This window comes from Rhodococcus sp. P4_E4 (assembly GCF_056401575.1).
Window position 1 is genome coordinate 288,357 of sequence record NZ_JBFUJB010000019.1, and the last position, 99,634, is coordinate 387,990.

Below are 99,634 nucleotides of genomic sequence, written 5' to 3' on the forward strand. Positions count from 1 at the left end.
GAACAAACCGATCCCCCTCGATCTCGTGGCTCGAATCGTCGAATTGCTCGCGCAGCGCCACTAACCTCAGTTCCCGTCGGAGCCTTGTGAGAGCGTATGGCCGTGCAGAGACAACCCATCCGACGCATCAAGGCCGGGACATCGTCGGGCGCTGACGTAGGCAGCTGGCCGATGACGGTGCCCGCGGTTGCGCAGATCGTTCGGGACGGTCTTGAACTTCCACCGGGTGTCACCATTCTGGTCGGCGAAAACGGAGCGGGGAAGTCGACCGTCATCGAAATTCTTGCCGCCGTTCTCGGTCTCAATGCCGAAGGCGGGTCTACCAATACGCGACATCAGACCAGATCGAGTGAACCGAGCGGCCTCGACCTTGTGGTCGAGCGGAGCCCCGGCGCGTCGAAGTGGGCGTACTACCTCCGAGACGAAACCTTGCACGGGTTGTACACGTATTTGGAGGACAACCCCAATCCCACGCGACCTGAACCGCTTTACCATCACCTCTCCCACGGTGAGGCGCTGCTCGAGATCTTGTCGTCGAGGACCTCCGACGGCGGCTTCTATCTCATCGACGAACCCGATGCCGCACTCTCCTTCCAAGGGACCTTGACGCTGGTCGCGCTGCTCGGTGAGCTGGTGGAATCCGGCGCGCAAGCAGTGATCGCGACGCACTCGCCGATCATCGCGGCACTGCCGAACGCCAATCTGCTCGAGATCGGCGAATGGGGAATCCGAGCCGCGAGCTGGGAGGACCTCGATCTGGTCTCGAACTGGCAGCGGTTCCTTCACGACCCGCAGACGTACCTGCGCCACCTGATCTAACCTGGAACTCCACCCCAGGAGGCCTCCATGGCATACGACAAGGCGCTGGCTGAGCGTATCCGCGATGCGCTCTCGGGCGAGAGCGACGTCGAAGAAGTAAAGATGTTCGGTGGGCTGAGCTTCATGGTGAACGGGAAGCTGGCCGCCAGTGCGAATTCACACGGCAACATCATGGTTCGGTGTGACCCCGATCGAGTTGACGAACTCCTGACGCACAAGGGTGCAAGTTGGCCCGAGATGCGGGGTAAGCCGATGAGCAAGGGATGGATCGTCGTCGACCGAACCGGGACGAGTTCGAACGTCGAGTTCAATGCGTGGATCAAGGAAGCTCTGGACTTCGTGCACTGACTGGTACTGCCGGTTCGATCAATTTCGCTCGATTCGGCAAAAAGTGAAGTGGGCGGCCCTAGACTCCGAAAAAAGCATTGGATTGGGCGCCACGACGGCGCGGAGGAAAGGTGGTCCGTCGCGTGACGTTCACACCCAATCAGCCGGATCACCAACGCGCCTTCGGGTTTCAGCCGCCGTCGACCCGCACGATTCCCTCCCTCATGCCCGACCGTTTCGGACCTAGCCTCATCGGATCGCTGTGGGCGTGCGCCGGGATCGTCGCCGGAAGCCTCGGCCCGTGGACGTCGTCCTCCGCCCTCGACCACAGTGGTATCGACGAATGCGGAGTGATCACACTCGTCCTCGCTCTGGGCGCGGTAACCGCGCTGATCACCCTCATGGTTCGGGACGTCACGCCCGAGATGAAGAATCACTGCACGGGACCGCTGGTGGGAATCGCCGTCTTGATCGTTGCCGTCGGAAACGCCGCGTCCATTGTGCGACGTAGTACTGAGGTCGCAGGGCACACCGCCGGACCGTCCATCGGGTGGGGACTGTGGGTGGTCATCGCGTCCGCAGTGATCCTGTGCATCATGTCGTCGTCCGTCGCGCACATGATCAGGTTTCAGGCAGCAATGATCACAAGGTCTTGATCAGACCGCCGTCGATCACGAAATCCGCGCCCGTCACGTTCCCCGCGCGATCGCTGGCGAGGAACAACACCAGGTCCGCCACCTCTTCGGGAAAGGTGAAGCGGCCCGTCTCGGCGCCGGCGGCCGCACTCTCGACGATATCGTCGGCGGCTGAACCATTCGCCTTCGCCAGCGTCGAGGCCACTCCGTGCTTGCCGAGCCACAACTCCGTCTGCACCGGACCAGGGCTGACGGTATTGACGCGGATCCCCTTCCCGCCCAGTTCTTTCGACAACGACTTCGAGAAGTTGGTCAACGCCGCTTTGGCGGCGCTGTAGTCGATCACCGTGGGGTCAGGCAAGAATGCGTTGACCGAACTGATCGTCACGATGCTCCCGCCACCTCGGCGGATCAACTCCGGCAGCGCAGCGCGAACAGTGCGTACAGCCGACAAGAACGTCAGATTGAACGACGACGCCCACTCTTCGTCCGTGATAGCCGCGAAGCCGCTCGTTCTCGGAGTGACGGCGCCGACGTTGTTGACCAAGATGTCGACGCCGCCCCTCGCTGCTGCAACCTCGAGCAGTCGGGTAGATCCTTCGACACTCGCGAGGTCGACGCCGACAAAGGTGACGGCGCCGCCGGACTGCAGCGATTCGAGTTCCGCCGAGAGCGTCCGCGAGCCCGCGACGACGTGGACTCCCTCGGCCACCAAGGCCCGAGTGATCGCCAACCCGATACCTTTTCCCGCGCCGGTAACCACGGCAGTTCGTCCGTCCAATTGCAGATCCACTGCGGTCCCCGTTCGGTCCGGTGCGCAGCGTTGGGTGTGCGTGCGACAGCTCTAGAGTCGCCGCACGCACACCCTGGTAAACCTGCAGAACCAGCCGCTGTTACCTAGCCACTGTTACGAAGCGCAGTGGCCAGGCCGTTCATCGTCAGCTGGATACCCCGACGCACCTGATCGCTCTCGTCGCCGGAACGGTACCGACGGATCAGCTCGACCTGTAGATGGTTGAGAGGTTCGAGGTACGGGAACCGGTTGTGAACCGAACGCTCGAGGCCCGAGTTGTCGGCAAAGAGGTTCTCGTTGCCTGTGATTGCCTTGTACATGCGAATTGTGCGTTCGTGCTCGTCGGTGATCATTCCGAAGACTCGATCGCGCAGTTCGGCGTCGGGCACGAGGTCCGCGTAGCGGGCCGCCAAACCGAGATCAGACTTCGACATCACCATGGCCATGTTCGAGAGCACGGTTCGGAAGAACGGCCACTTCTCGTACAGGCCCGTCAACGTGGCAAGCCGAGTGTCGTCTCCGTCTATCCATCTTTCGAACGCGGCGCCGGTTCCGTACCAACCCGGAAGCATCACGCGAGACTGACTCCACGAGAGCACCCAAGGAATGGCACGCAGATCGGAAATCGCCTTGGTCTGCTTGCGAGAGGCCGGACGAGAGCCGATATTGAGTGCTCCGATCTCGGCGACCGGTGTCGACGCTTCGAAGTACTGCACGAATCCTGGTGTGTCGTGCACCAATTCGCTGTACGCGGTGCGGGCGAGTGCCGCCAACTCGTCCAACACCGCGTAGGCCGCATCTGCGTCGCTGCCAAGACCTTCGACGTCGAGCAACGTCGACTCGATAGTCGCGGCGATGAGTGTTTCGAGGTTGCGGTGCGCCAGACGCGGTTCGGCGTACTTGGCCGCAATCACCTCACCCTGCTCGGTGATTCGCAGAGAACCAGCGACTGCGCCGGGGGGCTGCGCGAGAATCGCTTCGTAGCTCGGTCCGCCGCCACGTCCGACGGTTCCGCCGCGGCCGTGGAAGAGCCTCAACCTGATTCCGCTCTTACGCGCGGCATCGACGAGGTCGAGTTCGGCACGGTACAGCGCCCAGTTGGCGGCCAAGTACCCGCCGTCCTTGTTCGAGTCGGAGTACCCGAGCATCACTTCCTGACTGTCACCGCGCGAACGGACGATCGCACGATAGATCGGGATGTCGAGCGTCGCCAGCAATGTGTCGGCGCCGCCCTGCAGATCCTCGATCGTCTCGAACAACGGGACGATGCCGATCGGGCAGGAGGGTTCGCTACCGACGCCCGGATCGAGCACCCCGACCTCTTTGAGCAGCACCGCAGCTTCGAGCATGTCGCTGACCGAGGTACACATGCTGATGATGTAGTTGGGTACTGCGCCCGCTCCGAGAACCCGCACTGCCTTGGCGCCGGCCGCCATGATGGCCAGTTCCTTGGTGGTCAATTCGCTGAACTCGGCGTCCGGCGAAGTCAGTGGTCGCCGCGTCGTCAACTCGGCCGACAGCAATTCGATTCGATCGGCTTCCGGCAAGGACGTGTAGTCCGGGTGAACTCCGGCCCACGCCAGAAGTTCTGCGACGACGCTTTCGTGTACCTCGGAGTTCTGCCGCATGTCCAGACCGGACAGGTGAAAGCCGAACACCTCCACCGCTTCTCGGAGCCGATCGAGTCGATCGTCAGCGATGGTCTCGTCGCCGAAACGACGCAACGAGGTGTCGATGATTCCGAGATCCCGCTGCAGTTGTGCCGGGTCGGTGTACGCCTCGAGACCTTCATCAGCACCGTGTGCGGGCAACTCCCCCAATACCGTCAGTGCGGTTGCGCTCAATCGCCCGCGGATACCGCGAATCGCACGACGGTACGGCTCGTCGGCCCGGAATGCAGAATCGTCGCCAGAGGTAGACGCCAGCAGATCGAGTTCGGGCGTGACGGACACCAGCCGCGCCGACATCGACAGTTCACGCTCGAGATGTTCGAGTTCCTCGAGATGATGCTCGAGAGCAGTCGCCGCAGCGCGCGACGTGGCGCGCTGGACGATTTCGCCGGTCACGTACGGATTGCCGTCCCGGTCACCGCCAATCCACGAACCCGGCCTCAGGATCGGTTCCGGCAGGAGCCCGGCGTCCGGCCAACGCGTGCGCAGAGCTTTGCGGACCTCGGCATTGATCTTCGGAATCACCTCGAACAACGCCGCGTCGTAGTAGCGCAGGCCTACCTCGATTTCATCCTGGATACGGAGGCGGCTGAGCCGGATCAGAGCCGTCTGCCACAGGGTCAGAATCTGACGGCGCAATTGCAGATCGACATCAGCGGTTTCTGCGACGCTCAGCGCCGTGCGCTCGCGGTATCGCATCAACTCGGTGATCCGACTCTGCGTCTCGAACACCGTGCGGCGTCGAGTCTCCGTCGGGTGAGCGGTGATGACGGGTGAGACCAGGGCGCCCCGCAGCGCTTCTTCGACGGTAGCCGAATCGATATCGGCTGCATCGAGTTTGGTGTACGTGGCGGCGAGAGTGCTGTCGCGGGGCGGTTCACCCGCGTTGACGTGGATGGCCCGTCGACGCTCGCGGTGGATGTCCTCGGCCAGGTTGGCGAGCAGCGCGAAGTGACTGAACGCACGAATGACGGGAATGGCGTCGTCCGTACTGATTTCGGCGAACAGCGACACCAGTTCGGCGCGGTCGATCTCCGACCGACGGACTCGGAACGACTCGACACGAGCTCGCTCGACCAGATCGAAAACATTGTCGCCGGCTTGCTCTCGCACTATTTGTCCGAGTATTCCGCCGAGAAGCCGGATGTCTTCGCGCAGCGGCTCGGTGGCCTCTCGCGGTGTTTCTCGATGCGACGCGGTTTCAGTCATCACTCAATTATCGACCGAAACAAAGAACCCCGCTCGATAGGCGGGGTTCCGTGTCTGAAATTCGTGTGTGAAAAACTACCGGCTGCAAGTCATGAGCCGAGAATCAGGCGAACTTGATCTCCAGGCCGATGCCGACGATCGAGATGAGCCAGATCAACGCGGTGAAGACCGTCAACCGGTCGAGGTTCTTCTCGACAACAGTCGATCCGGACAGGCTGGACTGGACACCGCCACCGAACAGACTCGACAAACCGCCGCCCTTACCGCGGTGCAGGAGCACCAAGGCGATGAGGAGCAAGCTGGTGATGACCAGCAGGATATCCAGGAACAGTTTCATGTCTGTCTACGTCCACCAATCCAATAGGGACAACTACAACCGATAACACCATACAGGCGCGCACAGATAGCCTGACCACATACCCGCCTCGCACATGACTTTGCACCCGGCCAGGCACGACTCTTGGTCAGTGGCATCGATCACACTGTCGAGATACCGATTCAGTAGTTTTTCAAGTTGACGCGACTCTACCTCCGAAAGGCCGGCTCCATGCTTTCCGACACTGCCCTGCCCGACACTGCCCTGCCCGACACTGCCCTGCCCGACACTGCCCTGCCCGACATACCCTTGCCTGACACACCACGTCTTGCTTCGATTCACAACTTCCGCGACGTGGCCGGCCCCGGGTACGTCACGACCAGCGGACAGGCGATGAGCCGCGGAGTTTTCTACCGCGCAAACGTGCTGACGCCCTCGCCTGAGGATCTTGCAATCGTGGAATCGCTGGGGCTGACCGCCGTCTACGACGTGCGCTCCGAAACCGAGGCGAACGAAACTCCCGACACCGTGCCTGCGCCAGCGATGTACGCCCACATTCCCATCCTGTCCGGCAACATCCACGCCGAAGCGATGGCTCTCAGAACAGCGGACGCTGCAACAGCTTTCATGCAGAACATCAATCGCAGCTTTGTCGCAGACCCCGTCACTCGCAGCGGATTCTCGCAGTTGTTCGCCGCCCTGGCCACTACCGCCGGGCCGCAACTCTTCCACTGCACGGCAGGCAAGGACCGAACAGGCTGGGCGGCAGCGCTACTGCAGACACTCGCCGGGGTACCGCGCGAAACGATCATGGCGGACTACCTGCTCACGAATACGTACTCGGCCGAGTACATCGATGCGACGGTCGCAACGATCGCCGCCGCCACAGATGCAGACAAGGGCGAGGTGATCCGGTTGCTGCTGTCCGTCGACGCAAGTTACCTGGGCGCTGCCTTCGAGCAGGTGGAGCACCACTACGGGACCGTCGAGAACTATCTGACCACCGGGTTGGACCTTGCTCCCGAACTCGTCGGCGCTTTGGAAACCAAACTCGTGAGCTGAATCCGGCGAATCAAAAAACTGCGGGCGTGTGACCTACTCGGTCACACTCGTCAGCCTTGAGCGACGCGCCGCCGACCAGAGCGCCGTCGACGTCGGTCTGGCCGACGATCTCTCCGACGTTCTTGGAGCTGACGCTGCCGCCGTACAGAACGCGAACGCCGGCTGCGACCTCGGCGTCGGCAAGTTCGGCAACTGTTGCTCGTACCGCAGCGCACACTTCCTGTGCATCAGCGGCAGAAGCGACACGGCCGGTACCGATGGCCCAGACAGGTTCGTACGCGATGACGATCTTGGAGATCTCCTCCGCGCTCAGGCCCGCCAACGAACCCTTGAGCTGGTCGACGTTGTAGGCAACGTGATCGCCCGCTTCGCGGATCTCGAGGCCTTCACCGATGCACACGATCGGCGTGAGGCCGTTCTTGAGAGCGGCTTTGGTCTTGGCGAGGACGGTCTCGTTGGTCTCACCGTGAAGGGTGCGACGCTCCGAGTGGCCGACCACGACGAAGGTGCATCCGAGCTTGGCCAGCATGGAGCCGCTGATCTCGCCCGTGAACGCACCCGAGTCCTGAGCCGAGACATCCTGCGCGCCGTACGTGAGGAGGAGCTTGTCGCCCTCGATCAGCGTCTGGACGCTACGGATGTCGGTGAACGGCGGGATGACCGTGACGTCCACTTTGTCGAAGTACTTCGCAGGCAAGGAGAAAGCGATCTTCTGCACCAGGGCGATAGCCTCGAGGTGGTTCAGATTCATCTTCCAGTTGCCGGCGATCAACGGCTTACGTGCCATGTCGGATCAGCCTTCCAGTACTGCGATGCCAGGCAGCTCTTTGCCCTCGAGGTACTCGAGGGAAGCGCCACCACCGGTGGAAATGTGCGAGAAGCCCTCATCCGGGATACCGAGCTGACGAACGGCTGCTGCAGAGTCGCCGCCGCCGACGACGCTGAAGGCGCCCTTCTCGGTTGCCTCCACGATCGCTTCGGCGACACCGCGGGTGCCTGCCTCGAACTTCGGGAACTCGAACACGCCCATCGGGCCGTTCCAGAACACCGTCTTGGCTCCGGTCAGGATCGCGGCAAAGCGCTTGACCGACTCCGGTCCGATGTCCAGCCCCATCCAACCGTCGGGAATCTTGTCGAACGGAACGATCTTCGACTCGGCATCGGCCGAGAAGGAGTCCGCGACGACAACATCCTGAGGGATGTGGATGACGTCGGCGTACCGGTCGAGGAGACCCTTGCAGGTCTCGATCATGGACTCTTCGCACAGCGAATTGCCCACGGAGACACCCTGAGCCGCGAGGAACGTGTAGAACATTCCGCCGCCGATCACCAGAGTGTCGACCTTCGGTGCCAGTGCCTCGATGACGGCCAGCTTGTCCGAGACCTTGGAGCCACCGAGCACCACCGCGTACGGACGCGCAGCGTCCTGCGTGAGCTTGGCGAGCACCTCGACCTCGGCGCCGACCAGGTAACCGGCGTAATGCGGGAGCAGCTTCGCGACGTCGAAGACCGACGCCTGCTTACGGTGAACAACACCGAATCCGTCGGAGACGAATGCGCCGTCGTCACCGACCAGCTCGACGAGAGCCTTGGCGAGCTTGACCCGCTCGGCTTCGTCCTTGCTGGTCTCGCGAGGGTCGAAACGGATGTTCTCGAGCATCAGGACGTCACCATCGGTGAGTCCTTCGGAACGAGCCAGCGCGTCCTGTCCCACGACGTCACCGGCGAGTTGCACGTTGCGACCGAGGATTTCGGCCAACTTCGCGGCAACCGGTGCGAGGGAGAACTTGGGATCGGGCTGACCGTCGGGGCGCCCGAGGTGCGCGGTCACGATGACCTTCGCTCCACCCTCGGCAAGTGCCCGCAGGGTGGGAGCGGACGCGACGATGCGGCCCGGGTCCGTGATTTCTCCGCCATCCAACGGGACGTTGAGGTCGGAACGCACCAGTACGGTGCGCCCCTCGACCCCAGCGTCCAGCAGATCCTTCAGCGTCTGAACTGCCACTGTTATCGAAACTCCGCTCAGAGAGACTTGGCGACGAGGCCGATGAGGTCGGCGAGGCGGTTGGAGTAGCCCCACTCGTTGTCGTACCAGGAAACGATCTTGACCTGGTCGTCGATGACCTTCGTCAGACCCGAGTCGAAGATCGACGAGTGCGGGTCGGTGACGATGTCCGAGGAGACGATCGGTGCGTCGGTGTACTTCAGGATGCCCTTGAGGGGTCCTTCGGCAGCGGCCTTCATCGCGGCGTTGATCTCGTCGGCGGTAGCCGACTTCTTCAGGTTCGCGGTGAGGTCGGTGACCGAGCCCGTGGGGATCGGCACGCGCAGTGCGTAGCCGTCGAGCTTGCCGAGCAGCTGCGGGAGAACCAGGCCGATTGCCTTGGCTGCACCGGTGCCGGTGGGAACGATGTTGAGGGCAGCTGCGCGGGCGCGACGGAGGTCTGCGTGCGGAGCGTCCTGCAGGTTCTGATCCTGGGTGTACGCGTGGATCGTGGTCATCAGACCCTTGACGATGCCGAACTCGTCGTCGAGAACCTTGGCGATGGGGCCGAGGCAGTTGGTGGTGCACGACGCGTTGGAGATGATGTTCTGGCTGCCGTCGTACTTGTCGTCGTTGACGCCCATGACGATGGTGATGTCTTCACCCTTGGCCGGAGCCGAGATGATGACCTTCTTGGCGCCGGCTTCGAGGTGTCCCTTGGCCTTTGCGGCGTCGGTGAAGATGCCGGTGGACTCGACGACGACGTCGACGCCCAGCTCGCCCCAGGGAAGCTCGTTCAACGGGCCGCGGTGTGCGAGGGCCTTGATGCGCTGATCGCCGACGACGATCGTGTCGTCACCGTCGAGCGACACGTCGTACGGCAAACGGCCGAGGATGGAGTCGTACTTCAGCAGGTGAGCGAGCGTCGCGTTGTCAGTCAGGTCGTTGACTGCCACGATCTCGATATCGGTGGTTCCGAGCGCCTTCTGCGCATCCACCGCCCTGAAGAAGTTACGTCCGATACGGCCGAAACCGTTTACGCCAACCCGGACAGTCACAATTCGCTCCTTTGACCATGATTCTGGTGTGCAACTTGACCCACGCATACTCCGAATCCGTGTGTGCACGACGCGGACGTGGGGTTCATCGGTCGATGTGACTCATACCCTAATGCGCGTGGCCCGAACGTGCGCAGCCCACCCTGACGGAGGGCAGGTCACCCCTCTTCGAGTAGCTCCACATTCACTGCGGATTCGGTGTCGGGTATGCCCGTTTCCTTCGCCTTGCGATCAGCCATGGAGAGCAGGCGACGGATACGTCCGGCAACGGCGTCCTTGGTCATCGGCGGGTCGGCCAACTGGCCGAGTTCTTCGAGGGACGCCTGCCGATGCTCAACGCGCAGTGCGCCGGCCGCCGCGAGGTGATCGGGCACGTCCTCGCCGAGGATCTCCAACGCACGCTCGACGCGCGCAGCAGCCGCAACGGCAGCGCGAGCAGAGCGTCGCAGGTTTGCGTCGTCGAAATTGGCGAGACGATTGGCGGTGGCGCGGACCTCGCGTCGCATCCGTCGCTCCTCCCACACCAGGCGTGTGTCCTGGGCTCCCATTCGGGTCAGGAGATCGCCGATGGCCTCACCGTCGCGGATCACCACACGATCCGTTCCGCGAACCTCACGTGCCTTCGCCGAGATCCCCAGACGCCGCGCAGCTCCGACCAGAGCAAGTGCAGCTTCCGGGCCGGGGCAGCTCACTTCGAGCGCCGACGAACGGCCGGGTTCGGTCAGGGAACCGTGCGCGAGGAACGCACCGCGCCAAGCTGCTTCGGCGTCGCCGACACTTCCGCCGACGACCTGCGCAGGCAAGCCGCGAACCGGGCGCCCGCGAAGATCGAGCAGTCCCGTCTGGCGCGCGAGGGCCTCACCCTCCTTCGCCACACGCACGATGTAGCGAGCGGATTTTCGAAGCCCGCCCGCACTGAGTACGTGCACATCGGCACTGTAGGTGAACAGGTCGAATATCTCCCGGCGCAGACGTCGCGCCGTGGAGCCCAGATCCACCTCTGCTTCGACGACCACCCGGCCGCCGACGATGTGGAGCCCACCGGCAAAGCGCAGCAACGCGGAGACCTCTGCCTTGCGGCAGCTGACCTGAGTCACCACTAACCGGCTCAGTTCGTCCTTGACCTCCGCTGTCATTGCCACGAAGCGTTCTCCCTCTGTTCTTCGGATTGCTGTTCTTGCAGGGAAGACTGTGTCGAATCCCCTACTGCCGCACTGCTCGACAGTTCAGCCAGTACATCGGCCAGTTTTGCCGGATCGTGTACATGCGCTGCGCCCGGTGAGGTGTCCGCGACATCCGCGTACCTGACTTCGGCTGAAAATTGATCCGCCGCACGCTGCAGATGTTCACGTTCACGCCCGGCCGGTACCGACGCCGAGTCGACCACCACGTAGTCGACCCGAAAATCGGGCACGTGTTGGGAGAGTACGTGCAGGTGACGCTCTGCGGAGAATCCGGCGGTCTCCCCCGGCTCAGGTGCGAGATTGAGCACCAGCACCTTTCGAGCATTCGTCGACGACAGTGATTCGACAAGTTCGGGTACCAGTACGTGCGGGATCACGCTCGAGAACCACGATCCCGGGCCGAGAACCACGAGATCGGCACGATCGATCGCAGTCACAGCCTCGGGACACGCGGGCGGATTGGACGGGAGCAGTCTCACACGCCGAACCTTGCCCGGCGTGGTCGCGACGGCGACCTGTCCACGAATGCAGCGGCTGACGCGTGGGTCCTCTTCGAGTCCTTGAACGTCGGCTTCGATCTCGAGCGCGATCGGCGACATCGGCAGCACGCGGCCACGGATTCGCAGCAGTCGCGCCATCTCGTCGAGCGCGACGACCGGATCGCCGAGCACCTCGGTGAGTCCGGCCAGGATGAGATTGCCCACCGAGTGCCCGGCAAGTGCGCCGACACCGCCGAAGCGATGCTGAATGGTCCGAGTCCAGTCGACTATCTCGGGTTCGTCCGACGCGAGAGCCGCGAGCGCCATCCGGAGGTCACCGGGCGGGATGACGCCGAGTTCGGCGCGCAGCCGGCCCGACGAACCACCGTCGTCGGCGACCGTGACCACTGCGGTGACGTCGACCGTCAGGCGTCTGACGGCCTGGAGCGTGGCGAACAATCCGTGCCCGCCGCCGAGCGCGACGATGGCCGGCCCATCTGGCTTCTCCCGCGAGCTATGTGTCGGTTCACTCATTCGCGCCCCAGATCCCGGTGCACGATGCTGACCGAGATGTCGTCCTCGGAACCCAAACGCCTCGCGAGAGCTTCGGACATGGCCACGCTTCGGTGCTTACCGCCGGTGCACCCGACCGCAATTGTCATGTAGCGCTTTCCTTCTCGCCGATATCCGGCGATCGTCAAATCCACCAGATGTCTGTAGGTGTCTAGGTAGTCTTCCGCACCCTCGCGGGACAACACGTAGTCGCGGACGTCGGCATCCTGACCGGTGTGCGGGCGAAGTTCCGGGATCCAGTGGGGATTGGGCAGGAATCGAACGTCACAGACGAGATCGGCGTCCATCGGCAGGCCGTACTTGAATCCGAACGACTGGACCGTCACCTTCATCGTGCGGTTGGCATCGTTCCCGAACGCCGTTTCGATCTTCTGACGCAACTGATGTGCCTTCAGCGCCGACGTGTCGATGACCAGATCGGCGGCCGCCTTCACCACGGCCAACTGTCGACGCTCGGCTGCGATCCCTTCGGACAACGTGCCGTCGATGCCGTCATTCTGCAACGGATGACTGCGGCGCACCTGTTCGAACCGTCGGATCAACACGTCGTCGGATGCTTCGAGGTACAGCACCCGAGTGTGGATCGGCTCCGCCTCGAGTTCAGTGAGCACCCACCCGAGATCGCCGGTGAAGAGTCGACTCCGCACGTCGATCACGACGGCGAGACGATCGACCGGCGGATCGGAGGTCAAGCTCAGACCGACCATCCGGGAAATGAGCTCAGGTGGCAAATTGTCCGCGACATACCAGCCGAGGTCTTCGAGCACCTTGGCAGCGGTACTCAAACCGGCTCCGGACAATCCCGTCACCAGCAGGAAATCCATCGTTCGACTGTCTTTGGCGCTGTCGGTAGTCACTGTGCACTCGGCCCCGTCGTCGGCATGGACAATTCTCGCGACTCGGAGCCCTTGTCACCGCTACCGGATTCGGCGCTTGGCGCGTCAGCAGAGGTAACAGACGATTCGGATTCCTTGTCCAGCTCATCATCCCCTACCGCGGCTGGCAGCGCTCGAGCTTCAGCACCCGCATCGGCTGCAGCCGAATCCGTGCCGAGTGCGGCCAGAACTGCTGTGGCTGTGGTCTCACCGATACCGGGGACCTGCATGATCTCCTCGACCGTTGCCGTTTTCAGCTTCGCCACGGAACCGAAGTGAGCCACCAGAGCAGTACGGCGAGTTTCACCGAGCCCCTTGACCGAGTCCAGAGCCGAAGCCGTCATCCGCCTCGAGCGCTTGCTGCGATGGAACGTGATCGCGAAGCGGTGGGCTTCGTCTCGGATGCGTTGCAGGAGGTACAACGACTCGCTCGTTCGGGGAAGGATGACCGGATCTTCTTCCCCCGGTACCCATACCTCTTCGAGTCGCTTGGCCAAGCCGACTACTGCGACGTCGGTGACCCCCAGCTCGTCGAGGACCGCCGCTGCGGCCGTGACCTGAGGGGCGCCGCCGTCCACGACGAACAGATTGGGTGGATAGGCGAACCGCCGAGGCCGGCCCGTCGCCGGGTCGATCGCCGCTTCGGGAGCCAGATCCCCACCGTCCGCGTCCATGGTCGACGCCGACGCAGCGAGAATGCCCAGGTCGCGGTTGTGTCGCAGGAACCGCCTGCGAGTGATCTCGGCGATACTCGCCACGTCGTCGGAATGACCGTCGCCGGCAGCTTCCTTGATCGCGTAATGGCGGTAGTCCGACTTACGCGGGAGCCCGTCTTCGAACACGACCAGTGACGCCACGACGTCGGTTCCCTGGACGTGACTGATGTCGATGCATTCGATTCGTAGCGGAGCCGAGTCCAGGTCCAGTGCTTCCTGGATGCCCTGAAGCGCCGCAGAACGCGAGGTGAAATCGCCGGCGCGCTTGAGCTTGTGCTGCGCCAGAGCCTCTTTCGCGTTTCGCTGGACCGTTTCGGCGAGGTCTTTCTTGTCGCCGCGTTGCGGAACCCGCAGTTGCACTTGCGATCCCCGAAGCTTGCTCAGCCACGCCTGGATCTCGGTCGCGTTGGCAGGCAGGACCGGCACGAGAACTTCCTTGGGAACGGCGCTGATCCCGGCCTCGGAGCCCGCTCCCGGGTCGAGTGCCGCCTGCTCACCGTAGAACTGGGTGAGGAACTGCTCGACCAGGATCGGCAGGTCGGACTCGGCGTCGAGTGCGGCCCAGTCGATGGCATCGCCTGCCTTCTCCACGACCCATCCACGCTGACCCCGCACGCGTCCGCCGCGCACGTGGAACACCTGAACGGCGGCTTCGAGATCATCGGTGGCAAAGGCGACGAGATCGGCGTCGGTGCCGTCACCGAGTACGACGGCCTGCTTCTCGAGCGCCTTGCGCAAAGCGCCGATATCGTCACGCAGACGGGCCGCGGTCTCGAAGTCGAGGTCCTCTGAAGCCTGCTGCATGCGCTTTTCGAGATCTTTGACCAGCTTGTCCGTGCGGCCGGCGAGGAAGTCGCAGAAATCTTCGACGATCTGACGATGCTCCTCGGCGCTGACTCGCCCGACGCAGGGCGCCGAGCACTTGTCGATGTAGCCGAGCAGACACGGCCGGCCGATCTGGTTGTGTCGTTTGAAGACTCCGGACGAGCACGTTCGTGCGGGAAACACTCGCAGCAGCAGATCGAGTGTTTCGCGGATGGCCCAGGCATGGGAGTAGGGACCGAAGTAGCGGACGCCCTTGCGCCGCGGACCGCGGTAGACGAACAGCCGCGGGAACTCTTCGTTGAGCGTCACGGCGAGAACCGGATACGTCTTGTCGTCGCGGTACCGCACGTTGAACCGCGGATCGAATTCCTTGATCCAGTTGTACTCGAGCTGAAGCGCTTCGACTTCGGTACTGACGACGGTCCACTCGACGCTGCCGGCGGTGGTCACCATCTGCCGAGTACGGGGATGAAGTGTCGTGACGTCCGCGAAGTACGAGTTCAAACGTGAACGGAGGCTTTTCGCCTTTCCGACGTAAATGACCCGACCATGCGGATCGCGAAATTTGTAGACGCCCGGCGCAGCCGGAATGGTTCCGGTAGCGGGGCGGTAAGTCGAGGGATCCGGCACGGTTTCAGGTTAGTCGCCGCCACCGACCGACTCGAAAACGCGCAGGATGCGGGCACCGAACCGGTCGGAAGACGTCAGTTGCTCTTGTGCGCGACCGGTGCGTAGCGGTCGGCCAGTTCGCGGAACTTGCCGACCGTGTCGACGGCGTACTCACGGTCGTTGGACTGGATCGCCATCACTGCCATGTACTCGTCGTCGGGCAATTCGATGCGTGCCCAGGCGGCGCCGTCGGGGAACGAGAGTCCCTCGAACAGATCCCAGTCGACGATCTTCTCGCCCAAGATGTTTCGTACGGCGATTCCCTGCTTGCCCACCTTGACCCGGGGCCGCGTCAACATCAGTACACCGAGAGCCAGAATGGTGCCGATGCCTGCCATCGCAAGTTGGTCCGCGGCGCGGAAGTACACGCCGGTGGACCCCTGGCGGAGCAGGAGTGCAAGTGTGACGTGAACGATCACCAGGAGGACAGCAACTCCGATCGCGTATCGCGTCGACTTACGCGGTGACGCAATCAGTTCCCAGTTCTCGTTGTCGCCGGGTGTACTCATCGAAACGAATCCTCGGTCCATGGTGCTCGGAGATGGCGCAGGGTCACTGCGGTGTCCAGTGCGGCGGCGCAGGCCTGTGCGCCCTTGTCCTCGACGCTACCCGGCAGCCCCGAACGGTCAAGAGCCTGCTGCTCGGTGTCGGTGGTCAGGACACCGTTCCCCACGGGAGTGCTTTCGTCGAGTGAGACGCGTGTAAGGCCCGCGGTGACCGCGTCGCACACGTACTCGAAGTGCGGCGTGCCGCCGCGGATGACAACACCGAGAGCGACGACGGCGTCGTGCGTGCGAGCCAATGCCTGCGCAACGACCGGCAGTTCGATCGCACCGGCGACACGGACCAGTGTCACGTCCTTGATCTGTGCCTCCTGCGCGACTCGCTGCGCGCCGGCGATCAGAGCCTCGGAGATCGTCGCGTGCCATTGCCCGGCAACGATCGCCAGCTTCAGATCCTTGGCCTCGGCGATCGCGAGCTGCGGCTGACCTTCGCCGCTCACAGTGCGGTTCCCGGCTGTGCGGTGTTCTGGTTCGCCTCGTACTCGTCCAGTCCGATCAGATCGTGACCCATCCGATCGCGCTTGGTGCGCAGGTAGGTGAGGTTCTCCGCATTCGCGCGCAGCGGCATCGGAACGCGATCGGTGATCTGCAGGCCGTAGCCGTCCAGACCCACACGCTTGGCCGGGTTGTTGGTCAGCAGACGCATCGACGAGATCCCCAGATCGACGAGGATCTGCGCACCGATGCCGTAGTCGCGGGCGTCCGCCGGTAGCCCGAGTTCGAGATTGGCGTCGACTGTGTCGGAACCGGCGTCCTGGAGCTGGTAGGCCTGCAGCTTGTGCATGAGACCGATGCCACGACCCTCGTGTCCGCGCATGTACAGGACAACGCCGCGGCCTTCCTGGGCGACCATGTCCAGTGCGGCGTCGAGCTGCGGGCCGCAATCGCACCGCAGCGAACCGAAGACGTCGCCGGTGAGGCACTCGGAGTGAACGCGGACGAGTACGTCGCTACCGTCTCCGTCAGGGCCTGCGATGTCGCCGCGCACCAGCGCAACGTGCTCGACCTCGTCGTAGATGCTGGTGTAGCCGACAGCGGTGAACTCACCGTGGCGGGTGGGGATGCGCGCCTCGGCGATGCGCAGTACGTGCTTCTCGTGCTTGCGACGCCACGCGATGAGATCCGCGATCGAGATCAGAGCAAGGTTGTGTTCGTCGGCGAAGACTCGCAACTCGTCGGTCTGAGCCATCGCGCCTTCGTCCTTCTGGCTGACGATTTCGCAGATGACGCCGGCGGGACGCAGGTCCGCCATGCGGGCGAGGTCGACTGCAGCTTCCGTGTGGCCCGGACGACGCAGCACTCCGCCTTCCTTCGCGCGGAGCGGAACGACGTGGCCGGGACGAGTGAAATCGTTGGCACCGGATTCGGGGTTTGCGAGCAGACGCATCGTCGCAGCGCGGTCCGACGCCGAGATGCCGGTACCGATTCCCTCACGGGCGTCGACGGTCACGGTGTAGGCGGTGCCGTGCTTGTCCTGGTTGGTGGCGTACATCGGGGGCAGGCCCAGCCGATCGCAATCGTCACCGTCGAGCGGCACGCACAGGTAGCCGGAGGTGTACCTGACCATGAACGCCACCAGTTCCGGGGTGGCTTTCTCGGCGGCGAAGATGAGGTCGCCCTCGTTCTCGCGATCCTCGTCGTCCACGACGACAACAGCTTTACCTGCAGCGATATCTGCTACTGCGCGCTCGATACTGTCGAACCTGGTCACGTGCTCGCACTCCAAAGTCTTGACTTTTAACATCATCGAATACAACAAGTGCATCCGACGGATGCACTGACAACCCTACGACCAATCGGACGGGTCCGATCAGCCTGGTCCTACCGACCGGCAGAGTGAAGCCGCTCGACGTACTTGGCGATCACGTCCACCTCGAGGTTGACCGGCGTACCGACCACAGCGGTTCCGAGCGTCGTCAACTCGAGCGTTGTCGGGATCAGCGAGATCTCGAAGTACTCGAACCCGCGGTCGCCACCCAGCGCGGAGACCGTCAGCGAGACTCCGTCGACAGTGATCGAACCCTTCTCCACCACGTATCGGGAAATGGAGTCCGGCAGTGCGATCCGCACTACCTCCCAGTTCTCGGAAGGCGAGCGGGAAATGACGTGGCCAGTTCCGTCGACGTGCCCTTGAACCAAGTGGCCGCCGAGTCGACTGTTCAGCGCCGCGGCGCGCTCGAGGTTGACGCGAGAGCCGACATCCAACTTCGCCAGGCTCGAGCGGTTCAGCGTTTCCTGCATGACGTCTGCGGTGAACGAACCGTCGGCAAGCACATCGACGACCGTCAGGCACACGCCGTTGACCGCGATCGAATCGCCGTGACCGGCGTCGGAGGTGACCAGTGGCCCGCGCACCGTGAAGCGTGCAGCATCGACCAGTTCTTCCTTGGCGACAATTTCGCCGAGTTCTTCCACAATTCCTGTGAACACGCGCCCTACTCCTCGTTCCCCGGAGCAGAACTCTCCGGAACCAGACTCAACAAAATATCGGGGCCGATCGTTACCGCGGACTCCAAACGGAATCGGTGGGCGTCGGTGATGGTGTGCACTCCGGCATCGACGAGCGCGGAAGCGCCCGCGCCGAGCAGTATCGGAGCGATGTACGCCTCGATGACGTCGACATATCCGGCGGCGAGGAATGCTCCGGCCAGACGGGGCCCACCCTCGAGAAGTACGTCTGTGTACTCCCCCAACGCCTCGACTACTTCGTCGATATTGTCGGTGTTGAGCACCAAAGTCGGTGCGGTGTCATCGAGAACGCTTGCCGTCGAAGGTATTTCACGCTTTCCGACGACGACGCGTAGGGGCTGATGCGCCGCGAGCTCACCGGTGGGCTGACGCGCCGTCAGCCACGGATCGTCGGCGAACACGGTGCCGGTGCCGACCACGATCGCATCGATCTGCGCCCGCTGAGCATGCACGCGCGCCCTCGCCTGCGGACCGGTGATCCACTGACTCGTTCCGTCCTCGGCGGCGCTACGTCCGTCCAGACTGGCCGCGTACTTCCACGTGATGTGCGGGCGACCGGTGCGCTGTTTGTGCAGCCAGGCCCGCAGTGGACCAGCTTCCACCTCGGGTGCCCGGAGTCCGGCCGTGACGCTGATTCCAGCTCGCATGAGCGTCGCTGCGCCGCCGGAAGCCTCGGGATTGGGATCACCGACTGCGTAGACGACCGCCGAGACCCCGGCATCGATCAATGCCTGCGAGCAAGGGCCGGTTCGCCCCTGGTGATTGCACGGTTCCAGTGTCACCACGGCCGTTCCACCACGTGCCGCATCGCCGGCCTCGTCGAGAGCCACGACCTCCGCGTGCGGTCCACCGGGCGGTTGCGTCATACCGACGCCAGCGATGGTGCCGTCGGCGGCGAGGATGACAGCGCCGACCGGCGGGTTGGGGCTGGTGAATCCGCGCGCAGAATCGGCTGCGGCCAGCGCAATCTGCATCGCGGCGTCAAGATCAGCCGTCGACGCCTGCCCACCCTTTGCCATCGAGCGGCTCAGACCGACAGCGTCAGGTGCGGCGACGCCGAGGCGGCCTGCGCGCGGAGCTTGCGCACCGCCTCACCGGGATCACTCGCCCCGTACACCGCCGAACCGGCGACGAAGCAGTCGATCCCTGCTTCAGCGGCCTGCTCGATCGTGGAAGCGTTGATGCCGCCGTCGATTTCGACGAGGAGCGTCAGCTCACCCGAGTCGACGAGCTTGCGAACTGCGCGTGCCTTGTCGAGCACCTGAGGCATGAAGGACTGACCACCGAATCCGGGTTCGACGCTCATGATCAAGAGGGTGTCGAAGTCCTTGAGAATTTCCAGGTAGTCGTCGATCGGGGTTCCAGGCTTGATGCTCAGCCCCGCCTTGGCACCAGCTGCACGAATATCGCGGGCAACCGAACGCGGGTCGTCGGTGGCCTCGGCGTGGAACGTGACGTTGTACGCACCGGCCTCGGCGTACGGCGGCGCCCAGCGCTCCGGATTCTCGATCATGAGATGGCAGTCGAGAGGAATGTCCGTCGCCTTCAGCAGACTCTCGACCACCGGCAGACCCAGCGTGAGATTGGGAACAAAATGCGCGTCCATCACGTCGACGTGAAGCCAGTCGGAGCCGGACACGGCAGTCGCTTCATCGGCGAGTCGAGCAAAATCTGCGGACAAAATGGACGGTGCAATCATCGGGGAAGCCACGCCGCCGAGTTTAGCTGTGACTCATCGCCGACCGTGCATGCACATCGGCTGTGACTCATCGCCGACCGTGCATGCACATCGGCTGCGCTTCATCGCCGACCGTGCATGCACATCGGAGCCGGTGAAATCCGATCAGTTCTTGACGACGGTGCGGAGCTTTCGCACCTTGGCGGGCGCCTTGATCCGCCACGCATCTTCGAGCATCTCGCCCAACTGCACCTCGTCGATCAGTTCGAGGTGCACGAGGATCGATCCGTGCCCGTGATAGTGATCTGTGGTGAAGAAAGCCGCCTCGCCACTGGCGAGTAGCGCCTCCTTCTCGTCCAGACCGCACATCACGACCAAAGCGCCCTCCGCTTCGGTGCGGAGCCGCGCAAAAGTTTTACCTGCCACCTTGAGTGCCGGGGTGTTGTACGAGGTCGACTCTTCCACGGAGGGAAGAGCCGAACCCAGTACTACAACCTGTTCCCACGTAACCATGTAGGCACCATACGACTACCGATGCCCAGAAGTCATCCGATCAGGCCAGCGGCTTGCGCAAAGCGGCCATGAACATAGCGTCCGTGCCGTGTCGATGCGGCCACAACTGAACCGACGATCCGTCGCCGACGTCCGGGACACCTGGCACCAATTCCTTGGTGTCGAGTTCCACGACGCCATGACGCCGCACCGCATCGGCGACCACTGCCAGCGTTTCCGACAAGTGCGGCGAGCACGTGGAGTACAGCACCACTCCGCCGGGGCGAACCAGTTCGATTGCAGCAGCGAGCAATTCACGCTGCAACTTCACGAGCGGAGCCACATCGGACGGCTGGCGACGCCAACGTGCCTCCGGGCGCCGACGCAGCGCACCCAACCCGGTGCAGGGAGCGTCGACGAGGATGCGGTCGTATCCGGGTTCGAGCCCGGATTCGCGGCCGTCCGCCACGTGTACGTCCACGGGAAGCTCGCGAGTGGTCTTGCGAATCAACTCGGCACGGTGTTCGACCGGCTCGACGGCGTCGAGTCGACCACCTTCGATGCCGGCAAGAGCACCGAGAAGTGCCGCTTTTCCTCCTGGACCTGCGCAGAGATCGAGCCAGCGTCCGGAGTCTTCACCTTCGAGAGGAGCAATGCTGAGGGCGCGGGCAACCAGCTGACTGCCCTCGTCCTGCACTCCTGCCAGGCCTTGGCGGACCGCCTCGAGTTGTCCGGGGTCACCGCCGTCGAGATGCACGGCGTACGGCGAGTACGGCCCGATCTCGCCGCCGGTCACCAGTGCGAGCTCCTCGGCGGAGATCTCACCGGGGCGGGCGACGAGGTGCACGGCGGGGCGGGCGTCGTCGGCGATCAGGACGTCTTCGAGCTCTCCGGCTGCAGCGCCGAGCGAGTCGGCAAATACCTGCGCGATCCACAGGGGATGCGCGTGCTCGAAGGCGAGTCGGCCGACCGGGTCCTTCGGGGCTAGCAGCTCGACCCACTCGTCCTGGGTGCGTTCGGAAACACGGCGCAGGACCGCGTTGACGAATCCTGCTCGGCCCTGGCCGTTTTCGGCGCGAACGAGGTCGACCGAGGTGGCAACAGCAGCGTGCGGTGCGACACGAGTACGCAGTAGTTGGTACGAGCCGAGTCGGAGTACATCGAGCAGGGTTCCGTCGATCTCTTCGATCGGCCGACCCGCCGCATGCGCGATCACCGCATCCAGGAGGCCCTGAGCACGTGCCGCGCCGTACGCGAGTTCGGTTGCCAGCGCCGCATCGCGTGCGTCGAGTTTGCGGTCACGCAGGAGCCCGGGCAGAACCAGGTTCGCGTATGCGTCACGTTCACGGACCGCGCGCAGGACGTCGCGCGCAGCCAGGCGCGGCTGATCGAGCCCGGCGGTTGCCGGATCCGGCCGCTTGGCCTGCTTCGGCTTGGTGTTCTTGCCACCGGTTGCATTCTTGGCTCCGGGACCCTGTGTCCGCCGTGCCGGTCGTCGTGATTCGGTCACTGTGCTCGTACCTCCGCGTCGAGTCGGGCACCGCGTGCCCAGTCCCCTGCCGACATCAATTTCTTGCCCGGGGGCTGAATCTGCCCGAGTCGTACCGCGGTGGTCGCGGTACCGATGTACAGACCATCCTTGCGTACCGAGATCTCACCGACTGCCAGGGTCTCGTCCGTAACGGTGACCGGGCCGACCTTGACTCGAAGATCACCGATCATCGTCCATGCCCCAGGCGCGGGTGTGACTGCTCGGATGTGCCGGTCCACCGTGCGAGCGGGCAATTCCCACCGCACGCGGGCCGCGTCCACAGTCACCTTGGGGGCGTACGAGACGCCGTCGGCAGACTGCGGAACCGCGTTGATCTCTCCGGCCTCCAGGCCGTCGAGTACCGATTCGAGCAGGGCAGCGCCGTTTTCCGCCAGACGCCCGAGCAGGTCGCCTGCCGTATCGGTGTCGCGAATCCGCTCGGTCATCACTCCGTACACGGGGCCGGTATCCATGCCGGCTTCCAAACGGAACGCACTGGCGCCCGTCACCTCGTCACCGGCACTGATCGCAGCCTGCACCGGCGCGGCGCCGCGCCACGCCGGAAGCAGCGAGAAATGCAGATTGACCCAACCGTATTTCGGAATGTCGAGGACGTTCTGCGGCAACAGGTTTCCGTAGGCGACGACGGGTGCGCAGTCCGGTTCCAGGCGGGCGAGTTCGGCTGCGAAGTCGGGATCGGACGCCTTGACCGGTGTCAGGACCGGGATGCCGTACTCGTCGGCAAGCAGACCGATCGGCGAGCGGGTGACTTTGCGACCGCGGCCCGCCACAGCGTCCGGACGCGTGACGACGGCTACCACTTCGTGGTTGGCAGACTCGATGAGACGCCGCAGCGAAGGAACCGCGGGTTCGGGCGTTCCGGCGAACACGACGCGCATGTCAGCTCTCCCGTTTCGTTGGGCTCTTCGGACTCTGATCAGCCGATCGGCCTGTCGAACGCGGTGGACTGCAACTCACGAAAATGCTCCCGGATGTGTCGGTGGGTGGAACTGTCAGTCTAAGGACTGCGGGAGCTACGACCTACCTCGCGCCACACCGAACCACTTTCTCAGCAATTTCTTTGATCAGAACCCTGCAGATTCACCGGTCCTCGGTATTGACTGTCTCTGTCGTCGCCACTCGGCGGAGGCTGATACGGGATACACCGATCACACGGAGGAACTTAGATGGCAGGCATCGACAGTAAGTTCGACAAGGCCTACGCAGGAAAGTCCGTCGAAGAATTGGCGGACGCCCCGGTCGCGGCACTCAACGGCGTAAGCGATTCGGACGCAGAACATTTGAAGGCAGCGTTCAACATCAAGACCGTCCGCGACCTCGGAACGAACAAGTTCTTCCTGTGGGCGCAGGCCACTGCCAAGCTCGCCGAGTAAACATCCCGACCCACGTGATCTCGGTGCTCACGAGTTAGCAGCTCACGAATTTGCGTCGATGACCACTTGCGGAATATCCGTGCCGAGCGGCACCGCGCTGCACGAAGCGTGCCGCTCGGCATCGGGGTCGAGGACCGTCCGGATGACGTCGATCACGTAGGGGTCGTACGGCATGCGGAAGTGGCCGGTCAGGTTCGACGGGCACAAATCCTGGAGGACGATGTTTTCTGCACCGGCGTCGCGGAGCGCGATGTTCGAGGACGGCTGGATCATCTCGTCGACAGTGGACCCGATAGACGTGTAGCGCACTCCGGGTACGGTGTCACCGCCGTCGTTGAGGGCGTTCAACGTATCCGACCCCTGCATCTGCTCGCGGACAGCTCGCGAAAAGACATCTTCGACAAAGTCTTCTCCGCCGGGGATCGCACGGACGATGGGAACCAACCCGAACATCACCCCGCCGTAGGTCGGCGAAGCCAAACCGACCCAATGATCGACGTAGGCGTCGCCGCCCATTTTGTTGACGTAGTACCGCGTCACCGTCGCGCCTTGGGAGTAGCCGATCACGTCGACCTTGTCCGCTCCGGTCGCGGTCAGCACCTGATCGACGAAAGAACCGAACGCGGTGGCACTACCGACTATGTCGCCGACGCCGTAAGTCTCGTGTGCGACGTCCCCGTCTTCTTCTTCGATCGCACCGCCGTAATTGAGCGCGAAGACGCAATAGCCGTCAGCTGCCAGTGCCGGCGACAGGGCCGCCCAATCCGCGTACGCCTCGGTGTCGGTTCCGTGGGCGAGTACAACTGGTCGGGGATGCGTGGCGGAAGGCTCACAGGCGAAATCGTTCGACCCGGCAGGTGCGGATCCTGGATGAGCATGCGCATATGCCGTGGCAACGGAACGAGTCGCCTGACCCGGACCGATGTCGAGAGGAACGTCCATCGCGTCGGCACTCGCAGACGGGAGCGTCGGTGCGGCAGCCGATATCGCCGGCGGTGCTCCGATCAGCAGCGCCACTGCTACCGAAAATGTCAGTCCCACAGACCGTTTGACGCCAGCCATTGTTCCTGCTCCTGCTCTGATCCTACGAGGGAGCTGACCGTAACACCAGAAACTTCGGGGCGCATACCCTACCGAACAGTAGGTATCCGACGTCTCAATTGCCGCCTTCATCGGCGTCATCACCGGCAAGCACTCGGTAGAGCGACTTGCGCGCCTCGACAAGCACGTCGGCTGCGGCCTTGACCTGCGCTGGTGTGCCTACAGCAGCCACTTGACCGGCCGCGCCCATCAGCTGGCCGATCAGTTCACGAAGGTCCTGCTCCGGCTCCCCTACGCTGAGACGAACGTCATCCCACGGTGCCCCGAGATCGGCGCGATGCTCCTCGACGTATGCGACGCCTTCCTCGGTCAGCTTGGCGGTCTTTCGGCCGGCGACCTTTTCGATGATGACCAGTCCCTCGTCCTCGAGTTGGGACAGCGCGGGATAAATGGAACCCGGACTCGGCTTCCAGACGCCGCCGCTGCGCTCGACGATCTGCTGAATCAATTCGTAGCCGTGCATCGGCTCTTCCGCGATCAACAACAGAATCGCAGCGCGCACATCTCCACGACGACCTCGTCCGCCACGTCCTCGCCCGCGACCGAACTGAGCGCCCGGACCGAAGCCGGGGCCGGGTCCGCCGTCTGGACCGAAACGCCCCCGCCGATGGCCTCTGCGTGGCATGTCACCGAGGCCCGGCCGCTCGTGCGGTCGACCGCGTCGTCCACCGTCTCGATCGCCGGGACCATCGCCCGGCGCGCCGTCGTCCGTCGGCACCCACATCACAAATGGTGGCCGTTGCTCACGGCCGAAACCGCCGAAGAAACCGCGTCGGCCGAACATCCCCTCGTTCGGGAAACTTGCATCCATCGTCGAACCTCCATCACTATCGTTGATAGTTCGACGATATATCGCCATATCGGGTTGCGCAAGATTTTTGCTGCACACAAGCATGCCTTGGAGAACTCGAAAATCAGCCGATGCGGCGTGGGTCGATCTGAATGCGGACCGGACCCGATGACTTCCGCGCACTGCGCGCGGCCCTCGCATGTGCCAGAGCGTCCGCAAGGCCGCGACCGTCCTTGCGTGGAACGCGGACCAGCATTCGCTCCGGCGCGACACCGCTCTCGTCCTCACCGGAATACGGAAGCCTCTCCCCCGCAGGCAATTCCACTGGTCCGAGTAGTACAGCACTTGCCGGCAGATCAGCTGAGTCCACCAACTCCGCAATTGCTGCGGATCCACCGTCGATCGCAGCCATGTGAACGGCCGGAGGAAAGCCGACCTCGTCCCGTTCCTCGAATTGAGATTGTGCGTGCCCCACTGGATCCCATCGGACCAACGCCTGCACCGTCGGGATACCCGAGTCTGCGACAACCACAACTTCACCGCCTTCGGACAGCGGAATCACCATGGCAGCAGCCGACATCCAGCGTCTGAGTGTTTCCTCGGCGGCGCGCAGATCGGGCCGGCCGAGCAGTGCCCAACCGTCGAGCAAGAGCGCGGCGCCGTAGCCGCCGGTCATCACCGGCTCCGCACCCACTGTCGAGACCACCAACGCGGGCCCGTGTGGCAGTTCCTTGACCACATCACCGCCCCCGGACAGAACAACTTTCACACCGGGAAACGCCCGCCCGAGTTCTTCGGCGGTCCGGCCGGCACCGACCACCACCGCGCGCAACGCTTTCGCCCCGCACGCGTGACATCGGTAGGCGGCATCGGCAACCCCGCACCAGCGGCACGCCGGTGTCCCGGCGCCGTCGGGACCTGCCGCAGCGGGAAGAGCCAGTGGGCCGTTGCACCGACGGCACCGTGCCGGGGCACGGCACTTTCCGCAGGCCAGGGTCGGTACGTACCCCCGCCGAGGCACCTGCACCAGGACTCCGTTGCCCTCACCCAGAGCGCGCCGGGCGGCCGCGAATGCAATAGCGGGCAAACGAGCCGCTCTGGCTCCCGGATCGCGGGCCAAGGCTTGATCGCTGTCGGCGAGCGCGGTGATCTTGGGTGCGTGAGCACGAACGACGTCCCGCGTAGCGACCAGATCGTGCGCCCATCCCGAGTCGACGAGTACCTGCGCTTCTGCCGTACGGGAGAACCCACCGATCACGACGGCGCACCCGGCGGCGTAGCCACGCAGGACGGCAACTTCGCGGGCATGTGGATACGGCGACCGCGGCTCGGACAAGTTGTCGTCGCCGTCGTCCCAGACGACGACAAGACCGGTCTCGGGCGTCGGCGCAAAAACTGCACTGCGCGTGCCGACGACGATCCGGGCGGTCCCGCGCAGTGCAGCGAGCCACCTTCGGTATCGCATGGCCGGCCCCAGGCCTGCGGACAGACCCACCACTGCATCCGCTCCGGAGAGTTCGGTACATGCGGCGACGACGCGGTCCAGGTCGCGTTGATCGGGCACAACCAGAATCGCGGATTTACCACTTGCCGCTACAGCCCCGGCCAATTCGGCCAGGCGCAGTGGCCAGTTTTCACCAGGCAACGCCTGCCAGACCGCACGCGGGCTTTTCGACTCGCGAATCGCGGACAGGAAGGCGTCACCGAATCTGTAGAGATGCCAACCATTTTCGATCGGTTCAGGAGCGGACGGCGGCTCGGCGGGCTCCCACGGTTCCGCCTCGACCTTCGCGTGGCGCGGCGGTACCGCCAAACGGAGAACGTCAGCACGGGTTCCGGCATAACGCTCCGCCACACGATCGACGACTTGCGCGATTTCGGCCGTCAGGACCCGCTCGGACGAGATGACGCGTTCGAGCCAGCCGAACTTCCCCTGATGGTCACTGGTCGCCTCGCGCGAGACGATGAAACCGTCCACCAGACGACCAGCGAAGCGGATGCGCACCCGGACTCCGGGCTGCGCATCCGCTTCGAGTTCACGAGGAACGAGGTAGTCGAATTCACGGTCGAGGTGAGCGAGCGGGAGCATCGGCAGCACCCGGGCGACCGGATCGACTTCTGCCGCTACTCTTTCCGCGCCCACCCGCGCCCCGTCTGTACGTCAGTGATCAGAGACCAGCTGCGCTACGCAGCTTGTCGGCACGATCGGTGCTCTCCCACGGGAGGTCGATGTCGGTGCGACCGAAGTGACCGTATGCCGCCGTCTGCGCGTAGATCGGACGCAGCAGGTCGAGGTCGCGGATGATCGCTCCCGGACGCAGGTCGAAGATCTCGGTGATCGCCTTCTGGATCCGTGCCGGATCGGTCTTCTCGGTGCCGAAGGTTTCGACGAAGAGTCCGACCGGAGCTGCCTTGCCGATGGCGTATGCGACCTGAACCTCGATGCGGTCGGCCAGACCTGCGGCAACAGCGTTCTTGGCCACCCAACGCATGGCGTAGGCAGCGCTTCGGTCGACCTTTGACGGGTCCTTGCCGGAGAACGCGCCGCCGCCGTGGCGAGCCATTCCGCCGTAGGTGTCGACGATGATCTTGCGGCCGGTCAAACCGGCGTCACCCATCGGGCCACCGAGGACGAACTTGCCCGTCGGGTTCACCAGCAGACGAACATCGGAGGTGTCGAGATCGGTGAGGTTCACGTCGGTCAGCACCGAGTGAAGCACCTTCTCGCGAAGATCGGGCGTCAACAGGTTGTCGAGGTCGATGTCAGCGGCATGCTGGGTGGAGATGACCACGGTGTCGAGACGGACAGCCTTGTCACCGTCGTACTCGATGGTGACCTGGGTCTTGCCGTCCGGGCGCAGGTACGGCAGCACGCCGGACTTACGGACCTCGGTCAACCGGCGAGAGAGACGATGAGCCAACGCGATGGGCAGCGGCATCAGTTCCGGTGTGTCGGTGGTGGCGTAGCCGAACATCAGGCCCTGGTCGCCCGCACCCTGACGGTCGATCTCGTCGTCGCTGATTCCGTCGACGCGAGCCTCGTGCGAGTGATCGACACCCTGCGCGATCTCGGGCGACTGCGCGCCGATCGCGACGTTGACGCCACAGGAGTTACCGTCGAAGCCCTTTGCCGAGCTGTCGTAGCCGATCTCGAGGACCGTGTCGCGCACGATCTTCGGAATGTCTGCGTACGCAGTGGTCGTGACCTCGCCGGCTACGTGAACCTGGCCGGTGGTGACCAGAGTTTCGACGGCCACGCGGGCGCGCGGGTCCTGGGTGAGCAGCGCGTCGAGGATCGAGTCGCTGATCGCGTCACAGATCTTGTCCGGATGCCCCTCGGTGACGGACTCGCTGGTGAATAGCCGACTGCCGGACTTGCTCACAGATCTCCCTCTCGACGACTGAGTTCTTGACTACAGCTTATTGAAGTATCCGAATCACCGTTCGGTGACCGTTTTGTCATGCTTTGTTAGCTGGGGGCTGAGCCGACGATAACGGTTGGACCGCCTGCGCAACACCCTTGTGCTCACCCGATTATCGTGGGGTAACTCTCACCACCGGGCGCGTGTCGCTACTCGGGGAAGAGCTTGACCAGGGCGTCGAGTACTCGACTGGCCATCAAAGCCTTGGATCCGTGCTCGAGCGCGGACTCCGAGCCGTCGGAACCGAGCAGCCAACCGTCGTTGTGATCGACCTCGAACGCCTTGCCCTCGCCGACCGCATTGACCACGAGGAGGTCGCAACCTTTGCGGGCAAGCTTGGAGCGGGCGTAACTGAGAACGTCACCATGGGCGTCACCGGTCTCTGCGGCGAATCCGACGATCACCGTTCGAGCGTCCAGATCGCCGTCACGACGCGCTTCGACGAGACCGGCGAGGATGTCGGCGTTTCTGGTGAGGCTGATCGAGTCGGGTTCGTTTGCGCCCTTCTTGATCTTGCTGCCTTCGACGGTGGTGGGGCGGAAGTCCGCGACAGCTGCAGCCATGACGACTCCGTCGTGTCCCGGTGCGTGCTTCTCCACTGCCAACCGGAGATCTTCGGCCGTCTTGATGTGCACGACGTCGACAGCGGCGGGGTCGGCAAGATCGGCCGTGTAACCGGCGATCAGCGTGACGTGAGCGCCGCGTTGTGCGGCCAGACGGGCGAGCGCGTAGCCCTGTTTGCCGGAGCTGCGATTACCGAGAAAGCGCACCGGATCGAGCGGCTCGCGAGTACCGCCGGCGGTGACCAGAATGCGGCGACCTTCCAGGTCGCGCGGCAACGCGTCCGAGCGCTCGAGGAGCAACGATGCCAACCCGACGATCTCGTCGGGTTCGGGAAGTCGACCGGCCCCGGTGTCTTTTCCGGTCAAACGCCCGGAGGCAGGTTCGATCACGTGGACGCCGCGCGAGCGCAGTGTCGCCACGTTGGACACCGTTGCGGGGTGCTCCCACATCTCGGTGTGCATTGCGGGGGCGAAGACGACCGGACAGCGTGCGGTCAACAAGGTGGCTGTCAACAGGTCGTCTGCGCGGCCCATGACAGCTCGCGCCATCAGATCAGCGGTTGCCGGCGCGATGACAACGAGATCGGCTTCCTGTCCGAGGCGGACATGCGGAACCTGCGGGACGTCGTTGAAGACGCCGGTGTGAACCGGGTTGCCGGAGAGTGCTTCGAACGTGGCGCGGCCGACGAACTCCAGAGCGGATTCGGTCGGAATCACGCGGACGTGATGACCGCTCTCGGTGAAGCTGCGGATGATCGAGCACGCTTTGTACGCGGCGATACCCCCACCGACACCGACGACAATGCGCTTACGTATCGATGTGGGCGCGTCGGACACTCCCCCGACACCCGAACGCGGTTCGGGTGCGGCAGACGTGGTGCTCACTCGCCTTCGGTGTGCTCGAGGAGATCAGCGTGGATTTCACGCAACGCGATGGACAGCGGCTTTTCCTGCAGACCGGGCTCGACCAGAGGTCCGACGTACTCGAGGATGCCGTCACCGAGCTGGTTGTAGTAGTCGTTGATCTGGCGCGCACGCTTGGCCGAGTAGATGACCAGGGCGTACTTGGAAGAGGTGCGTTCGAGCAACTCGTCGATCGGCGGGTTGGTGATGCCGAGCGGGGTGTCGTAGGCAGGCAGAGCGCCCTGACCTGCTGCGGACGCGGCTGAAGTGCTGCTCACTCTTGTGTCTCCTGAATTAGATCTTCATTGAAGAACTAGTTTTATCGATCCGGATATCTGAGAAACGGGGCGGAAATCGGTTCCCGAAGGGTGCGGAATCAGTTCCCAACCAACAAGGATACCAACTCATCGCAAGCACGGCTTACATCCTCGTTCACGATGACCGTGTCGAACTCGTCCTGTGCGGCCAATTCCACTCGGGCCGTCTCGAGTCGGCGTGCCACGACGTCTTCCGTTTCGGTTCCCCGTCCGGTCAGCCGTTGCACCAGAACGTCCCAGCTCGGTGGAGCCATGAACACCAACAGAGCTTCGGGCATCGCCCGGCGGACAGCTCGTGCTCCGGCGAGATCGACCTCGACGAGTACGGGCTTTCCAGCTTCGAGCGCTTCTTCGATCGGAGCTGCGGGGGTGCCGGAGCGCTGTAGACCGCCGTGGATTTCCGCCCATTCGAGAAGTTCACCGGAGTCGATCATCCGTTGAAATTCTTCACGGGAGGTGAATCGGTAGTCCTTGCCGTCCACTTCACCGGGACGGGGATCGCGAGTGGTCGCCGAAACGCTGAAAACGAGTTCAGGCAACCGAGTTCTCAGCTCGCGAACGACGCTGGACTTACCGACAGCCGAAGGGCCGGCCAGTACAACCAGCCGACCCCTCCGCACTGCGGTCTTGCTCTCTGACACTGTTGCGTCAGCAATCATCAGACACTGCCGCGTCAGCAATCATCACTTGTCGGCTCAGGCCTCGAAGTCAAACTTGGTGAGCAGAGCCTTGCGCTGCCGATCACCGAGGCCACGAAGGCGACGGGTCGGTGCAATCTCCAGCTCGGTCATGATCTCCTGAGCCTTGACCTTGCCCACCTTGGGCAGCGCCTCGAGCAGTGCCGAAACCTTCATCTTGCCCAAGATTTCGTTGTCTTCGGCGTCCTTGAGGACCTGCTTGAGGTCGGTGCCGCCACGCTTCAGGCGCTCCTTGAGCTCAGCCCTGGCCTTGCGGGCAGCAGCTGCCTTCTCCAAAGCAGCAGCGCGCTGCTCATCAGTCAACTGGGGAAGGGCCACGGTTCCTCCGTCTCGTCGTGTGCAAATTTTGTCTATTCCGCTGATAACCAGCAGCGATAGCGACCGTACTCACGCCTGGCGCGAATTGCTAACCCACCCCCCGCGGTCCGATGCAGATCGCGGTGGGTTATGCGCGTCGAATCGATGTCACACATCATCGCCGTTTTCGGCTGGATCGAGACGGATTCGACGCAACACGAACGTGCGTACAGTACCGAAATAGACTGTAACACAAAGCATTTCGATACATCAGATGCGACGTCCCCATGCGTGTGTGCGAAATCGTTACCTGCGGGAATGAACGTGGTCGCCGACACATCCAAAAATTTCGAGCATTTTCGACGCCCATGCGCGTGTCGCGGCCTGTTTTCAGGTCGGCAGCGACGATTTCGGATCGTCGGCATCGACCGTGTCCGGTTCGGTGCGGCTCACGCCGGGGGCGGCCAGAGCGAGTACTACCGCGAGGCTCGCCCAGAGCAATGAATTCTCCAGGACGAAGCCGACGACCGGGATATCCATGTCCGCGCCGACCCGAGGAAGCCGAAACAGCACGACCGCAGCGGTGAGGCCGATCGCGATCCAGGACCACGCGGGTACCGATCGGGTGTCCTCCCCCACGCCCGACTTGATCGGAACGAGGAGCACACCCACCGCCGGCACCAACCACACGAAGTGGTGGGTCCAGGCAATGGGAGTCACGATTGCCGCCAGCAGAGCAACCACCGTGAAACCGGCAAGATCACCTCGCAGGCGCTGAGCGCGCCGCGTCGCGACAATTCCGAGGACACCCAACACTGCACAGGCGACGAGCCATGCCGGACCCACCAGGCCCTCGGGGAGTAGCCGTAAGGCCATTCCACGCACGGACTGGTTACCGAACACAGACGGGTCACCGACCGCGACGCGCCCCGAGAGTGAGGCGATGTCACCGAAGTAGTCGATCGTCTGGCGCGGGAGAACGGCAAAGCCGAGTGCCGTGGCGCCGAGGAAGCCGGCGAGGGCGCCCGCAACCGCTTTCCAACGCCCGGTGATCACGTAGTAACCGATGTAGACGAGAGGCACCAGTTTGACGGCCCCGGCGATCCCCACCAGCACACCCTCGGGAATCCACCGTGGTCGAGCCAGCACGTCGATCAGGCACAGGAGTGTCAGGAACAACCCGACCTGCCCGTACCCGAGGTGATCGGAGATCGGCGATGCCGCCGTCCACAGGACCAGGAAACCCACGTAGACGACGACGGGCCGCCTACGTGTGAACGGGACTTCGCGATAGCTGAGCACGATGATCGCGGCCAGCATCAGGAGGCTGACGAAACTCCATCCCCACTGGACCGCACCCCAGGAACCCAAGGCGACCGGAACGGCGACGAGCGCAGCGAAGGGCGGATAAGTGAACGGCAGTCTCGCGTTGAACGACTCGTCGTACAGGTTCGAGCCGTCGAGGACGGCTTGACCTGCCGTCCGGTACACGGCGAGATCGTCGCCGTGTACGCCGGTGACGGATTGGAACCCGGTGGCGAGCAGCGCGCACGCCGCGACGAGAAGTCCGATCTGCCACCAACGATTCACCGACGGACGGTACCACCGGGTTCCACCGCTCGAACGAGCCTCGAGGTCACTCACGGATCAGTGCGCCAATGCGGCTTCGATCTCGTCTCGGTCACGCATTGCTGCCTCCCGAAGTGCCGATACCGAAGGACCATGCTTGAGCACCCCACGGGAAGTGTTCGGGAGCAGGAGCTCGGTCGATCCCGCGAAGATGTCTGCGAGATCCGCTGCCGTCGCACCCTGCGCGCCGAGCCCCGGAGCGAGAATCGGGCCGTTGAACTGCGACAGGTCCAGACCGTGGTCCCGAGTTGCACCGACCACCAGTCCGACGGTGTCGCGTCCGTCGGCGTTCGCGTCGACCGCAGCGTTGACGATCGACTGAGCCACGCTCACACCGTCAGCCGACGACTGTTGAAGTACGCCGCCTTCCGGATTGGAGGTTCGTGCCAGCACGAAGATCCCGCGTGCGTTCTGCCTTGCCAGTTCGAGTGTCGGAGCCAACGCCCCGAATCCCAGGTACGGCGAAACGGTGACCGAGTCGGAGGCCAACGGCGAATCACCCAACCAGGCTTGCGCGTACGCGTCCATCGTCGAACCGATGTCACCGCGCTTGGCGTCCGCGACGACAAGCGTTCCAGCATCGCGAAGAACCGAGATGGTCCGCTCCAACACGGCGAAGCCGGCGCTGCCGTACGCCTCGAAGAACGCAACCTGAGGTTTGACGAGTCCAACCTCACCGGTGAAGGCCTCGACGCAGATCTCGGCGAAAGTCTCCAGACCTTCGGCGGTACGTGGCAGTCCCCACGCGTCGAGAAGCGCGGGATGCGGGTCGATACCGACGCACAGCCGCCCCCGGTCCGCGATCGCGGGCCCGGGACGGCCGAGGCGCCCTGGACCGTCGTGATGCACGGGATGTTCGACGCGACTGCTGCGCTTCGGATCTCGTAGCCGTCGACACGCGGACCGTTGTTGCCGTACGGGGTGTTGATGACCATGGCGACCTCGCCGCTGCGGATCTGGTCGACGATGGTCTCGGCACCGGCCGGAACATCCTCACCCGACTGCTTGTACACCTGCTTGCACTCGATACCGTTGCGCCGCAACACATCTGCGGTTCCTTCGGTGGCAAGGATGGTGAATCCGAGATCTGCCAGGCGCTTGACCGGGAAGATCAGCGAACGCTTGTCCTTGTTGGCGACCGAGACGAACACCGCGCCTGTGGTGGGCAACGACCCGTAGGCGGCCGTCTGCGACTTGGCGAAAGCCGTACCGAAGTCGAAGTCGATACCCATGACTTCACCGGTGGACTTCATTTCCGGGCTGAGCAAGGTATCCACGCCGGTACCGTCGGCGCGACGGAAGCGGTTGAACGGCAACACAGCTTCCTTGACCGCGATCGGTGCACCGGCCGGGGTGTTTCCACCGTCGCCGGTCGCCGGCAGGATGCCGCTTGCGCGCAGGTCGGCGATGGATTCGCCGAGCATGACGCGGGCGCATGCCTTGGCCAGCTGGACGGCCGTCGCCTTGGAGACGAACGGAACCGTACGGCTGGCGCGGGGATTTGCTTCCAGCACGTAGAGGATGTCGTCCTTGAGGGCGTACTGGACGTTGAGCAGGCCCTTGACGCCGATGCCCTTTGCGAGAGCCTCGGTGGAGCGGCGGACGTTCTCGAGATCCGCACGGCCCAGAGTGATGGGCGGGAGCGCACACGCCGAGTCACCGGAGTGAATGCCGGCTTCCTCGATGTGCTCCATGACGCCGCCGAGGTACACCTCGGTGCCGTCGCACAGAGCGTCGACGTCGATCTCGACCGCGTCTTCGAGGAAGCGGTCGACCAGGACCGGACGATCGTCGGAGATCTCCGTGGCACGCGAGATGTAGTCGGCGAGTGAAGCCTCGTCGTAGACGATCTCCATGCCGCGTCCACCGAGCACGTACGACGGACGCACCAGCACCGGGTAGCCGATGCCTGCTGCGATCTCGCGGGCGCCGTCGAACGTGGTGGCGGTACCGAACTTCGGTGCAGGCAGACCGGCTTCGGTGAGCACGCGACCGAATTCGCCGCGGTCCTCCGCCAGGTCGATGGCTGCGGGGCTGGTTCCCACGATGGGAACGCCGGCAGCTTCGAGGCGCTTCGCCAATCCGAGCGGGGTCTGGCCGCCGAGCTGGACGATGACGCCGGCAACGGTGCCCGACTGCGCCTCCGCGCGGTAGACCTCGAAGACGTCCTCGAATGTCAGCGGCTCGAAGTACAGGCGATCAGCGGTGTCGTAGTCCGTGGAGACGGTCTCGGGGTTGCAGTTGACCATGACGGTCTCGTACCCGGCCTCGGACAGCGTCTGGGCAGCGTGGACACACGAGTAGTCGAACTCGATGCCCTGGCCGATGCGGTTGGGGCCGGATCCGAGGATCAGAACCTTGGGTCGCTCGGCCTGCGGAGCCACTTCGGACTCGGCCTCGGGATCAAGCTCGTAGGTCGAGTAGTGGTACGGCGTCTTGGCCTCGAACTCTGCGGCGCAGGTGTCGACGGTCTTGTAGACGGGGCGCACGCCAAGCTGATCACGCAGAGCGCGAACGGCGTCCTCACCTGCGTGCGTGTCACCACCGAGTTCGGGGCGCAGAGCCGCGATCTGGCGGTCCGAGATGCCGTGGTACTTGGCCTGACGCAGGGCAGCCTCGTCAAAAGACTCTGCAGCGCGAAGCTTTTCACCGAGCTCGTGAATCTGCTGGAACTGGTCGAGGAACCACGGATCGATCTTGGTGGCGTCGAAGAGCTGCTCGACAGTTGCGCCGAGGGCGAATGCCTTCTCGATGCCGTACATGCGGCCGTCCTGCGGAACGCTCAGATCGGCGAGCAGGGCGTCCAGGCTCTCCGTCTCGATGTCGGCGCCGGTCCAGTAACCCGCACGCTTGGTCTCGAGTGAACGCATGACCTTGCCGAAAGCCTCGGTGAAGTTGCGGCCGATGCTCATGGCCTCGCCTACCGACTTCATCGTGGTGGTCAGGGTTCCGTCGGCACCGGGGAACTTCTCGAAAGCGAACCGCGGAGCCTTGACGACGACGTAGTCGAGTGTCGGCTCGAAGCAAGCCGGGGTTTCCTTGGTGATGTCGTTGACGATCTCGTCGAGCGTGTAGCCGATGGCAAGCTTGGCGGCCATCTTGGCGATCGGGTAACCGGTCGCCTTCGACGCCAGCGCCGACGAGCGGGAAACGCGCGGGTTCATCTCGATGACAACCAGGCGGCCGTCGGCCGGGTCCATCGCGAACTGGATGTTGCAGCCGCCGGTGTCGACGCCCACCTCACGCAGAATGTCGATGGAGAGGTCGCGCATCGCCTGGTACTCGCGGTCGGTCAGCGTCATCGCGGGAGCGACGGTGACCGAGTCTCCGGTGTGGACACCGACCGGGTCGACGTTCTCGATGGAGCAGACGATCACGACGTTGTCGCGACTGTCGCGCATCAGCTCGAGTTCGTATTCCTTCCAGCCGAGGATGGATTCCTCGATCAGGACGTTCGCCGTCGGCGACGCGGCCAGACCGCCACCGGCGATGCGGTTGAGATCGTCGACGTCGTACGCCATGCCGGAACCGAGGCCGCCCATGGTGAAGGACGGACGCACGACGACCGGGTAACCGAGTTCGGCGACCGTGGCGTGTACTTCGTCCATCGTGTAGCAAACTGCGGACTTCGCGGATTCGCCACCGACCTTGGCGACGATGTCCTTGAACTTCTGGCGATCCTCGCCGCGCTGGATGGCGTCGAAGTCGGCGCCGATCAGCTCGACGTCGTACTTCTCGAGGATGCCCTGCTCGTGCAGCGCCACAGCGGCGTTGAGAGCGGTCTGACCGCCGAGCGTCGCGAGGACGGCGTCGATCTTGTTGCCCTGCAACGCTTCCTTGGCGATGACCTTCTCGAGGAACTCGGCCGTGATCGGCTCGACGTACGTGGCGTCGGCGAACTCGGGGTCCGTCATGATGGTGGCCGGGTTGGAGTTGACCAGGCTGACGCGCAGGCCCTCCTCCTGGAGGACGCGGCAAGCCTGGGTGCCCGAGTAGTCGAACTCACAGGCCTGACCGATGACGATCGGACCGGAGCCGATTACCAGGATGTGCTTGAGATCTGTACGGCGTGGCATTAGTTCTTGACTCCGGTTTCTTTCCGTGCGGAGAGCAGGCTGGTGAAGCGGTCGAAGAGGTACGCAGCGTCGTGCGGGCCGGCTGCCGCCTCCGGGTGGTACTGCACCGAGAAGGCCGAATCGTCGAGCAGGCGAACACCTTCGACGGCTCCGTCATTGGCGCAGGTGTGGCTTACCACGGCGCGACCGAACGGGGTGTCGAATTCCTGGCCGGCTTCACCTTCGAGTGCGAAGCCGTGGTTCTGCGCGGTGATCGCGATGCGACCCGTCTGATGCTCGATCACCGGGATGTTGATGCCGCGGTGGCCGAACTTCATCTTGTACGTGCTCAGGCCCAGGGCGCGGCCCAGGATCTGGTTGCCGAAGCAGATACCGAACAGCGGCAAGCCCTGTCCGATGACCTCTTTCGTCAGGTGCACTGCGCCGTCGGCGGTGGCCGGGTCACCGGGACCGTTGGAGAGGAACACTCCGTCGGCCTTGAGGTCGAGGATCTGTTCGAGACTCGCATTGGACGGCAACACGTGGACGCGGATACCGCGCTCGGCGAACATGCGCGGGGTGTTTGTCTTGATACCGAGATCGATCGCGGCAACCGTGTACAGCGCCTCCCCGCCCTTCGGCTCGACGACGTAGCCGCTGGTGGTGCTGACTTCACCGGCAAGATCGGCGCCGAGCATGGTCGGCTGATCCTGAACCCGTCGGACCAGTTCGTCATCGGCGGCGATGGCTTCACCGGAGAAGACGCCTGCCTTCATCGAACCGCGAGTACGCAGGTGGCGAACCAGGGCACGAGTGTCGATCCCGGCGATTCCGACGATGCCCTGCTCTTCGAGCTTGGCCTGCAGCGAACCGGTTGCACGCCAGCTCGAGGTGACGCGCGAGGGGTCACGAACGACGTACCCGGCAACCCAGATCTTGGCACCGGCACTCTCGCCGGTCGGTCCGACCGACTCGTCGTCTTCGTCGTTCCAGCCGGTGTTGCCGATCTGCGGCGCGGTGGAGACCACGATCTGGCGGTGGTAGCTGGGATCGGTGAGCGTTTCCTGGTAGCCGGTCATGCCGGTGCTGAACACCGCTTCGCCCAGGGTCTGTCCAACCGCACCGAAGGTGGTTCCGCGGAACACCCGTCCGTCTTCGAGGACCAGTACTGCGGGGCTGTTGCCAAAGCCGCTCATGCGTTCTTTCCGTTCTGCTCGATGTCGCCAGAGCTTGCGTCTTCGTTGTCATTCGTCTTGTTCGAGGCAGTCTTGTTCGAAGCAGTCTTGTTCGAAGCAGTTACCGGCTTGACCCAGTCCGGATAAACCGTCTTGTCGTCACCGCGCACGCCCGTGTCGATCTCGGTTCCGCTCGGCAATTCCCAGCGAATCACCAGGACGCCGTCCTTGCTCATGACCTTGCCGGCAAGACCGTTCTCCGTGCGGATCGCGCGGATCGACTTCTCCGGAATCCAGATGGCCGACGCACCGTCACGCTCGACCAGAATTCCGCCGCTGTAGCGGCTGATCTCGCAGGTGGCGCGGAAACCGAGGTCGCCGACGGCGATGCGGTCCTGCCAACTGGGTGCGATGGTGCTACCGACGTACAGGCCGGTGGTCGGCAGGACGAGCAGTTCACCCAGGGTTGCCGGTACCGTCGGCAGTTCGCCGATCTTGTCTTTCTGGCGTCGAGCGCGTCCACGCCAACCGACGTACATCAGGCCGATCATCGCGACCCAGAAGATCGCCAGACCGATGATCCACAGTGCTCTGTCCATGACGCGCTACTCCTCGCTACTCCGCAGCCGCACATTCCCGTCGTGTGCGGTGATGCGGCCACGTAACAGTGTGGTCGTGACCCGTGCGGGCAATGTCATCGACTCGTACGGAGTGTTATGCGCGACACTCGCCAGGTCGGGTCCGTGGACCGTCCACTCGGCCGACGGATCGACCAATGTCAGGTTGGCGGGCTCCCCCACCTCGATGGGACGGCCTTGATCGTCGAGTCCGACGATCGCCGCCGGGCGCTCGCTCATGACCCGCGCAACACCGCGCCAGTCCAACAGGCCGGGCTGGACCATCGTCTGCACGATGATCGAGAGCGCGGTCTCGAGGCCGAGCATTCCGGGGCGGGCGGCCGCGAATTCGCAGCACTTGTCCTGCTCGGCGTGCGGTGCATGGTCAGTCGCGACGCAGTCGATGATGCCCTCGGCCAGACCCTTGCGCAGGGCAGCAACATCGCTGGCCTCACGCAACGGCGGGTTGACCTTGTTGATCGCGTCGTACGTCTCGAGACGTGAATCATCGAGGAGCAGGTGATGCGGGGTGACCTCGGCGGTGATCGAAATCCCTTGGCTGCGAGCCCACTTCACGAGTTCGACGGTTCCGGCGGTGGATGCGTGGCAGATGTGAACGCGGGCGCCGGCGTCACGCGCGAGCAGTGCGTCACGGGCCACGATCGATTCTTCGGCTGCTCGCGGCCAACCGGCCAGTCCGAGACGCGCGGCCGTGGGACCCTCGTGGGCGACCGCACCGACCGTCAAACGCGGTTCTTCCGCGTGCTGCGCGATCAGGACGCCCAACGAGCTGGAGTATTCGAGCGCGCGACGCATGATCAGTGGGTCGTAGACGCAGTGACCGTCGTCGGAGAACATCTTGACCTTGCCGACGCCTGCCGCCATGGTCGCCATCTCGGCGAGCTGCTTGCCTTCCAGGCCTGCGGTGACTGCGCCGACGGGGTGGACGTCGACGAGGCCGACTTCCTGTCCGCGTCGCCAGACGTGATCGGTGATGACCACCGAATCGGCGACGGGGCTCGTGTTCGCCATCGCGAAGACCGCGGTGTATCCACCCAGAGCGGCCGCGGAGCTTCCGGTTTCGATGGTCTCGGTGTCTTCGCGACCAGGCTCACGTAGATGGGTGTGCAGGTCCACGAAGCCGGGAAGCAGGATCTGCCCGCCGGCATCGATCACCTCGGATGCCGTGGCCGGATCGAGGTCCACGCCGATCTCGAGGATCGTGCCGTCGCCGACGAGGACGTCGGTGGGCTCACCTTCTCCGTAGATCAGGACTCCGCGGAGCAGGACACTCACGGGTGATTCTCCGTTCTCGTTTCTGGTCACAGCGCACCGTCCTCCGACCCGACCAGCAGTCGGAACAAGACAGCCATGCGCATGTGTACGCCGTTGGTAACCTGTTGCAGTACAGCAGTTTTCGAGGAATCAGCGACGGCGGATGCGATCTCCATGCCGCGCAGCATCGGACCGGGGTGCAAGACCACCGCGTGATCGGCCAGCATCGCCAGTCGCTTCTCGGACAAGCCGTAGTTGATCGAGTACTCGCGCTGCGAAGGGAAGAAGCCGCCGTTCATGCGTTCGGCCTGGACCCGCAGCATCAGCACCGCGTCGAGTCCGGGCAGTTCGGCGTCGAGCGAATGCGAGACCGTGACCGGCCACGTGTGCGCGCCGACCGGCAGCAGTGTCGGAGGCGCCACCAAGACGACCTCCGCGCCGAGCATCGAGAGCAGCAGCGCGTTGGACCGGGCCACACGGCTGTGCAGAATGTCGCCGACGATCGCGATCCGCTTGCCCTCGATGTCGCCGAGGCGCTGGCGAAGGGTCAAAGCGTCGAGAAGCGCCTGAGTGGGATGCTCATGCGTGCCGTCACCTGCGTTGATGACTGCCGGGCCACCGTCGTCGGCCGCTCCGGTCCACTTGGCGATCTGATGGGCGGCACCCGAAGCCGGATGCCGCACGATGAGGGCGTCAGCACCGGCCGCGCGCAGGGTCATCGCGGTATCGCGCAGGGATTCGCCCTTGGACACCGAGGAACTCGATGCGCTGACGTTGATGACGTCCGCGCTCATCCACTTACCGGCCACCTCGAAGGACACCCGGGTGCGCGTCGAGTTCTCGAAGAACACCGTCATGACCGTGCGTCCGCGCAGCGTCGGGAGTTTGCGTACTTCGCGGCCCAGCAGCGCCTGCTCGAAGCGTTCTGCCTCGTCGAGAAGTTCTACCGCGGACTCACGATCGAGGTCCGCGATGGAAAGAAGGTGCTTCACGCGCTCTTACCTCCGGAGATGACTACCGCTTCCCTGCCGTCGTGTTCCTGGAGGAGGACCTTGACGTCTTCTGACCTCGCGGTCGGGACGTTCTTGCCGACGTAGTCGGCGCGCAGCGGCAGTTCGCGATGACCGCGATCGACCAGCACTGCGAGTTGGACGGCCCGGGGGCGACCGAGATCGCGCAACGCATCGAGGGCGGAGCGCACGGTGCGACCGGAGAAGAGGACATCGTCCACCAGGACGACCAGAGCATTGTCGACGCCACCTTCGGGGACGGACGTGCGCTCGAGCGGGCGATGCGGCTTGGTGCGGAGATCATCACGGTAGAGCGTGATGTCGAGAGATCCGATGGGAAGACGCACACCGGAGAATTCTTCGATCTTGGCGCGCAGTCGCGTGGCGAGTGTGGTTCCGCGCGTCGGGATGCCGATCAGGACCACACGAGGGGCTGTTCCCTCGGGTCCGTCGAGTGCGGTTTTCTCGATGATCTCGTGAGCGATCCGCGCGATGGTCCGGCCCACATCCTGGGCGGACAACAATTCACGGGTCTCACTACTTGCCTCGGCACCAGCGGATGCCTTGGCGCTGCCTGGACCTGCAAGATCGGATGGGCGAGACCCTTCGGGCACGCTCATACAGCGACCTCCTTCTCCGCCTCACTGGACGGATCGTTAAAGGATGTCTGACGGTCCCCACCCTATCAGCCGACAGACCTGATCCCGCCGTGCGAGCAGCGACTGAGACCGGTTGTGTGCAGACACACAACGCGCACGGTGACACTCGCACGGCGGTGGTGGAACAGAACTTGCTACTCGGTACCCGAATCCGATTCCTGCGCGCGCTGCGAGGTCGCAGCTGCAGCCGATCGAACCTGCGGCGCAACGAGAACGACCTGACCGAGGATTCCGTTGACGAATCCCGGAGAGTCGTCCGTCGAGAGCTGCTTCGCGAGTTCGACGGCCTCGTCCACGGCGACAACCGGCGGAACGTCCGTCGCATGGAAGAGCTCCCACACGGCGATACGCAGAATCGCACGGTCGACGGCGGGCAGACGCTCGAGCGTCCAATCCTGCAGATGCGAGGAGATGACCTGATCGATCCGGTCCAGATTCTCCGCAACGCCGGACACCAACGTGACGGTGTAGGCCGCGACGGGTGCTACCGCGTCATCCTTGACGGACAGATCGGAACGCTCCGATGCGAGCGCGACCGGATCGAGGTCACGTGCCTCGGCTTCGAAGAGGAAGTCGACGGCACGCTTGCGCGCCTTGTGGCGTGCACCGAGTTTCTTATGTGTGCCGGACACTCAGGAATTCACACGCCCGAGGTAGTTGCCGTCACGGGAATCGACCTTGAGCTTGTCACCGGTGTTGATGAAGAGCGGCACGTTGATCTCGGCACCGGTCTCGAGGGTGGCAGGCTTGGTGCCGCCGGTGGAGCGGTCGCCCTGCAGGCCCGGATCGGTGTGCTTGACGACGAGCTCGACCGTGACCGGAAGCTCGACGAAGAGGGGAACGTCTTCGTGGGTCGCGACCTGGACGGCCATGTTCTCGAGCAGGAAACGCGACTGGTCGCCGACGGTGGATTCACTGATCGACACCTGGTCGTAGGTGTCGCCGTCCATGAAGATGTAGTCGCTGCCGTCGTGGTACAGGTAGGTCATGTCACGACGGTCGACCGTGGCGGTCTCGACCTTCACACCGGCGTTGAACGTCTTGTCCACTACCTTGCCCGAGAGCACGTTCTTGAGCTTGGTGCGCACGAAGGCAGGGCCCTTGCCGGGCTTGACATGCTGGAACTCGATGATCGTCCACAGCTGGCCTTCGATCTGCAGAACCAGACCATTCTTGAAATCACTGGTGGAAGCCACTTGCTTCGCGTCTCCTAGGGGTCGGGAAACCGTCTCAGACGACGGTAAGGTCTTTTGCGGTCAGTGTGAGCAGCTCTGGCCCCTGCTCACGAACAACGAGCGTGTCCTCGATCCGTACACCTCCGCGCCCGGAGAAGTACACGCCCGGCTCGACGGTCACCGCCGCGCCGGAAAGAAGTGTACCGGTGCCGAGCTTGCCGATTCCCGGTGCTTCGTGGATTTCGAGGCCGACACCGTGGCCGAGGCCGTGCAGGAACAACTCGCCGTAGCCTGCATCGTCGATCACCGAACGGGCGGCGGCGTCCACGGCCGCACATTCGACACCCGGAGCGAGGGCATCGCAACCGGCAGCTTGTGACCGCGCGACGAGTTCGTAAATCTCCCGTTGCCAATCGGAAACGGACTCGAGCACGTACGTCCGGGTCATGTCCGAGTGGTACCCACCGACCTGTGCGCCGAAGTCGAGTTTCACGAAGTCGCCCGACGCCAGGATCGCGTCGGTCGGTCGGTGATGCGGAATCGCCGAGTTGACGCCTGCCGCCACGATCGTCTCGAAGGAAATACCGTCTGCGCCGTTGTCGAGCATCAGGTTTTCCAGTTCACGACCAACCTCTCGTTCGGTTCGGCCAGGTCGCAGACCGCCGCGAGCGATCAACTGCGCCAACGCGACATCGGCTGAAGTGCATGCGGCGCGCAACAACTCCACCTCGTGCTCGTCCTTGACCATGCGCAACTGTTCGACGAGTCCACTCACCGGTTCGAACCGGATCTTCGGTGCTGCCTCGGTCCATGCGCGATGTTCGGCGAACGTCGCGACGTGTGACTCGAACGCGAGAACGGGCATCGTCGACTTCTCGATCAAGTGCGCAGCACTCGAACGGGCGATTTCAGCGCGCAGGTCCGGAACCTGCTCCGCCACCTGCGTCACGTAACGACCGTCGGTGCAGATCACCGTCGCGCGTTCGTCGGACTCCGAATCGGACGCACTGACGACGAGCGCAGCATTGGAACCGGTGAAACCGGTGAGGTACCTGATATTGAGGAGATCTGTGACGAGAATCGCGTCGAGTTCGCGCTCCGCGAGGAGGCGTCTGAGGGATTCACGGCGTGTTCTGAAGTCGACCGGCATCCCTCGAACCTACCGCCCTCGCAGACCTGCCGATCAACTCGAAACTCACGGTTACAGCAATAAGTGTGGGTTAGGCCACAAGGTGTAATGGGTTCTAGTTAGGCTGTACCCATGAATGCGTGGTTGGTACGTGGCCTCGGCATGGCCCTGATACATGTTGTGTTTCGTGCGTTGCTCGGTGCAGCAATCGCACAGTGGCCACTTCAGGGGTCCACCCTGCGCTGGCTGTCCCTGTTGATCGTCATCGTCTTCGCCGCGATCTGGGGTGGTATCGACGGCATTCGCGACCGCCGAAACTTCCCCGAACCCGAGGACGGCGCCGATCTGACCATGCTGTGGCTCAAAGCTGCTTTGGTCGGCGGATTCGTCGCCGGCGCTGCCAGCTGGGCACTCAGCCTGGTCCCCTCCCTCGAACTCACTCAGCAGGGCTTGTTCTTCGAGGTGACCTCCGGTGCGGCGTTCACGATCCTTCTCATCTTCGTCCCTGCCATGATCGCCATCACCGTCGGACGTTTCTTCGTCAGTCGTGAGCAGCGCAAGAACGGAACCGCTCCGCAGACCCCGTCCCACGAGCGTCACCACGAACCGGTGCCCGTCAGCGAGGGCTACGACTCCCCCACCGAGCAGCACGCATACAGCGGAGCCGCCATGTCCGTCGAGGAATCCGACGCCGATACCGCGGTCTTCCCAGCGATCGATCTGGGCAAGCGCGAGCAGTAACGCCCGCCGTCCACACAATCGAATGCGGCCCCGAGGAAATTTTCCTCGGGGCCGCATTCGTGTGGTCGGCTTTTCGACTTCCCTCGTTCAGCCTCGCTCGGCGAGGAACCTGATCGCCAGCGGATACGCGGCGACGCCGAGTCCGACGATCACGCCGGTCGCAATCGGACTCAGGTAGGAATGGTGCCGAAACTCTTCTCGCGCATGAACATTCGAGATGTGCACCTCGACGAGACCTGCGGTCAGTTCGGCGCATGCATCTCGCAGAACCACCGACGTGTGCGTCAAGCCACCGGCATTGAGGATCACCGGTTCCCCCGCGTCCGCCGCGTCGTGGATCCAACCGAGCAGATCGCCTTCGTGATCGCTCTGACGGACGATCACCTCGACGCCGAGGTCCTTACCTGCCGCGACGCACAATTCGATCAGATCGTCGTGTGTGGTCGCGCCGTAGACCTCGGGCTGACGCTTACCCAGACGCCCCAGATTGGGTCCGTTGACGACGTTGATCCTCACAGCAGGACCGTTCCGCCGGCCGGCCTGTGATCACGGGCGATCGCGGAGTACGCCGCGACCAGCAGGCTCGGATCCGGCCCTTCGAGGCGGCCCGGCTTGGCGAGGCCGTCGAGGACCACGAAACGGAGTAACCCGGCACGGTTCTTCTTGTCGGTCTGCATTCCCTTCATCAGATCGCCGAACGCATCACCGTCGTACGACGTCGGCAGCCCGACGAGATCGAGGATCGACTTGTGACGATCGGCGGTGGCGTCGTCGAGTCGGCCCGCGAGCCGTCCGAGTTCGGCAGCGAAGACCAGGCCGACGGAGACAGCGGCACCGTGGCGCCACTTGTAGCGCTCACGACGTTCGATCGCGTGGCCGAGGGTGTGGCCGTAGTTGAGGATTTCGCGCAGATCCGACTCGCGCAGATCCGCGGCCACGACCTTGGCCTTGACCTCGACGGAGCGCCGAATCAGCTCGGGCAGAACAGTTCCCGACGGATCGAGAGCATCCTTGGGATCGGCTTCGATGAGGTCCAGGATCACCGGGTCGGCGATGAATCCGGTCTTGATGACCTCGGCCATGCCTGCAACGATCTCGTTGTGCGGCACAGTCTCGAGCGTCGCGAGATCGATGAACACCGCTCCCGGCTCGTGGAACGAACCGACGAGGTTCTTGCCCGCTTCGGTGTTGATACCGGTCTTGCCGCCCACTGCTGCGTCGACCATCGCGAGCAAAGTGGTGGGGACGTGAACAACCTTGACACCACGCATCCACGTAGCCGCGACGAAGCCGGTGAGGTCGGTCGCCGCTCCCCCGCCCAAGCTCATGATCGCGTCGCTGCGAGTCAGGCCGATTCGGCCGAGCACGTCCCAGCAGAAGCCCGCGACGGCAAGATCCTTACCGTCCTCGGCGTCGGGGATTTCGATGCGGTGAGCGTCGATTCCCTTCTCCGCCAACGCAGCCCGTACAGCCTCCGCGGTCTCTGCCAGCGGCGGCTGATGGAAGATCGCGACAGTGCGCGCGCCGTCGAACTCGGCAACAAGGTCACCGAGCAGGCCGCGGCCGATCACGACCGGGTAGGGACTTGCGGTCTTCACCTCTACACGTACGGGTTCGGTCACTGCTCCACTACTCCGCTCCGGTTGTTCATTTGTCTTGAAGTTTCGACACCAATTGCCCGACGACACGCGCCGGGCTTCGGCCGTCGGTCCGAATCCGAATCGTGGCCGAACGCCGGTACAGCGGACGACGACGCCTCATCAGCTCCTGGTACTTGACCTTGGGATCTCCGCCGGCCAGCAGCGGACGATGATTGTTCGCCCCCGTGCGGCGAAGCCCTTCGGCGACACTGATCTCCAGGTAGATGACCGTGTGACCCTGGAGCAGTTCGCGCGTGCGATCGGACAGGATCGCACCACCGCCGAGCGAGACGATTCCGTCGGTGGCCTGCAACGCGTCGCGAACCACCGATTCCTCGATCTCACGAAACCGAGGCTCTCCGTCGTGGGTGAAGATCTCCGGGATCGTTCTACCCGTGGTCCGTTCGATCTCGGCGTCGGTATCGACCAATTCGAGTTCGAGTGCCTGCGCGAGACGTCGACCGATGGTCGATTTGCCGGCACCGGGCGGACCGATGAGTACAGCCTTCGGCTTCATCGATACGTGAGTCCTATCGAGGCGGTCGGGCTGCGATGCCCTCGGCGTAACGACGGTAGTTGGCAGTGGTTTCAGCAATGGAATCACCACCGAACTTTTCGAGTGCGGCCTGAGCCACGACAAGCGCAACCATCGATTCGGCGACGACGCCGGCGGCCGGAACCGCGCACACATCGCTGCGCTGGTGGATGGCAACCGCTTCCTCGCCGCTCTCCATGTCGACCGTCGCCAGAGCGCGCGGAACCGTCGAGATCGGCTTCATCGCGGCGCGAACTCGAAGGGCCTCACCATTGGTCATGCCACCTTCGATACCGCCTGCGCGGTTGGTGGAACGCACGATGCCGTCCGGGCCCGGGCGGATTTCGTCGTGAGCTTCGCTGCCACGACGACGCGCGGTCTCGAAGCCGTCACCGACCTCGACACCCTTGATGGCCTGAATTCCCATGAGAGCTGCGGCAAGTCGTGAATCGAGACGCTCGGCGCCACTGACGAAAGTGCCGAGTCCGACCGGCAGGCCGTGGATGACGACCTCGACGACGCCACCGAGGGTGTCGCCGTCCTTCTTGGCCGATTCGATCTCGGCGATCATCGACTCTTCTGCAGCCTTGTCGAATGCGCGGACCGGGCTCGCGTCGATCGCGTCCAGGTCCTTGCCATCCGGCACGGGCCCGACGTAAGGCTCGGAAGCACCGATGGAAATGACGTGTGAAACGACCTCGGCACCGAATACCTGACGCAGGAACGACCGTGCGACTGTTCCGGCGGCTACACGGGCTGCGGTCTCGCGAGCGCTGGCGCGCTCGAGGACGGGACGCGCGTCGTTGAAGCCGTACTTGAGCATGCCGCTGTAATCGGCGTGACCGGGACGCGGGCGCGTCAGCGGGGCATTGCGAGCCTGATCGGCGAGCAGGTCCGGGTCGACCGGGTCGGCGGACATGATGGTTTCCCACTTGGGCCACTCGGTGTTGCCGATTTCGATGGCCACGGGGCCACCGAGCGTAAATCCGTGGCGGACACCACCGATGATGGTGACCTTGTCGGCCTCGAACTTCATCCGCGCGCCACGGCCGTAACCGAGTCGACGACGGGCAAGTTCGGACGAGATGGCCTCAGAGGTCACTTCGACCCCCGCGACCATGCCCTCGAGCATCGCGACGAGGGCGGGACCATGGGATTCTCCGGCAGTTATCCAACGCAGCACGCCGACCATCTTTCCACGTCGCAGACCTCAGTTGTCACAGTGGCCCTCCGGGTGAACGCAGATGGCCCACACGCACGATGCGTGTGGGCCATCTCAGAGGTTCCTGCGGGTCTAGAACAGGCGGAATCCTCCACCGTTGGCATTGATGTCAGCCAAACCGATGTTGATGTCCGCCGAGTTGTCGGGAGCATGGAACGGCGGCGGGAGCGGCTCGAAGCAGTACGGTTCGAAGCCGTTGCTGATCAAGCCCACCAGGCGATCGCCGACGACGAGTGGTCCACCGGAGTCTCCGGGAATCGAGCACGTGTGCTCGACAATTTCACCGTAGACGGAGTCGTAGCCCCAGGTGATACCGCACGTGTTGCCGGTCGAACGGCCTTCCTTGCACACGATCGTGCCCGGTGCCGGCGGAGCGCCGATTCCGTTGATCGTCGTGCCGCCGACGGTACGTAGCGGGGCTACCTTCGCGTCGTCGAGATCGATCACCGCGATATCCGAGACCGGACTCGAGTAGGAGAACCGACCGATGGGGCCGGCTTCGGGCAGGTATTCGGCGAACACCCGGTCCCCGACAACTCCGCAGTGTCCGGCGGTGAGTGCCACGAGCGAGCCGGCGTTGTCGTATCCGACCGCGGTCAACGTGCACGCCGCAACTTGCTCCGGATCGGAATGATCCACGTCCGGCAGCAGGATTCCTGAGCCCCCGCCCAGTGCCACCGACGAAGGTGCAGGCGCGGCGCCGGCGACGCCCGCCCCTGCAGCCACAGCCGCCAAACAGGCTGCCGCAGCGACGAAAAGCCTTGTGCGCATAGGTTCCCCCGATAATCGAGTGCGAAACGAGATTCGTTTTGTCCCATTTCCGAAGCCTCAGTCAACGTCAGGGAGTGGACATTCGGCAAGTCCGACTCGCCGCATGCTGGGACTGCGCGCCTGCGATACCCGCCTTTATGAAACCGACGGTTCCGTCTTTCCTGCAGATCACGGTCCGTCGTTGAACAGTCAATAACGCAAGGTTTTCCGCGGATGTTGCACTCGTCACGTCAACCAGGCAAACGCCATCGAACCGCAGGCTGCCAGGCACATCGAGGGACCGTGCGCGATGGGCGAATTGTGGGCTACCGGCCCCGACTGTCGCCGGCCCAGTTTTCGCAGTTCGATCACGACACCCAGGGTTGCGGTGAGCACCGATGCAGACACCAACGACCACAGCCAGGCGTCAGCGCCCACCAATCCGGTCAGAGCGCCCAACGGAAGAGAGAGCTTCACATCGCCGAGACCCATGGAACCAGGCGACATCACGTGCGCCAGGAGGTGGATTCCGGCGAGCAGTGCCGATCCCACTGCAGCAACCCACACCGTTCCCGACGCCGCCGCGTAGACCATCACGACGACGTAACCCGGCAGCGTGAAACTGTTGGGCAGCCGGCGCACGGCCAGGTCGACAGTCGAGATTGCGACGCACCACCACACCACGGCAAGACCTGAGATCAGTTGCACCACCGAGGTATTCAGTGCGCCGACGGCAACCCAACCTGTGGCGACACCGCACTGGGGCACACAACAGAGAGCCACGACTGGTCGATAACCGTGTCGTCGCAACCAACTGTCGACGATCGCCCGAGCACCGACACCACCGACTACCCCAGCGCCTGCCAAGACCACCAACGTCCACATGGTTTCGAGCTTGGTGTCTGGCGTTCACCAGCGGCACTCTACGAATCGTCTTGTGGACTACCTCGACACTGTGAACAGAGCTAAGCGATAGCGGCTGCCATCGCCTCTCGCGGAGCGGGCTTGCCCGTGAACTGCTCTACCTGCCCGAAGGCCTGATTGAGCAACATCTCGAGGCCACCGATCACCGTGCCACCAGCCGCCTCGACAGCCGAAGCGAGTGGCGTCGGCCAAGGGTTGTAGATCGCGTCGAGGACAAATCGTGCCCTCCCCAGTTGCTGGGCGAAAGGCGCGGCCGCTTCTGCGGGAACGGTGCTGACCAAGACCGAGGATTCGGCACAGATCCCACCGAGTCGTGCGTCGTCGAAGGAGACCAGATCAATGTCCAACCCGACAGCACTGCCGCATTCGATGGCACCGGATGCTCGCCCCGGATCACGCGCGACCACGGTGACTGTCCGAACTCCCATGTCGGCCAACGCGACCAGTGCCGGCCGCGCGGTGCCTCCCGCGCCGACAACTACCGCCGAAGTGCCGCTGAGATCGCCGACGCCGCCGGCGATCAACGCACCGCTGACTCCGTCGACGTCCGTGCAGTCGGCACGCCAACCGCCGTCGATGCGAACCAAGGTGTTGGCCGAGCCGATGGTCACCGCTCGCGGTGTGCGTTCGGTGGCATATTCGAGTGCTGCGATCTTGCCCGGCATCGTCACGGAGAGGCCGACCCATTCGGGGCCGAGTGAGTCAACGAGGGCAGGCAACTGCTCGCCGGTGCATTCGATCCGCTCGTAGGTCCAATCGCTCAGCCCCAAAGCCTCGTACGCGGCCAGATGCAGCAACGGCGACTTCGAGTGAGCGATCGGACTTCCGAGAACTGCCGCCTTACGCGGCGTCGCGAGCGAAGTCGCGGTACTACCGTCCACTGTCGAGAATCCCACTTTGCTGTGCCAGTTCGATGTTGGCCAGATGCTCCTCGTAACTCTTGGTGAAGAGCGTCTGGCCTTCCTTGTTGATCGTGACGAAGTACAACCAGTCACCGGCCGCCGGCGATTCCACGGCCTTCAGCGCGTCGATGCTCGGTGAAGCAATAGGCGTCGCAGGCAGACCGGGCATTGCGTACGTGTTCCAGGGCGTGACGCGCTCACGGTCCGCATCGGTCGTGGCGACCTCGGTGGTGTCGAGTGAGTAGTTGACCGTGGAGTCGAACTGCAAAGGCTGATCGACTGCGAGTCGGTTGACGATCACCCGCGCGACCTTGGCCATGTCGCCAGGCAATGCCTCACGCTCGACCAGCGACGCTGCCACCAACAACTGGTACGGCGACATTCCGACTCCGCTGCCTGCTGTCAGGATCCCGGTGGCCTCGTACTTAGCGGCGCTGCCCTCGACCAACGAACGCAGGATCTCGGTCGGCGTCGCAGTGGGGTCGAAATCCCAACTGCTGGCGGCGATCAGGCCTTCGAGCTGACGGTCCTTGTCCGGCACGCTCTTGACCGACGACATCGCCCAGTCCGGCACGCCGAGCGAAGCCAGATCGGAAGACGCTCCCGCAGTGTTCAATTCGTCCGTCGAGACGCACTTCTGAGCGGAAACCGGGCCGACACAACTCGCCTCGGAAATGAGGTTGTAGATGCCCTTCTTGAGCGAGCCCGTCTGCGCGTCCGAACTGTCGTGCAGCTGACGCCCTTCGGCGATGACAACACTGCCGACTCGGGAGTCCGGGGCAACCAAACTGTCGAGTGCGCTCGCGGCACTACTCTGCACCGGCACCTGGTAGAAGCCGGGTTGTACCTTCTGGATCTCCGACGGATTGGCGATCGCAGCGTTGTAGAAAGCAGCGGAACTCGCGACGACGTTCTTCGCCTCCAGCGTCGCACCGATCTCCGATGCGGTTTCTCCACTGTTGATCTGGATGACCACGGGTGCGCCGCCCGGGCCGGCGAAGTCCTCCGCGGCCTTGTTGCGATCCATGTACCAGAGGGCACCGTAGGCACCGACACCGAGAACCGCGATCACCAACACCAGGAGAGCGAGAACACCAACCTTCTTACCTCGCTTGGCGCGCTTGTTGCGCGCTTCGCGTTGCTTGCGTGCCTCCGCTCGCGACATATGCGGCGGATCGATGTTCTGCGGCAACGCACGCATGACCATGGTCTCGTCGTTGTCGAAGTCGAACGAACTGGTGGGCCGGCTTCCGCCGCCCTCATCCCACCGCGCGTTCACAGATCGCCCTCCAGTGCAGCGTCCTTCGACGACTCCCCTGGTTTCACAGCTCTACTCCGCTCGTCCAGCCAGCCTTGCAGGATTTCCACCGCCGCAGCCTGATCGATCATCGGCCGCTGGCCGCGTGCCTTGACTCCACTTTCGCGGAGGTTGCGCGCAGCCGTGACGGTCGTCAGTCGTTCGTCGGACAGTCTCACCGGGATCGGTTCGACGGCCCGCTGCAGTCGTTTGGCGAATGCAGTCGCGATACCGGCGGCTTTACCTTGCTCACCGCGCAGCGTCTGTGGCAGTCCGACGATAACCTCAACGGCCTCGTATTCGGACACGATGGCGATAATGCGCCGGATATCCGGCGCGTCGGGCCCACGCTCCTTCGAGCGTGGAACCGTTTCCACCGGTGTCGCGAGGATGCCGTCGGGGTCGCTTGACGCGACGCCGATGCGAACACTGCCGACGTCGATGGCGATGCGCCGCCCGCGACCAGGGTCGTCGATGCCGGGGCGATCGGGACCCTGCTGCGTAGCCACCACCGTCAGCTGCCGCCCGCCAGCTCTCCGACTCTGTCCCGGATCGCATCGAGCGCCGCCGGGATTCCGGCGGAGTCCGAACCCGAGCCCTGGGCCATGTCGGGCTTTCCGCCGCCGCGGCCACCGATCTTGGGACCGAAGGACGCGACAAGCTCGCCGGCCTTCACACCGAGACCCTGGGCTGCCTTGCTGGAGGCGACCACGAACGGGACCTTGCCGTCGACGTCACCGAGGAGAGCTACGACGGCGGGTTCGGAGCCGAGTCGGCCCTTGATGTCCGTGACGAGGCTGCGCAGATCGTTGCCGCCGACTCCCGCGGGAGCAGGCTCGGCAATGACCAGGACGCTACCGATGCGCTTGGCCTTGGCGACGTACTCGCCTGCCGACGCCAGCACAGCCTTGGCCTTGGTCTGCTCGAGTTCCTTCTCGGCCACCTTGAGTCGCTCGACGAGCGCCTCGACGCGGGCGGGTACCTCTTCCGAAGGAACCTTCAGTGAGGAGGAGAGTCCGGCGAGGAGAGCGCGTTCCTTGGCGAGGTAGCGGTAGGAGTCCAAACCGACGTACGCCTCGACGCGTCGGATTCCGGAGCCGACCGACTGCTCACCGAGCAGCGTGACCTGACCGATCTGGGCGGAGCTTCCGACGTGAGTACCGCCGCACAGTTCCATCGAGAACGGACCGCCGATTTCGACGACACGAACCTCGTCCCCGTAGTTCTCACCGAAGAGTGCCATCGCACCCATCGCCTTGGCCTTGTCGAGATCCGTGACAAATGTGTTGACCGCGTAGTTGGACGCCACGGCTTCGTTGGTGAGTGCCTCGATGTCCTGCTTCTGGGAGTCGGACAGCGCGCCCTGCCAGGAGAAATCGAAGCGGAGGTAACCCGGCTTGTTGAGCGAACCCGCCTGAACGGCGTTGGGGCCGAGCACCTGACGCAGCGCCGCGTGCACCATGTGGGTACCGGAGTGCCCCTGGGTTGCACCCTTGCGCCACTCGGCGTCGACGTGCGCGAGCACGACGTCGCCCTCGGTGATCTCGCCCTTCTGCACCGTCACCTTGTGCGTCCAGACCTTCTTGGCGATCTTCTGCACGTCGTTGACCTTGGCTTCGAGGCCCGGCGCGGTGAGCGAACCGATGTCGGCGATCTGTCCACCGGACTCTGCGTAGAGCGGGCTGCGGTCGAGGATGACCTCGACGTCCTGACCGGCCTTCGCGACCGGCACGCGGACACCGTCGACGATCAGTGCGAGGACGTGAGCCTCGGAGACGAGCTCGTCGAAACCGGTGAACTCGGTGGCACCTCGATCGAGCAGTTCCTTGTAGACCGTGAGGTCCGCATGCGCGTGCTTGCGCGCTTGAGCGTCGTCCTTGGCGCGCTTGCGCTGCTCGGCCATGAGCGTGCGGAAGCCGTCTTCGTCGACGGTGAGACCGGCCTCGGATGCCATTTCGAGCGTGAGGTCGATCGGGAAGCCGTAGGTGTCGTGCAGTGCAAACGCCTGATCGCCGGCGATGACCGACTTTCCGGACGACTTGACCGTCTCGGCAGCATTCTCGAACAGGGCCGAACCCGACGCCAGCGTCTTGAGGAACGCGGTCTCCTCACCGACGGCAACGTTCTCGATGCGCGTGAAGTCGGTTTCCAGAACCGGGTACGACGGCGCCATCGTGTCGCGGACGACGATCATGAACTCGCGCATGGTGGGCTGCTCGCTGCCGAGCAGTTTGGCCGAGCGCACGATGCGACGCAGCAACCGGCGCAGGACGTATCCGCGGCCGTAGTTGCCGGGGTTCACACCGTCGGCGATCAACATCGCGGCGGTGCGTGCGTGGTCGGCGATGACGCGGAAACGGACGTCAGAAGTGTGATCGGTCCCGTACACGCTGCCGGTCAGTTCGGCAGCCTTGTCTATGACGGGGCGGAGAAGGTCTGTCTCGTAGACGTTTTCGACGCCCTGCAGGAGGAACGCAACGCGCTCGACGCCCATGCCGGTGTCGATGTTCTTCTTCGGCAGCGGTCCGAGGATCGGGTAGTCGCCCTTGTTGGTGCCCTCGCCGCGCTCGTTCTGCATGAACACGAGGTTCCAGATCTCGATGTAGCGATCCTCGTCGGCTTCCGGGCCACCCTCGACGCCGTACTCGGCGCCGCGGTCGTAGAAGATCTCGGAGCAGGGGCCGCACGGTCCGGGAATGCCCATGGACCAGTAGTTGTCCTTCATGCCGCGGCGCTGGATGCGCTCTTCGGGCACACCGACCTCGTCGCGCCAGATCGAGAACGCTTCGTCGTCGTCGAGATAGACGGTTGCCCACAAGCGCGTGGGATCGATGCCGTATCCGCCGTCCTCGACCGAACCTGTCAGCAACTGCCAGGCGTGGGAGATGGCTTCCTTCTTGAAATAGTCACCGAAGGAGAAGTTGCCCGCCATCTGGAAGAAGGTGTTGTGGCGGGTGGTGATGCCGACCTCTTCGATGTCCAGGGTGCGGACACACTTCTGCACAGACGTCGCGCGCGAGTAGGACGGCGTCTGCTGCCCGAGGAAGAACGGCACGAACGGAACCATGCCCGCGTTGACGAACAGAAGGTTCGGGTCGTCGAGAATCAGCGAGGCGCTGGGCACCTCGGTGTGGCCGGCCTTGACGAAGTGGTCGAGGAATCGCCTGCGGATCTCGTGGGTTTGCACTAACCGGTCCTTACCTTCAAGAGCGTCGAGCTATGGGTGTCCAGACTAACGCGTCGACCGGTGGAACCTGGCAGGCGTCAGCCACGAACGATTCGGCGGAGTTTGCTCACCCGATCGGCGATCTCTCGCTCGTTGCCGTGTGCGGTGGGCTGGTAATAGTCGACACCCACCAGATCGTCCGGTGGATACTGTTGCCGCAGAACACCATCACGTGTGTCGTGCGGGTACTTGTATCCGACTGCGTTGCCCAATTGCTCGGCACCCTTGTAGTGCCCGTCACGCAGATGCGGCGGTACCAGTCCGGATTTTCCGGCGGCCACGTCGGCCATGGCTGCACCGAGAGCGGCGATCACCGCACCCGATTTGGGAGCCGTCGCCAGATGAATGGTGGCCTGTGCCAGCGCCAGACGAGCCTCCGGCATACCGATCAGCTGCACTGCCTGGGCAGCGGCGGTGGCAGTCTGCAGCGCCATCGGGTCCGCCATGCCGATGTCCTCGCTGGCATGAACCACCAGACGCCTCGCGATGAAACGAGGGTCTTCGCCCGCGGTCAGCATCCGAGCGAGGTAGTGCAGGGCGGCATCGACGTCGGAGCCGCGAATGCTCTTGATGAAGGCGCTGATGACGTCGTAGTGCTGATCTCCGGCACGGTCGTACCGAACCGCGGCCTTGTCGACACTGGCCTCGACGGTCGCGAGGTCGAGCACCACCGGGCCCGAAGAGTCACCGGCCGTGTCCAGTGCAGCTCCGGCAGCGGCCTCGAGTGCCGTCAGGGCTCGGCGTGCGTCACCGGCCGCCAGACGAACGAGGTGTTCCATCGCGTCGTCGTCGATCGCGATCGCTCCCCCGAACCCGCGCTCGTCGGCGACCGCACGCTCGAGCAGTTCCTGGACATCCGCAGCGGTGAGCGATTGCAGTTGCAGGACCAACGAGCGCGACAACAGCGCGGAGACGACCGAGAAGGACGGGTTCTCGGTGGTCGCGCCGACCAGGAGCACGATCCGGTTCTCGACCGCGGCGAGCAAGGCGTCCTGCTGGGTCTTGGAGAAACGATGGACCTCGTCGATGAACAAGACGGTCTGTTCGCCGTTCAGCAGACGGCGGCGGGCAAGTTCGATGACACCGCGGACTTCCTTGACGCCGGCGGACAGGGCAGACAGTGCCTCGAACCGACGGCCGGTAGCGCCCGAGATCAACGAGGCGAGCGTGGTCTTGCCGGTGCCGGGAGGTCCGTACAGGAGAACCGATGCGGCGCCGGACCCCTCGACCATTCTGCGCAGCGGAGCACCAGGGCCGAGCAGGTGCTGTTGACCGACAACTTCACCGAGGGCGAGGGGACGCATGCGGACGGCCAGAGGAGCTCCAGGCGGCACCGAGGACAATGCACGCTCGGCGACAGACACGACATCGGGTTCGTCGACGATCGCGGATTCCTCCGGAGTTGCCTCGAACAGACCGTCTTCCGCCACCACGCCGTCTTCCGCCACCACGCCGTCTTTCGCCCCCACACTGTCTTCCGCTTGCCAATCGCTCACGAATCGACGCTACTAGAGACCACCGACGCTTGACACAACCCGCGGTTCCGCCAGCCCTCACGTCCTCGGCAAAGGCGCTGTAATAGCGTTGTCGCCATGAGCACCTCCGAGATCGCCACCGTCCTCGCGTGGCACGATGCACTCAACTCCCAAGACATCGACACACTTCTGCAGTTGTCGAGTGACGACATCGAGGTAGGCGGCCCCAAGGGCGCGAGCCAGGGACTCGCTGCCCTGCGCGAGTGGGCCACCAACGCCGGCATCACGCTCGTCCCCGGGAAGATGTACGTCCACCACGGCGTGGTCGTCGTCGAACAGACCGCAACGTGGGCGGCCGAACCGGACAAGTCCGCGACCCTGGCCTCGGCTTTCCGAGTCGTGGCCGACCAGGTGACGTCGACGTTCCGCCATCCTGATCTGGCGACGGCCCTCGCGGCGACGGACCTGTCCGAGAACGATCTGGTCTCCGACAACTGAGCAGACTACCGAAAAAGGGCGCTCGTGCTGCATGCACGGGCGCCCTTCTGCGTGTGATCAGTCAGAGACTCAACTGAACTCGGTGCGCAGCGCCGCCACGACGTCGCGGGCGTGTGCCTCGACGGCGTCGTTGCCGGCGAGTTTCGCCGAACGCGCGAGTCTTGCCCAGCGTCCCACCAGTGCGTCGGCCCGTGGAATCGAGAGATAGTGCTCGCGGACAGCGGCGATACGTGAATGATCCTCGGGCAGGTACAGATAGGTGCTGAGCCAGACCCAGATGAGTTGGGCCTCGACGATCCTGCGCCCCAATTCGGCCTCGTCGGCCAGGGCCGGCCACATCCCGACGACCTCGGCCCGCCAGGCATCGACCATCGCCGACGCCCGCTCTTCGGTCAGGTCGATGTTGCACAGGCAACCGGGGAACGACACCAACGCGTAGGTGATGTCGAGGAGGGCGTCCCGGTAGCCACCCCACTCGTAGTCGAGGAACTGCACGCCGTCGTCGTTGACGATGATGTTGTCTGGGCACAGGTCCGACGGACTGAAGGCGCGGAATCGACCGCCACTGAACAGTGTCTGCGCGTGCCGAACCTGCTCGAGAATGTCCGAGCTCACATCGATGCCGAGACTTTCCACCAACATCGCGGGAACACCGGCCACTGCGCGTCCCACTTGATCCGCCACTTCATCGGAGCAATGGGCGACCTCGGCTCGACGCAGCAGTGCGGTGAAGTCGTCCTCACGGCCGACGGTCGCGGCGTGCATGCGCCCCATGGCCTGCGCCATGGCCATCAGCGTGTGAGTGACGGTGTCCGGGTCGGAGTCTTCGAGTCGGACGCTGATGGCGGTGGCGTCGCCGAGATCACTCAGGATCAAGAGGCGAGCATCGAGGTCGGACGCCAACAGTTCGGCGCCGGGGCGTGCGTCCTTGGCAAGCGCGTTGGCGAACTGATACGACACCGCTTCACGAAGGAAAGCGGTCTCGACGTCGAAGTCACCTTCGGACGCGGCGGGGAGCGCAATCGCGGTTTTGGTAGCTCCCTGGAAGTTGTCGCGGACCTGCTTGATCACCAGCGTTCGAGGCAGGGAGAACGGGTTCTCGGCGACACGTACGCGCAGCACGACGGTGCGGCCACTCCCCCCGAGATCGACTGGATCCACCAGGGTTACGGGTGCCCCTGTGCGGCGTGTCAGCAACTGCTCAGCAGCTGCGACGACTTCGGAAACGGGGTCTGCCAGTAATGCGGTCATCACCGACCAACTTACCCGTTAGTGACTCCGATCATGCCCAGCTCATCCACTCACAGCGGAGAATTCAAGCCCTCACAGCGACAGAAATTGCCGTCTACCTGCGGCGATGACAAAAGTCCCTAATCGCCACATCGGCACACAGTTCTCGCGAGAATTCTGCTGTCGGTGAGCAGAACTCCGAACCGGCGATGTCATGGAGTTTTGTCCTCGTCGACAAATCGAGAAATGCCTTTCAACGCTGCTTCGAATTCCTCGTCGGCCCGGGTTCTGACCCAGAGGACGAGCACGCAGGCAGTGACGATCCCGACCAGGTTGACAGCCAGTTGCAGCGACGACAACCCGGCGATCCGCCATTCTCCGTTTGCTGCCGCAACCACCGCGAAACCGGCGGCAGGAACCGTGGTGACGGAGATGAACACTCCGACCAAGGCAGCGGACTTCGACGAGACGAGTGCCAGCATCCCAGCCGCACCGGCAAGAAGCGCGACGACAAACGAGATGGGCCCGACCTTGTAGACGAAATCGACCTCGTGGAGCGATTCGAGACTCACGACGTCCATCCACCCGAAGAACTTCACCACGAACGTTGCGGCGAGAGTCACGCCCATCGCGATGGGGAATCCGACGGCGAGCGCGAGAATCGAACGTCGACGCAACCGTCGATCCCGCCGTACGAGTGCCACAGCCAGCGCGGCCAGCGGCCCGAACTCCGGGCCGACGACCATGGCGCCCACGATCGTGATCTGAGAGTCGGTGACAACGCCGATTGCCGCGAGCAGACATGCGATCGTCAGGAACGCGACGAACAATCCGTTGAGAGTTGATTCTTCCCGAGTGCGGGACAGCAATTCCTCCCACACGACGGAATCCGCGGGATCACCCGGCACGTCGCGCTCGGCTTTGCGCGCCGCCGCCGACAACACCGTCTCGACTGGTACGAGCGTCATTCCGCCGTCCTCGGCGACGCCGAGAGCGGTCAGAGCATCGACGACGTCGTTGGCCGCCTCACGGGCGACGTCGGCCTCCACCATGTCGCCGGCGGGATGAACCGCGACATCACGTAATACGACGATGTGTGTCGCGCCCCGCTGCGACGCGAGCGCACCGAGAACTTGCTCGGTGCGCTCGGTCGGGCAGATCACCCGCAAATGCAGCATGGCGATCCGGTGTCGGCTCTACTTGGCTTCGACGGCGTCGCCTTCGGACTTCTTGTCCTCTGACTTCTTCTCGGGCTTCGCGTCAATACCCGATTCCTTGCGCTGCTGCGCAGAAATCGGTGCCGGAGCATCCGTCAGCGGGTCGACGCCGCCACCGGACTTCGGGAACGCGATGACCTCACGGATGGAATCCATGCCGGCGAGGAGAGCGGTGATGCGGTCCCAGCCGAAAGCAATTCCGCCGTGCGGAGGCGCGCCGAAGGCGAAGGCGTCGAGAAGGAAGCCGAACTGCTCCTGCGCCTCTTCCTCGGAGATACCCATCACCTTGAACACTCGTTCCTGAATGTCCTTGCGGTGGATACGAATACTGCCGCCGCCGATCTCGTTGCCGTTGCAGACGATGTCGTAGGCGTAGGCGAGAGCGGAATCCGGATCGGTGTCGAACGTGTCGAAGAACTCCGGCTTCGGCGACGTGAACGCATGGTGCACGGCGGTCCAGGCGGAGTGGCCGAGAGCAACGTCACCGGATGCAGTGGCGTCGGCGGTCGGCTCGAACATCGGAGCGTCGACGATCCACACGAAGGCCCACGCGTCGGGATCGATGAGATCCTTCTTGCGGGCGATCTCACCACGGGCTGCGCCGAGGAGGGCGCGCATCGGCTTCGTTGCGCCGGCTGCGAAGAAGATGCAGTCACCCGGCTGAGCTCCGACGTGAGCAGCAAGGCCTTCACGCTCGGCGTCGGTCAGGTTCTTGGCAACAGGTCCACCGAGAGTGCCGTCTTCGCCGACCAACACGTACGCCAGGCCCTTGGCCCCGCGCTGCTTCGCCCATTCCTGCCAGGCGTCGAGTTGCTTGCGCGGCTGGCTTGCACCGCCGGGCATCACGACGGCGCCGACGTACTCCGCCTGGAACACGCGGAACGTCGTGTCCTTGAAGAAGTCCATGCACTCGACGAGTTCGATGTCGAAACGCAGGTCCGGCTTGTCGCTGCCGTAACGACGCATTGCCTCGGTGTAGGTCATGCGGTCGATCGGCGTCTTGATCTCGTGGCCGACGAGCTTCCAGAGCGCCGTCAGGATTTCCTCGGCAAGCAGGATGATGTCGTCCTGGTTGACGAAAGCCATCTCGATGTCGAGCTGAGTGAACTCGGGCTGACGATCGGCGCGGAAATCCTCGTCGCGGTAGCAACGCGCGATCTGGTAGTAGCGCTCGATGCCGCCGACCATGAGTAGCTGCTTGAACAGCTGCGGGCTCTGCGGCAGTGCGTAGAAGCTACCGGGCTGCAGGCGTGACGGTACGAGGAAGTCACGGGCACCCTCCGGCGTCGAACGCGTGAGCGTCGGAGTCTCGACCTCGACGAACTCGTGGTGCGCGAGTACGCCGCGCGCTGCAGCACTTACCTTGGAACGCAAGCGAATTGCGGATCCGGGCCCTTCACGACGCAAGTCGAGGTATCGGTACTTGAGGCGTGCTTCTTCGCCGACCTGATCGTCGAGCTGGAACGGCAGCGGTGCGCTTTCGTTGAGAACCTCGAGTTCGGTGGCGTTGACCTCGATTGCTCCGGTGGGGATCTCGAAGTTCTGGTTGCCCTCGGGGCGAACCTCGACCGTTCCGGTTACGCGAACGCAGTATTCCGCGCGCAGACGGTGCGCCTGCTCGGCCACGTCACCTGCCCGGAAAACTACCTGCGCAACTCCGGATGCATCACGGAGATCGATGAAGATCACTCCGCCGTGATCACGACGCCTGGCTACCCAACCGGTGAGCGTTACGGTCTGCTCTGCCTGCTCGGGTCGCAATGAACCGGCGAGATGTGTGCGCAGCACGGGATTCCTTTCGAACTACTTCCAATAACCGACGACCGACTACTTTGCCTGCGATCCTACGGAGCGAACTGCGCAGAGCGGAAACGCGGACCCGCATCCCATGCGAAGCTATCTCCAGAAGTGACGGCAAGCACTTGTTCACGACAGCAGAAAGCGGACATAGATGACCTTCAACGAGGGGGCCCGCGGCGAAGCGGGACGCGTTCAGGTTCAAGGCGGCGGGGGCGGCGGTGGCCGCGGCGGCAAGATCGCGATCGGCGGTGGCGCGGGCGGCATCATCGTTCTGATCCTGGCGCTGTTGTTCGGCGGTGACCCCGGCTCACTACTGGGCACGTCCACCGAAACTTCGAGTTCGTCGACCGGACTGTCGTCGGTCGACGAGTGCACCGGCGCTCAGGCAAACGCCGATGTGAACTGCCGCGTCACACTGACCGTCGGAAGCCTCGACGACGTTTGGGAACAGCAGTTGGTCAAGCAGACCGGCACGGCGTACGTGCGACCTGAAGTCATTCTGTTCAGCGGTTCGGTCAACACCGGTTGCGGCCAGGCGTCGAGTGATGTCGGTCCGTTCTACTGCCCGGCGGACCAAACGGCGTACTTCGATACGAGCTTTTTCCAATTGCTCGTCGACCGTTTCGGTTCCAGTGCCGGACCGCTCGCACAGGAGTACGTGGTCGCTCACGAGTTCGGACATCACATCCAGAATCAACTCGGCGACATCGGCCGCGCGCAGGCCGACCCGCAGGGTGAGCAGTCGGGTGCGGTTCGCACCGAACTCCAGGCCGATTGCTACGCAGGCGTCTGGGCGCATTTTGCCGACACGATTCCCGATCAGGCGACCGGTCAACCGTTCCTGAAGCCCTTGTCAAAAGACGACATTCGCGACGCGTTGTCCGCCGCCTCGTCGGTGGGCGACGACCGTATCCAGAAGTCCACGACCGGTCGGGTCAACCCCGAAGGTTGGACACACGGTTCCTCCGCACAGCGTCAGGCGTGGTTCATGACCGGATACCAGACGGGCCAGATCTCGTCGTGTGACACGTACTCGGCGCGGGATCTGAACAATCCGCCCGATCTGAAGCGGTAGAGAACCTCCGAAATACCATCCCGCCGACAATTTTTTCTGTCTTGACAGATTTGATTGTCGGTGGGATGGTTTTCTCATGTTGGAAGTTGCAGTCATCGATCGTCCCGCAGCTGCCGAGGCCTCGCTCGATCCGATCCGCCAACGGATTCTGGCTGAACTGGCAGTCCCGGCATCAGCATCCTCGCTGGCACCCCGAGTGGGCTTGACGCGCCAGAAGATCAATTACCACTTGCGCACTCTCGAGGAACACGGACTCGTCGAACTCGTCGAGGAGCGCAAGCGGGGAAACATGACGGAGCGGATCATGCAGGCCAGCGCCGCGTCGTACGTCATCTCCCCCGCTGCAATGTCGGCGCTCGCGCCGGACCCGAGCCGGTTCCCGGATCAGCTCTCGGCGCGCTGGCTCGTCACTCTCGCGGCGCGGATCGTCCGAGAGGTCGGCGAACTGATCGCCGGCGCAACTGCGGCCGGAAAACCGTTGGCGTCCTTTGCCATCGACAGCGACATCACCTTTGCCACGGCGGCCGACCGCGCCGCCTTCGCCGGCGAACTCGGCGAGTCGGTCAACTCACTCGTGGCCAAATACCACGACGGCAATTCCGAAGCCGGGCGCAAACACCGCTTGGTTGTCGCCCTGCATCCCAGTCTCACCACACGCCACGTCACCACACCCGAAACGGAGCAGTAGCGATGTCCGAGAAATTCGAAATCCGCCGCGAGGTGGTCGTCCCCGGAACTCCCGAGCAGATCTGGGCCGCAATCTCGGCAGAGACGGCCGGCTGGATGTTCCCGTCCCCGCTCGAAATCCCTGCGGACGGCAGTAGTCCGGACAGCCCGATCATCGCGACGTGGGAGCCGCCCCGCGAGCTAGCCATCCACATGCAAGGCCCCGACGGCTGGTTCAACAACCTCGAGTACGTCGTCGAGGCCCGCGACGAGAGCACCGCCGTTGTCCGCTACGTCCACGCCGGAGTGTTTGCCGAGGACTGGGACAACCAGTACGACGGCGCGAGTAAGCACACGGACTTCTACCTGCACAGTCTCGGCCAATACGTGCGGTACTTCGCCGGCAAACCCGTCACCTATGTCTCAGCCGAAGGCCCGGAATCCTCTTCCTCGCCGCAAGCGATGGGAACGCTTCGCAGCGCCCTCGGAATCACCTCGGGCACCGCTGTCGGTGAAGCCGCGTCGGTGGAAGTCCCCGGAATCGGAACCGTCGACGCGATTGTCGACTACATCAACGACTGGTTCATCGGCTTGCGTACCGAGGACGCATTGCTGCGGTTCTACGGACGAAACGCCTTCGGCGGCACCGTCGACGCGGCCCATCACCTCTTCGCAGAGGGCGCTGACGGTGGATCAGCAACGACAGCGTGGCAGGCCTGGCTCGACGGCGTGTTCGCCTGAGTCGTCACACTCCCCGCTCTGCTGACACGCGACCGTCGTCGATCGCGGTCAGCAAAGCGGCATGATCGCGTGCGTTGCGTTTGGCGTAGGAAGCCGCGAACTCCCCGATCGCGAAATCGAATTCGGTTCCGTCACCGAGATATTCGGCGATCGCAATCCGATCGGACGAGCGAGCATGCGCATAGGCCAGGACCCTCGCGCATAGTCGCCCGTAGAGTTCCATCCCTTCAGGTTTCATGGTTTCGATGACCGCTGATCCCTTGCCGTCCCGAAGTTGGCGGATGTAGAAGTCGTGCTCATCCTCGTCGAGTCCCGGTCCGCGCTCCCACCCCAGGAAGATGTCACTGGTGGCCTGCATCAGGCGCTGCCCGTTCACTACTCGTTCACCCTCGTTGGAGAAGGTGGGGCCATCGACGTACGCCGAGAGAACGGACGGCTGCGCCTCCTTGACCTGCAGGATCAACGGATCGTCGTCGTCGACGCCTTTCATCAGGATCATCCACGCGCGCGTTCCGACGCTCCCGACACCGACAACTTTCCGCGCGATGTGCGTCATCTCGAAGCTTTCGAGCAACACCCGACGGTCCCACTGCAACGTGCTTCGATAGGAACGAACGCGCTGACGTAGCAACTCCTCGATCTGAGTGAGGTCGGTGCCCGCGAACAATTCCTCTGCCGGCACGATCAGCGGCGGGTCACTGATGAACCGCCTTCTCCCGTCGACGATTTCGGTGAATTTGCCGGCCGCCTGAGCGCTGTCTCGGCGACGAGCCTTGTCCAACGTCGCCTGGGTCCGCTCGAGCATTCGCTTCTTCAAATCGACGCGAAGTTCTTCCAGTCCGTCTTCGGGTGCGATGTGCGCGTACCAAACTGCGAGGTTCCCCAATCCTGCCTGAGCGATCAGGGTTTCGCGATACTCGGCCGCACACCCGCGAACGATCTTCTTACGCTCTTTGCCGGAGTATCCGTTGTCCTTCGCTGCGATCGCCAAACTGGCGGCCAGCCGTTTCACGTCCCATTCGAACGGCCCCGGGTACGTTTCGTCGAAGTCGTTGATGTCGAACGCGAGCTTTCGCTCGGGCGTCGCATAGATACCGAAGTTGCTCAGGTGTGCGTCGCCGCAGAGTTGGCTGTTCAGGCCGGAATCAGGGCTTCGGGACAAGTCGTCCGTCATCACCAGGGCAGCACCACGGAAGAACGAGAACCGGGACGCCGACATGCGCCCGTATCGGATGGGCACCAGGTCCTGTACCCGCGACTTCGCCTGCAATTCCAGCAGTGATATCGGATCGCGGTCACTCTCTGTCAGATCCGCGAGCGCGGCCAATGGCGTATCTCTACGCGCCTGGCGGCCGCGCGCCCGCCTCTCGTCGACAGTGGGATGCTCGGTACGCACTGCTGTCATCTGCCCGACCTTTCACTCGCAACGGCTATCGCTACGAACTCGACGCGTCGGGCGTCGTTCGGCCTCCTGATCCGCGCGCTGCGCGTACCAGGAGTTCCGGACTTGACACCAACGCCTTGCGCCACGGAAGTACCCCGTCGATCTCGATCTGAATCGACAGGCTCAACACGGTCCGAATCAGAACGATCATGCCCAGAACTGCGGCGTCGGTCAGCGACGGTGAAGACGTCACAGTCTTCACCAGATCAGCGGCGACAAGGATCTCGAGCCCGAGAAGGATGACCGCACCCATCGTCTCGCGCAGAGTGCGAAACGCTGAACTACCGTCGCGCGTTCGACTCCAGGCGCGCCCCGCGATCACGAATGCGAACACGAACCCGAGGACCATGGCGACAACACCGAGTACTTCGAACCATTCGGTGACAAGCTCGAAGAACCTGATTTTGTCCATGATCATGATTCTCGAGGTAATGCACCGATAAGTCGAGGTGACACGACGGAGTCAGCTGAAGATCCGCTCGATGTCGTCGAGTCGCAGCTCGGTCGCGCGAGGAGAATAGCCCGAGCCCCACAGGCTGTCGTCGACGTAATGGACGTTCCCCGAGCGGACAGCGGGAAGACGCTCCCAGAGCGGGTTCATTGCCAACTGCGCGCGGACGTCCTGCTGGTCCTGGAATGCACCCACGATGATCACGTCGCTGGTCACCTGATCGAGTTGCTCCGCTGTGAGTGTGCGGGTGAACTCCTCCGATGTAGCTCGATCGCCCGGGAAACCGAGAGCATCGAGAAGAGCGTCGACCTGGTTGTAGACGACACCGTTTTCGCCGGTACGCAGCAGCGTCACCGACGGTAGCGAGCCGAGGGCCGAGAGCCGATCCTTGATTGTGAGGAGGCGCTCTTCCGTTCTCGCGTTCAATTCCGCAGCAGCTTCTTCCCGTCGGACCGCGACGCCCATCGAGGTGACCAACTTCTTCATCTCGTCCCACGTGAGGTACCCGTTGAAGCCGGCGAACACTGGAACACCGGTCGCAGAGAGTTCGTCGTAGGACTTTGCCGCATAAGCATTTCCGGCGGTCAGGAGCATGACGATCAGATCCGGCGACGCGCCGATGATCGCTTCCTTGTTCCACGTTCCCGCCGTGCCGAGGTTCGGGATGTTCGCCGCCTCCGGCATCGTGCGCAACACCGCGTCGCCGCCCACCCCTTCGAGACCGAAGAAGCCGCCGACGATCTTCTCCGGCGGCACACCGAGGTCGAGGACCGTCGCCATGGCGCTGACGTGGGCGATGACCATTCGCTGCGGATCCGACGGAATCTCGACTCTGCCCGTCTCATCCTGCACTGTGACGAGACCACTTGGCGCCGAGCCGTTTTCGTCGCTGCTGCACGCTGCCAGCAATGTCGCAGCCGCGACACCGAGCCCGGCGCCGAGGAATCCCCTGCGTGTCAGCGCATCGACGATGCGTTCCCACTGCTCGTCTGTATCGAGTGTGGTGTTATCGAGTGCGGGCGCCAGGCAGATCGAGTTCGGCACAGTTCGGTCCATTCGTTCGAGCGGTCGAAGATCTCCTCGATTGTGGCTATCGAACCGTCGAAACTGAACAGGATTTCGAGCCGACATCTATCGCTGTCCGGTCACACCTTCTTGACGACGCTCGACTTCAATTGCATCGGTCCGATGCCGTCGACCTTGCAGTCGATGTCGTGGTCGCCAACGCCCTGAACAAGGCGGATGTTGCGCACTTTCGTACCTGACTTGATGCCGGTCGGACTGCCCTTCACCTTGAGCGTCTTGACGACCGTCACCGTGTCTCCGTCCGCAAGGATGTTGCCTACGGCATCTTTCACCACACCCAGTTTCACCACACCCGAGTCCTCGCCGGCACTATCGGTCGGCGCCCACTCGTGCGCGCAGGACGGGCAGACCATCAACGCGCCCATCTCGTAGGTGTATTCGCCGGCGCATTCGGGGCAAGGGGGCAAGGTGTCTTCCACGCGGTTCATCCTATCCACCAGGCACCCGATCCCCATTTTTGCATTTCATGAGGCATTCTTGGGCGAAATATTGCATTCGATGAAACTTTGCACTCTGTGCAATTATGGATGAAATGGGAACCGAAACTCTCGGATTGCGCGAACGAAAACGAATTGCGACGAGGCAGCTGATCGAGCACACTGCCGTCGAACTCGTCCTCGACCTGGGCTATGACGAAGTGACCGTCGAGAAGATCTGCGAGGCCTGCAATCTGTCGACCCGCACGTTCTTCAACTACTTCCCCACCAAGGACGCGGCGATCGGTGGGCTCATGCTCGTCGTGCCAAGTGAGGCAACCATGCTCACGCTCATCGGCGAGCACCCGGACGATCCGCTGCGCGGCGCCCTCGCGGTCTTCGAGGCGGCGATGCAGATCGTCGACGAGCGACCCGATCTGCTCGCGCATCGACGCGAATTGTTCGAACGTCATCCCACGCTGTTGCAACAACATCTGGCCACCTTCCACGATCTTGAAGACACGCTCACCCGGATCCTCACGCGGGAGTTGTCGCACAGAACCGAGTATCGCCGCCTGCACTCGGATACAGCCGCTGCCGACGAAGCCACGGCAACGGTCATCACCGCAGGCGCCGCGATGCGTTACGTCTTCCGAAAATGGCAGAACAGTGAACGGGCAAGCCCCAGAACCGACTTGCTTGATCCGGCACTACTCCTGATGGCTCGAATACTCAGGTCCGAGAGCTGATCCACACTCTCTCGCACCAGCTGTCACTCAACTAAGGAACTACATGTCCACTCGAGAAGCTGCGACCGTCGAGCCCGACGGCACGCATACCGATACCGAGGCCGCGCCGGACAAACGGTCGATCATCCTCGTTTTTGTCGGGCTTATGATCACGATGCTTCTGGCATCGCTCGACCAGATGATCTTCAGCACCGCGCTCCCGACCATCGTGGGTGAATTGAACGGCGTCAACCACATGGTCTGGGTGACGACGGCATACATCCTCGCCTCGACCGTCATGATGCCGGTGTACGGAAAACTCGGTGACCTGATCGGGCGCAAGGGCCTCTTCATCGGCGCCATCAGCATTTTCATCGTCGGTTCGGTGATCGGCGGTCTGTCCCACGACATGACCACACTCATCGCTGGTCGAGCCGTGCAAGGACTCGGCGGCGGCGGATTGATCCTGCTGTCCCAGGCGATCATCGCCGACGTCGTCCCCGCCAGGCAACGCGGCCGGTACATGGGTGCGATGGGCGGCGTGTTCGCACTGGCTTCGGTTGCCGGCCCCCTTCTCGGTGGATGGTTCACCGAGGGCATCGGCTGGCGCTGGGCATTCTGGATCAACATCCCCCTCGGGCTCCTCGCCATCGCGAGCGCAATGGCATTCCTTCACCTGCGGAAGCCGAACCTCGGCAAGCCTCGCATCGACTATCTGGGAATGGTCTTGGTCGCAACGGCCGCAACCTGTCTGATCCTGTTCACCACTTGGGGCGGCAACACCTACGCCTGGGGGTCAGGCGTCATCATCGGGTTGATCATCGGCTGCATCGTGACCGCAGTGGCGTTTGTCTTCGTCGAGAAGCGTGCTGACGAACCGGTAATTCCGATGCACCTGTTCGCTCAACGAAACTTCGTGTTGACCACGGTCGCGGGTCTGATCATCGGCATCGCGATGTTCGGTGCGCTCGCCTACCTGCCGACCTACATCCAGATGGTGACCGGTAAGAACGCCACCGAAGCAGGACTGATGATGATTCCGATGATGGCAGGCCTGCTGGTCGCCTCCATCGGATCCGGTCAGCTGGTCAGCAAGACCGGCCGCTACAAGATCTTCCCCATCGTCGGAACATCCATCGTCGCAGTCGCTCTTGTCCTGCTCTCACGTCTGACGCCGTCGACCTCACTGCTGGTCTTCGGTTGCTACATCGCACTCATGGGTATCGGCCTCGGCCTCGTCATGCAGATCTTGATCTTGATCGTGCAAAACACCTTCCCCGCGGCCGAAGTGGGAACGGCCACCGCGTCGAACAACTTCTTTCGTCAGATCGGTGCGTCGTTGGGCAGCGCGATCGTGGGCAGCCTGTTCGCCTCGCGTCTGACCAATCTCCTGGCCGAGCGACTCCCGGCGAATGGCGGCGCGGTCGGTGGTGACGAGAACTCCTTGACCCCGGGAATCCTCTGGAAGTTGCCCAGCCAGGTTCGCGAGATCATCGTCGGTGCGTACAACGACGCGCTGGCGCCGATCTTCCTGTATCTCGTCCCCTTGGTCATCGCGGCAGTTGTCCTGTTGCTCTTCGTCAAGGAGAAGCCACTCGCGACAACGATCGATCGCTCGGCACCCCCGCTCGACTAATTGACTATCGTGGCGTGATGTCGCACGCACCGAATACGCCCAGACGCACTCTCGCTGTTCTGGGCGTATTCGGCGTTGTGGTGGTCGTAGTTGTCGCCGGCGCACTGTGGTGGTTCGCGCGCGGCGACGACGCTCTTGCCGGCGAGAATCTCGATTCGTTCCCGGCCGTCGACCACAGCATTCTCAGCGCTCAGCAGAGTGCGCTACTGGGCGTCCTCGAGCAGGAGTGGGAGTCAGGGAGTCCCGGCACCAAATACGCCGAGGGTGTCGAAGAATCGTGGTGTGCCGATTTCGTGAGCTGGTCGATGAACCAGATCGGCACGCCGTTCTCGAACCCCAACTCAGGGTCGTGGCGCATCCCCGGGGTGTACACGCTGCAGGAGTATTACGAGTCCGTCGACGCGTTTGTCCCCTACGGTCAGGACTACCAGCCCAAGGTCGGCGACACGATCCTGTACGGCGACTCGAGCCCCTTCGGCCAACACGTCAACGTCGTTCTGGTCAACGACGGCGGCACTCTGACGACCGTCGGCGGCAACGAGAACAACAAGGTCATGCTCCATCGCATCGTCCCGTCGGAAGTCCCGGGGATCGTCGGGTTCGGCGTCATCTGAGCCACCCCCGCCGTCGTTGCTTGATGGTTCTTGCGATGTGCAGAGGTGAGGCTACAGATTCGGGGTTGCCGTTGGATGGCACTTGCTATCAACCAATATTCGGATAATTCCGTGTTTCCGTCATTGACAGATATTAGACATCTGTGAAGAAGTTTCCCTGCCAACTAGATTCGTATCCAGCTGTCCCCCACCCAGAACAGGAATTCGATGCGCCCTGGTGAGCTCACCACTCTCGAGCAGATACAACTCATGGCCCGCGCGGCTGCTACGCAGGCCATGAGCACGCCGTCGATGCTCTGGCTGCGGCTCGGCCGCTACCCCACTCGCACACCCGAGCTGCGCAAACGCCCACTCCCGGACACCAAGCTGTGCAGCGAAGCGCTCGATCACGCCAGAGGAACCCTCTCCCCCGCGGTCTTGAACCACAGCCTGCGCTGCTGGATCTGGGCCGACGCCTTCGCGCAGATCGATGCGATCGAGTACGACCCCGAAGATCTCTTCACTGCGTGCGCCCTTCACGATGTCGGACTGGGCGCAGAAGGATCGGCCGAGCACGGGTGTTTCACCTACATCAGTGCCGCAGACGCAGAAGAACTCGCGACCCGAGTGGGAACTTCGGAGAGGTCGGTACGGCGAATCGGCGAAGCGATCCGTCTGCACATGGATCTGACCGTCGACCGCGGCGCGGGCGCTGACGCCTATCTACTGCATGCCGCAGCGCATTTCGACGTTGCCGGTCGGCGTGCGCCCGAAATTCCGCGAGCAACTGTTCATGCAACAATCGCGGAGTACCCGCGAACAGGGTTCACCGACGAGTTCGCGCAATCGATGCGGCGCGAGGTCGAGCTCCGTCCGCACTCTCGCGCGGCGACGCTCTGGAGATCGGGAATGGCCCTGCCGTTGCGTACCAATCCCCTGGATTGGAAGAGCCGGTAACTACGAAAAGTCCTCGAGCACTGCAGTTCGCGGTCCTCCGACGTTCCCGGTATTCACCACGCCGACGGGTTCGATCAACATCACCTCCGCTTCTTCCTCGGCGATCGGGCAATGTTCGACTCCGCGAGGTACCACGAACAGTTCACCGGGCCCCAGTGGAACATCGCCGTTTCGGAGTTGGATTCGAATCTGCCCCTTCGTCACCAGGAACATTTCGTCGGTGTCGGTGTGGGAGTGCCAGACGAATTCACCTTTGATCTTGACGATCTTGATCTCGTAATCATTGAGGACCGCAATCTTCTTGGGCGACCAGTGCTCGGTGAACTGACCGAACTTCTCGCGGAGCGATACCGCTGTTGCCGAACTGTTCATGTTGTTCCTCCCTCGGGCGCGCCACCACCGCGATGACGACCCCGCCACTCTTCGTCACCCGCGGCAGCTGCGTCTTGTACGTTTCTGACATGGATCCCCGCGGCGCACAGATCACCGCGTGGGCACCGGGCCTCGCGGGAATCACCGAGGTCTTCCATGCCGATTTCGTCGGACACGCCTATCCCAAACACACGCACGATCAGTGGTCTCTGATGCTCGTCGACCGCGGCACGATTGCATACGACCTCGATCATCGCGCTCATGGCGCAGCACCCGAGATCGTGACTCTGTTGCCGCCAGGCATCGCACACGACGGAGTTCCGGTCACCGAGGCCGGATTTCGTCAACGAATCCTTTACCTCGACACGTCAGTTCTCGGCGAGGTCCTCATAGGCCCGGCGGTGGACAGCCCCGAGATTCGAGACCCTCTACTGCGCCACCGCATCGATCAACTGCACTCTGCACTCGGCCCGGACGGCGAATCACTCGAAGCCGAAAGTCGCCTGAGGTTCCTCGCTGAAAGATTGAACAAGATCCTCACACCGGCCACAGGTCGATCCCTTCACACGCCGACCGTTGACGAACGCGTTGCCGATCAACTTCGGGACCTGCTCGATGCGCGACTCACAACGGGAATCACGATGCGGGAAGCGTCGAACATCCTGCAACGGAACCCCACGTATCTGATCAAGAACTTCGCGAAGCATTTCGGGCTTCCGCCTCACAAGTACGTGACGGGACGTCGGATCGATCTGGCGCGACGCGCAATCCTCGCCGGGCGCGAATTGGCGGACGTGGCCGTCGACGTCGGATTCCACGATCAATCCCACCTGTCGCGGCACTTCGTCAAGCATGTCGGGGCGCCGCCCGGTAAATACGCACTGAACGTGGTCGGCAGAGCGCGCTAGTCGAAGCACCTGGCACCGGTTTCGTCGAGCAGACACTGGTTCCGGTCAGCTGGTGCCTGTGTCCACTGAATGAAAACGGTGTCAGGTCCCAACGATCAAGCAGCCGTCTCGAGGTCGACCAGGAGGAGGTCCTCGCGCCGCGGCCCGTATTCACGATCGGTCAGCTGATACGAGCGCAACGCGCGAGGCGCGCGGGCCAATTCGTAGAACCGCTCGGACCCGGACACGAACTGCCTCGATGCCCAACCCCAGTTCGGGCCGTGCGGAAACTTCGGGTCGGGCAGCATGTCGGACTCCATCGACATCAGCCGTAGACGGCGAACCACTCCGGTAGTGGAGGCATTCTCGTCGAAATCGGTCCACGCCTGACGGGCATTTGTGTCGTCACGAGGAGTTCCGGCGCGTAGTTGCAAAGCGCCCGCGGCTTCGATCCGAGACGGCAACGGTAGTTCGGCGTCGAACATGAATTGCAGTGCGCCGACGCGAGCGATCGCCGGCTGGACCGGCTCCCGGATGTCTGACCCCTCGCAAGGCAGTCTCCACATCAATGGTTTCGAACTCGTTCGCACTTCCGCCGTCAAGAGCCACGCCGGCTCGACTACCGCCCACCTGCTCGGGCTGTCGACATTCCAGGAGAGTCCCCACCGGACGGTCTCCCCCAATTCCGGAGGAACGAACCACCGAAGACTCAGAGCGTCGACCACTACCGGCGTGATCATCGTGTCGAAGTTCGCCGACGCACCGACCACTCGACCGGCTCCACCGCATCGTCCAGCCCGAGAACCACGCGAGCTGCATTGCGCCCTTGATCAAACAGGGACTGGCGAACTGTGGTCAAGCCGGCGTCCGATGCGGCTGTTGTGTCGTCCCATCCGACGACTGCGACATCGTCGGGCAGCGCGAGGCCGAGTTCACGGATCGCGTCCAGAACCCCCAGAGCCAGTTCGTCACTCATCGCCAAGATGACATCGGGCCTTCGGCCCTCGGGAACGTCGAGAAGGGACCGAGCCATCCGCGCACCCTCGCTCCGCTCGTTGACGGTGACGACCCCCACCCGCACCGAGGGCCAATCGAGGCCCGCGTCGCGGACGGCGCGCTCGTAGCCCTCGAGCCGATGGCGGGACACCGGAAAGAAGGCTTCACTTGAAACCACGTCCATCCGAATCTCGGACCGACGCTCACGATCCCACGGAAGGCTGATCACCGCGGGCCGCTGCGCCCCCGACAACCCGACTGCCGCGATCGCAACGGCGCCGGCAACATCGTCCATCCCGACGAGATCCACACCCTCGTGCAACGGCCCACCCTGGATGCATGCGGGTTTTCCGGTGCCGACAATCGCGTCGAGGATGGGATCGTCGAAGACGGTGGTCCAGACGACAAAACCGTCTACTGCCGCGTCGCGAACTCTGTCGACGTCTCCCGGTTTCCCCGAGTTCGGCAGCATCATCAGCCCGGCGTTCGCATCCAGGCACGCTTCGGCGACTCCCGAGAGGAATCGCCGAGCTACTGCGTCTTCGAAGGCGTACGTCAGCTTCTCGCTGAAGACGACCGCGATGTTGTTGAATTTCCCGCTCCGCAAGGACTGCGCCGCCCGGTTAGGGCCCGCGTACTCGAGCTCTTCGGCGGCGGCGAACACCTTGGCTCGCGTTGATTCAGACACGCGCTCGGGCTGTGCGAAGGAGTACGACACCGACATCACCGACACGCCTGCGGCCTTGGCGACGTCGGCCATCGTCGGTCGACTCGAACGCTGCGCACGTATGGCCATGAGCATCAGCATAGCGAGTGCAAAATATCCATTGCGCAGGTGTGTATCGATACATGTATCGTTACACAACATGACTGTTCGACTGCCGAAGGCAACCACGCTACGGCTGATGACACTGGCCGGAGCAGCCTTCGCCTACGTGACGGCCGAAATGCTCCCCGTCGGACTGCTCAGCGAAATCTCGACGGATCTCGACGTCACCGAAGGGCGTGTCGGCCTACTGCTGACCTTCTACGCATACGGTGTCGCGGTCTTGACGCTTCCGCTGATCGGAGCGGTCAAAACCTGGCCGCGCCGACGCGTTGTCGTTCTGACGGTGGCCACCCTCGCGGTGTCGCAACTGGTCGCAGCATTGGCCGTCAACTATCCGATGCTGGTGATCGGACGATTGCTCTGCGCTGCGACGCACGGAGTGTTCTGGGCTGTCGTTGCCCCGGTCGCAGCCACTCTGGTTCCGCGCGGACAACAGGGCAAGGCAATCGCGATGGTGTATGCCGGTACGTCTCTCGCATTTGTTCTCGGAGGTCCACTGTCTTCGGCGATCGGCCAGTCCTGGGGTTGGCGGACTGCGTCGGCGGCAATCGGCGCGGTGGCAGTGGTCATCGCTTTCTCACTGCATCGTGCGTTGCCCGAAATGTCGGTCGATCAACACCATCGGAGCAAGCGAGACAAGCCGAAGCCGACACCGGAGATGAAACGGGCACTCGCCGTCATCTGCGCGGCAACGCTGTTTGCCGCCCTGGGGCAGTTCGCTTCGTACACGTTCTTCACACTTCTGGTGGAGGAAAGCCTCGGCTCGTCCGGTGGCATCCGTACCGCGATGCTTCTGGTCTACGGCGCCGCCGGCGCAGTCGGAGTGTGGGTCGCCGGCAAGTACTACGACCGCCGACCGCGTCTCTTCACGCTCATCTCGATCGCGACGGTGGCAGGCGCGCTGGCCATCTTCTGGCTCTTGGCGCCGTCGATGGGAGCGTTCGCCGTCGTCGCCACGATCTTGTGGGGTGCGGCGTTCACCACCGTTCCGATCTGCCTCCAATCCTCGGTTCTGCGCGCCGTTCCGATCGGGACCGACCGAGCCTCCGCCGTCTACGTCGTCGTGTTCCAGATCGCGATTGCAACGGGCGCTCTGCTCGGCTCTGCCGTCGTCGACGGTGGCGGGCTCTCACATCTGGCGGGCATCGGGGCCACTCTGATGATCGGTTCGTTGGTGATAGTCGGGTTCGGCCGACGCGCATTTCCCCGCGAACCGCAGCGGTCTACTCACTCCCCCACCGACGCGGCAGCGACGGTCGCGTCGTAGATCAGGGTGTATCGCCAGAACAGTCGTCTCCTGATCCGGCTACCTGGCAAACACAACGCGGCCGCGCGTCGGACGTCAGCCATCGACTCACCCGGTTCCGCGGTGGGAGCCGTCATCGCCTTCAGTGGCTCGGAGGCAACCCGTCGATGCTTGACGACGCCGACAACGGGATTGCACACGGTCGCCAACACCGACAGGAGTGCGTCGGTGGCTGTGGTCGATCGATAACACCCGACCACGACGAGCCGGCCGCCCGGTTCGAGCAGGCCGCTCAGCCGCTTCATCGACTCCTCGAGTGGAAGATGGTGCAACGCTGCAACGACTGTGATCGCGTCGTACTTCGCCTCGTATGCAAAGTCCTCGATCCGCCGCGCTTCGATGATCACGTTCTCGTCGTCGACAAACCTTGCGCGCACGGCGGCCGACGTCGTCAGGTCAGGTTCCACACCGACCACCACGTCGAACCGCCGCCGCAAGAGGTCGATCAGATTGCCGGTCCCGCTCCCCACGTCGAGAGCGCGACCGGACCTGACCCCGCGCAGATTACGTAGAACCCACCGGCCGTAGTGATCGTTGTGACTCCACGGATGGCGTCGGTTGAAACCGTCCAAGCGCGCAATCACACCCATACCCGACGGTATCAATCCGAGCCCGGGCACCGGCCGTCACAACCGCGGGTCGACCGGCTCCGATTCGAGAGCCAACACTGCGAACACGGCCTGGTGCGCTCGCCACAAAGGTTCACGGTCGACGAGCCTGGATACCGCCTCCATGCCGAGCGCGTACTCGCGCAGCGCCATCGACTGCTTGTGTCCGAGGTTGCGGTTACGCAATCTCGCAAGAGTCGACGGTTCGAGGTAGTCGGCACCGTAGATCAATCGCAGGTACTCCCGGCCGCGGACCTTGATCCCCGGCTGAACCTTCGCGTTGTACCCCCGCGGTCCGTGAATCTGATTCGCCAGCGGTTTGACGACCATCCCCTCACCACCGTCACCGGTGAGTGACTCCCACCACTTCGTCGCTTCGGACACCGAGTCTTCGGAACCGAGATCGACCACCAGGCGACGTGTAGTGGTAAATCGATTCGGGTCGGCCGCGGCCAGGCGGTCCGAAATACCGAGGTGCCATTCGTGATCCCGTTCCCCGTACGACTTGCCCTCGGCCGCCAGAATCTGGAACGGCGCGATGGTGACGCCGTCCAGTCCGTTCGTCGGCCACACGTACCGTCGGTAGGCCTCTCCGAAGCGCTCGATACTGGCGGCCCGAACAGTTGTCTGTTCGAACATCTCCGCCACGTCCAGGCCCCGCGCCCCGGCCTGCGCCAACACGGCCTCGCGAGCTGTGAGGTCTGATCGCACGGCCGCCGCGACCGACGCGTACTGCGAGCGCAGCAGACCTTCCGCTTTGACGTTCCACGGCAACAGTTCGCAGTCGAGGAGCAGCCAGTCGGTGCCCAACTCTTCCCACAACCCAGCGGAGGTGACTGCGGCGGCGATGTCGTCGATCAACTGCTGAGTCAGGTCGTCGTCGAAGAACTGGCGGCCGGTGCGGGTGTGCACCATCCCGGTGAGCGCATCCGGTGCGTCGAAGCGGGACTGAGCAACCGATCGATCACGGCACACGAGCACCACTGCCCGCGAACCCATGTGCTTCTCTTCGCAGATCACTGTTCCGATTCCGCCGGCCCGGTATGCGTCGAACGCGGTCGACGGGTGTTCCAGATAATCATCGGATTGGGCGCTCGCGCAGGGCGCCATGGTCGGCGGTAGGTACCGCAGCCATTGCGGCGCGACGGCGAATCGGCTCATCACTTCCAAGGCGCCGGCAGCGTTGTCGGTGCGAACGGACACTCGACCGCGCAGTTCGGTGTCGACGCCTGTTGTTTCGAGGACGTCGGCGAGATCGAGCACGTCCGGATCGCGAGTCGGCGGTGCCAGCGGTACCACCGGCTCGTACCAAACCTGCTTCGCCGGAACCGACACGATCTCTCGTTCCGGGTATCGAAGGGCGGTGAGGGATCCACCGAACACGCAGCCGGTGTCGAGGCACGCGGTGTTGTTGATCCATTCCACCTCGTGCACCGGAGTGTGACCGTAGAGGACCATCGCTGATCCTCGGTAGTCCTGCGCCCACGGGTACCGAACGGGCAAGCCGAATTCGTCCGTCTCACCGGTGGTTTCACCGTAGAGCGCAAAGCTTCGCACTCGGCCGGACGCCCTGTTGTGGTAGTCCTCCTTGAGACCGGCGTGCGCGACAACGAGTTTGCCGTCGTCCAGGACGAGGTGCGCGACGAGACCGTCACAGAAGTCGACGACGCTTTCGCGGAACTCCGCCGACTCGGTGGCCATCTGCTCGAGGGTCTCGGCGAGTCCGTGACTCGGCGTGACCTTCTTACCGCGCAGCGCCTTGACGAGTTTGTTCTCGTGGTTACCCGGAACCGCTATCGCATGTCCCGCCGCGACCATCCCCATGACCAGACGCAGCACACCGACCGAATCCGGACCTCGATCCACGTAGTCACCGAGGAAGACGGCAGTTCGCCCGTCCGGCGGCACCGCATCGACAGCTCTGCCATCCGTCCCGAAGTCGACGGTGTAGCCGAGTTTCACGAGGAGCGTCTCGAGCTCACTTCGACATCCGTGGATGTCACCGATGACGTCGAACGGACCACGCTCGACACGCAGATCGCTGCGGAGCGGGTGGCGCAAGAATGTGGCTTCGGAAACCGCGTCCTCACCTCTGAGGATGTGAACCGAACGGAAACCTTCCTTACCCAACCCGCGGAGCGAGCGAGTCAACTGTTGGTGCTGGCGGCGAATCACGTCGCGTCCGAACGTCCGGTCAGAGCGAGCGTCGTTTCGTGCAGAGCAGACCGATTCCAGAACATCGAGCACGACTGCCACCGGCAGTATGTCGTGCTCGCGAGCCAACGCAACGAGTCGCTTGCGCGCAGCGGGCTGGACGTTGGTCGCGTCGATCACCGTGAGGCGTCCGCGTCGCAAACGCTTGGCCGCGACGAACTCCAGCACTTCGAAAGCATCGGACGTCGACTCCTGTGAGTTCGGATCGTCACTGACCCACCCTCTGAATGTGTCACTCGAGAGGGTTTCGTACTCACCGAAGTGGCGCGCCGCAAAGGTCGACTTTCCCGAGCCACTGACGCCGATGAGTACTACCAGGGCGAGATCTGGAATCTCGTACACCGTCATGACGTTCGTGCCTCCTTCGTGAAGATTGCCATCTGTGTCGGCCCGCCGAGGACCGGATCAATTGCTCCGATAAATTCGAACTCCACGCAATAGCCGTGGACTCGGGCCGTTTCGGTTGCCCAGTCGTCGAATTGGGTCCGTGAGAACTCGAACCTGTGATCGGGGTGCCTGAACTCTCCCGCGGCCAATGCCGGATACAGCACGTTGTAGTCGGCATTCGGAGTAGTCAGCAGCACATACTGCGGTGCTGCGTCCACGAAGACCGATCTGACCAGCGCCGGCAGGCGCGCCGTGTCTACGTGCTCGACCACCTCCATCAGCACGGCTGCGTCGAAGCCTTTCAAGCGTGCGTCGCGGTACGTCGCGGACGACTGCATCAAAGACACACGTTCACGCTGGACGTCGGACATTTCGGTGAACTTCAATCTGCGTTGCGCCCGGGTCAGTTCGCGCGCGCTCACATCGACGCCGACAAGTTTGTCGAATCGAGCGTGCGGCATCAGCGCCTCGAGCAATTTACCTTCGCCACAACCGATGTCGACAATTGTTCTCACGTGCAGTCGCTGAAGCGTCGCCAAAACTGCGTCGACGCGAAGGCGTGCCAGCGGCGGATCCGGTCTCGGTGCTTCGATCTGCGCCTCAGCTTGTTCGGGAATCAGTCGATCGACCACCGATTCGACCAGGTCGCGTCGACGAGCCAGGTAGCGGGACATGATCAGCGCGGAATCCGGATGCGACGCCAACCACTCTCCAGCGACGCGGATCAATTTGTCTGCCTCGTCAGGTCCCACCCAGTAGTGCTTCACATCGTCGAGGACGGGCAACAGCACGTAGAGGTGCCGTAGGGCACTCTGCACCGTGTGTTCCCCGGTCAGTGTCAGCGACACGAAGTCGGAGTTTCCCCACGTCGGTAGGTGCGGATCAAGCTGCACCGGTATCGCGGTCACGTCCCAGCCCAGCGGCTCGAACAGCCGACGAGGCAATTCCGCATCGCCGCCACACGGAACCACCGGAATCGAGACGGTCAACGCGAGTTCGGCTCCGACGAGTTCCGGGTGCGACTTGCACGTTCCCGTCAACGCGGTGCGAAACAGCTTCGATAGAGCAACCGAGAGTATGGACGACGCCGCATACGGCCGATCGTTGACGTACTCCCCCAGCGAAAAGTTGTCGCCACTCTTGCCGCGTCGATACCTACTCTGCACAAGTTCGATGGGGTCGACGTCCACAATCACTGCCACCGTGGTCTTTTCGGCCGTGGCCTCCGGGTACAGAACCGTGGCGGTGCCGATCGCCAAGTCGAAGCTTTGCACGCGGTCGGGATGTTTGTGCAGCAGGTAGCTCAACGCGGTCGCATCAGGAGTCTGCGGGGTCGGGGTGGACGTCAGTGTGAGTAGCACCAGGCGAATGTAGCCCGGCAAACGTCCGGGGCGCCTCCGATTTACGCGCCCGCGGCCGTCAGAACAAGGTGAGAGCTGCTCCCGCACCCACCAGTTCCCGAGGCGCCTCACGCGATTCACTGCCAGCTGCACTGACATCTCGATGCTCCGAACGACCACCCAACCCATGACGCTCGACCAATGGCTCGACACGGCTTGCGAGCCAACGCTTGTATTCGGGAGTGACATACGCACCCCGCCCGTACAGCTCGCGGTAGCGACGGATGAGTGCCGGATGTTCCTGAGCAAGCCAATTCATGAACCAACCCCGAGTACTCCCCCGCAGGTGCATCGGGAAGACCGTCACACTCGTCGCACCGGCTTCGGACAGTGCCTCGAACAGACCGTCGAGGTGACTGGTGGAATCGGTGAGGAACGGAATGACCGGCGCCACCATGACATTGCACGAGAATCCCGCGTCGGTGATGGCCCGGATCATCTCGAGACGCGCCCGCGGTGACGGGGTACCAGGCTCGATCTGCTTCTGAAGTGCAGCGTCGTTGATCGCCAATGACACTCCGATTCCGACGTCGACCTGCGCCGCCGCCATCTTCAACAGCGGCAGGTCCCGTCGGAGCAGAGTTCCCTTCGTCAAGATCGAGAAGGGAGTTCCCGATTCGGTCAACGCGCGAATAATGCCGGGCATCAAGCGGTATCGGCCCTCCGCTCGCTGATAAGGATCAGTGTTGGTACCCAGTGCCACTGCCTCCCGTTTCCAGGACTTTCGCGCCAATTCCTTGCGGAGCACCGCGGCAATGTTCGTCTTCACGACCACTTGGGAATCGAAATCCGCGCCGGCGTCGAGGTCGAGGTACTCGTGACTCGGTCTCGCGAAGCAATATCGGCATGCGTGCGAGCAACCACGAAAAGCGTTGACGGTGAAGCTGAACGGCAACGTCGACTCTTCGGGCATCTTGTTGAGCGCGCTCTTGCAGAGCACCTCGTGAAACGTGATTCCCTCGAACTCGGGAGTCTGCACGGAGCGAACCAACCCGGCCCGTTCGAGTCCGGGTAGCGCTCCGTCATCTGCATCCAATGCCTGACCCGACCACCTCATGGCCCCAAGTCGAACACTTGTTCTAAGGTATGTCAAGATGGAGCGAATACCCGACCGTGCCTCACCACGGCCGGGGAGTTGTTGGCAGAATTCGGGGCATGTCGAACAGAATCAATATTTCGTCCGGTTCCGAATGGGAACCCAAGATCGGTTACTCCCGTGCCGTGCGCATCGGTAACCAGATCGCAGTCTCTGGCACCACCGCTCCTGGTGAGACCCTCACAGATCAGACCCGCGCAGCGCTCGAAACTATCAAGGCAGCACTTGCCGAGGCCGGCGCCTCGCTCGACGACGTCATCCGCACTCGCATGTACCTGCGCGACATGACGCAGTGGGAGCAGGCCGCTCTCGCGCACGGTGAAGTGTTCGGCGAGATTCGTCCCGCCACGACCATCCTCGAGGTCAGCTCGCTGATCGACCCCGCTCTGCTCATCGAGATCGAGGCCGACGCGGTTCTCAGCTGATCGCCAATCCGGACATTTGTGAAATGGGCGCCTAGTCTGAGCCGATGAAACCGATGCGGCTGTATCCGTTGACGCTCGCGCTCGGCATCACCGCCGCTTTCCTCTCGCCCGGTTCTGCACTCGCAGATCCGGGCGAGAGTCTTTCGACGGCTTGCGGCAGCCAGTTGAGCAATGCCGAGGTAGGCCGGATTGCCGAACTCAGCGACGTCACGACGCTGAACGGTGCCGGACTGCCTCGGCTCGAGACCGCTGTCGAACGTCATCGTGAGATCACGTCGATCCTCGTCTCACACCACGATTGGCGAGGCTTGTTCTCCATCGGCCTCGACGCTGTCGAACACGAGGCGGTGATGCCGCTGCAGCGAGACCCTGCGGCCTTCGCCGATGACGAGTGGGCCCATTCCGTCAGCTTCGAATTGCTGCGCAGGTACCTGGTGAACGTCCATGCGGAGTTCACCGGTACTCCCACCGATCCGGCGTGGACCAACTACTTCGCCCTGACACGTCAGTGCGATGCCAGTCCAGCACGGGTTGCCATGGCCGGCTACAACGCGCATCTCACCGTCGACCTCGCTCACGCCGTCGCCACGTCCGGAACCACTGCGGAGGATGTCACGGATTTCTACAAAATCGTCGATTCCATTGCCGTCAAGGGTGGTTCGATCGTGACCCTCACCAAGGCCGAGTACGACGCCGATCTGGGGCCGCTCTGGCGGTTCTACTTCGTCGGCGAAGGACTCGACCGATTGGCCGGAAACTCGCAGCCCTCGGAACTGCTGCTCCGCGCCGCCGACAGCGGATACAACACCATCACACTGGCCAACGGATTCGCCCTCCAGAATCCGCAGACACGTCCCGGCGCAGAACAGGAGATCGACGCACTCTGGCGTACTACGGATTCCGCTCTCGACGTACTCTCGCGACTCGGCGGTCTCTGACATCTCACCCTCCGCTGCCTGAAACGGACACACCTGCGACAATGACCCCATGACGGGGCACTCGGCGGGGCAAGGCATCCAGAGTCCCGCCATGCGCCGGGTGCGAGACCTGTTGCGCGGGCCCGCAATTGTCTGCGACGGCCAGGCAACCATCCGCGAGGCCGCGAAGTTGATGACCGATGCGGGCCGCCGTGCTGTTGTGATCCCGACGGAGACAAGCGGTTTCGGAATCTTCACCGAAGGTGACCTACGCGCTCGCGTGGTAGTCGGTGGTATCGACAGCAATCAGCCGGTATCAACAGTGATGACGCCGTCAGCAGTGACAGTCGATCCGGATCGATTGGGCGCCGACGCCGTGACCGACATGCTCGAGTACGGATTGCGCCATCTCCCGGTCGTGACCGAGGCAGGCGCACTGATGGGTGTGCTCGAACTCAGCGACCTCCTGACTTCGGCCACCAATCAGGGTTTCGAACTGCGCGCAGCGCTCGCCACAGCACAGGACGACGCCCACCTCGTCGAAACAGCCCGCGCGGTCCCTGTTCTGGTGACGGAATTGGTGGCCTCACGGGTCTCACCGCTCGACATCGGCGCGACGCTGGCCGTGCTGATCGACGTGACGGTCAGGCGAGCCATCGAATTGGTGGTGGGCGGAGACGAGCGACCGGATTTCGCGTGGCTGTCGCTCGGCAGCGTCGCCAGGCGTGAAGCGCTCCCCTCTTCGGATATCGACAGTGCGCTGGTGTGGGGCGGCGAATCTCATCACGAGGGAGCCGACGCCGCGAAGACCATCCACGACATCCTCGATCTCTGCGGGTTCCCTCGCGACACCAAGAACGCCGTCGCGACCCAGGCCAGGTTTGCTCGGACGCTCCCACAATGGCGCACTGCGCTGCGGAAATGGGTATCCAATCCGTACCAGGACCAAGCCCTGGTCATGTTGTCGATGCTGGCGGATGCCCGCGTCGTCGCAGGCGATCCGGCGTTGGATCCTCGCCCTGCGGCGTTGGATCAACTGCGACTGCACCCGGCCGTCATGCGACTGCTCCTTCGCGAAGCGGTCGGAGACAAGGCAAAGCTCCATTCGTTCAAGGACGTGATGACGCGTCGGACCGGAACCGTCGACCTCAAAGCCAGCGCCGTCCAACCGATCGTGAACATCGCTCGATGGGCGGGGATTTCCGTGGGCGCCCGCACGAGTTCGACACTCGAACGTCTCAAGGCTGCAGCGGGAAGCGGTTTCCTACTCGACGACGACGCCCAGGTACTGATCGAATCTTTCGAGGTGTTGCAGCAGATTCGTGTCCGCCACCAGACCGATCAGTTCGCGGCAGGTCGGCCACCGACCGACGAAGTCGTGATCTCCGAACTCACTCCGCTCTCGCGGAGCTTGCTGAGCAATGCAGTGCGCGAGGTCGCAGGTGTGCAACGACGACTCGAATATGCCGCGTCCGCGTCGGCGCTACCCGACATCGACCCGTGAATCGCACTGCGCTCGAACAGGTTCTGGCGGCGGAGCGCCTCGAAGGCTGGGATCCGAGTAACGAGCAGATCGCGGAACTCGAGGCCGTCATGATCGGGATGCTCTCTCGGCGTGAGTATTTCGAGCAGGAATTGGCGCGAGCCGTCGGCCTGTCGTCACCAATTCCCCCGCGGATCCGCTGGCGAAGATCAGCGCCGTACGTCTATCGCGGTACATCGGTGCTCGAGAACAATTTCGACGTGCGAGATCCCGCCGCACTGCAATCACTCGAGTTCGCGGCGACCGCGCTTCGTCTGGGTGAGGCGCATCTCGGCGGCGACCTCGTACCGCACACGCGAGACACAGCCGAACTTCTCCTACTTCACCAGCACGTTTTCCAAGATCTGTACCAGTGGGCCGGACACATCAGAACCGTCGACATCAGGAAAGGTGCGGCAACGTTTGCTCCGGTCTCGGCGATTCGGAACTACCTGTCCGAGGTGGAAGAGATCATCGCCGCCGTCGATTGGGTAGCGCTCGATCACGGCGCTGCGTCGTTCGCGCTCGCATCGGTGTACTCGACGCTCAATCATGCCCACCCGTTTCGGGAAGGAAACGGGCGAACCGGAACACTCTTCCTGCACCGACTCGCCGCCGACACCCGATATCAGCTCGACTTGTCGCGGGTGAGCAGAACCGAGTGGGTATCCGCGTCCAGGGATTCTGCGCCTTTCCGGCCCACCGGGACCCCGTCGCCTCGCCCGTTCATCGATCTGTTCAATCGCGCTCTGACTCCCTGACGAGCCCGGTGAACGGAGTGCCGCTTTGCACTATCACCACAAGCATCCCGTGATCCGAACCGGACTCGTGGATCTCGCCAGGGCTCCACAACACTGCCTCGCCTGACGCCATCGAGACCCGTCGACCGTCGCCTTCGGCTACCCAGCCCGAGCCGTCCACGACGACGTACAGCTGCCAGAGGTTCGCAGAGTGCTTCCCCAACAGGCTGTTCGGCCGACACCACGCGAAGTGACTCCTGAATTCTCCACCGTCCACCGAACGGGCGAGCTGCATCATGGTGATGTTCCGGCTGCCGTACTCGTCGGCGTCCAGGCTTCCTTGGGGCAGTGTCACGAATCGCATGGCTGAGTGTCGCTCACCTCGTCGACCTCCACAATGACCAACCATGAATGACCAATGATGACAACCACCGCGGACTGAACACCGTTACTGCTGAGTGAGCACCGCTTCCGACACGCTGGAAGCGGTGCTCACTCGAAGAAAAGGGTGCTCACTCGACCATCAACCGGGCAGCGCGAACTCTCCCGCGTCGGACCAGCGCTGACGCTCGGCTCCGAATGCGACGGACTGCATCGCGCGGAACTCCTCGATCGAGCGCGAGTACGACGCGAGGAACTCCTGATGCTCAGCCAGCGAGAAGCTGCCGTCCTCGATCTCGACTCCCCCGCCGCGGCCGGCCGCAGTGTCCGCGCGCAGATCCATCAGCTCTTCCGGCTCGACGGGGTACCAGGAGATCCGGTCGAAAAATCGCAGCAACCAGGGAGTGCCCTCCTCGAACGGGCCCGACTTCGCGGGGTGACGGTGATTCCACACCTGCGTCGTACGTCCGACGAACTGGTACCCACCTGGGCCTTCCATGCCGTAGATGCAGAGGTAAGCCCCACCGATCCCGACGGCGTTTTCGGGGGTCCAGGTGCGGGCGGGGTTGTACTTGGTCGTGACAAGGCGATGACGTGGGTCGAGCGGCGTCGCGACCGGAGCTCCGAGGTAGACGTCGCCGAGCCCGAGCACCATGTATTCGGCGCCGAAAACGGTGTCGAACACGTCGTTCACGGATTCGAGACCGTTCATCCGGCGGATGAACTCGATATTCCACGGGCACCACGGCGCGTCCGCACGCACTCCGTGCATGTACCGCTGGATCGCTTCGCGCGTAGCCGGGTCGTCCCACGACAGTGGCATCCGCACAGTGCGACTGGGCACAACGAGTTCGTTGGCCGCAGGCAAGGTGTCCTCCGCCTCGGCGAGCATTCCCATCAGTTTGCCGACGGGCAGCACGTCCGGGTCGACGCGGACCTGCAGGCTGCGGATTCCCGGGGTGAGATCGAGTAGTCCGGCCGGCTTCTCGGCTTCGAGTCGCTGATGCAGTGCATGTGCACGCGCACGTAGCGCCAGGTCGAGATTCATGTCGCCGTATTCGACCAACACATTGTCATCGCCTGAGCGCCGGTACGTGACCGCGGTGTCGCCGTCACGGCGAGCTATGACGCCGTCGTCGCCGTCACCACCGGAGGAATGAACAACCGAATTGGACGCTCGACGCGATACTCCGAGGTCACGGCGGGAAGCTGCCCGGTCGGCGCGGACCGGCACGAAGCGAATCTTGTTCCCGGGAGCCAACTGTCCGAGCTTCCAGCGATCAGCAGACACCACCGTGATCGGGCAGACGAAGCCGCCGAGGCTCGGTCCGTCGGGTCCGAGGAGGATGGGCGTGTCGCCGGTGAAGTCGAGTGCACCGATCGAATACGCGTTGTCGTGGATGTTCGAAGGGTGAAGTCCCGCTTCGCCGCCGGTGGTTCTGGCCCAGTCAGGTTTCGGACCGATCAACCGGACTCCGGTGCGGTCGGAGTTGAAGTGGACCTCGTACTCGGTCGCGTACAGCGTGTCGATGTCGGAGCGGGTGAAGAACTCCGGCGCCCCGTGCGGGCCCTCGGTCACCGCAAGTTCCCAGCACGTGTGTATCGCCGGAACATGCTCGGCGGGAACACCTCCCGCTGCCCCGGTCGCCTGTCCGAGTTTGAGAACGTCCCCCGCCCGCAAAGTCCTACCTTCGTGTCCACCGAACCTGCCCAGGGTGAAGGTCGACGCACTGCCGAGATAGTCGTCGGTCTCGATTCCGCCCTGTACGAGTACGTAGATGCGCAGTCCTGGGCCGCTGAGCGTCCCGACGTCGAGCACCGCTCCAGCGGGGACGAAAACAGGACGCCACTGACCGTGGGCGATGCCGTCGACGGTCACAGACACCGGAGCGCCCGTGACGCACACCGTGGTGTCCTCGTCGAACGTCATCGCAGGTCCGGCCATCGCGCATTCGATGCCGGGTGCGCCTTCGGGATTTCCGAGTGCGGTGTTTCCCAACCGAAACGACAGGTCGTCCATCGGGCCCGACGGTGGGACACCGATCTGCCAGTACCCGACGCGCCCTGGATAGTCCTGAACCGTCGTCAACATTCCGGGACGCACGATGGTCAGTTTTGCGTTCATTCGTCTGCCTCCGGCCGTGTGACGATCATGCGGACGGCCGTCGGATCGAAGCCGTTGCACGGGTTGTTGATCTGCGGGCAGTTGGACACGAGGACGAGCGCGTCGCGTTCGGCACGCAACGCGAGCCGCTTGCCTGGCGCAGACAGTCCGTCGACGATTCCGAGTGTGCCGTCGGGGTCGACCGGGACGTTCATGAAGAAGTTGATGTTGGACACCAGGTCCCGCTTGCCGAGCCCCCATTTTGCGCCCTCGACGAGGAAGTTCTCTACGCACGCGTGCTGATGCTTGGTGTGGTGGCCGTATCGCAGGGTGTTCGATTCCTGTGAGCACGCTCCGCCGACGGTGTCGTGGTTTCCGACCTCGTCCGCGACCAGGGTCATGAGTGGAGTTCCGTCGTCACTTCGGAGCACGGATCCTGTGGTCAGAAACAGATTCTGCTGCGCTGTGACCGTCGCTGCTGCCGAGTACCGAACGCTGTGATCGTCACCGGCAAAGACGAGTGTGTCGACGGCTTGATTTCCGTGCAGATCGACGATTGTCAGGACGTCGCCGGCGCGGACAACTGCGGACCACGGCCCGAACGCGTCAGCAATCTCGTCGAGGATCACCGTTCCGGGAACGAGGGCGGGGACATCCAGGGTGGTGGTCATGCGATCTCCTCCAGGTTCGAAGCCGTCCAGGCGTCTTCGGTATTGAGCACTGCGCGTTGGTATTCCGGCCCGAGATCGTCACGGCTGCCGAGTTCGTCGGCCGCGTTCCACGCGAGCACTTCGAGGGACGTGGTGGGAAACTCCAGCGCCGGATCGAGTGGGTGCGCGGTGTTGGCGATCATCACGATGACCGGCAGGTGGATCAGAAGGTCGACCGTCGCGCCGGCGCCGGCGGAACCCGTACTGGTGAGAGCGCCGTCCGCCTCGACGCGGACACCATGGAAGAAGGACAACGGTGGCGCTATGTCCTGCGGCCCGAGTCCGTTCTTCGCGGCAGCGACGGTGAACAGTTCACGACCGGCGGGTGAGGCACTGTGCAGCGAACCCTGCCCGTACTTCGCCTCGTTGGTAGCGCGTGACGTCGTTCCACAGAACGCGTCGTGGTGCCCCGACGTGTCGGCGACCACCGTCGCGAGGACTCGCCCCTGATCGGAGAGCAACGGGTGCCCGACACCGAGATAGGCCTGCCATGGCACCTTGACGGTATCGGCGACGTTGAGACGCTCCCAGGGGGCGTCGGCGCGGTATAGCAAGATGTTTGCACAGGCGCTGCCGACGATGTCGCGAAGTCGCAATCGGGTTCCTCGGGCGAGAACCTTGGTCGTGTATCGCCCACCCGGCACTGTTTCAGCCCAGGTCAGACGTTCGGGAGCGACGTCGTCGGGCGGGTTCGGCCAGCGGGTGGCCGGCAACACCGGCATGGAGTCTGTGATTGTTCCGGCCTGGGACCGGGCATGCTCGCGCGCTCCGGCGGTGGTCTGAGTACTCATGGTCAGGCTCCGATCGTGACGGGATTCGGGGTGGCGCGGCCACGTGGGAAGCAAGCGACTCCCAGCCCCACGACCAGCGCTACCGTGATGGGCGCGGCCCACTGCAGAATGGGGTACTCCCCGGTGGGGTTGAAGATCTCGGCTCGTGGCCAGGACAGGTTGATCACCATCAGCGCGCCGTACACAACCGCGGCGATGTTGACCGGAACTCCCCAGATGCCCAGGGAGAAAAGCTTTTTGCCTTCGGCGTCGAACTTGGGGCCGACTGCCGTGCGAGGCCATCCCTTGAGACGCTGAACCAGCAGCGGCACGGTCACCATGAGGTAGGCCAAGTAGATCAAGATGATGCATACGCTGGACAGGGTTGCGAAAATTGCCGAGTTGCCTACGTTGACGGCCAGGACGGCAATGCAGACCAGACCGATGAGGACGGACGGCGCGATAGGTGTTCCGGTGCGGGGGTTGACCTTTGCCAGTACCTGCGAGGCAGGAAGCCGCCCGTCGCGGGCCATGGAGAACATCAGCCGTGAAGCAGCAGTCTGAATGGCCAAGGTGCACACGAACACTGCGATCGAGACGTCGATCAACAAGACCGTGCCCCACGGCGAACTCAGAATAGAGGTCAGTACGTATGGCAAACCTTCCGTGGCCAGGCGTCCGTCGGTGAGTGAGGGCGCTGCCATCAACGCGCCGAGGATCATCAAGCCGCCGCCGAGTGCGGAAGCGGAGAGTGCAAGACGGATCGTACGAGGTGCGACGCGTCGGGGGTTGCGGGTCTCCTCGGCCAGTTCGCCTGCCGAACCGAAGCCGACCATGACGTAGGCAGCCATCAGTCCGGACATGATCCACGCCCAGGCGTATCCCGGCTGACCGCCGGCACTGCCGGTGTCGAAGACGACGTCCGGTCCGCGCTGAGCGTGGGTGAAGAACATCCCGATCACCGCGATGACACCGACGATTTCGCAGGTCACGCCTATGTTGTTGATACGCGACATCCAGTTGACGCCGATGCAGTTGATGAAGGTGGTCAGAACCAGAAGTACCGATCCGAGCAGCACGGCATTGGCAGCACCGCTCGAGGAGGTGAGTGCACTGTCCTCACCGATGATCTGGAACCCGCTCCACACATTCGGGAGCACGACCTGCAAGGCGATCGCGGCGGCCGACGCGGTGACGATCTGAGCGAGAATCATGAACCAACCCGCGAACCAGCCGACGATTTCACCACCCATCCGCCGCGACCACTGGTAGATGGCACCCGAAATCGGATATCTGGCAGCAAGTTCCGCAAAGTTGAGGGCCACCATGAACTGACCGATGAATACGACGGGCCAGGTCCAGAAGAACGCCGGACCCGCGAAACCGAAACCGAGGCCGAACAATTGAAAGATCGTGGTCAGGATGGAAACGAAGGAGAAGCCCGCGGCGAACGACGCGAACTTTCCCAGCGATCGATGCAGCTGCTGCTCGTAGCCGAACTCCGCGAGGTCACCGTCGTCGTGAGGCGAAGAGGCGAGTGCGGATGCGGTGGTGGGCTGCGCAGCCGGGGTGGTTGCACTCAACGGCGTACTCCTTCGGCGAAGCGATTCAGAGGCGAATAACTGTCGATTGATAGTTTTCGCGAAATCCACTCGCCGCAGGTGACGCCCGCGTATACGATTCGCCTGATTCTGTAACAGGCTCGTTGAGTACGTTTCGAGCACGTGACCGAATGCTCACAGCGACGGCCACCCCGCATGTAAGGCCAGAGCCTGCCACTATGGAAGGCGTGACCAACGCCGGCCCCGGACGACCCCGCCTGACCGCTCGCCGACGCCCGGGTGGGACTGCCCGGGCGGAGATCTTGGATGCAGCCGCTGAACTGTTCACCACCCGAGGCTTCGCCGCGACGTCGACACGCCACATCGCCGAAGCAGTCGGAATGCGTCAGGCGTCGCTGTACAACCATTTCGCCACCAAGGACGACATCCTGGTTGCACTGCTCGCCGACACCGTGACTCCGGCGCTCGACTTCGCGGAGAATCTCAGGCCACGCGGCACCTCACCCGAGGTGAAGCTGTACGCGCTTTCGTACATCGACGCGGCCCAACTGATCACCGGACGGTGGAACCTCGGTGTCCTCTATCTCTTGCCGGAACTGAGAAGCGACAGGTTCATGTCGTTCCGAGCCGATCGCGATCGGCTTCGCGAGCAATACCGGGCCCTCGCCCAGGCAGTGCTCGACGCGATTGACGATCCAGCATCAACTCACCTGGCCGAGCTTCCGTTTCGCCTGGTAGAAAGCGTGATCAGCGCGCGAGCCGACGCACTCGAAGGCACCCCGATCCCCAACGCCGCCGTCATCGCCGGGTCGGCACTGCACATTCTGGGGTGGCGCCAGGATCTTGATCCCATCCACACGGAAGCGGCAGAGCTAATTGCGAACGCAGAAACGCCGAAATTGTCCGGGGCTGCATCAGCTCCGGACAATTTCGACGCAATGAGGACCTAAACGGCCACGAGACTAGACCGAGAGGGACTGTCCCGGGAAGATCAGGTTGATGTTCGGGACCTGGCTGGCGAGGTTCTCGAGCGAGATGCCGTGTGCAGCAGCGATCTTCGACAGGGTGTCGCCTGCCTTGACCACGTAGTTGCCGCTTCCGGTGCTTGCTGCCGGAGCCGACTCGACGGAAGCCTCAGCGGTGACGGGGGCTGCTGCGGCCTCGTAGTTGCCTGCGGTGGTGCCGGTGGTCAGGTACTGACCGCAGACGGGCCATGCGCCGACGCCCTGGCCTGCGAGAACGTTCTCGGCGACACGGATCTGCTCAGACTGGCTGGCGTTGGCAGCGTTGCCCGATCCACCGAACGCGTTCCAGGTGCTCTGTGTGAACTGCAGTCCGCCGTAGAAGCCGTTTCCGGTGTTGGCGGCCCAGTTACCGGAGGACTCGCAGTTTGCGACTCCGGACCAGTCGTGGCCGGCTGCCGAAGCGGTGCCGGTGCTCATGGCGAGCGGGATTGCGACGACTGCGCCTGCGGTTGCAACTGCGCCGAGGGCGCGCTTGAAGGTGATGCTGGTCATTGGGTAAATCCTCTCCGCTACCGCGGACGAGGTCGGCCCGGACGCTTTCACGTCTCGTCGATCGACTCGTCTGTTTCACTCCTGCCCCGCGAAGGTTTCGGGAGTACCGGACCCGCGGGGCAGAAGCACGCAGTTGCGGGTCGGTGTTTGCCCGGTAGTTTCGGGCTGTCAACGACCGTAGGCGATGGTCACGGATTGGTCACGGGGCAGTTTTCCGGCACTGCCGTACCAGATTCAGTCGAGATTCAAGAAATAACCACAGGTCAACTAGTTGATTCGAGCTTCAACCATACCGATCGTTATCCGTCCGTTATGTGGCAACCGTCACTGCGATTTTGTGACCCCCCGCACCGAAACAGGCCGTGTCGGAACGCAAAACAGCCCCATTCAAATGTTAAGAGAGTCCTGGCAACGAGCAAAAACCAACCGCCCCAATCATTATGGAGAATGAACTGGTGATCGTCGCAGTAGAAGGACCCAGCGCCGCCGGCAAGACCACCTGGTGCCGAACCCAACTCGGTGGACAAACGGCACCGGAAGGATTCGTCGCCGAGTATCAGCCCACGGGGCGCGAGCCGGACGGCACGGATCTCGACGTCCAGGCAAGTTACTGGGCAACCGTCAATTCGAAGCGATGGTCGCAAGCGGAAGAACTCGAATCGAGAACCGGGATCGCGCTCTGCGACAGCGACCCGCTGAAACTGCACTACAGCTGGTGTCTCGCCGCGGTGGGCGCCGCACCTCGGGAGCGATTCGAGTACGAGCTCGAGGCAGTCGAGACGGCTTTTACGCGCCTCGAACTGGGTCTCGCGGATCTGACCGTCATCTCGATACCGTCACCGAAGCAACTTCGACTGCAGCGCGAAGGAGACCCCAGCCGCCGACGACGGCATTTCGAGCTTCACGCGGCGCTCGCCGAGCCGCTCACCCACTGGTACTCGGCGGTGGACAGGGTGGATCCAGGTCGCGTTCTGTGGGGCTTCCCGACACTGCTCGATCTTTCGCGCTGTCCCCCACCTCGATCGGATCGCAGCGATCCGGGCCTCCTGCGCGCGATGCTCAACGAGTTGCCGCCACTCCCCAGATAGCAAGCGGCTACTCGATCTCAGCGCGCTCGTTCGACCCTGGCCTCGTCCCACACCGGAGACTCGCTCTCGTACACGTTCCCGTCCGATCCGAATACCAGGAACCTGTCGAACCCGCGCGCGAACCAACGATCGTGGGTTACCGAGATGACGGTGCCGGCAAACTGTGCGATGCCCTGTTCGAGCGCGTCAGCCGAATGAAGGTCGAGGTTGTCGGTCGGCTCGTCGAGCAGCAACATCGTGGCGCCGGAAAGCTCGAGGAGCAGAATCTGCAGGCGCGCCTGCTGTCCGCCGGACAGGTCGTCGTACTTCTGTTCGACTGCTTGGGACAATCCGTAACGGTCGAGCGCGCGGCTCGCCGCTTCACGCCCCATTCCGTTTCGGTGTTCGTCGCCCATGTGCAGGATCTCGAGCAGCGTGTTCCCGGTCAGATCAGGCCTGGAATGGGTCTGCGCAAACAATCCGGGACGTACCCGGGCACCCAGCGTCGCAGTACCCCCGTGCTCGACCGGCGCGATGTCGAGCGCCTCGACGGGCAGATGCTCGGTCCCCGGATCGGTCCCACCACCCGCCAAGAGACGAAGGAAATGTGACTTCCCGGATCCATTGGAGCCCAGCACGGCAACCCGATCTCCGTACCAGATCTCGGTGTCGAAAGGCTTCATCAATCCGGTCAACTCGAGATCCTGACATACCAACGCGCGCTTGGCGGTTCGCCCGCCCGCCAGCCGAACTGTCACCTTCTGCTGAAGTGGAATCGCTTCGGGTGGCCCTGCCTCCTCGAACTTCGCCAACCTGGTTTGCGAGGCGTGATACCGCGCAGCGACGCCGTCGTTGAACTTGGCCTTTTCACGCAATCGCAGAACCAGGGCACGCAGTTTCGCGTGCTCCTCGTCCCAGCGTCGACGCAGTTCTTCGAATCGAGCGTTCCGATCTTCGCGGGCCTGGTGGTAGCTGGCCAGCCCAGCGCCGTGGGTCCACGACGTTGCGCCGCTGATTCCGGGCTCGAGCGTCACGATGTGGGTGGCCGCGTTGGCGATCAGTTCGCGGTCGTGGCTGACGAACAAAACCACTTTCGACGATTCCGAGATCGCCTTTTCCAGCCATCGCTTGCCCGGAACATCGAGGTAGTTGTCCGGCTCGTCCAGCAGGAGTGCGTCGTCGGGCCCAGCGAACAGTGCTTCGAGAACCAACCGTTTCTGCTCGCCACCGCTGAGCGAGTTGGCCGCGCGCCACTTCGCACGGTCATAAGGAACACCGAGAGCCGCGGTAGTGACCTTGTCCCAGAAGTCTTCGGTCTCGTAGCCGCCCACATCGGCCCAATCGGCCAGCGCGTGCGAATACTTCATTTGAGTTGATTCCTCGTCGCGCTCGATCATCGCGTTTTCTGCCGTATCGAGCGCCAGTGCTGCATCCCGGATCCGCGCCGGAGAGACGGACAACAGAAGATCGCGCACGGTGGACTCGTCGCGAACCTGGCCGACGAATTGCCGCATCACGCCCAGTGTTCCGGATCGAGTGACAGCGCCCTCGTCAGCGACGGCGTCTCCGGCGACAATGCGAAGCAATGTCGTCTTACCAGTCCCGTTGGGCCCGATCAGTGCAGTTTTTGCACCGTTTCCGACCCGAAAGCTGACACCGCTGAGCAGTTGTCGACCATCAGGAAGGAAGTAGTCGACGTCGGCGATGTTGAGGTGGGTCACGCTCTCAAGGGAACCCTACCCACGGCGATCTGCCAAACCATTATTCCGGCCTTCGGTGTCGAGTTCACGACCGTCATGGGATCGTCCGACCGCATCGAGCGCGGCCAGATATCCGAAAACCATTGCGGGACCGATAGTTGCACCTGGACCGGCATAGGTATGACCCATGACCGGCGAGCTGGTATTTCCTGCTGCGTAGAGCCCGTCGATGACCGAACCGTCGGCGCGCAACGCTCGCGCGCGAGCGTCCGTGTTGATGCCGCCTTTGGTCCCCAGGTCTCCGGGCACCATCTTCGCGGCATAGAACGGACCCTTCGTGAGTTCTCCGAGGCTGGGGTTGGGCTTGTTGGTGCAGTCGCCGTAGTAGTGGTCGTATCTGCTTGTCCCACGGCCGAAGTCGCGATCGACTCCGTCGCGCGCGTGACTGTTGAATCGTGTGATGGTCGCGGACAGCGCATCGCCCGGCACTCCGATCTCGGCAGCGAGTTCGGCAATAGATCCAGCTCGCACGATCGCACCCGATTCGATCCACGACCGAGGTATCGGCCTGCGCGCCGGCACTCCCGCGAACAGGTAACGGTCACGGTACGTCTGATCGAAGATCAGCCAAGCCGGGATGTTTTCAGCGGGTCCTTCACCTCGGCCGTACTTTCCGCCGAACATGGCGTGCGCGGCTTCGACGTAGGGAAGCGACTCGTTCATGAAGCGCTGACCGCTGGCGTTGACCATCAGGCTTCGAGGCAACGAGCGTTCCGCCAAGGCGAACCACGGGCCTTTGGGCAGCGGGATCGACGGGGCCCACCACGCGTCGTCCATGTACGAAATTGCCGCGTCGACGCGTAGAGCTGCACGTATACCGTCTCCGGTATTGGTCGGTGCCCCGAGAGTCCACTGCGCACTACTCGGCCGGCGCTGGTACTCGCCTCGCATGTCGTCGTTGTTGTCGAACCCGCCGCACGCGAGGATGACACCGCATCGAGCCTGCATGGTTCTCTGCACTCCCCCGGACTCGAGTCGCACACCCACGACACGATCATTGTCGGTAACCAGATCCACAAGCCTCGTCCCGAGCTCGACCGTCACGCCGGCGTCCCGAACTCCGAGCATCAGTTCCGCCATGAGCGCCGGCCCGAGCCCGATCAGCTTCTTCTTCCGAGCCTTCGCGACCAGGGATCTCATTCCCACCCGAAGCATTCGCACCGGCCCCCTCCAATGCCGAACCCCCGTGCTCAGCCAACGGTAATCAGATTGTTGGACAACCATGTTGAGCGGCACCTTCATGTACGGCGGATGAAGGGTCGCGAGATCGTCGCCCAGAGCTCGCGCGTCGAACGGGCGCGGCTCGCACGAGCGGCCGCTTGCAAGTCCGCCGGGTGCCTCGGGAAAGTAGTCGGAGTAACCCTTCACCCATTCGAGCTCGAGTGCGGAGTGCCGAATCAGGAAATCGAGGGCTTCCGGGCCTCGATCGATATACGTGTCGATACGGTCGCTGTCTGCATCCTCTCCGACAATGCTCTTCAGATATGTTCGCGCAGAATCGATATCATCTGCCGGCGCCTCGCGGCGAAGTATCGAGTTTCCCGGAATCCACACTCCGCCCCCGGACCGGGACGACGAACCGCCCCAGTACTCCGACTTCTCCACGAGAATTGTCGAGAGTCCGTTGCGGGCTGCAGTGATGGCTGCGGACATGCCGGCAGCCCCCGATCCCACAACGATCACATCCACCACTGGCACATCCACTACCGAGAGCTCGGAGTTGCGAGAGTTCTCGTTCATCACTGATCACGACCTTTCGTGTCATCGTCATCCTGCGTGCGCCACCGGGATCCCTGAACCGCGTCGAGTGCCCCCTCGACGCACACGGGAAGTGATGCCCCACGCTTCTGGGGGTTACGTATCCATTGCCGATAGCCGAACTCCGCCGCCGCCAACATCAAGTGAACGAGTAGTCCTGGTCGGCTGTCATTTTCAGGATCGAGTTGCATTCGTTGTGCCACCAACTCCACCAACCGATCACGATGCTCGGGCGCGATCAGCGCGACTCGATCCATCAGGTGCGGCGCGGTGCGGAACGCTGCTCGCCACTGATCGATCTCCGCGGACTCGAAAGCATTGGAACGCTCGAGGATTGCCCGCGAGATCGCAAGATCAGCCGACTCAGATGCCGGGCGATTCTCGAGCAGTGTCACGATCCCGGCACCGCCCTGCCTGACCGGGTCCAACAGCAGATCCTCTTTGTTACGAACGTGCCGGAAGTACGTACTCGCCGACACCCCCGCTGCTGCCGCAATCTGCTCGGTGGTCACATCCTCGAAACCGTCACGCGCGAACAGATCGAATGCCGCACGTTGAATGTCTGCTCGCACCTGCAACCGTTGTCTCTCCCGTAGTGACATCAGCAACGTCCTCCCGCCTCGGCCGAGATCCGGCCATTCTCGATAATGCGAGTCTCACCTATTATGACAGTCACTGTCAATATCCAATTCTCTGTCAGATATCAGCAGACCCCGGCATTTCGTTGACAGGGCATTCGATGCCACGACAAGCTTCGAAGATGAAACGATGGTTCGCGGCGGGCTTCGGAACGGCGATCGTCTCGCGATCACTTCTGCGCAAAGCACTCATCTTCAAGTTCCGACGCGACGTCCGTGCACTCAATTCCGGCAACTACCGGCCGCTGTTGAATTCCTATCACCACCACGCGGTGCTCAGATTCGCCGAGGGTGATCATCGGTGGGCAGGAGTGCATGCCGGACGGGACCAAATCGAGACGTTTCTCCAGGAATTTGTCGACGCGGGGCTTCAAGGCGCGGTCACCGAAGCGTATTTCGGTGGTCCGCTCTGGCGCATGACACTGCTCGTCCGATTCGACGACCGAGCCCTAGGCCCGGACGGCGCCGTCATCTATCAAAATCGAACAGTGCTTCTCGTTCGAACCAAGTGGGGAAGAATCGTCGAGCAGGAGGACTACTACGAGGACACCGCCAGAATCGGTGACTTCGACAGACGGCTCCGCGAAATCGAAGCCGGACGAGCCTGTGGCACAGTCGCGGAATGACGGACGTCAGGATTGACCGCCACCGGAAACTATCAGCATTCCTGTCTTCCCAGAACGATGTCGAACTGGCCCGACTGGTCGACACCGCTCGAGTCTCGAGCGTAGGCGTGGGCGGCGCCGCAGGACTCGTCGGTGTCTGCGAAAACGGGTTCGACAGCGTTCCGGTATTCACCAAACGCATCCCACTGACCGAACAGGAACTCGCCGACGTGGGCTCTACTTCCAACCATTTCGACTTGCCGACGTTCTGCCAGTACGGCATTGGGGGCCCGAGCTTCAACGCCTGGCGAGAGCTGGCCGCGAACGTCATGGTCACAGAGGCCGTTCTGGCCGGCGAAACACAGTCGTTCCCAATGCTTTACCACTGGCGGGTGCTGCCCGGTCGATCGCCGGTTGCACCCGAACACGCCGACATCGCTTCCGTTCCCACCGCCTGCGCCAGTAGTGAAGCGCGGGTCCGCCTCGAAGCACTCGCCACTGCGCCGTGCAGCCTCGTACTGTTCTGCGAGTACATCGCACACCCGATCTCGGATTGGCTGCATGACAACCCGGCCGCCAAAGCTGCCGAAGTCGAGCGACAGTTTTCGGAGATCGTGGCGTTCTTACGCGATCGACAGTTGCTGCACATGGACGGACATTTCGGCAACATGCGCACCGATATGGAGCGGATCTATCTCACCGACTTCGGACTGGCCACATCCCCACACTTCGACCTGTCGACTACCGAACATGACTTCGTCCGGCGCCATGCCACCCATGACGCCGACTACGCCGCCATGCTTCTGGTCAACTGGCTGGTCACCGAGGTCTGCGGAGTGCCGAGACCGAAACACGGCGGACCAGTCGCCCGCAACCAGTACGTACGACGATGCGCCACAGGTCATGTCCCAGGTGATGTGGCACCGGAGGTGGCCGCGATCTTGACCCGGCACGCGCCCGCCGCTGCGAGAATGAACGACTTCTACTGGCGATTGTTCGACGGCGACTTCGACGCGCCCTACCCTCATGCCGCGGCAGTTCCGACTTCCGGTCGAGGACAGGGTTTTCCCTGAACTGCCGTCTCCACATCTCAGGGTCCATGTCATCCTCCGGACCGATGTGCTGGTCAGCGCCGTAAGGCACAGTTCTCCTCATGATTGAACTGAGGGGATTGACCAAGGTTTACGGACCGACGAAAGCGGTGGACGATTTGTCGTTCACGGTCAAGCCGGGCATCGTGACGGGCTTTCTGGGCCCGAACGGTGCGGGTAAGTCGACGACGATGCGGATGATCCTGGGTTTGGATCAGCCGACGTCGGGTGCGGCGTTGATCGACGGCAAGCCGTACCGGGAGTTGAAGACGCCATTGCGGACTGTCGGCGCGTTGTTGGATGCGAAGTGGGTGCACCCCAATCGCAGTGCGCGGGCGCATCTGCAGTGGATGGCCGCTTCGAACGGGATCCCGAAGTCCCGCGTCGACGAGGTGCTCGGGTTGGTCGGATTGTCCGAGGTGGCGGGGAAGAAGGCCGGCGGGTTCTCGTTGGGTATGTCGCAGCGTCTCGGGTTGGCGGGTGCGTTGTTGGGTGATCCGAAGGTGTTGTTGTTCGACGAGCCGGTCAACGGTCTCGATCCGGAGGGCATCGTCTGGATTCGTAAGTTCATGCAGCGGTTGGCGGC

The 99,634-nt window shown here is 63.4% G+C and carries 97 protein-coding genes and 1 pseudogene (1 of these 98 running past the window's edge); 26 read left to right on the forward strand and 72 right to left on the reverse strand.

Annotated features, from left to right (window positions below):
• From AC1DVN_RS21510 to AC1DVN_RS21525, 4 genes are all read left to right on the forward strand, one after another.
• A protein-coding gene (locus tag AC1DVN_RS21510) for an iron chaperone (RefSeq protein ID WP_477994206.1) crosses the window boundary here: on the forward strand, positions 1-64 show its 3' portion. 281 nt of this gene lie to the left of the window's left edge; 64 of the gene's 345 nt are visible here — the last part of the coding sequence; its start codon lies beyond the left edge, outside the window; the stop codon is at positions 62-64.
• 32 nt (positions 65-96) lie between these two features.
• Entirely contained in the window at positions 97-819 is a 723-nt protein-coding gene (locus AC1DVN_RS21515) for an AAA family ATPase (protein ID WP_020969592.1), read from the forward strand.
• Between the two features lie 27 nt (positions 820-846).
• On the forward strand, positions 847-1,167 hold the full coding sequence (locus tag AC1DVN_RS21520) for a TfoX/Sxy family protein (RefSeq protein WP_019748395.1): 321 nt from the start codon (positions 847-849) through the stop codon (positions 1,165-1,167).
• Between the two features lie 122 nt (positions 1,168-1,289).
• Entirely contained in the window at positions 1,290-1,802 is a 513-nt protein-coding gene (locus AC1DVN_RS21525) for a hypothetical protein (protein WP_258537312.1), read from the forward strand.
• Here the strand turns inward: AC1DVN_RS21525 and AC1DVN_RS21530 are convergent.
• The 3 genes from AC1DVN_RS21530 to secG form a co-directional block, all read right to left on the reverse strand.
• Positions 1,789-2,574, reverse strand: a complete 786-nt coding sequence (locus tag AC1DVN_RS21530) for an oxidoreductase (protein ID WP_477994207.1) — start codon at positions 2,572-2,574, stop codon at positions 1,789-1,791. The two genes, AC1DVN_RS21525 and AC1DVN_RS21530, sit on opposite strands and share 14 nt — an antisense overlap.
• Positions 2,575-2,678: 104 nt before the next feature.
• Positions 2,679-5,453 (reverse strand): phosphoenolpyruvate carboxylase, encoded by a 2,775-nt coding sequence (gene ppc / locus AC1DVN_RS21535; RefSeq protein ID WP_477994208.1) that lies wholly within the window; start codon positions 5,451-5,453, stop codon positions 2,679-2,681.
• A gap of 103 nt (positions 5,454-5,556) precedes the next feature.
• Positions 5,557-5,790 carry a preprotein translocase subunit SecG gene (gene secG / locus AC1DVN_RS21540; protein ID WP_003944946.1) on the reverse strand — a complete coding sequence of 78 codons (234 nt, stop codon included), beginning with the start codon at positions 5,788-5,790 and terminating at the stop codon, positions 5,557-5,559.
• Between the two features lie 177 nt (positions 5,791-5,967).
• Here secG and AC1DVN_RS21545 point away from each other — a divergent pair, with 177 nt between their 5' ends.
• A complete protein-coding gene (locus AC1DVN_RS21545) occupies positions 5,968-6,831 on the forward strand; it encodes a tyrosine-protein phosphatase (protein WP_477994209.1) in 864 nt (287 codons plus the stop codon).
• Between the two features lie 10 nt (positions 6,832-6,841).
• Here the strand turns inward: AC1DVN_RS21545 and tpiA are convergent, their stop codons facing one another.
• The 16 genes from tpiA to fmt form a co-directional block, all read right to left on the reverse strand.
• Positions 6,842-7,618, reverse strand: coding sequence for a triose-phosphate isomerase (gene tpiA, locus AC1DVN_RS21550; RefSeq protein ID WP_477994210.1), 777 nt, complete (start codon positions 7,616-7,618; stop codon positions 6,842-6,844).
• Positions 7,619-7,624: 6 nt separating this feature from the next.
• Positions 7,625-8,836: a phosphoglycerate kinase gene (locus tag AC1DVN_RS21555; RefSeq protein ID WP_019748389.1), complete on the reverse strand. Its 1,212-nt coding sequence runs from the start codon at positions 8,834-8,836 to the stop codon at positions 7,625-7,627.
• A 17-nt stretch (positions 8,837-8,853) separates the two neighbouring features.
• The gene (gene gap / locus AC1DVN_RS21560; RefSeq protein WP_003944851.1) at positions 8,854-9,873 is read right to left on the reverse strand and encodes a type I glyceraldehyde-3-phosphate dehydrogenase; all 1,020 of its coding nucleotides are present in this window, start codon (positions 9,871-9,873) and stop codon (positions 8,854-8,856) included.
• 158 nt (positions 9,874-10,031) lie between these two features.
• Positions 10,032-11,009 (reverse strand): DNA-binding protein WhiA, encoded by a 978-nt coding sequence (gene whiA / locus AC1DVN_RS21565; protein WP_021344225.1) that lies wholly within the window; start codon positions 11,007-11,009, stop codon positions 10,032-10,034.
• On the reverse strand, positions 11,006-12,070 hold the full coding sequence (locus AC1DVN_RS21570) for a gluconeogenesis factor YvcK family protein (protein WP_019748388.1): 1,065 nt from the start codon (positions 12,068-12,070) through the stop codon (positions 11,006-11,008). Before AC1DVN_RS21570 ends, whiA begins: the two co-directional genes overlap by 4 nt.
• Complete coding sequence (gene rapZ, locus AC1DVN_RS21575; protein ID WP_003944872.1) at positions 12,067-12,966, reverse strand: RNase adapter RapZ; 900 nt, start codon at positions 12,964-12,966, stop codon at positions 12,067-12,069. Before rapZ ends, AC1DVN_RS21570 begins: the two co-directional genes overlap by 4 nt.
• Complete coding sequence (gene uvrC / locus AC1DVN_RS21580) at positions 12,963-15,155, reverse strand: excinuclease ABC subunit UvrC (protein WP_020969587.1); 2,193 nt, start codon at positions 15,153-15,155, stop codon at positions 12,963-12,965. The genes rapZ and uvrC overlap by 4 nt, the downstream gene beginning before the upstream one ends.
• A gap of 74 nt (positions 15,156-15,229) precedes the next feature.
• A complete protein-coding gene (locus AC1DVN_RS21585; protein ID WP_007727982.1) occupies positions 15,230-15,703 on the reverse strand; it encodes a PH domain-containing protein in 474 nt (157 codons plus the stop codon).
• Entirely contained in the window at positions 15,700-16,197 is a 498-nt protein-coding gene (ribH, locus tag AC1DVN_RS21590) for a 6,7-dimethyl-8-ribityllumazine synthase (RefSeq protein WP_003944999.1), read from the reverse strand. The genes AC1DVN_RS21585 and ribH overlap by 4 nt, the downstream gene beginning before the upstream one ends.
• Positions 16,194-17,468, reverse strand: a complete 1,275-nt coding sequence (locus tag AC1DVN_RS21595; protein ID WP_003944833.1) for a bifunctional 3,4-dihydroxy-2-butanone-4-phosphate synthase/GTP cyclohydrolase II — start codon at positions 17,466-17,468, stop codon at positions 16,194-16,196. Before AC1DVN_RS21595 ends, ribH begins: the two co-directional genes overlap by 4 nt.
• A gap of 110 nt (positions 17,469-17,578) precedes the next feature.
• Entirely contained in the window at positions 17,579-18,187 is a 609-nt protein-coding gene (locus AC1DVN_RS21600) for a riboflavin synthase (RefSeq protein ID WP_003944892.1), read from the reverse strand.
• A 5-nt stretch (positions 18,188-18,192) separates the two neighbouring features.
• Complete coding sequence (ribD, locus tag AC1DVN_RS21605; RefSeq protein ID WP_477994211.1) at positions 18,193-19,245, reverse strand: bifunctional diaminohydroxyphosphoribosylaminopyrimidine deaminase/5-amino-6-(5-phosphoribosylamino)uracil reductase RibD; 1,053 nt, start codon at positions 19,243-19,245, stop codon at positions 18,193-18,195.
• An 8-nt stretch (positions 19,246-19,253) separates the two neighbouring features.
• The gene (rpe, locus tag AC1DVN_RS21610) at positions 19,254-19,937 is read right to left on the reverse strand and encodes a ribulose-phosphate 3-epimerase (protein ID WP_019748384.1); all 684 of its coding nucleotides are present in this window, start codon (positions 19,935-19,937) and stop codon (positions 19,254-19,256) included.
• 132 nt (positions 19,938-20,069) lie between these two features.
• Positions 20,070-20,417: an MmcQ/YjbR family DNA-binding protein gene (locus AC1DVN_RS21615; protein ID WP_019748383.1), complete on the reverse strand. Its 348-nt coding sequence runs from the start codon at positions 20,415-20,417 to the stop codon at positions 20,070-20,072.
• Positions 20,418-20,457: 40 nt separating this feature from the next.
• Positions 20,458-21,906, reverse strand: a complete 1,449-nt coding sequence (locus tag AC1DVN_RS21620; protein WP_019748382.1) for an RsmB/NOP family class I SAM-dependent RNA methyltransferase — start codon at positions 21,904-21,906, stop codon at positions 20,458-20,460.
• Entirely contained in the window at positions 21,903-22,826 is a 924-nt protein-coding gene (gene fmt / locus AC1DVN_RS21625) for a methionyl-tRNA formyltransferase (protein WP_047888348.1), read from the reverse strand. The genes AC1DVN_RS21620 and fmt overlap by 4 nt, the downstream gene beginning before the upstream one ends.
• Positions 22,827-23,114: 288 nt before the next feature.
• Here fmt and AC1DVN_RS21630 point away from each other — a divergent pair, with 288 nt between their 5' ends.
• Positions 23,115-23,321 (forward strand): hypothetical protein, encoded by a 207-nt coding sequence (locus AC1DVN_RS21630; protein ID WP_003944900.1) that lies wholly within the window; start codon positions 23,115-23,117, stop codon positions 23,319-23,321.
• A 42-nt stretch (positions 23,322-23,363) separates the two neighbouring features.
• Here AC1DVN_RS21630 and AC1DVN_RS21635 read toward each other — a convergent pair whose 3' ends face one another.
• From AC1DVN_RS21635 to AC1DVN_RS21725, 19 genes and pseudogenes are all read right to left on the reverse strand, one after another.
• Positions 23,364-24,383: an esterase/lipase family protein gene (locus AC1DVN_RS21635; RefSeq protein WP_092764029.1), complete on the reverse strand. Its 1,020-nt coding sequence runs from the start codon at positions 24,381-24,383 to the stop codon at positions 23,364-23,366.
• Positions 24,384-24,477: 94 nt separating this feature from the next.
• Entirely contained in the window at positions 24,478-25,146 is a 669-nt protein-coding gene (locus tag AC1DVN_RS21640) for a PadR family transcriptional regulator (RefSeq protein WP_477994219.1), read from the reverse strand.
• Positions 25,147-25,336: 190 nt separating this feature from the next.
• Positions 25,337-27,355 carry a primosomal protein N' gene (locus AC1DVN_RS21645; RefSeq protein ID WP_477994212.1) on the reverse strand — a complete coding sequence of 673 codons (2,019 nt, stop codon included), beginning with the start codon at positions 27,353-27,355 and terminating at the stop codon, positions 25,337-25,339.
• A 25-nt stretch (positions 27,356-27,380) separates the two neighbouring features.
• A complete protein-coding gene (metK, locus tag AC1DVN_RS21650; RefSeq protein ID WP_003944827.1) occupies positions 27,381-28,595 on the reverse strand; it encodes a methionine adenosyltransferase in 1,215 nt (404 codons plus the stop codon).
• Positions 28,596-28,783: 188 nt separating this feature from the next.
• Positions 28,784-30,082, reverse strand: a complete 1,299-nt coding sequence (gene coaBC / locus AC1DVN_RS21655; protein WP_020969581.1) for a bifunctional phosphopantothenoylcysteine decarboxylase/phosphopantothenate--cysteine ligase CoaBC — start codon at positions 30,080-30,082, stop codon at positions 28,784-28,786.
• On the reverse strand, positions 30,079-30,378 hold the full coding sequence (gene rpoZ, locus AC1DVN_RS21660) for a DNA-directed RNA polymerase subunit omega (RefSeq protein ID WP_003944996.1): 300 nt from the start codon (positions 30,376-30,378) through the stop codon (positions 30,079-30,081). The genes coaBC and rpoZ overlap by 4 nt, the downstream gene beginning before the upstream one ends.
• A gap of 98 nt (positions 30,379-30,476) precedes the next feature.
• Positions 30,477-31,076: a guanylate kinase gene (gmk, locus tag AC1DVN_RS21665; protein ID WP_019748375.1), complete on the reverse strand. Its 600-nt coding sequence runs from the start codon at positions 31,074-31,076 to the stop codon at positions 30,477-30,479.
• A gap of 36 nt (positions 31,077-31,112) precedes the next feature.
• Complete coding sequence (gene mihF, locus AC1DVN_RS21670) at positions 31,113-31,433, reverse strand: integration host factor, actinobacterial type (protein WP_003944825.1); 321 nt, start codon at positions 31,431-31,433, stop codon at positions 31,113-31,115.
• Positions 31,434-31,802: 369 nt separating this feature from the next.
• Positions 31,803-33,002 carry a glycosyltransferase 87 family protein gene (locus tag AC1DVN_RS21675; RefSeq protein WP_257237386.1) on the reverse strand — a complete coding sequence of 400 codons (1,200 nt, stop codon included), beginning with the start codon at positions 33,000-33,002 and terminating at the stop codon, positions 31,803-31,805.
• A gap of 57 nt (positions 33,003-33,059) precedes the next feature.
• Positions 33,060-33,890 (reverse strand): orotidine-5'-phosphate decarboxylase, encoded by an 831-nt coding sequence (gene pyrF / locus AC1DVN_RS21680; protein ID WP_477994213.1) that lies wholly within the window; start codon positions 33,888-33,890, stop codon positions 33,060-33,062.
• A pseudogene (gene carB, locus AC1DVN_RS21685) lies at positions 33,860-37,117 on the reverse strand (carbamoyl-phosphate synthase large subunit); the annotation flags it as partial. The pseudogene carB and the gene pyrF, both read right to left, overlap by 31 nt.
• Entirely contained in the window at positions 37,117-38,292 is a 1,176-nt protein-coding gene (gene carA / locus AC1DVN_RS21690; protein ID WP_003944927.1) for a glutamine-hydrolyzing carbamoyl-phosphate synthase small subunit, read from the reverse strand. The pseudogene carB and the gene carA, both read right to left, overlap by 1 nt.
• Complete coding sequence (locus tag AC1DVN_RS21695) at positions 38,289-38,870, reverse strand: PH-like domain-containing protein (protein WP_020907699.1); 582 nt, start codon at positions 38,868-38,870, stop codon at positions 38,289-38,291. The genes carA and AC1DVN_RS21695 overlap by 4 nt, the downstream gene beginning before the upstream one ends.
• A 6-nt stretch (positions 38,871-38,876) precedes the next feature.
• Entirely contained in the window at positions 38,877-40,214 is a 1,338-nt protein-coding gene (locus AC1DVN_RS21700; protein WP_007728012.1) for a dihydroorotase, read from the reverse strand.
• Positions 40,211-41,155 (reverse strand): aspartate carbamoyltransferase catalytic subunit, encoded by a 945-nt coding sequence (locus AC1DVN_RS21705; protein WP_003944883.1) that lies wholly within the window; start codon positions 41,153-41,155, stop codon positions 40,211-40,213. The genes AC1DVN_RS21700 and AC1DVN_RS21705 overlap by 4 nt, the downstream gene beginning before the upstream one ends.
• Positions 41,152-41,793 (reverse strand): bifunctional pyr operon transcriptional regulator/uracil phosphoribosyltransferase PyrR, encoded by a 642-nt coding sequence (gene pyrR, locus AC1DVN_RS21710; RefSeq protein WP_020907698.1) that lies wholly within the window; start codon positions 41,791-41,793, stop codon positions 41,152-41,154. The genes AC1DVN_RS21705 and pyrR overlap by 4 nt, the downstream gene beginning before the upstream one ends.
• 173 nt (positions 41,794-41,966) lie before the next feature.
• Positions 41,967-42,464 (reverse strand): transcription antitermination factor NusB, encoded by a 498-nt coding sequence (gene nusB, locus AC1DVN_RS21715; protein WP_007728014.1) that lies wholly within the window; start codon positions 42,462-42,464, stop codon positions 41,967-41,969.
• Complete coding sequence (efp, locus tag AC1DVN_RS21720; protein WP_003944958.1) at positions 42,465-43,028, reverse strand: elongation factor P; 564 nt, start codon at positions 43,026-43,028, stop codon at positions 42,465-42,467.
• A gap of 34 nt (positions 43,029-43,062) precedes the next feature.
• A complete protein-coding gene (locus tag AC1DVN_RS21725; protein ID WP_070796960.1) occupies positions 43,063-44,157 on the reverse strand; it encodes a M24 family metallopeptidase in 1,095 nt (364 codons plus the stop codon).
• Between the two features lie 111 nt (positions 44,158-44,268).
• On the opposite strand from AC1DVN_RS21725, the gene AC1DVN_RS21730 reads away from it, so the two are divergent.
• Positions 44,269-44,877 (forward strand): B-4DMT family transporter, encoded by a 609-nt coding sequence (locus AC1DVN_RS21730; protein ID WP_019748369.1) that lies wholly within the window; start codon positions 44,269-44,271, stop codon positions 44,875-44,877.
• Between the two features lie 87 nt (positions 44,878-44,964).
• Here AC1DVN_RS21730 and aroQ read toward each other — a convergent pair whose 3' ends face one another.
• The 11 genes from aroQ to AC1DVN_RS21785 all read right to left on the reverse strand — a co-directional run bounded on the left by aroQ (position 44,965) and on the right by AC1DVN_RS21785 (position 56,758).
• Positions 44,965-45,393 (reverse strand): type II 3-dehydroquinate dehydratase, encoded by a 429-nt coding sequence (aroQ, locus tag AC1DVN_RS21735; RefSeq protein ID WP_020907695.1) that lies wholly within the window; start codon positions 45,391-45,393, stop codon positions 44,965-44,967.
• Positions 45,390-46,499 carry a 3-dehydroquinate synthase gene (gene aroB / locus AC1DVN_RS21740; RefSeq protein WP_477994214.1) on the reverse strand — a complete coding sequence of 370 codons (1,110 nt, stop codon included), beginning with the start codon at positions 46,497-46,499 and terminating at the stop codon, positions 45,390-45,392. The genes aroQ and aroB overlap by 4 nt, the downstream gene beginning before the upstream one ends.
• Positions 46,500-46,524: 25 nt before the next feature.
• Positions 46,525-47,034, reverse strand: coding sequence for a shikimate kinase (locus AC1DVN_RS21745; protein ID WP_020907693.1), 510 nt, complete (start codon positions 47,032-47,034; stop codon positions 46,525-46,527).
• Between the two features lie 13 nt (positions 47,035-47,047).
• On the reverse strand, positions 47,048-48,235 hold the full coding sequence (gene aroC / locus AC1DVN_RS21750) for a chorismate synthase (protein WP_024487252.1): 1,188 nt from the start codon (positions 48,233-48,235) through the stop codon (positions 47,048-47,050).
• 111 nt (positions 48,236-48,346) lie between these two features.
• The gene (locus tag AC1DVN_RS21755) at positions 48,347-49,045 is read right to left on the reverse strand and encodes a S1 family peptidase (protein ID WP_020907692.1); all 699 of its coding nucleotides are present in this window, start codon (positions 49,043-49,045) and stop codon (positions 48,347-48,349) included.
• 225 nt (positions 49,046-49,270) lie between these two features.
• On the reverse strand, positions 49,271-49,909 hold the full coding sequence (locus AC1DVN_RS21760) for a prepilin peptidase (RefSeq protein ID WP_133728038.1): 639 nt from the start codon (positions 49,907-49,909) through the stop codon (positions 49,271-49,273).
• Between the two features lie 80 nt (positions 49,910-49,989).
• Positions 49,990-50,829 (reverse strand): shikimate dehydrogenase, encoded by an 840-nt coding sequence (locus AC1DVN_RS21765; protein ID WP_097387381.1) that lies wholly within the window; start codon positions 50,827-50,829, stop codon positions 49,990-49,992.
• Complete coding sequence (gene mltG, locus AC1DVN_RS21770) at positions 50,819-52,129, reverse strand: endolytic transglycosylase MltG (protein ID WP_019748362.1); 1,311 nt, start codon at positions 52,127-52,129, stop codon at positions 50,819-50,821. The genes AC1DVN_RS21765 and mltG overlap by 11 nt, the downstream gene beginning before the upstream one ends.
• Positions 52,126-52,659 (reverse strand): Holliday junction resolvase RuvX, encoded by a 534-nt coding sequence (gene ruvX / locus AC1DVN_RS21775; RefSeq protein ID WP_003944838.1) that lies wholly within the window; start codon positions 52,657-52,659, stop codon positions 52,126-52,128. Before ruvX ends, mltG begins: the two co-directional genes overlap by 4 nt.
• 2 nt (positions 52,660-52,661) lie before the next feature.
• Entirely contained in the window at positions 52,662-55,334 is a 2,673-nt protein-coding gene (alaS, locus tag AC1DVN_RS21780; RefSeq protein WP_019748361.1) for an alanine--tRNA ligase, read from the reverse strand.
• 77 nt (positions 55,335-55,411) lie between these two features.
• Positions 55,412-56,758: a replication-associated recombination protein A gene (locus AC1DVN_RS21785; RefSeq protein WP_371335442.1), complete on the reverse strand. Its 1,347-nt coding sequence runs from the start codon at positions 56,756-56,758 to the stop codon at positions 55,412-55,414.
• 207 nt (positions 56,759-56,965) lie between these two features.
• On the opposite strand from AC1DVN_RS21785, the gene AC1DVN_RS21790 reads away from it, so the two are divergent.
• Complete coding sequence (locus AC1DVN_RS21790; RefSeq protein ID WP_019748359.1) at positions 56,966-57,346, forward strand: nuclear transport factor 2 family protein; 381 nt, start codon at positions 56,966-56,968, stop codon at positions 57,344-57,346.
• 69 nt (positions 57,347-57,415) lie between these two features.
• Here the strand turns inward: AC1DVN_RS21790 and AC1DVN_RS21795 are convergent, their stop codons facing one another.
• The 3 genes from AC1DVN_RS21795 to aspS all read right to left on the reverse strand — a co-directional run bounded on the left by AC1DVN_RS21795 (position 57,416) and on the right by aspS (position 61,581).
• On the reverse strand, positions 57,416-58,597 hold the full coding sequence (locus AC1DVN_RS21795) for a protein kinase family protein (RefSeq protein ID WP_021344212.1): 1,182 nt from the start codon (positions 58,595-58,597) through the stop codon (positions 57,416-57,418).
• Between the two features lie 191 nt (positions 58,598-58,788).
• Positions 58,789-59,754, reverse strand: coding sequence for a DUF389 domain-containing protein (locus tag AC1DVN_RS21800; protein ID WP_019748357.1), 966 nt, complete (start codon positions 59,752-59,754; stop codon positions 58,789-58,791).
• Positions 59,755-59,772: 18 nt separating this feature from the next.
• Complete coding sequence (gene aspS, locus AC1DVN_RS21805; RefSeq protein ID WP_477994215.1) at positions 59,773-61,581, reverse strand: aspartate--tRNA ligase; 1,809 nt, start codon at positions 61,579-61,581, stop codon at positions 59,773-59,775.
• A gap of 163 nt (positions 61,582-61,744) precedes the next feature.
• On the opposite strand from aspS, the gene ypfJ reads away from it, so the two are divergent.
• The 3 genes from ypfJ to AC1DVN_RS21820 all read left to right on the forward strand — a co-directional run bounded on the left by ypfJ (position 61,745) and on the right by AC1DVN_RS21820 (position 64,075).
• The gene (gene ypfJ / locus AC1DVN_RS21810) at positions 61,745-62,668 is read left to right on the forward strand and encodes a KPN_02809 family neutral zinc metallopeptidase (protein ID WP_003945028.1); all 924 of its coding nucleotides are present in this window, start codon (positions 61,745-61,747) and stop codon (positions 62,666-62,668) included.
• A gap of 76 nt (positions 62,669-62,744) precedes the next feature.
• Positions 62,745-63,356 (forward strand): ArsR/SmtB family transcription factor, encoded by a 612-nt coding sequence (locus AC1DVN_RS21815; RefSeq protein WP_092764036.1) that lies wholly within the window; start codon positions 62,745-62,747, stop codon positions 63,354-63,356.
• Between the two features lie 2 nt (positions 63,357-63,358).
• Positions 63,359-64,075, forward strand: coding sequence for an SRPBCC family protein (locus tag AC1DVN_RS21820; protein WP_092764037.1), 717 nt, complete (start codon positions 63,359-63,361; stop codon positions 64,073-64,075).
• Positions 64,076-64,079: 4 nt separating this feature from the next.
• Here the strand turns inward: AC1DVN_RS21820 and AC1DVN_RS21825 are convergent, their stop codons facing one another.
• The 4 genes from AC1DVN_RS21825 to AC1DVN_RS21840 form a co-directional block, all read right to left on the reverse strand.
• Entirely contained in the window at positions 64,080-65,480 is a 1,401-nt protein-coding gene (locus tag AC1DVN_RS21825; protein WP_477846746.1) for a DUF2252 domain-containing protein, read from the reverse strand.
• A gap of 31 nt (positions 65,481-65,511) precedes the next feature.
• Positions 65,512-65,931: a DUF1622 domain-containing protein gene (locus tag AC1DVN_RS21830; RefSeq protein ID WP_007728052.1), complete on the reverse strand. Its 420-nt coding sequence runs from the start codon at positions 65,929-65,931 to the stop codon at positions 65,512-65,514.
• A gap of 51 nt (positions 65,932-65,982) precedes the next feature.
• On the reverse strand, positions 65,983-67,014 hold the full coding sequence (locus tag AC1DVN_RS21835; RefSeq protein WP_225989526.1) for an ABC transporter substrate-binding protein: 1,032 nt from the start codon (positions 67,012-67,014) through the stop codon (positions 65,983-65,985).
• Between the two features lie 101 nt (positions 67,015-67,115).
• Entirely contained in the window at positions 67,116-67,475 is a 360-nt protein-coding gene (locus tag AC1DVN_RS21840) for a zinc ribbon domain-containing protein YjdM (RefSeq protein WP_020969567.1), read from the reverse strand.
• A gap of 113 nt (positions 67,476-67,588) precedes the next feature.
• On the opposite strand from AC1DVN_RS21840, the gene AC1DVN_RS21845 reads away from it, so the two are divergent.
• From AC1DVN_RS21845 to AC1DVN_RS21860, 4 genes are all read left to right on the forward strand, one after another.
• Positions 67,589-68,221, forward strand: coding sequence for a TetR/AcrR family transcriptional regulator (locus AC1DVN_RS21845; protein WP_024487257.1), 633 nt, complete (start codon positions 67,589-67,591; stop codon positions 68,219-68,221).
• 43 nt (positions 68,222-68,264) lie between these two features.
• On the forward strand, positions 68,265-69,836 hold the full coding sequence (locus AC1DVN_RS21850) for an MDR family MFS transporter (RefSeq protein ID WP_477846747.1): 1,572 nt from the start codon (positions 68,265-68,267) through the stop codon (positions 69,834-69,836).
• 17 nt (positions 69,837-69,853) lie between these two features.
• On the forward strand, positions 69,854-70,450 hold the full coding sequence (locus AC1DVN_RS21855; protein ID WP_180279591.1) for a CHAP domain-containing protein: 597 nt from the start codon (positions 69,854-69,856) through the stop codon (positions 70,448-70,450).
• A 207-nt stretch (positions 70,451-70,657) separates the two neighbouring features.
• On the forward strand, positions 70,658-71,386 hold the full coding sequence (locus AC1DVN_RS21860) for an HD domain-containing protein (protein ID WP_477846748.1): 729 nt from the start codon (positions 70,658-70,660) through the stop codon (positions 71,384-71,386).
• On the opposite strand, the gene AC1DVN_RS21865 is transcribed toward AC1DVN_RS21860, so the two are convergent.
• On the reverse strand, positions 71,387-71,758 hold the full coding sequence (locus AC1DVN_RS21865) for a cupin domain-containing protein (RefSeq protein WP_020969562.1): 372 nt from the start codon (positions 71,756-71,758) through the stop codon (positions 71,387-71,389).
• 89 nt (positions 71,759-71,847) lie between these two features.
• On the opposite strand from AC1DVN_RS21865, the gene AC1DVN_RS21870 reads away from it, so the two are divergent.
• Positions 71,848-72,666 (forward strand): helix-turn-helix domain-containing protein, encoded by an 819-nt coding sequence (locus tag AC1DVN_RS21870; protein WP_097387384.1) that lies wholly within the window; start codon positions 71,848-71,850, stop codon positions 72,664-72,666.
• A 95-nt stretch (positions 72,667-72,761) separates the two neighbouring features.
• Here the strand turns inward: AC1DVN_RS21870 and AC1DVN_RS21875 are convergent, their stop codons facing one another.
• Positions 72,762-73,415, reverse strand: coding sequence for a hypothetical protein (locus AC1DVN_RS21875; RefSeq protein WP_477846749.1), 654 nt, complete (start codon positions 73,413-73,415; stop codon positions 72,762-72,764).
• A complete protein-coding gene (locus tag AC1DVN_RS21880; protein ID WP_283308943.1) occupies positions 73,382-74,437 on the reverse strand; it encodes a LacI family DNA-binding transcriptional regulator in 1,056 nt (351 codons plus the stop codon). The genes AC1DVN_RS21875 and AC1DVN_RS21880 overlap by 34 nt, the downstream gene beginning before the upstream one ends.
• A gap of 70 nt (positions 74,438-74,507) precedes the next feature.
• Here AC1DVN_RS21880 and AC1DVN_RS21885 point away from each other — a divergent pair, with 70 nt between their 5' ends.
• Positions 74,508-75,737 carry an MFS transporter gene (locus AC1DVN_RS21885; protein WP_477846750.1) on the forward strand — a complete coding sequence of 410 codons (1,230 nt, stop codon included), beginning with the start codon at positions 74,508-74,510 and terminating at the stop codon, positions 75,735-75,737.
• Here AC1DVN_RS21885 and AC1DVN_RS21890 read toward each other — a convergent pair.
• The 4 genes from AC1DVN_RS21890 to AC1DVN_RS21905 are packed head-to-tail and all read right to left on the reverse strand — an operon-like array spanning position 75,698 to position 81,442.
• A complete protein-coding gene (locus tag AC1DVN_RS21890) occupies positions 75,698-76,366 on the reverse strand; it encodes a class I SAM-dependent methyltransferase (protein WP_070386082.1) in 669 nt (222 codons plus the stop codon). The genes AC1DVN_RS21885 and AC1DVN_RS21890 overlap by 40 nt on opposite strands.
• A gap of 36 nt (positions 76,367-76,402) precedes the next feature.
• Positions 76,403-78,946, reverse strand: a complete 2,544-nt coding sequence (locus tag AC1DVN_RS21895; RefSeq protein ID WP_477994216.1) for a polynucleotide kinase-phosphatase — start codon at positions 78,944-78,946, stop codon at positions 76,403-76,405.
• Positions 78,943-80,367, reverse strand: a complete 1,425-nt coding sequence (locus AC1DVN_RS21900) for a 3' terminal RNA ribose 2'-O-methyltransferase Hen1 (protein WP_021344197.1) — start codon at positions 80,365-80,367, stop codon at positions 78,943-78,945. Before AC1DVN_RS21900 ends, AC1DVN_RS21895 begins: the two co-directional genes overlap by 4 nt.
• A gap of 37 nt (positions 80,368-80,404) precedes the next feature.
• The gene (locus AC1DVN_RS21905) at positions 80,405-81,442 is read right to left on the reverse strand and encodes an Rv2578c family radical SAM protein (protein WP_069146537.1); all 1,038 of its coding nucleotides are present in this window, start codon (positions 81,440-81,442) and stop codon (positions 80,405-80,407) included.
• A 98-nt stretch (positions 81,443-81,540) separates the two neighbouring features.
• On the opposite strand from AC1DVN_RS21905, the gene AC1DVN_RS21910 reads away from it, so the two are divergent.
• The 4 genes from AC1DVN_RS21910 to AC1DVN_RS21925 are packed head-to-tail and all read left to right on the forward strand — an operon-like array spanning position 81,541 to position 85,106.
• Positions 81,541-81,906 carry a RidA family protein gene (locus AC1DVN_RS21910; protein WP_019748335.1) on the forward strand — a complete coding sequence of 122 codons (366 nt, stop codon included), beginning with the start codon at positions 81,541-81,543 and terminating at the stop codon, positions 81,904-81,906.
• A 53-nt stretch (positions 81,907-81,959) separates the two neighbouring features.
• A complete protein-coding gene (locus tag AC1DVN_RS21915; RefSeq protein ID WP_020969555.1) occupies positions 81,960-82,844 on the forward strand; it encodes a DUF5995 family protein in 885 nt (294 codons plus the stop codon).
• Positions 82,845-82,893: 49 nt separating this feature from the next.
• A complete protein-coding gene (locus tag AC1DVN_RS21920) occupies positions 82,894-84,327 on the forward strand; it encodes a putative nucleotidyltransferase substrate binding domain-containing protein (protein ID WP_223257836.1) in 1,434 nt (477 codons plus the stop codon).
• The gene (locus AC1DVN_RS21925) at positions 84,324-85,106 is read left to right on the forward strand and encodes a Fic/DOC family protein (protein ID WP_477846752.1); all 783 of its coding nucleotides are present in this window, start codon (positions 84,324-84,326) and stop codon (positions 85,104-85,106) included. The genes AC1DVN_RS21920 and AC1DVN_RS21925 overlap by 4 nt, the downstream gene beginning before the upstream one ends.
• Here AC1DVN_RS21925 and AC1DVN_RS21930 read toward each other — a convergent pair.
• From AC1DVN_RS21930 to AC1DVN_RS21950, 5 genes are all read right to left on the reverse strand, one after another.
• Positions 85,084-85,449 (reverse strand): AraC family ligand binding domain-containing protein, encoded by a 366-nt coding sequence (locus tag AC1DVN_RS21930; RefSeq protein ID WP_133728024.1) that lies wholly within the window; start codon positions 85,447-85,449, stop codon positions 85,084-85,086. The genes AC1DVN_RS21925 and AC1DVN_RS21930 overlap by 23 nt on opposite strands.
• 159 nt (positions 85,450-85,608) lie before the next feature.
• On the reverse strand, positions 85,609-87,591 hold the full coding sequence (locus AC1DVN_RS21935; RefSeq protein WP_477994217.1) for a 5-oxoprolinase/urea amidolyase family protein: 1,983 nt from the start codon (positions 87,589-87,591) through the stop codon (positions 85,609-85,611).
• Complete coding sequence (locus tag AC1DVN_RS21940) at positions 87,588-88,241, reverse strand: urea amidolyase associated protein UAAP2 (RefSeq protein ID WP_021332947.1); 654 nt, start codon at positions 88,239-88,241, stop codon at positions 87,588-87,590. Before AC1DVN_RS21940 ends, AC1DVN_RS21935 begins: the two co-directional genes overlap by 4 nt.
• A complete protein-coding gene (locus AC1DVN_RS21945; protein ID WP_477846753.1) occupies positions 88,238-89,071 on the reverse strand; it encodes an urea amidolyase associated protein UAAP1 in 834 nt (277 codons plus the stop codon). Before AC1DVN_RS21945 ends, AC1DVN_RS21940 begins: the two co-directional genes overlap by 4 nt.
• Positions 89,072-89,073: 2 nt before the next feature.
• On the reverse strand, positions 89,074-90,633 hold the full coding sequence (locus tag AC1DVN_RS21950; RefSeq protein WP_042951823.1) for an amino acid permease: 1,560 nt from the start codon (positions 90,631-90,633) through the stop codon (positions 89,074-89,076).
• 197 nt (positions 90,634-90,830) lie between these two features.
• On the opposite strand from AC1DVN_RS21950, the gene AC1DVN_RS21955 reads away from it, so the two are divergent.
• On the forward strand, positions 90,831-91,562 hold the full coding sequence (locus AC1DVN_RS21955) for a TetR/AcrR family transcriptional regulator (protein WP_041814987.1): 732 nt from the start codon (positions 90,831-90,833) through the stop codon (positions 91,560-91,562).
• A gap of 12 nt (positions 91,563-91,574) precedes the next feature.
• Here AC1DVN_RS21955 and AC1DVN_RS21960 read toward each other — a convergent pair whose 3' ends face one another.
• On the reverse strand, positions 91,575-92,129 hold the full coding sequence (locus tag AC1DVN_RS21960) for a LysM peptidoglycan-binding domain-containing protein (RefSeq protein WP_019748325.1): 555 nt from the start codon (positions 92,127-92,129) through the stop codon (positions 91,575-91,577).
• A 440-nt stretch (positions 92,130-92,569) separates the two neighbouring features.
• On the opposite strand from AC1DVN_RS21960, the gene AC1DVN_RS21965 reads away from it, so the two are divergent.
• Positions 92,570-93,217, forward strand: a complete 648-nt coding sequence (locus tag AC1DVN_RS21965) for a hypothetical protein (RefSeq protein ID WP_080910440.1) — start codon at positions 92,570-92,572, stop codon at positions 93,215-93,217.
• A gap of 17 nt (positions 93,218-93,234) precedes the next feature.
• Here AC1DVN_RS21965 and AC1DVN_RS21970 read toward each other — a convergent pair whose 3' ends face one another.
• From AC1DVN_RS21970 to AC1DVN_RS21980, 3 genes are read right to left on the reverse strand one after another with little or no spacing between them, the layout of a single operon-like run.
• Complete coding sequence (locus AC1DVN_RS21970; RefSeq protein ID WP_477846754.1) at positions 93,235-94,917, reverse strand: ATP-binding cassette domain-containing protein; 1,683 nt, start codon at positions 94,915-94,917, stop codon at positions 93,235-93,237.
• A gap of 15 nt (positions 94,918-94,932) precedes the next feature.
• Positions 94,933-96,696 (reverse strand): 3-oxosteroid 1-dehydrogenase, encoded by a 1,764-nt coding sequence (kstD, locus tag AC1DVN_RS21975; RefSeq protein ID WP_477846755.1) that lies wholly within the window; start codon positions 96,694-96,696, stop codon positions 94,933-94,935.
• A complete protein-coding gene (locus AC1DVN_RS21980) occupies positions 96,696-97,316 on the reverse strand; it encodes a TetR/AcrR family transcriptional regulator (protein WP_308370542.1) in 621 nt (206 codons plus the stop codon). The genes kstD and AC1DVN_RS21980 overlap by 1 nt, the downstream gene beginning before the upstream one ends.
• A gap of 158 nt (positions 97,317-97,474) precedes the next feature.
• Here AC1DVN_RS21980 and AC1DVN_RS21985 point away from each other — a divergent pair, with 158 nt between their 5' ends.
• The 3 genes from AC1DVN_RS21985 to AC1DVN_RS21995 form a co-directional block, all read left to right on the forward strand.
• Positions 97,475-97,978 carry a nuclear transport factor 2-like protein gene (locus AC1DVN_RS21985; RefSeq protein WP_223257837.1) on the forward strand — a complete coding sequence of 168 codons (504 nt, stop codon included), beginning with the start codon at positions 97,475-97,477 and terminating at the stop codon, positions 97,976-97,978.
• Positions 97,975-99,030: a BUD32 family EKC/KEOPS complex subunit gene (locus tag AC1DVN_RS21990; protein WP_070386077.1), complete on the forward strand. Its 1,056-nt coding sequence runs from the start codon at positions 97,975-97,977 to the stop codon at positions 99,028-99,030. Before AC1DVN_RS21985 ends, AC1DVN_RS21990 begins: the two co-directional genes overlap by 4 nt.
• 80 nt (positions 99,031-99,110) lie before the next feature.
• Positions 99,111-99,634, forward strand: a 524-nt coding sequence (locus tag AC1DVN_RS21995; RefSeq protein WP_477994218.1) for an ABC transporter ATP-binding protein, incomplete at its 3' end; no start/stop codon positions are given.

What these genes read in the sequence shown, in the direction of transcription:
- AC1DVN_RS21830 (WP_007728052.1), bottom strand. Translation starts at nt 65,931, where the DNA reads ATGGACAAAATCAGGTTCTTCGAGCTTGTCACCGAATGGTTCGAAGTA.
- AC1DVN_RS21730 (WP_019748369.1), top strand. Translation starts at nt 44,269, where the DNA reads ATGAATGCGTGGTTGGTACGTGGCCTCGGCATGGCCCTGATACATGTT.
- kstD (WP_477846755.1), bottom strand. Translation starts at nt 96,696, where the DNA reads ATGAACGAGAACTCTCGCAACTCCGAGCTCTCGGTAGTGGATGTGCCA.
- AC1DVN_RS21820 (WP_092764037.1), top strand. Translation starts at nt 63,359, where the DNA reads ATGTCCGAGAAATTCGAAATCCGCCGCGAGGTGGTCGTCCCCGGAACT.
- secG (WP_003944946.1), bottom strand. Translation starts at nt 5,790, where the DNA reads ATGAAACTGTTCCTGGATATCCTGCTGGTCATCACCAGCTTGCTCCTC.
- AC1DVN_RS21860 (WP_477846748.1), top strand. Translation starts at nt 70,658, where the DNA reads ATGCGCCCTGGTGAGCTCACCACTCTCGAGCAGATACAACTCATGGCC.
- AC1DVN_RS21615 (WP_019748383.1), bottom strand. Translation starts at nt 20,417, where the DNA reads ATGGTTACGTGGGAACAGGTTGTAGTACTGGGTTCGGCTCTTCCCTCC.
- fmt (WP_047888348.1), bottom strand. Translation starts at nt 22,826, where the DNA reads ATGCGCGTCGTGTTCGCCGGAACGCCCGAACCCGCGGTTCCTTCGCTG.
- AC1DVN_RS21945 (WP_477846753.1), bottom strand. Translation starts at nt 89,071, where the DNA reads ATGAGTACTCAGACCACCGCCGGAGCGCGCGAGCATGCCCGGTCCCAG.
- AC1DVN_RS21520 (WP_019748395.1), top strand. Translation starts at nt 847, where the DNA reads ATGGCATACGACAAGGCGCTGGCTGAGCGTATCCGCGATGCGCTCTCG.
- AC1DVN_RS21920 (WP_223257836.1), top strand. Translation starts at nt 82,894, where the DNA reads ATGACGGGGCACTCGGCGGGGCAAGGCATCCAGAGTCCCGCCATGCGC.
- AC1DVN_RS21795 (WP_021344212.1), bottom strand. Translation starts at nt 58,597, where the DNA reads ATGACCGCATTACTGGCAGACCCCGTTTCCGAAGTCGTCGCAGCTGCT.
- ypfJ (WP_003945028.1), top strand. Translation starts at nt 61,745, where the DNA reads ATGACCTTCAACGAGGGGGCCCGCGGCGAAGCGGGACGCGTTCAGGTT.
- whiA (WP_021344225.1), bottom strand. Translation starts at nt 11,009, where the DNA reads ATGACAGCGGAGGTCAAGGACGAACTGAGCCGGTTAGTGGTGACTCAG.
- AC1DVN_RS21955 (WP_041814987.1), top strand. Translation starts at nt 90,831, where the DNA reads ATGGAAGGCGTGACCAACGCCGGCCCCGGACGACCCCGCCTGACCGCT.
- pyrR (WP_020907698.1), bottom strand. Translation starts at nt 41,793, where the DNA reads ATGAGCGTGCCCGAAGGGTCTCGCCCATCCGATCTTGCAGGTCCAGGC.
- AC1DVN_RS21640 (WP_477994219.1), bottom strand. Translation starts at nt 25,146, where the DNA reads ATGTGGGTGCCGACGGACGACGGCGCGCCGGGCGATGGTCCCGGCGAT.
- AC1DVN_RS21960 (WP_019748325.1), bottom strand. Translation starts at nt 92,129, where the DNA reads ATGACCAGCATCACCTTCAAGCGCGCCCTCGGCGCAGTTGCAACCGCA.
- AC1DVN_RS21800 (WP_019748357.1), bottom strand. Translation starts at nt 59,754, where the DNA reads ATGCTGCATTTGCGGGTGATCTGCCCGACCGAGCGCACCGAGCAAGTT.
- AC1DVN_RS21695 (WP_020907699.1), bottom strand. Translation starts at nt 38,870, where the DNA reads ATGGACAGAGCACTGTGGATCATCGGTCTGGCGATCTTCTGGGTCGCG.
- AC1DVN_RS21905 (WP_069146537.1), bottom strand. Translation starts at nt 81,442, where the DNA reads ATGAGGTGGTCGGGTCAGGCATTGGATGCAGATGACGGAGCGCTACCC.
- AC1DVN_RS21910 (WP_019748335.1), top strand. Translation starts at nt 81,541, where the DNA reads ATGTCGAACAGAATCAATATTTCGTCCGGTTCCGAATGGGAACCCAAG.
- AC1DVN_RS21825 (WP_477846746.1), bottom strand. Translation starts at nt 65,480, where the DNA reads ATGACAGCAGTGCGTACCGAGCATCCCACTGTCGACGAGAGGCGGGCG.
- AC1DVN_RS21845 (WP_024487257.1), top strand. Translation starts at nt 67,589, where the DNA reads ATGGGAACCGAAACTCTCGGATTGCGCGAACGAAAACGAATTGCGACG.
- AC1DVN_RS21940 (WP_021332947.1), bottom strand. Translation starts at nt 88,241, where the DNA reads ATGACCACCACCCTGGATGTCCCCGCCCTCGTTCCCGGAACGGTGATC.
- AC1DVN_RS21630 (WP_003944900.1), top strand. Translation starts at nt 23,115, where the DNA reads ATGGCAGGCATCGACAGTAAGTTCGACAAGGCCTACGCAGGAAAGTCC.
- AC1DVN_RS21850 (WP_477846747.1), top strand. Translation starts at nt 68,265, where the DNA reads ATGTCCACTCGAGAAGCTGCGACCGTCGAGCCCGACGGCACGCATACC.
- AC1DVN_RS21930 (WP_133728024.1), bottom strand. Translation starts at nt 85,449, where the DNA reads ATGCGATTCGTGACACTGCCCCAAGGAAGCCTGGACGCCGACGAGTAC.
- AC1DVN_RS21985 (WP_223257837.1), top strand. Translation starts at nt 97,475, where the DNA reads ATGAAACGATGGTTCGCGGCGGGCTTCGGAACGGCGATCGTCTCGCGA.
- AC1DVN_RS21895 (WP_477994216.1), bottom strand. Translation starts at nt 78,946, where the DNA reads ATGACGGTGTACGAGATTCCAGATCTCGCCCTGGTAGTACTCATCGGC.
- AC1DVN_RS21855 (WP_180279591.1), top strand. Translation starts at nt 69,854, where the DNA reads ATGTCGCACGCACCGAATACGCCCAGACGCACTCTCGCTGTTCTGGGC.
- AC1DVN_RS21915 (WP_020969555.1), top strand. Translation starts at nt 81,960, where the DNA reads ATGCGGCTGTATCCGTTGACGCTCGCGCTCGGCATCACCGCCGCTTTC.
- AC1DVN_RS21890 (WP_070386082.1), bottom strand. Translation starts at nt 76,366, where the DNA reads ATGGGTGTGATTGCGCGCTTGGACGGTTTCAACCGACGCCATCCGTGG.
- AC1DVN_RS21515 (WP_020969592.1), top strand. Translation starts at nt 97, where the DNA reads ATGGCCGTGCAGAGACAACCCATCCGACGCATCAAGGCCGGGACATCG.
- AC1DVN_RS21980 (WP_308370542.1), bottom strand. Translation starts at nt 97,316, where the DNA reads ATGTCACTACGGGAGAGACAACGGTTGCAGGTGCGAGCAGACATTCAA.
- tpiA (WP_477994210.1), bottom strand. Translation starts at nt 7,618, where the DNA reads ATGGCACGTAAGCCGTTGATCGCCGGCAACTGGAAGATGAATCTGAAC.
- AC1DVN_RS21815 (WP_092764036.1), top strand. Translation starts at nt 62,745, where the DNA reads ATGTTGGAAGTTGCAGTCATCGATCGTCCCGCAGCTGCCGAGGCCTCG.
- AC1DVN_RS21865 (WP_020969562.1), bottom strand. Translation starts at nt 71,758, where the DNA reads ATGAACAGTTCGGCAACAGCGGTATCGCTCCGCGAGAAGTTCGGTCAG.
- AC1DVN_RS21570 (WP_019748388.1), bottom strand. Translation starts at nt 12,070, where the DNA reads ATGAGTGAACCGACACATAGCTCGCGGGAGAAGCCAGATGGGCCGGCC.
- AC1DVN_RS21870 (WP_097387384.1), top strand. Translation starts at nt 71,848, where the DNA reads ATGGATCCCCGCGGCGCACAGATCACCGCGTGGGCACCGGGCCTCGCG.
- AC1DVN_RS21635 (WP_092764029.1), bottom strand. Translation starts at nt 24,383, where the DNA reads ATGGCTGGCGTCAAACGGTCTGTGGGACTGACATTTTCGGTAGCAGTG.
- gmk (WP_019748375.1), bottom strand. Translation starts at nt 31,076, where the DNA reads ATGATTGCTGACGCAACAGTGTCAGAGAGCAAGACCGCAGTGCGGAGG.
- AC1DVN_RS21790 (WP_019748359.1), top strand. Translation starts at nt 56,966, where the DNA reads ATGAGCACCTCCGAGATCGCCACCGTCCTCGCGTGGCACGATGCACTC.
- AC1DVN_RS21885 (WP_477846750.1), top strand. Translation starts at nt 74,508, where the DNA reads ATGACTGTTCGACTGCCGAAGGCAACCACGCTACGGCTGATGACACTG.
- AC1DVN_RS21935 (WP_477994217.1), bottom strand. Translation starts at nt 87,591, where the DNA reads ATGAACGCAAAACTGACCATCGTGCGTCCCGGAATGTTGACGACGGTT.
- ppc (WP_477994208.1), bottom strand. Translation starts at nt 5,453, where the DNA reads ATGACTGAAACCGCGTCGCATCGAGAAACACCGCGAGAGGCCACCGAG.
- carA (WP_003944927.1), bottom strand. Translation starts at nt 38,292, where the DNA reads ATGAGCGGCTTTGGCAACAGCCCCGCAGTACTGGTCCTCGAAGACGGA.
- AC1DVN_RS21990 (WP_070386077.1), top strand. Translation starts at nt 97,975, where the DNA reads ATGACGGACGTCAGGATTGACCGCCACCGGAAACTATCAGCATTCCTG.
- AC1DVN_RS21745 (WP_020907693.1), bottom strand. Translation starts at nt 47,034, where the DNA reads ATGAAGCCGAAGGCTGTACTCATCGGTCCGCCCGGTGCCGGCAAATCG.
- AC1DVN_RS21585 (WP_007727982.1), bottom strand. Translation starts at nt 15,703, where the DNA reads ATGAGTACACCCGGCGACAACGAGAACTGGGAACTGATTGCGTCACCG.
- AC1DVN_RS21755 (WP_020907692.1), bottom strand. Translation starts at nt 49,045, where the DNA reads ATGCGCACAAGGCTTTTCGTCGCTGCGGCAGCCTGTTTGGCGGCTGTG.
- AC1DVN_RS21725 (WP_070796960.1), bottom strand. Translation starts at nt 44,157, where the DNA reads ATGCCGGTCGACTTCAGAACACGCCGTGAATCCCTCAGACGCCTCCTC.
- ribD (WP_477994211.1), bottom strand. Translation starts at nt 19,245, where the DNA reads ATGGCAAAGGGTGGGCAGGCGTCGACGGCTGATCTTGACGCCGCGATG.
- AC1DVN_RS21965 (WP_080910440.1), top strand. Translation starts at nt 92,570, where the DNA reads ATGGAGAATGAACTGGTGATCGTCGCAGTAGAAGGACCCAGCGCCGCC.
- AC1DVN_RS21880 (WP_283308943.1), bottom strand. Translation starts at nt 74,437, where the DNA reads ATGGCCATACGTGCGCAGCGTTCGAGTCGACCGACGATGGCCGACGTC.
- AC1DVN_RS21760 (WP_133728038.1), bottom strand. Translation starts at nt 49,909, where the DNA reads ATGTGGACGTTGGTGGTCTTGGCAGGCGCTGGGGTAGTCGGTGGTGTC.